119 protein-coding genes and 1 riboswitch (2 of these 120 cut by a window edge) are annotated in these 112799 nt (G+C 64.7%); of the genes, 59 read left to right on the top strand and 60 right to left on the bottom strand.

Features of this window, described 5'->3' with window-relative positions:
* Positions 1-238, bottom strand: the 5' portion of a protein-coding gene (rpsL, locus tag HMP06_RS01085) for a 30S ribosomal protein S12 (RefSeq protein WP_176495415.1). 134 nt of this gene lie to the left of the window's left edge; only the first 238 of its 372 coding nucleotides appear in the window; the start codon lies at positions 236-238; the stop codon falls past the left edge of the window.
* A gap of 252 nt (positions 239-490) precedes the next feature.
* On the opposite strand from rpsL, the gene glpD reads away from it, so the two are divergent.
* From glpD to HMP06_RS01065, 4 genes are all read left to right on the top strand, one after another.
* Positions 491-1951: a glycerol-3-phosphate dehydrogenase gene (glpD, locus tag HMP06_RS01080; RefSeq protein WP_176495414.1), complete on the top strand. Its 1461-nt coding sequence runs from the start codon at positions 491-493 to the stop codon at positions 1949-1951.
* Between the two features lie 96 nt (positions 1952-2047).
* Positions 2048-3112 (top strand): NAD(P)-dependent alcohol dehydrogenase, encoded by a 1065-nt coding sequence (locus HMP06_RS01075; RefSeq protein WP_176495413.1) that lies wholly within the window; start codon positions 2048-2050, stop codon positions 3110-3112.
* Positions 3113-3299: 187 nt separating this feature from the next.
* Positions 3300-4232 (top strand): oxygen-dependent tRNA uridine(34) hydroxylase TrhO, encoded by a 933-nt coding sequence (gene trhO, locus HMP06_RS01070; RefSeq protein WP_176495412.1) that lies wholly within the window; start codon positions 3300-3302, stop codon positions 4230-4232.
* Positions 4233-4606: 374 nt separating this feature from the next.
* Positions 4607-5503, top strand: a complete 897-nt coding sequence (locus tag HMP06_RS01065) for an IS1595 family transposase (RefSeq protein ID WP_232089802.1) — start codon at positions 4607-4609, stop codon at positions 5501-5503.
* Between the two features lie 87 nt (positions 5504-5590).
* On the opposite strand, the gene HMP06_RS01060 is transcribed toward HMP06_RS01065, so the two are convergent.
* Together HMP06_RS01060 and HMP06_RS01055 are read right to left on the bottom strand one after the other, a co-directional pair.
* The gene (locus HMP06_RS01060) at positions 5591-6082 is read right to left on the bottom strand and encodes a hypothetical protein (protein WP_176495411.1); all 492 of its coding nucleotides are present in this window, start codon (positions 6080-6082) and stop codon (positions 5591-5593) included.
* A 5-nt stretch (positions 6083-6087) separates the two neighbouring features.
* Positions 6088-6333, bottom strand: coding sequence for a hypothetical protein (locus tag HMP06_RS01055; RefSeq protein ID WP_176495410.1), 246 nt, complete (start codon positions 6331-6333; stop codon positions 6088-6090).
* Positions 6334-6535: 202 nt separating this feature from the next.
* On the opposite strand from HMP06_RS01055, the gene HMP06_RS01050 reads away from it, so the two are divergent.
* Positions 6536-7561, top strand: a complete 1026-nt coding sequence (locus HMP06_RS01050; RefSeq protein ID WP_332103019.1) for a sulfotransferase — start codon at positions 6536-6538, stop codon at positions 7559-7561.
* 37 nt (positions 7562-7598) lie between these two features.
* Here the strand turns inward: HMP06_RS01050 and HMP06_RS01045 are convergent, their stop codons facing one another.
* Together HMP06_RS01045 and proS are read right to left on the bottom strand one after the other, a co-directional pair.
* Positions 7599-7907, bottom strand: a complete 309-nt coding sequence (locus HMP06_RS01045) for an excalibur calcium-binding domain-containing protein (RefSeq protein ID WP_176495408.1) — start codon at positions 7905-7907, stop codon at positions 7599-7601.
* A gap of 286 nt (positions 7908-8193) precedes the next feature.
* Positions 8194-9726: a proline--tRNA ligase gene (gene proS / locus HMP06_RS01040; protein WP_176495407.1), complete on the bottom strand. Its 1533-nt coding sequence runs from the start codon at positions 9724-9726 to the stop codon at positions 8194-8196.
* 120 nt (positions 9727-9846) lie between these two features.
* Here proS and HMP06_RS01035 point away from each other — a divergent pair, with 120 nt between their 5' ends.
* Positions 9847-10749, top strand: coding sequence for a DMT family transporter (locus HMP06_RS01035; RefSeq protein WP_176495406.1), 903 nt, complete (start codon positions 9847-9849; stop codon positions 10747-10749).
* Here HMP06_RS01035 and HMP06_RS01030 read toward each other — a convergent pair.
* The 7 genes from HMP06_RS01030 to HMP06_RS01000 form a co-directional block, all read right to left on the bottom strand.
* The gene (locus HMP06_RS01030; RefSeq protein WP_269473391.1) at positions 10746-11372 is read right to left on the bottom strand and encodes a DUF938 domain-containing protein; all 627 of its coding nucleotides are present in this window, start codon (positions 11370-11372) and stop codon (positions 10746-10748) included. The two genes, HMP06_RS01035 and HMP06_RS01030, sit on opposite strands and share 4 nt — an antisense overlap.
* A gap of 30 nt (positions 11373-11402) precedes the next feature.
* Positions 11403-12980, bottom strand: a complete 1578-nt coding sequence (gcvPB, locus tag HMP06_RS01025; RefSeq protein ID WP_176495405.1) for an aminomethyl-transferring glycine dehydrogenase subunit GcvPB — start codon at positions 12978-12980, stop codon at positions 11403-11405.
* Positions 12977-14335 (bottom strand): aminomethyl-transferring glycine dehydrogenase subunit GcvPA, encoded by a 1359-nt coding sequence (gcvPA, locus tag HMP06_RS01020; protein ID WP_176495404.1) that lies wholly within the window; start codon positions 14333-14335, stop codon positions 12977-12979. The genes gcvPB and gcvPA overlap by 4 nt, the downstream gene beginning before the upstream one ends.
* A complete protein-coding gene (locus tag HMP06_RS01015) occupies positions 14335-14742 on the bottom strand; it encodes a hypothetical protein (RefSeq protein ID WP_176495403.1) in 408 nt (135 codons plus the stop codon). The genes gcvPA and HMP06_RS01015 overlap by 1 nt, the downstream gene beginning before the upstream one ends.
* Positions 14739-15110, bottom strand: coding sequence for a glycine cleavage system protein GcvH (gene gcvH, locus HMP06_RS01010; protein ID WP_176495402.1), 372 nt, complete (start codon positions 15108-15110; stop codon positions 14739-14741). The genes HMP06_RS01015 and gcvH overlap by 4 nt, the downstream gene beginning before the upstream one ends.
* Entirely contained in the window at positions 15107-16354 is a 1248-nt protein-coding gene (gcvT, locus tag HMP06_RS01005; protein ID WP_176495401.1) for a glycine cleavage system aminomethyltransferase GcvT, read from the bottom strand. The genes gcvH and gcvT overlap by 4 nt, the downstream gene beginning before the upstream one ends.
* A 164-nt stretch (positions 16355-16518) precedes the next feature.
* Positions 16519-16612, bottom strand: a riboswitch (glycine riboswitch).
* 64 nt (positions 16613-16676) lie between these two features.
* Positions 16677-17333: a hypothetical protein gene (locus tag HMP06_RS01000; protein WP_232089800.1), complete on the bottom strand. Its 657-nt coding sequence runs from the start codon at positions 17331-17333 to the stop codon at positions 16677-16679.
* A 139-nt stretch (positions 17334-17472) separates the two neighbouring features.
* On the opposite strand from HMP06_RS01000, the gene ispH reads away from it, so the two are divergent.
* Genes ispH through rnhA form a run of 3 tightly spaced genes read left to right on the top strand, consistent with a single transcriptional unit; the run spans position 17473 to position 19850 of the window.
* A complete protein-coding gene (gene ispH, locus HMP06_RS00995) occupies positions 17473-18429 on the top strand; it encodes a 4-hydroxy-3-methylbut-2-enyl diphosphate reductase (RefSeq protein ID WP_176498317.1) in 957 nt (318 codons plus the stop codon).
* Positions 18430-18432: 3 nt separating this feature from the next.
* Positions 18433-19401 (top strand): homoserine kinase, encoded by a 969-nt coding sequence (gene thrB, locus HMP06_RS00990; RefSeq protein ID WP_176495400.1) that lies wholly within the window; start codon positions 18433-18435, stop codon positions 19399-19401.
* On the top strand, positions 19398-19850 hold the full coding sequence (gene rnhA / locus HMP06_RS00985) for a ribonuclease HI (protein WP_176495399.1): 453 nt from the start codon (positions 19398-19400) through the stop codon (positions 19848-19850). Before thrB ends, rnhA begins: the two co-directional genes overlap by 4 nt.
* Here rnhA and HMP06_RS00980 read toward each other — a convergent pair.
* Genes HMP06_RS00980 through HMP06_RS00970 form a run of 3 tightly spaced genes read right to left on the bottom strand, consistent with a single transcriptional unit; the run spans position 19847 to position 22112 of the window.
* A complete protein-coding gene (locus HMP06_RS00980) occupies positions 19847-20020 on the bottom strand; it encodes a YegP family protein (RefSeq protein WP_176495398.1) in 174 nt (57 codons plus the stop codon). The genes rnhA and HMP06_RS00980 overlap by 4 nt on opposite strands.
* Positions 20021-20070: 50 nt before the next feature.
* A complete protein-coding gene (locus tag HMP06_RS00975; protein WP_176495397.1) occupies positions 20071-21165 on the bottom strand; it encodes an NAD(P)/FAD-dependent oxidoreductase in 1095 nt (364 codons plus the stop codon).
* The gene (locus HMP06_RS00970; protein ID WP_176495396.1) at positions 21165-22112 is read right to left on the bottom strand and encodes an alpha/beta fold hydrolase; all 948 of its coding nucleotides are present in this window, start codon (positions 22110-22112) and stop codon (positions 21165-21167) included. The genes HMP06_RS00975 and HMP06_RS00970 overlap by 1 nt, the downstream gene beginning before the upstream one ends.
* A 48-nt stretch (positions 22113-22160) precedes the next feature.
* On the opposite strand from HMP06_RS00970, the gene HMP06_RS00965 reads away from it, so the two are divergent.
* The 8 genes from HMP06_RS00965 to HMP06_RS00930 all read left to right on the top strand — a co-directional run bounded on the left by HMP06_RS00965 (position 22161) and on the right by HMP06_RS00930 (position 29722).
* A complete protein-coding gene (locus tag HMP06_RS00965) occupies positions 22161-22643 on the top strand; it encodes an A24 family peptidase (RefSeq protein ID WP_176495395.1) in 483 nt (160 codons plus the stop codon).
* Positions 22644-22678: 35 nt separating this feature from the next.
* Positions 22679-23698, top strand: a complete 1020-nt coding sequence (gene cpaB / locus HMP06_RS00960; RefSeq protein WP_176495394.1) for a Flp pilus assembly protein CpaB — start codon at positions 22679-22681, stop codon at positions 23696-23698.
* Positions 23699-25288, top strand: a complete 1590-nt coding sequence (locus HMP06_RS00955) for a pilus assembly protein N-terminal domain-containing protein (RefSeq protein WP_176495393.1) — start codon at positions 23699-23701, stop codon at positions 25286-25288. It begins immediately after the preceding gene.
* Positions 25289-25307: 19 nt separating this feature from the next.
* On the top strand, positions 25308-25970 hold the full coding sequence (locus tag HMP06_RS00950) for a CpaD family pilus assembly protein (RefSeq protein ID WP_176495392.1): 663 nt from the start codon (positions 25308-25310) through the stop codon (positions 25968-25970).
* Positions 25970-27271, top strand: coding sequence for an AAA family ATPase (locus HMP06_RS00945; protein ID WP_176495391.1), 1302 nt, complete (start codon positions 25970-25972; stop codon positions 27269-27271). Before HMP06_RS00950 ends, HMP06_RS00945 begins: the two co-directional genes overlap by 1 nt.
* 56 nt (positions 27272-27327) lie before the next feature.
* Complete coding sequence (locus HMP06_RS00940; RefSeq protein WP_176495390.1) at positions 27328-28302, top strand: type II secretion system F family protein; 975 nt, start codon at positions 27328-27330, stop codon at positions 28300-28302.
* Between the two features lie 4 nt (positions 28303-28306).
* Entirely contained in the window at positions 28307-29305 is a 999-nt protein-coding gene (locus HMP06_RS00935; protein ID WP_176495389.1) for a type II secretion system F family protein, read from the top strand.
* A 75-nt stretch (positions 29306-29380) separates the two neighbouring features.
* Positions 29381-29722 (top strand): hypothetical protein, encoded by a 342-nt coding sequence (locus HMP06_RS00930; RefSeq protein ID WP_176495388.1) that lies wholly within the window; start codon positions 29381-29383, stop codon positions 29720-29722.
* Here the strand turns inward: HMP06_RS00930 and HMP06_RS00925 are convergent.
* The 5 genes from HMP06_RS00925 to HMP06_RS00905 all read right to left on the bottom strand — a co-directional run bounded on the left by HMP06_RS00925 (position 29719) and on the right by HMP06_RS00905 (position 36871).
* Positions 29719-30234 (bottom strand): DUF1254 domain-containing protein, encoded by a 516-nt coding sequence (locus tag HMP06_RS00925; RefSeq protein WP_176495387.1) that lies wholly within the window; start codon positions 30232-30234, stop codon positions 29719-29721. The two genes, HMP06_RS00930 and HMP06_RS00925, sit on opposite strands and share 4 nt — an antisense overlap.
* Positions 30234-30806, bottom strand: a complete 573-nt coding sequence (locus HMP06_RS00920) for a DUF1214 domain-containing protein (RefSeq protein WP_176495386.1) — start codon at positions 30804-30806, stop codon at positions 30234-30236. Before HMP06_RS00920 ends, HMP06_RS00925 begins: the two co-directional genes overlap by 1 nt.
* Positions 30803-33469, bottom strand: a complete 2667-nt coding sequence (ppdK, locus tag HMP06_RS00915; RefSeq protein WP_176495385.1) for a pyruvate, phosphate dikinase — start codon at positions 33467-33469, stop codon at positions 30803-30805. Before ppdK ends, HMP06_RS00920 begins: the two co-directional genes overlap by 4 nt.
* 74 nt (positions 33470-33543) lie before the next feature.
* Entirely contained in the window at positions 33544-35880 is a 2337-nt protein-coding gene (gene glyS, locus HMP06_RS00910; protein WP_176495384.1) for a glycine--tRNA ligase subunit beta, read from the bottom strand.
* Positions 35881-36031: 151 nt separating this feature from the next.
* Positions 36032-36871, bottom strand: a complete 840-nt coding sequence (locus HMP06_RS00905) for a glycine--tRNA ligase subunit alpha (RefSeq protein ID WP_176498316.1) — start codon at positions 36869-36871, stop codon at positions 36032-36034.
* A 343-nt stretch (positions 36872-37214) separates the two neighbouring features.
* Here HMP06_RS00905 and HMP06_RS00900 point away from each other — a divergent pair, with 343 nt between their 5' ends.
* The 11 genes from HMP06_RS00900 to HMP06_RS00850 all read left to right on the top strand — a co-directional run bounded on the left by HMP06_RS00900 (position 37215) and on the right by HMP06_RS00850 (position 44989).
* Positions 37215-37427, top strand: coding sequence for a helix-turn-helix transcriptional regulator (locus HMP06_RS00900; RefSeq protein WP_176498315.1), 213 nt, complete (start codon positions 37215-37217; stop codon positions 37425-37427).
* On the top strand, positions 37396-37845 hold the full coding sequence (locus HMP06_RS00895; protein ID WP_176495383.1) for a hypothetical protein: 450 nt from the start codon (positions 37396-37398) through the stop codon (positions 37843-37845). Before HMP06_RS00900 ends, HMP06_RS00895 begins: the two co-directional genes overlap by 32 nt.
* A gap of 32 nt (positions 37846-37877) precedes the next feature.
* Positions 37878-38780, top strand: a complete 903-nt coding sequence (locus HMP06_RS00890; protein WP_232089798.1) for a TraB/GumN family protein — start codon at positions 37878-37880, stop codon at positions 38778-38780.
* A gap of 14 nt (positions 38781-38794) precedes the next feature.
* The gene (locus tag HMP06_RS00885) at positions 38795-39676 is read left to right on the top strand and encodes a TraB/GumN family protein (protein WP_176495382.1); all 882 of its coding nucleotides are present in this window, start codon (positions 38795-38797) and stop codon (positions 39674-39676) included.
* Positions 39677-39787: 111 nt separating this feature from the next.
* Positions 39788-40474 (top strand): 50S ribosomal protein L25/general stress protein Ctc, encoded by a 687-nt coding sequence (locus tag HMP06_RS00880; RefSeq protein ID WP_176495381.1) that lies wholly within the window; start codon positions 39788-39790, stop codon positions 40472-40474.
* Positions 40475-40559: 85 nt separating this feature from the next.
* A complete protein-coding gene (gene pth, locus HMP06_RS00875; protein WP_176495380.1) occupies positions 40560-41135 on the top strand; it encodes an aminoacyl-tRNA hydrolase in 576 nt (191 codons plus the stop codon).
* On the top strand, positions 41132-41737 hold the full coding sequence (locus HMP06_RS00870) for a TIGR02466 family protein (RefSeq protein WP_176495379.1): 606 nt from the start codon (positions 41132-41134) through the stop codon (positions 41735-41737). The genes pth and HMP06_RS00870 overlap by 4 nt, the downstream gene beginning before the upstream one ends.
* Positions 41738-41812: 75 nt before the next feature.
* A complete protein-coding gene (gene ychF / locus HMP06_RS00865) occupies positions 41813-42910 on the top strand; it encodes a redox-regulated ATPase YchF (protein WP_176495378.1) in 1098 nt (365 codons plus the stop codon).
* Between the two features lie 28 nt (positions 42911-42938).
* Positions 42939-43145, top strand: coding sequence for a hypothetical protein (locus HMP06_RS00860; protein ID WP_176495377.1), 207 nt, complete (start codon positions 42939-42941; stop codon positions 43143-43145).
* An 81-nt stretch (positions 43146-43226) separates the two neighbouring features.
* On the top strand, positions 43227-44501 hold the full coding sequence (locus HMP06_RS00855) for an alkaline phosphatase family protein (protein ID WP_176495376.1): 1275 nt from the start codon (positions 43227-43229) through the stop codon (positions 44499-44501).
* 38 nt (positions 44502-44539) lie between these two features.
* Complete coding sequence (locus tag HMP06_RS00850; protein ID WP_176495375.1) at positions 44540-44989, top strand: MaoC family dehydratase; 450 nt, start codon at positions 44540-44542, stop codon at positions 44987-44989.
* Here HMP06_RS00850 and HMP06_RS00845 read toward each other — a convergent pair.
* The 5 genes from HMP06_RS00845 to petA form a co-directional block, all read right to left on the bottom strand.
* A complete protein-coding gene (locus HMP06_RS00845) occupies positions 44986-45348 on the bottom strand; it encodes a hypothetical protein (RefSeq protein WP_176495374.1) in 363 nt (120 codons plus the stop codon). The genes HMP06_RS00850 and HMP06_RS00845 overlap by 4 nt on opposite strands.
* 78 nt (positions 45349-45426) lie before the next feature.
* Complete coding sequence (locus HMP06_RS00840) at positions 45427-45975, bottom strand: adenine phosphoribosyltransferase (protein WP_176495373.1); 549 nt, start codon at positions 45973-45975, stop codon at positions 45427-45429.
* 89 nt (positions 45976-46064) lie between these two features.
* Positions 46065-46883: a cytochrome c1 gene (locus HMP06_RS00835; RefSeq protein ID WP_176495372.1), complete on the bottom strand. Its 819-nt coding sequence runs from the start codon at positions 46881-46883 to the stop codon at positions 46065-46067.
* 15 nt (positions 46884-46898) lie between these two features.
* The gene (locus HMP06_RS00830; protein WP_176495371.1) at positions 46899-48206 is read right to left on the bottom strand and encodes a cytochrome b; all 1308 of its coding nucleotides are present in this window, start codon (positions 48204-48206) and stop codon (positions 46899-46901) included.
* Positions 48207-48217: 11 nt separating this feature from the next.
* Positions 48218-48805 carry a ubiquinol-cytochrome c reductase iron-sulfur subunit gene (petA, locus tag HMP06_RS00825; RefSeq protein ID WP_176498313.1) on the bottom strand — a complete coding sequence of 196 codons (588 nt, stop codon included), beginning with the start codon at positions 48803-48805 and terminating at the stop codon, positions 48218-48220.
* Positions 48806-49001: 196 nt separating this feature from the next.
* Between petA and HMP06_RS00820 the strand changes: the two genes are divergently transcribed.
* Genes HMP06_RS00820 through HMP06_RS00810 form a run of 3 tightly spaced genes read left to right on the top strand, consistent with a single transcriptional unit; the run spans position 49002 to position 50896 of the window.
* Positions 49002-49451: a tRNA (cytidine(34)-2'-O)-methyltransferase gene (locus HMP06_RS00820; RefSeq protein ID WP_176495370.1), complete on the top strand. Its 450-nt coding sequence runs from the start codon at positions 49002-49004 to the stop codon at positions 49449-49451.
* Positions 49448-50290, top strand: a complete 843-nt coding sequence (gene hemF / locus HMP06_RS00815; RefSeq protein WP_176495369.1) for an oxygen-dependent coproporphyrinogen oxidase — start codon at positions 49448-49450, stop codon at positions 50288-50290. Before HMP06_RS00820 ends, hemF begins: the two co-directional genes overlap by 4 nt.
* Before the next feature lie 15 nt (positions 50291-50305).
* A complete protein-coding gene (locus tag HMP06_RS00810; protein ID WP_176495368.1) occupies positions 50306-50896 on the top strand; it encodes a GNAT family N-acetyltransferase in 591 nt (196 codons plus the stop codon).
* On the opposite strand, the gene HMP06_RS00805 is transcribed toward HMP06_RS00810, so the two are convergent.
* Both HMP06_RS00805 and HMP06_RS00800 read right to left on the bottom strand, forming a co-directional pair.
* Entirely contained in the window at positions 50869-51612 is a 744-nt protein-coding gene (locus HMP06_RS00805) for a hypothetical protein (RefSeq protein ID WP_176495367.1), read from the bottom strand. The genes HMP06_RS00810 and HMP06_RS00805 overlap by 28 nt on opposite strands.
* On the bottom strand, positions 51609-52475 hold the full coding sequence (locus HMP06_RS00800) for a hypothetical protein (RefSeq protein ID WP_232089797.1): 867 nt from the start codon (positions 52473-52475) through the stop codon (positions 51609-51611). The genes HMP06_RS00805 and HMP06_RS00800 overlap by 4 nt, the downstream gene beginning before the upstream one ends.
* A gap of 47 nt (positions 52476-52522) precedes the next feature.
* Between HMP06_RS00800 and lipB the strand changes: the two genes are divergently transcribed.
* The 3 genes from lipB (at position 52523) to HMP06_RS00785 (ending at position 54483) form a co-directional block, all read left to right on the top strand.
* Complete coding sequence (gene lipB / locus HMP06_RS00795; RefSeq protein ID WP_176495366.1) at positions 52523-53218, top strand: lipoyl(octanoyl) transferase LipB; 696 nt, start codon at positions 52523-52525, stop codon at positions 53216-53218.
* Positions 53219-53322: 104 nt separating this feature from the next.
* Positions 53323-53583, top strand: a complete 261-nt coding sequence (locus HMP06_RS00790) for a hypothetical protein (protein ID WP_176495365.1) — start codon at positions 53323-53325, stop codon at positions 53581-53583.
* A 225-nt stretch (positions 53584-53808) separates the two neighbouring features.
* On the top strand, positions 53809-54483 hold the full coding sequence (locus HMP06_RS00785; RefSeq protein ID WP_176495364.1) for a hypothetical protein: 675 nt from the start codon (positions 53809-53811) through the stop codon (positions 54481-54483).
* Positions 54484-54490: 7 nt separating this feature from the next.
* Here the strand turns inward: HMP06_RS00785 and queE are convergent, their stop codons facing one another.
* The 9 genes from queE to HMP06_RS00740 form a co-directional block, all read right to left on the bottom strand.
* Entirely contained in the window at positions 54491-55123 is a 633-nt protein-coding gene (gene queE, locus HMP06_RS00780) for a 7-carboxy-7-deazaguanine synthase (RefSeq protein WP_176495363.1), read from the bottom strand.
* A 4-nt stretch (positions 55124-55127) separates the two neighbouring features.
* The gene (gene queC / locus HMP06_RS00775; RefSeq protein WP_176495362.1) at positions 55128-55826 is read right to left on the bottom strand and encodes a 7-cyano-7-deazaguanine synthase QueC; all 699 of its coding nucleotides are present in this window, start codon (positions 55824-55826) and stop codon (positions 55128-55130) included.
* A 162-nt stretch (positions 55827-55988) separates the two neighbouring features.
* Entirely contained in the window at positions 55989-56417 is a 429-nt protein-coding gene (locus HMP06_RS00770) for a DUF3617 domain-containing protein (RefSeq protein WP_176495361.1), read from the bottom strand.
* A gap of 94 nt (positions 56418-56511) precedes the next feature.
* On the bottom strand, positions 56512-57423 hold the full coding sequence (hslO, locus tag HMP06_RS00765) for an Hsp33 family molecular chaperone HslO (RefSeq protein WP_176495360.1): 912 nt from the start codon (positions 57421-57423) through the stop codon (positions 56512-56514).
* A 149-nt stretch (positions 57424-57572) separates the two neighbouring features.
* Complete coding sequence (argF, locus tag HMP06_RS00760; protein WP_176495359.1) at positions 57573-58490, bottom strand: ornithine carbamoyltransferase; 918 nt, start codon at positions 58488-58490, stop codon at positions 57573-57575.
* 163 nt (positions 58491-58653) lie between these two features.
* Positions 58654-59853: an aspartate aminotransferase family protein gene (locus HMP06_RS00755; RefSeq protein WP_176495358.1), complete on the bottom strand. Its 1200-nt coding sequence runs from the start codon at positions 59851-59853 to the stop codon at positions 58654-58656.
* Between the two features lie 54 nt (positions 59854-59907).
* The gene (locus HMP06_RS00750; RefSeq protein ID WP_176495357.1) at positions 59908-62973 is read right to left on the bottom strand and encodes an efflux RND transporter permease subunit; all 3066 of its coding nucleotides are present in this window, start codon (positions 62971-62973) and stop codon (positions 59908-59910) included.
* Positions 62970-64010 carry an efflux RND transporter periplasmic adaptor subunit gene (locus HMP06_RS00745; protein WP_176495356.1) on the bottom strand — a complete coding sequence of 347 codons (1041 nt, stop codon included), beginning with the start codon at positions 64008-64010 and terminating at the stop codon, positions 62970-62972. The genes HMP06_RS00750 and HMP06_RS00745 overlap by 4 nt, the downstream gene beginning before the upstream one ends.
* A gap of 53 nt (positions 64011-64063) precedes the next feature.
* Positions 64064-64912, bottom strand: a complete 849-nt coding sequence (locus tag HMP06_RS00740) for an ABC transporter permease (RefSeq protein WP_176495355.1) — start codon at positions 64910-64912, stop codon at positions 64064-64066.
* Between the two features lie 75 nt (positions 64913-64987).
* On the opposite strand from HMP06_RS00740, the gene HMP06_RS00735 reads away from it, so the two are divergent.
* A complete protein-coding gene (locus HMP06_RS00735) occupies positions 64988-65704 on the top strand; it encodes a GcrA family cell cycle regulator (RefSeq protein WP_176495354.1) in 717 nt (238 codons plus the stop codon).
* A gap of 10 nt (positions 65705-65714) precedes the next feature.
* Positions 65715-66362 carry a peptidylprolyl isomerase gene (locus HMP06_RS00730; protein ID WP_232089795.1) on the top strand — a complete coding sequence of 216 codons (648 nt, stop codon included), beginning with the start codon at positions 65715-65717 and terminating at the stop codon, positions 66360-66362.
* A 46-nt stretch (positions 66363-66408) separates the two neighbouring features.
* On the opposite strand, the gene HMP06_RS00725 is transcribed toward HMP06_RS00730, so the two are convergent.
* Positions 66409-67275, bottom strand: a complete 867-nt coding sequence (locus HMP06_RS00725) for an outer membrane protein (RefSeq protein ID WP_176495353.1) — start codon at positions 67273-67275, stop codon at positions 66409-66411.
* 175 nt (positions 67276-67450) lie between these two features.
* On the opposite strand from HMP06_RS00725, the gene parE reads away from it, so the two are divergent.
* The gene (parE, locus tag HMP06_RS00720; RefSeq protein ID WP_176495352.1) at positions 67451-69430 is read left to right on the top strand and encodes a DNA topoisomerase IV subunit B; all 1980 of its coding nucleotides are present in this window, start codon (positions 67451-67453) and stop codon (positions 69428-69430) included.
* 36 nt (positions 69431-69466) lie between these two features.
* Positions 69467-70708, top strand: coding sequence for a hypothetical protein (locus tag HMP06_RS00715; RefSeq protein WP_176495351.1), 1242 nt, complete (start codon positions 69467-69469; stop codon positions 70706-70708).
* Between the two features lie 6 nt (positions 70709-70714).
* Here HMP06_RS00715 and HMP06_RS00710 read toward each other — a convergent pair whose 3' ends face one another.
* The 5 genes from HMP06_RS00710 to HMP06_RS00690 are packed head-to-tail and all read right to left on the bottom strand — an operon-like array spanning position 70715 to position 73926.
* Positions 70715-71005 (bottom strand): hypothetical protein, encoded by a 291-nt coding sequence (locus HMP06_RS00710; protein ID WP_176495350.1) that lies wholly within the window; start codon positions 71003-71005, stop codon positions 70715-70717.
* Positions 71002-71529, bottom strand: coding sequence for a GNAT family N-acetyltransferase (locus tag HMP06_RS00705; RefSeq protein WP_176495349.1), 528 nt, complete (start codon positions 71527-71529; stop codon positions 71002-71004). Before HMP06_RS00705 ends, HMP06_RS00710 begins: the two co-directional genes overlap by 4 nt.
* Positions 71526-72317, bottom strand: coding sequence for a LysR family transcriptional regulator (locus HMP06_RS00700; protein WP_176495348.1), 792 nt, complete (start codon positions 72315-72317; stop codon positions 71526-71528). The genes HMP06_RS00705 and HMP06_RS00700 overlap by 4 nt, the downstream gene beginning before the upstream one ends.
* Positions 72314-72712, bottom strand: a complete 399-nt coding sequence (gene apaG, locus HMP06_RS00695) for a Co2+/Mg2+ efflux protein ApaG (RefSeq protein ID WP_176495347.1) — start codon at positions 72710-72712, stop codon at positions 72314-72316. The genes HMP06_RS00700 and apaG overlap by 4 nt, the downstream gene beginning before the upstream one ends.
* Positions 72713-72720: 8 nt before the next feature.
* Positions 72721-73926 carry a trans-sulfuration enzyme family protein gene (locus HMP06_RS00690; protein WP_176495346.1) on the bottom strand — a complete coding sequence of 402 codons (1206 nt, stop codon included), beginning with the start codon at positions 73924-73926 and terminating at the stop codon, positions 72721-72723.
* Between the two features lie 103 nt (positions 73927-74029).
* On the opposite strand from HMP06_RS00690, the gene HMP06_RS00685 reads away from it, so the two are divergent.
* The gene (locus tag HMP06_RS00685) at positions 74030-75313 is read left to right on the top strand and encodes a phospholipid carrier-dependent glycosyltransferase (RefSeq protein ID WP_232089793.1); all 1284 of its coding nucleotides are present in this window, start codon (positions 74030-74032) and stop codon (positions 75311-75313) included.
* Here HMP06_RS00685 and HMP06_RS00680 read toward each other — a convergent pair.
* The 6 genes from HMP06_RS00680 to HMP06_RS00655 all read right to left on the bottom strand — a co-directional run bounded on the left by HMP06_RS00680 (position 75310) and on the right by HMP06_RS00655 (position 81978).
* Complete coding sequence (locus tag HMP06_RS00680) at positions 75310-76425, bottom strand: glycosyltransferase (protein WP_176495344.1); 1116 nt, start codon at positions 76423-76425, stop codon at positions 75310-75312. The two genes, HMP06_RS00685 and HMP06_RS00680, sit on opposite strands and share 4 nt — an antisense overlap.
* Entirely contained in the window at positions 76422-77474 is a 1053-nt protein-coding gene (leuB, locus tag HMP06_RS00675; protein ID WP_176495343.1) for a 3-isopropylmalate dehydrogenase, read from the bottom strand. The genes HMP06_RS00680 and leuB overlap by 4 nt, the downstream gene beginning before the upstream one ends.
* 127 nt (positions 77475-77601) lie before the next feature.
* On the bottom strand, positions 77602-78228 hold the full coding sequence (recO, locus tag HMP06_RS00670; protein WP_176495342.1) for a DNA repair protein RecO: 627 nt from the start codon (positions 78226-78228) through the stop codon (positions 77602-77604).
* Between the two features lie 143 nt (positions 78229-78371).
* Positions 78372-79307: a GNAT family N-acetyltransferase gene (locus HMP06_RS00665; RefSeq protein ID WP_176495341.1), complete on the bottom strand. Its 936-nt coding sequence runs from the start codon at positions 79305-79307 to the stop codon at positions 78372-78374.
* A 59-nt stretch (positions 79308-79366) separates the two neighbouring features.
* Positions 79367-80770, bottom strand: coding sequence for an NAD(P)H-dependent flavin oxidoreductase (locus HMP06_RS00660; protein WP_176495340.1), 1404 nt, complete (start codon positions 80768-80770; stop codon positions 79367-79369).
* A 68-nt stretch (positions 80771-80838) separates the two neighbouring features.
* Complete coding sequence (locus HMP06_RS00655) at positions 80839-81978, bottom strand: glycosyltransferase family 4 protein (protein WP_176498310.1); 1140 nt, start codon at positions 81976-81978, stop codon at positions 80839-80841.
* A 120-nt stretch (positions 81979-82098) separates the two neighbouring features.
* Here HMP06_RS00655 and HMP06_RS00650 point away from each other — a divergent pair, with 120 nt between their 5' ends.
* On the top strand, positions 82099-82749 hold the full coding sequence (locus tag HMP06_RS00650; RefSeq protein WP_176495339.1) for a hypothetical protein: 651 nt from the start codon (positions 82099-82101) through the stop codon (positions 82747-82749).
* Positions 82750-82771: 22 nt separating this feature from the next.
* Here HMP06_RS00650 and HMP06_RS00645 read toward each other — a convergent pair whose 3' ends face one another.
* From HMP06_RS00645 to HMP06_RS00635, 3 genes are all read right to left on the bottom strand, one after another.
* Positions 82772-83887 carry a glycosidase gene (locus tag HMP06_RS00645; protein ID WP_176495338.1) on the bottom strand — a complete coding sequence of 372 codons (1116 nt, stop codon included), beginning with the start codon at positions 83885-83887 and terminating at the stop codon, positions 82772-82774.
* A complete protein-coding gene (locus tag HMP06_RS00640; protein WP_176495337.1) occupies positions 83887-84636 on the bottom strand; it encodes an SDR family oxidoreductase in 750 nt (249 codons plus the stop codon). The genes HMP06_RS00645 and HMP06_RS00640 overlap by 1 nt, the downstream gene beginning before the upstream one ends.
* 223 nt (positions 84637-84859) lie before the next feature.
* The gene (locus HMP06_RS00635) at positions 84860-85717 is read right to left on the bottom strand and encodes an alpha/beta fold hydrolase (RefSeq protein ID WP_176495336.1); all 858 of its coding nucleotides are present in this window, start codon (positions 85715-85717) and stop codon (positions 84860-84862) included.
* 63 nt (positions 85718-85780) lie between these two features.
* Here HMP06_RS00635 and HMP06_RS00630 point away from each other — a divergent pair, with 63 nt between their 5' ends.
* The 7 genes from HMP06_RS00630 to HMP06_RS00600 all read left to right on the top strand — a co-directional run bounded on the left by HMP06_RS00630 (position 85781) and on the right by HMP06_RS00600 (position 92704).
* The gene (locus HMP06_RS00630) at positions 85781-87139 is read left to right on the top strand and encodes a protein adenylyltransferase SelO (RefSeq protein ID WP_176495335.1); all 1359 of its coding nucleotides are present in this window, start codon (positions 85781-85783) and stop codon (positions 87137-87139) included.
* 71 nt (positions 87140-87210) lie between these two features.
* Positions 87211-88623 carry a succinylglutamate-semialdehyde dehydrogenase gene (gene astD, locus HMP06_RS00625; RefSeq protein ID WP_176495334.1) on the top strand — a complete coding sequence of 471 codons (1413 nt, stop codon included), beginning with the start codon at positions 87211-87213 and terminating at the stop codon, positions 88621-88623.
* 84 nt (positions 88624-88707) lie between these two features.
* Positions 88708-89511 carry a uroporphyrinogen-III C-methyltransferase gene (gene cobA, locus HMP06_RS00620; protein WP_176495333.1) on the top strand — a complete coding sequence of 268 codons (804 nt, stop codon included), beginning with the start codon at positions 88708-88710 and terminating at the stop codon, positions 89509-89511.
* Entirely contained in the window at positions 89508-89804 is a 297-nt protein-coding gene (locus tag HMP06_RS00615; RefSeq protein ID WP_176495332.1) for a DUF2849 domain-containing protein, read from the top strand. Before cobA ends, HMP06_RS00615 begins: the two co-directional genes overlap by 4 nt.
* Before the next feature lie 117 nt (positions 89805-89921).
* On the top strand, positions 89922-91553 hold the full coding sequence (locus HMP06_RS00610; protein ID WP_176495331.1) for a nitrite/sulfite reductase: 1632 nt from the start codon (positions 89922-89924) through the stop codon (positions 91551-91553).
* Positions 91546-91956: a DUF934 domain-containing protein gene (locus tag HMP06_RS00605; RefSeq protein WP_176495330.1), complete on the top strand. Its 411-nt coding sequence runs from the start codon at positions 91546-91548 to the stop codon at positions 91954-91956. Before HMP06_RS00610 ends, HMP06_RS00605 begins: the two co-directional genes overlap by 8 nt.
* On the top strand, positions 91949-92704 hold the full coding sequence (locus HMP06_RS00600) for a phosphoadenylyl-sulfate reductase (protein WP_176495329.1): 756 nt from the start codon (positions 91949-91951) through the stop codon (positions 92702-92704). The genes HMP06_RS00605 and HMP06_RS00600 overlap by 8 nt, the downstream gene beginning before the upstream one ends.
* 203 nt (positions 92705-92907) lie before the next feature.
* On the opposite strand, the gene HMP06_RS00595 is transcribed toward HMP06_RS00600, so the two are convergent.
* Complete coding sequence (locus tag HMP06_RS00595; protein ID WP_176495328.1) at positions 92908-93768, bottom strand: metal-dependent hydrolase; 861 nt, start codon at positions 93766-93768, stop codon at positions 92908-92910.
* A gap of 56 nt (positions 93769-93824) precedes the next feature.
* Here HMP06_RS00595 and HMP06_RS00590 point away from each other — a divergent pair, with 56 nt between their 5' ends.
* The 11 genes from HMP06_RS00590 (at position 93825) to HMP06_RS00540 (ending at position 104671) form a co-directional block, all read left to right on the top strand.
* A complete protein-coding gene (locus tag HMP06_RS00590; protein ID WP_176495327.1) occupies positions 93825-94406 on the top strand; it encodes a helix-turn-helix domain-containing protein in 582 nt (193 codons plus the stop codon).
* A 164-nt stretch (positions 94407-94570) separates the two neighbouring features.
* Positions 94571-95614 carry a GTPase ObgE gene (gene obgE, locus HMP06_RS00585; RefSeq protein WP_176495326.1) on the top strand — a complete coding sequence of 348 codons (1044 nt, stop codon included), beginning with the start codon at positions 94571-94573 and terminating at the stop codon, positions 95612-95614.
* A gap of 31 nt (positions 95615-95645) precedes the next feature.
* The gene (locus HMP06_RS00580) at positions 95646-96203 is read left to right on the top strand and encodes a Uma2 family endonuclease (RefSeq protein WP_176495325.1); all 558 of its coding nucleotides are present in this window, start codon (positions 95646-95648) and stop codon (positions 96201-96203) included.
* Between the two features lie 43 nt (positions 96204-96246).
* Entirely contained in the window at positions 96247-97365 is a 1119-nt protein-coding gene (gene proB / locus HMP06_RS00575) for a glutamate 5-kinase (protein ID WP_176495324.1), read from the top strand.
* Positions 97366-97513: 148 nt separating this feature from the next.
* Positions 97514-98419 carry an NAD-dependent epimerase/dehydratase family protein gene (locus HMP06_RS00570; RefSeq protein ID WP_176495323.1) on the top strand — a complete coding sequence of 302 codons (906 nt, stop codon included), beginning with the start codon at positions 97514-97516 and terminating at the stop codon, positions 98417-98419.
* Between the two features lie 60 nt (positions 98420-98479).
* Entirely contained in the window at positions 98480-98722 is a 243-nt protein-coding gene (locus HMP06_RS00565) for an acyl carrier protein (RefSeq protein WP_176495322.1), read from the top strand.
* Between the two features lie 91 nt (positions 98723-98813).
* On the top strand, positions 98814-100076 hold the full coding sequence (gene spt / locus HMP06_RS00560; protein ID WP_176495321.1) for a serine palmitoyltransferase: 1263 nt from the start codon (positions 98814-98816) through the stop codon (positions 100074-100076).
* 52 nt (positions 100077-100128) lie between these two features.
* Positions 100129-102078, top strand: coding sequence for an ATP-binding protein (locus HMP06_RS00555; RefSeq protein ID WP_176495320.1), 1950 nt, complete (start codon positions 100129-100131; stop codon positions 102076-102078).
* Between the two features lie 99 nt (positions 102079-102177).
* Positions 102178-103377 (top strand): LptF/LptG family permease, encoded by a 1200-nt coding sequence (locus HMP06_RS00550; RefSeq protein ID WP_176495319.1) that lies wholly within the window; start codon positions 102178-102180, stop codon positions 103375-103377.
* On the top strand, positions 103374-104471 hold the full coding sequence (lptG, locus tag HMP06_RS00545; protein ID WP_176495318.1) for an LPS export ABC transporter permease LptG: 1098 nt from the start codon (positions 103374-103376) through the stop codon (positions 104469-104471). The genes HMP06_RS00550 and lptG overlap by 4 nt, the downstream gene beginning before the upstream one ends.
* Complete coding sequence (locus HMP06_RS00540; RefSeq protein ID WP_176495317.1) at positions 104468-104671, top strand: hypothetical protein; 204 nt, start codon at positions 104468-104470, stop codon at positions 104669-104671. Before lptG ends, HMP06_RS00540 begins: the two co-directional genes overlap by 4 nt.
* A 12-nt stretch (positions 104672-104683) precedes the next feature.
* Here HMP06_RS00540 and HMP06_RS00535 read toward each other — a convergent pair whose 3' ends face one another.
* Positions 104684-105787: a fatty acid desaturase family protein gene (locus tag HMP06_RS00535; RefSeq protein ID WP_176498309.1), complete on the bottom strand. Its 1104-nt coding sequence runs from the start codon at positions 105785-105787 to the stop codon at positions 104684-104686.
* A 147-nt stretch (positions 105788-105934) separates the two neighbouring features.
* On the opposite strand from HMP06_RS00535, the gene HMP06_RS00530 reads away from it, so the two are divergent.
* Positions 105935-107092 (top strand): N-acetyltransferase, encoded by a 1158-nt coding sequence (locus tag HMP06_RS00530; RefSeq protein ID WP_176495316.1) that lies wholly within the window; start codon positions 105935-105937, stop codon positions 107090-107092.
* A 50-nt stretch (positions 107093-107142) separates the two neighbouring features.
* Here the strand turns inward: HMP06_RS00530 and HMP06_RS00525 are convergent, their stop codons facing one another.
* The 7 genes from HMP06_RS00525 to HMP06_RS00495 all read right to left on the bottom strand — a co-directional run.
* Positions 107143-107400, bottom strand: a complete 258-nt coding sequence (locus HMP06_RS00525; protein ID WP_176495315.1) for a hypothetical protein — start codon at positions 107398-107400, stop codon at positions 107143-107145.
* A gap of 181 nt (positions 107401-107581) precedes the next feature.
* On the bottom strand, positions 107582-108376 hold the full coding sequence (locus tag HMP06_RS00520) for a transporter (protein WP_176495314.1): 795 nt from the start codon (positions 108374-108376) through the stop codon (positions 107582-107584).
* Positions 108373-109143, bottom strand: coding sequence for an exodeoxyribonuclease III (gene xth / locus HMP06_RS00515; protein WP_176495313.1), 771 nt, complete (start codon positions 109141-109143; stop codon positions 108373-108375). The genes HMP06_RS00520 and xth overlap by 4 nt, the downstream gene beginning before the upstream one ends.
* Positions 109144-109170: 27 nt before the next feature.
* Positions 109171-109509, bottom strand: a complete 339-nt coding sequence (gene erpA / locus HMP06_RS00510; RefSeq protein WP_176495312.1) for an iron-sulfur cluster insertion protein ErpA — start codon at positions 109507-109509, stop codon at positions 109171-109173.
* 44 nt (positions 109510-109553) lie between these two features.
* Positions 109554-110744 carry a M23 family metallopeptidase gene (locus tag HMP06_RS00505; protein WP_176495311.1) on the bottom strand — a complete coding sequence of 397 codons (1191 nt, stop codon included), beginning with the start codon at positions 110742-110744 and terminating at the stop codon, positions 109554-109556.
* Between the two features lie 234 nt (positions 110745-110978).
* Positions 110979-111446, bottom strand: coding sequence for a peroxiredoxin (locus tag HMP06_RS00500; protein ID WP_176495310.1), 468 nt, complete (start codon positions 111444-111446; stop codon positions 110979-110981).
* Positions 111443-112799, bottom strand: partial view of a DUF294 nucleotidyltransferase-like domain-containing protein gene (locus tag HMP06_RS00495; RefSeq protein WP_176498308.1) — the 3' portion only. Its footprint extends 1247 nt past the window's final position; the window shows 1357 of its 2604 coding nt (coding positions 1248-2604); the start codon falls outside the window, past its right edge; the stop codon is at positions 111443-111445. Before HMP06_RS00495 ends, HMP06_RS00500 begins: the two co-directional genes overlap by 4 nt.

The raw sequence follows: 112799 nt of genomic DNA, 5'->3' as shown, positions 1-112799 counted from the left end.
CGACCGAATGCTCCTGCAGGTTATGGCCCTCACCGGGGATGTAGCTGATGACTTCGCGCTGGTTGGTCAGGCGGACCTTGGCCACCTTGCGCAGTGCGGAGTTCGGCTTCTTCGGGGTCGTCGTGTAGACGCGGGTGCAAACGCCGCGCTTCTGCGGGTTCGCTTCCATCGCAGGGACCTTGTTCTTGGCCTTCTGCTGTTCGCGGCCCTTGCGGACCAGCTGGTTGATCGTCGGCATGAATCTCTTCACCTTGAGAAATTGGTTACTTTGCTGGAGCCGGAAGCTCGAAATACAAAAGGGACCGACAGAGGCGAATCGCCCCCCGGACCCTGGAATGCATCCAGCAATGTTCAGGCACTCATCCGGAAGCAAACTCCCAGTCGAGCGGGGGTGCGCATACAGTGCGACTCGCTGACGGTCAACAGGCCGCGATCATCCGGCGTCGCAACGGCGGGTGACACGCCCTACCTGTCCCGCTAGGTGACAGCGATGACATATGACCTGCTTATCGTTGGCGGCGGCATCAACGGCTGCGCAATCGCGCGCGAAGCGTCGCTGCTTGGCCTGAAAATCCTGCTGGTCGAGCGCGACGATCTTGCCGCGCACACCTCGTCGGCGTCGACCAAGCTCATCCATGGCGGCTTGCGCTATCTCGAATATTACGACTTCAAACTGGTCGCAGAGGCGCTCCGGGAACGGGAACGGCTGGTGAAGGCCGCCCCGCACATCATCCATCCGTTGCGATTCGTGCTGCCGCAGGAAAATTCGGTGCGGCCGTGGTGGATGCTGCGGATCGGGCTCTATCTCTATGATTTCCTCGGCGGCAAGATGTCGCTCCCGCGCTCGCGGGGCTTACGCAAGTCCGACACCGCGTTCAGCGCCCCGCTAAAGGGTGGATCGAGCGGGTTCGTCTATTCCGACGCCTTCGTCGACGATTCGCGCCTGACCGTGCTCAACGCGGTCGATGCCGCCGCGAACGGCGCGGAGATCCTGGTCGGCACCGCGCTCGAATCCGCGCGGCGCGAGGGCGATGTATGGCGTGCAACGCTGTCTGATGGGCGCGAGGTAACCGCGCGCGCGATGGTCAACGCCGCCGGCCCGTGGGTCCATCAATTGCTCGGGCGGCTCGGCGTCAACGCCGCATCGGGCGTGCGGCTGGTGAAGGGCAGCCATATCGTCGTGCCCAAACTGTTCGAGGGCGACCACGCCTATATCCTGCAGCAACCCGACCGCCGCATCGTCTTCGCCATCCCCTATCAAGGCGACTTCACCGAGATCGGCACCACCGACGTGCCCGTAGATGCGCCCGAGGATGCGCAGATCGACGCCGACGAGATTGCCTATTTGTGCGAGGCGGTGAACCGCCACTTCATCAAGCAGATCAGCCCCGCCGACGTCACCTCGACCTGGTCCGGCGTGCGTCCGCTCTATGACGACGGCGCAAGCGAGGCCAAGGAAGTCACGCGCGATTACGTGCTCGAACTCGACACCAACGGCCCGACCTTGCTGTCCGTGTTTGGCGGCAAGATCACCACCGCGCGGCACCTGGCCGAGGAAGCGCTGGAGAAGCTCGCCGCGCCAATGGGCTTCAAGGCGCATCCGGTCACCCGCGTCCGCGTTTTCCCCGGCGGCGCGATCGCCGATCTGCCGAGCTTCATCGCGCACGTGCAGGCAACTTGGCCTTTCCTGGGTGCAGCGCGCGCCGAACGGATGGCACATGCCTACGGATCGATGCTGCCCGAGCTGCTGGAAGGGATCGCCGACGAAGCCGCGATGGGCGTCGATCTCGGCGGCGGGCTCACCGAAGTCGAGGCCCGCTGGCTCCACGACCGCGAATGGGCGCGCAGCACCGACGACGTCCTGCTGCGGCGGAGCAAACTCGGCCTGCATGTAACCGCAGCCGAGCGCGCACGGCTCACGGCGTGGTGGAACGCAACTTTCCCGCGCTGACGCTGGAACGATGGCGGGTGCTTGCTGGTTACCACTGCCTGGGCTGCCTTGCCCAGAATTCCGCCCGCGCGCCGCGCCGGCTCTGAAAGATCAACCATGCCAACCACAACGCACGCCTTTGCGGCGCACGTCGCCCACGCGCCGCTCGCGCCCTTCACCTTCGACCGCCGTGATCCCGGTGCCGAGGATGTCGCGATCGACATCCTGTTCTGCGGGGTATGCCACTCCGATCTCCACACCGTGCGTGGGGAATGGGGCGGCACGCTGTATCCGTGCGTGCCCGGCCACGAGATTGTCGGGCGCGTTTCCGCCGTCGGCAAGAACGTCACCAAATTCGCGGTCGGCGACATCGCCGGCGTCGGCTGCATGGTCGACAGCTGCGGCCATTGCCCGTCGTGCAACGACGGCGAAGAGCAATATTGCGAAACGACCGGCTTCGTCGGCACCTATAACGGCCCCGACACGGTTTCGGGTGGCCACACGATGGGCGGCTATTCCGACCATATCGTAGTGAAGCAGGATTTCGTGCTGAAGGTGACGCATGCCGAGGCAGATCTCGCCGCGGTGGCACCGCTGCTGTGCGCCGGAATCACCACCTATTCGCCGCTGCACCATTGGAAGGTCGGCCCGGGGCAAAAGGTCGGCATCGTCGGCCTCGGCGGCCTCGGTCATATGGGGGTCAAGATCGCCGCCGCGATGGGTGCCGAAGTCTATGTCTTCAGCACCTCGCCGGGCAAACGCGACGATGCCAAGCGCCTCGGCGCGACCGACCTGATCGTGTCGAAGGACGCCGATGCGATGGCCGAGCATCTCGGCAGCTTCGATTTCATCCTCAACACCGTGGCCGCAAGCCACGACCTCGATCCGTTTCTCGTCTTGCTCAAGCGCGACGGGACGATGACTCTGGTTGGCGTACCCGAGACGCCGCATCCCTCCCCCAGCGTCGGCAATCTGATCTTCAAGCGCCGTGCGCTTGCCGGATCGTTGATCGGCGGTATCGCCGAAACGCAGGACATGCTCGATTTCTGCGTCAAGCACGGCCTGACCTCCGATATCGAGATGATCAACATCCAGGATATCGACGCCGCTTATGACCGGATGGTGAAAAGCGACGTCAAATATCGCTTCGTCATCGACATGCAGTCTTTGAAGGCGGCGTAGCGAGCACAGGCGCGCTGGCGCGCGCACCATCTTTTCTGCGCTTCCCAGGCGGAGCCCGGAGCCCAGTCGCGAAGATCGACGTAATGTGGCGCATTAGCTAACATTCGATCGTTCCGCTACTGGCCCCCGGCCTTCGCCGGGGAAGCGATTTGGTTTCCTGCGATCCTGTCGTAAAGCGCACGACCTTATGACACGCCCCGCCCCCATCCACGTCGCCGCGCTCTATCGCTTCGCGCGCTTTCCCGATCCCGCAGCGTTGCGCGCACCCCTGCTCGACCTGTGCGCCGCGAACGGTATCAAGGGCACGCTGCTGCTCGCACGCGAAGGCATCAACGGAACCATCGCCGGGCCGGTCGACGGCATCGCCGCTACGATCGCCCATATCCGCACCTTGCCCGACTGCGCAGACATTGCCGTCAAGCATAGCGACGCCGCGACGATGCCGTTCCACCGCCTCAAGGTCCGCCTGAAGCGAGAGATCGTCACCATGGGCGAACCCGATATCGATCCACGCAGTGGCGTTGGCACGTATGTCGTGCCTGCTGACTGGAACGCGTTGATCGACGATCCCGACACGATCGTCATCGATACGCGCAACGCTTATGAGGTGAAGGTCGGCAGTTTCGAACGCGCGATCGACCCTCGGACGGCTGCGTTCAGCGACTTTCCCGCCTGGGCGCGCGCGCACCGTGCCGAGCTCGAAGGGAAGAAGATCGCGATGTTCTGCACAGGCGGGATCCGCTGCGAGAAATCGACCGCTTTCCTCAAGGCCGAGGGGTTGAGCGACGTCTTCCATCTCCAAGGCGGCATCCTGAAATATCTCGAGGAGGTGCCAGCGGAGCAAAGCCGCTGGCACGGCGAATGCTTCGTGTTCGACGAACGGGTGAGTGTGGGCCACGGCCTCGCCCCCGGAACGCACGATCTCTGCCGCGGCTGCCGCATGCCGGTGAGCCCGGAAGACCGCGGGTCGCCGCTGTTTGAGGAAGGAGTCGCTTGCCCCGCGTGTGCTGCCACCAGCGACGCCGCCAAACGTGCGGCTGCGGCTGAGCGCCACCGCCAGGTCCGCCTCGCCGCTGCCCGCGGTGAAACGCACGTCGGGGCGCCCGCAGCAAAACGCTAGGGTCCGAACTCAACCTCGACAACGCTGCGGATCGCCGCAAGCAGTTGGCGTCCTACGCCACCCAACGTCGCTCGAGATGCGCCACCGTCACGCTGCCTCGCGCCTGACCAGGCATCAAACCGCTATGCCACGACGACTGGGCAACTGATGCGGACACCATGCACGCCATTGAAGTCGCAGGTCACCCTAACACAGTAACAGTTACGGTAACGTAACATACAATTGAAGTGAACGTTGCGTTAACGAAACAGTCCTTACATGCTTGCCCGCCATGGTATTAACGTTCGATTGACCAACTGATTAGGTCCATTTCGGCCACGTTACGGCGTCTATCCCCCTTGCATACGTAGAACGAATGCGGTATATAATGGTGCATGGCACAGAAACCCCTCACCACGACGCAGTTTTTCAAGCAGTTTCCTGACGATGAAACCTGTCTGACGCATCTGTTCAACGTGCGGTTTGGACAGGGCTTCGCTTGCCCCTCGTGCGAGCGCCCTTCGAATTGGTATCGGATCAAAGCCGAGCGCGCTTATTCGTGCCAGTGGTGCGGCCATCATCTGCATCCCACAGTCGGCACCCCGTTCGAACAGACGCGCACGCCTTTGCAGCTTTGGTTCTACGCAATCCACCTGTTCACCACGACGCGGCACGGTGTCAGCGCGAAGGAATTGGAGCGCCAGCTTGGTGTGACGTATAAGACCGCATGGCGCATGGCCGGTTTGATCCGCCAGCACATGGCAGACGTTGACGGTGAAGAGCCGATCGGCGGCGTTGGCACGGCGGTCGAAGTTGACGAGACGCTGGTAGGCGGCGTGCAGCGCGGCAAGCACATGCGCGGATCGGCTGGTAAGACTGTCGTGATCGGCATGATGGAACGTGGCGGGGACATCATCACGCAGGTTGTGCCGAACCAGCGCCGCGTCACTCTACAGCCGGTTGTGGTTGCCAACGTCCTTCCGGGCGGCGAACTGCACACTGATGAACTGAACAGCTATCGCGGGCTGCACACGGCAGGCTATCGCCACATGACAGTCAACCACGGCGCGCACGAGTATGTCGGGTTTCAGGGTGCGAGCACGAACAGCATCGAAAGTTTCTGGCGGCACCTGAAATGCTCGATCAACGGCACGCATGTCAGCGTCAGCCCGAAATACCTTGGCCGCTATACCAAGGAATTTGAGTATCGCTTCAATCGCCGGAACGACGCGGCTTCGATGCTGCCGGAACTGCTTTCGACGTTCCGGCCATTGACGACAAAGCGCGATTGAACGCGGCTTCGTCACCGGGAGCGTCGGCTTCTCGCTTGGCGGCAAACTGGGCAATCGTGCCGCTTTCTCGGGCTTTGCGCAGGCTTGTCATTTTCCAGCAACTTTCAATTTGATACGACCCGCCGCATCCTTTCGTAGAGCGATTAAATCGACCAAAGATTGAAAGACCTTGACCCCTTCGCGTGGGGTATTGGCCTTATCTGCAAAATTGCGAAGCTCGCGCAGTTTTGTAGCATAGGGAGGGTAGTCGCCGCCCATATCATCGCGAAGAGCAAACGCTGCCGATGAGTGCGCCGAAACTGCATCGCGGAGCGCGCGGCGTGCGTCATTAACGCCCCGACCATCGACCAAGGCATCGCTCATACCGCTAACTCGGTTGTCCAATTGGGCACCCGTGTTCTCAAAGTTTTGAAGATCCGCGAGTGTTTGCTGCTGAACAATCATTATTGTATTTGCGTGAGTTGCGACGTAAATTCCAACAGGCGCACCAACCAGCGCGGTTGCTAACGACCCCGCGATAAACATGGTTCCCCGGCCGATATTGGCGCGATGGTTCGCAGGTATGGCCATGGTAGTCACCCGGGCTATATAGGCTTCTTGAGCGTCTTTTTCAAATGAACTTTGCTGGAAAGCGTGGCATCGACATGCGCCTTTTTCCCAAACTCGCACGCTTCTAAAAGCCTCTCCGGCCCCAACGATCTGACATATTCTGCTACCGCCGCTTCAACGATTAGCTGGCATCCGGGGTCTGCACCGCCAACTGCATGCAGAACGATCCGAACCTTACCGTCGGCCACCTGCTGCGCCTCCGCCGCGCTCAAGGGCAGCATAGCCCTCGCCGGGGAAGCACTTATAGACTTGGTGATTATGCGGAAGCGCATACGCGTCCAGCTGAACTTCTTCGAGCACTGCCATCCCCTTTTCAGATGCAGGCTACGACGTTCACCCGAGCGGAGTCAATTCCGTATGCGAAGGGGATAGACGCCCACGTTACACTTTATTACAGTCAATCAGGTGACATCATTCTAAAGTATGACTATCGCTAGGGGAATGTTGTTGCAGTCAGCCCAGTTCGATCGATTTATTTCTGCTGCCACTGGAGCGAGTGGTCTCGTCGCCGCGGACCGTATCGTCGTATGCGGCACGCATCGGAGCGGAACGACCTTGCTCGGCGACCTGCTGAGCGCAGACCCTCGCACCGCTCAATTGTTCGAACCCTTCAGTCCACTTAGCGGGATCGCTTGCGTCGATCGGTGGTATGCCTCCGCCGACCGGGCCGGCAGCCGATGGCGGCATGTGATCGACGACTACGTCGCGGGCAGGAATACCAAGTGGCGCACACGGCGCGACGAGACCCCAAACCTTTCACGCTGGTTCAAGGGTACCCCGATGCTCCGCGAATATGTCGCGGCGCGCGTTCGGCGGCCGCAGCGGATCGTCGTCAAATGTCCTTATCTTACACTGTCGGCACAATATCTGATCGAGCAGCATGATTTCCGCGCGCTGTTCACCGTGCGCCATCCTGGCGCCTTCCTGGCATCCCTGCGGCGCGTGCAATGGGACGCCGCGGTTTGGCTCGACGACCTGGTCGAACAGGAGTCCTGCTCGCGGGAAGAACGCGCGATGGCAACCACGGAAGCCGCGCAGGCGGGGCTGCTCTGGCGGATCGTAAACCGGCACGCACTTGAAACGCAGCGGCGGTTTCCGAACTCCGCCGTTCTTCTGTCGCATGAGGATTTCTGCGCGGATCCGCACGGCGAGATGGACCGCGTGACACGGGCGCTCGGCATCGCTTATTCATCGAAGATGCGCGAGGCGGTCACGCACGCAACGGGCGGCGACATCGTTATCCCGCCCGAAGGGAAGGTCGAACATCTGGTGCGCAACGCATCGGCGATGGTCGGCGAATGGCGCCATCGCGTATCGGCGCGCGACGAGGCCGAATTGCGGCAGATTTGCGAACCGTTGTACCGGGAGCTCGTCGGCACCGACTGGCTTGGTCGCCGGCTCGTTGCGCTCGATCAAGAATGTGAGACATCAAAAGCAACAGCACGATAGCATTGTCGAACGGGCGGTTATGCCGGCCGTTCCCGTCTCAACGCCGCGGCGGTTCGCAGGCAATCCCGTCGTCGTCGCCGTCCATCTCGGGGCGATAGCCGGGTTCGCCGCGAAAGATAGGCGCAGTGCCCGCCGCGCGCGCCGAATCGCAGCCACCCCAATGATCGCCCGCCTGCGGTTCACGCGCGCGCTTCACGCCGGTTGCGACTGCGACATCGCGGGCTTTCGTCGCCACGGCAGCGCGCCCTTCCGGCGACATTGCGACACTGCCAACACCGAGCACCGCGCCGAGCGCGCCCGCGCCGAGCAGGATAGACTTCGCCGATATACCATCGAGTGCACTCATGTCGCCAGGCTACGACGGCAACGTGAAGAACCCGTATCGCCCCGCAGTTAACGGGCTGTCCTACACACATAGGTCTACGATAGGTTGGGAATCGATACCGACAAAGTCAGGTTTGCAAGCTCATTGAAACGTGCTGTCACGCCGTTTGCGGGCACGTCTCCAGGGCAGTCGGTTGTGCGCGAGACCCGATAGACCGGCCTCGTTAGCCTAACCTTTGTGACTTTTAGCGCAGCCCGATAGCGCCGGTTGTGTGACCTTGATGTGACTTTGCGCGGATCGTTATCGACTAATAACTCCGGCCAACAAGCACGCGTTCCACCGCCGGATCGCCGGTAAAGATACACGCCCCATCCGCCGCCGCCTGCTCGATCGGCGCGTTGCGCAGCGTGAGCTTCAGCGCCTTCAACCGTTCGACCACCCCGTCGAGCGCAGGCCCGGTCGGCTTCGACCATTGCACTTCGAGCCAGCCGGGGTTCTTCACCCCCTCGGCAAAGTGGCGCTCGACTGTAGCGAAGTCGGCGGCGGGGGTGATGTTGGCGTTCAACCGCGCGCGCGCCTCGGTGTGGAGCGACGTCTGGATGTCTTCAAGCATAGCCGAAACGGTCGACACGAAATCGCCCCGTGCGATCACCGCGCTATCGAGCTTACCGTCCTCACGGTACAGCCGGTCGCGCCGGATCACCGACACGTTGCCGCCCGCCACGTCGCGCCCGCCGACTTCGATTACGATCGGCGCGCCCTTCTTGACCCAACTCCAGCGCTTGGTCGCGGCCTTGCCGAATTTGAGGTCGAGCAAGGCGCGCACCGGCTCGCCCAGCGCGGACTGCGTGGCGAGTTCCGCCTGCAGGCTTTTGCAATAGGCGATGATCTCGGCATCCTCAGGGTTGTCGCGCAGCATCGGTACGATCACGACTTGCCACGGCGCGATCACCGGCGGCACGCGCAGGCCGTCGTCATCGCCGTGGACCATGATGACCCCGCCGATCATCCGCGTCGACACACCCCAGCTCGTCGTATTGGCGAAGACGAACTCGCCCTGGTCGTTCTGGAAACGGATGTTCTGCGCGTGTGCGAAATTGGTGCCCAGGAAATGCGACGTGCCCGCCTGCAGCGCCTTGCCGTCCTGCATCATCGCCTCGATGCTGTAGGTCGCGACTGCACCGGGGAAGCGCTCATTCTCGGGCTTCTCGCCTGCCACCACCGGCAGCGCGAGGCAATCCTCGGCAAAGCTGCGATAGACTTCGAGCATCTTGAGCGTCTCGTCGCGCGCTTCCTCGGCCGTGGCGTGCGCGGTATGCCCTTCCTGCCACAGGAATTCGGACGTGCGCAGAAACATGCGCGTGCGCATCTCCCAGCGGACGACGTTCGCCCATTGGTTGATCAGCACCGGCAGATCGCGCCACGATTGCACCCAGCGCGCAAAGGCCATGCCGATCACCGTCTCCGACGTGGGCCGCACGACCAGCGGCTCCTCCAGCTTGGCCTCGGGATCGGGGATCAAGCCGCCCTTCCCGTCCGATTTCAGCCGGTGGTGCGTAACGACCGCCATTTCCTTGGCGAAGCCCTCGACATGCTCGGCCTCCTTTTCGAAATAGGAGAGCGGGATGAATAGCGGGAAATAGCAATTCTCATGCCCGGTCGCCTTGATTCGGTCGTCGAGCAGCCGCTGGATCCGCTCCCAGATGCCATATCCCCAAGGGCGGATCACCATGCAGCCGCGCACGCCTGACTCCTCGGCCAGATCGGCCTCCGAGATGACGGATTGGTACCAGGCGGAGAAATCGGCCTCGCGGGTGACGGGGAGTGCGCGTTTGATCATGGCAGCGCGGATAGCGCGGCTTTGCGCCGCCGTCACCCCGCACGAAATGACTTCGCGCGCGACATGCTTGTTTCATTGCGTCCGTGCGGCCATTGAGCCGGTCATGCACAGGCATCGCCCATGACCAGAGCCGACGACCGCATCCTGACGGCGATCGGAATGCGATTGCTTTCGGTCGTGCTGTTCGCCGCCATGAACATGTGCATCAAATTGAGCGAGCTACACGGCGCGGCAATCGGTGAGATCCTGTTCTGGCGGCAATTCGGCGCGGCGGTGCTGGTCGGCGGCATCGTCCTGGCCGGGCCCGGCTTACACTCGGTGGCGACCACGCGGATGCCCGCGCATCTGCTGCGCGCGGTGATGGGGCTGATCGCCATGGCCTTCACCTTTGCCACCATTCTCGCGCTGCCGCTGGCCGAGGCGACGACGATCGGCTTCACCATGCCGATCTTCGCCACCATCCTGGGCGCGCTGGTCTTGCGCGAACCGACCGGCTGGCATCGCTGGCTGGCGGTTTTGGTCGGGTTCGGCGGCGTGTTGATCGTCGCGCAGCCGGGCAGCGGCGGTTTCCCGATCTGGGGTGCGGTCACGGGCCTGATCGCCGCGTCGCTGACCGCCAGCGTCTCGATCCTGCTGCGCCAGATCGGCCGGACTGAAGCCGCGATGACGACGGTCTTCTGGTTCTCGACGCTGTCGCTGGTCCCGCTGGGGATTCTCTACGCCTTCGTGTTCCGGAGCCACCCGCTTGAGACGTGGGTGCTGCTTGCCGCTGTCGGGCTGCTGGGCGGTGCTGCGCAACTGGCGATGACGTCCGCGCTCGGGCTGGGGCCGGTGTCGGTGGTGGTGCCGATGGATTATTCCTCACTGATCTGGGCGACGCTCTTCGGCTGGCTGGTGTTCAACACCCTGCCCGGCCCGGCGACCTGGATCGGCGCGCCGATCATCGTCGCAAGCGGCCTCTACATCGTCTGGCGCGAACATGTCCGCCGCCAGACCGAGACGACGCAGGCGGTAACGACTTAGCGGCGCCGAAACACCAGCATGAGGTTGTTCGCGGGCATCTCGATCGCCCGCTCAAGCGTGAACCCCGTGCCCGCCGCCGCCACGGCCGCGATCGAGCGGATGCCCCATGCCGGATCCCGCGCGCGCAATGATTCGTCGAAGGCAAGGTTGCTCGCCGCCGTCGGCACGTCATCGCGCAGAAACGGGCCGTACAGGATCAGCGGCGCGCCGCTCACCAGCACCCGCCCCGCGCCCGCCATCAGGCCGAGCGTGGCCTCCCACGGGCTGATATGCACCATGTTGACGCACAATACCGCATCCGCCCCCGACACTGGCCAGGCCGGCGCGGCGGCATCGAGGTCGAGCGGCGGCAGGACGTTTTCTATCCCCTCGCACCAAGACGCGATCGAGGTCAGCGCAGCACCGTCCGGGTCGCTCGGCTGCCACGCCAGCGCCGGAAACTCGCCTGCGAAATAAGCGGCATGCTCGCCCGATCCGCTCGCGATCTCCAGCACCGTGCCTGACCGCGGCAACACCTCGCGCAGCACGTCCGCGATCGCCATGCGGTTGCGCAGCGTGGCGGGTGCGTGGCGCCGCTCAGCGCCGCCCGCCTCGGCCGGAATCCATGGCGCGGGACCGGTCAAAGCCGCACTGCCGGACCAATTCGCGCCATCTTACTCCGCCGCCTGCGCCAGTTCGGGGTCCTTCCACACCAGCACCGGTCTGCGCGCCGCCAGAGTTTCGTCGAGGCGGCTGCGCGGCGCGAAGTGCGGCGCCGATTTCAGGCTGACGTCGCCCGCCTTTGCCCGCTCCGCAACCGACTGTAGCGCGAGAATGAACTGGTCGAGGGCGGCCTTCGACTCGGTCTCCGTCGGCTCGATCAGCATCGCGCCGTGAACCACCAGCGGGAAGTACATCGTCATCGGGTGGAAGCCTTCGTCGATCAGCCCCTTGGCGATGTCGATCGTCGAGAAGCCGTCGGCAACGCCATTGTCCGAGAACAACGCCTCATGCATGCACGGACCCGATCCACCGAACGGCGCTTCCAGCGTGTTTTCCAGGCTGCGCAGGATATAATTGGCGTTGAGCACGGCATCCTCCGCCACTTGCCGGAGGCCATCCGCGCCGTGGCTGAGAATGTAGGTCAGTGCGCGCGTGAACATGCCCATCTGGCCGTGGAAGGCGCACATCCGGCCGAAAGTATGGGGATGGTCGTTGCCCGCGGTTTCCTCCTCGATCAGCGCGATATGCCCGTCCGGCATCCGCGTGGTGAAGGGCAGCGGGCCAAATGGCGCCAGCGCCTCCGACAACACCACGGGGCCCGAGCCTGGCCCGCCGCCGCCGTGCGGGGTAGAAAAGGTCTTGTGCAGGTTGATGTGCATCGCATCGATACCGAGATCGCCCGGCCGCACGCGCCCGACGATCGCGTTGAAGTTCGCGCCGTCGCAATAGACGAAACCGCCGGCCGCATGGACCGCGTCAGAAATGACCTTCATGTCGCGCTCGAACAAGCCACACGTGTTGGGGTTGGTGATCATCACCGCCGCGACATCGGGGCCGAGCCGCGCGAGTAGCGCCGCTGTATCCACGCGGCCCTCTGCGGTCGCGGGAATATCCTCGACCGTATAGCCCGCAAAGGCTGCGGTCGCGGGGTTCGTGCCATGTGCGCTTTCCGGCACGAGCACGACCTTGCGATGCCCCTCCCCCCGCGCATCGAGTGCCGCCTTGATGCACAGCATCCCGCAAAGCTCACCATGCGCCCCGGCTTTCGGCGTCATTGCCACGCCATACATTCCGGTCAGCGTAATCAGCCACGTCGCAAGTTCATTGATCACGCCGAGCGCGCCCTGCACGGTATCAACGGGCTGGAGCGGATGGATGTCTGCAAAGCCGGGGAGCCGCGCCATCTTCTCGTTGAGGCGGGGATTGTGCTTCATCGTGCAACTGCCGAGCGGGAAAAAGCCCAGGTCGATGCCGTAATTCTGCCGCGACAGGCGCGTGTAATGGCGCACCGTTTCTGGCTCGGAGAGGCCCGGCAGGCCGATCGGCTGCGATCGTTCCAGCCCGGCCAGCGTGTTCTCCTGCGCAGAAGCGCCAAAGGCCTCGAAATCCACCCCCGTCGTGGTCAGGTCACCAATCTCGAAGATCAGCGCTTCTTCCAGCATCAGCGCCTTGTTGCCGGTCGTGGTCGGGCTCGGCTTGCCACTCGAAGTCGGCGCTTCGGGGCGCCATCCACTTGCATTGATGCTCATGCCAGTATCTCCTGGAGTGCGGTGGCAAGGGTTTCAACATCCTCCGCCGAGGTCGTCTCGGTCACCGCGACGACGAGACCGTTGGCGAGCTTAGGCTCGCCCGGATACAGCCGCCCGAGCGAGACACCCGCCAGAATGCCGCGGTCGGCCAGAGTGCGCACGACCGGGCGCGCTTCCTTTGGCAGTTTCAGCGTGAATTCGTTGAAGAATGCGGGTGTGACGAGCTCGACCCCCGGAACCTGGCGCAACCGCTTTGCGGCAGAGACCGCACCGGCGTGGTTGATCGTCGCCAACTGCCGCAAACCAGCCTCGCCCAGCAGCGTCATGTGGATCGAGAACGCCAGCGCGCACAGGCCGGAATTGGTGCAGATGTTCGACGTCGCCTTCTCGCGGCGGATATGCTGCTCGCGCGTGCTCAGCGTCAGCACGAAACCGCGCCGACCATCGGCATCGACCGTCTCGCCGCAAAGCCGGCCTGGCATCTGGCGAACATATTTTTCCTTGCAGCCGAAAAGGCCGACATACGGCCCGCCGAATTGCAGACCGACGCCGAGCGACTGCCCCTCGCCCACCACGATATCGGCATCCATCTCCCCGGGCGATTTGATCGCGCCCAAGGCGACCGGCTCGGTCACCACTGCGATCAGCAGCGCCTTTTGCGCGTGGCAGGCATCGGCGAGCGGCTTGAGATCGGCGATGCGGCCGAGAATGTCGGGATATTGCACCACGACGCACGACGTGTCCGAATCGATCGCCGCGATCAGCGCGTCGATGTCGGTGTCGGGACCGAGCGTTGGAGCGGACGTCTCCAGCGCATCGCCTGTAAACTTCGCCATCGTCTTGGCGACCGAGACGTAATGCGGGTGCAGCCCCGACGACAAAAGCGCCTTGCCGCGCTTGGTGATGCGCCGTGCCATGCCGATCGCCTCCCAGCAGGCGGTCGACCCGTCATACATCGACGCGTTGGCGACATCGGTCCCGAGCAGCCGCGCGACTTGCGTCTGGAATTCGAACAGCATCTGCAACGTGCCCTGCGCGATTTCGGGCTGATACGGCGTGTAGGCGGTGAGGAATTCGCCGCGCTGGATCAGATGGTCGACCGAGGCCGGCACATGATGCTTGTACGCGCCGCAGCCGAGGAAGAACGGAACCTCCCCTGCGGTCAGATTCTGCCGCGCGAGCTTTGTCATGTGGCGTTCGACCGCCATTTCGCTCGCGTGCATCGGCAAACCGTGGATCGGCCCGTCGAGCCGCGCGGCTTCGGGCACGTCGACGAACAGATCATCGATCGTGGCGACACCGATCACGCCAAGCATGGCATCGCGGTCGGACTGGGTAAGGGGTAGATAGCGCATTAAGACGCCTTCTTTGCTGGGGGCTTGGGTCGGTCGAGCACCCGCTCGATACGAAGCGGGATCAGTTCGGGGCCACGGTCAGTACAAATTTCCTCGCCGGAACATTGAGCGGTTACGCGTGCAAGCAAGACGATTTGCGCGCCGTTCAAGGCCTTGAGCTTTGGCTCCATCGCCTTCACGTAATCGATCGTGGCGGAGTGTTCGTAATCTGGCGTTGCGCTGGGCTCCAACTGACAGGTGAAGTTGCCAGGACATCGCAGCCATCCCCGGACACGGACAATTCGCCCATCCCAAGCGAGGATATTTGGCAGAACCTCGGTGACGCCGCAGGGGTTTTCGCGACACGCGCTCGTATCGCCCCCCGGCGGAGCAATCAGCGCAAGCAAGACACCTGCAAGCAGCATCAAAGCTTCGCGACGAACGCCTGGTACGCGATCTCGTCCATCAGCTCGTTCAGCTCATCGGGATCGGAGAGCGTCAGCTTGTAGAACCAGCCGTCTCCCTCAGGATCTTCATTGACCAGCCCAGGCGTATCGCCGAGCGCCGCATTGGCCTCGATCACGGTACCCGACACCGGCGAATAGACGTCCGATGCGGCCTTGACCGATTCGACCACGGCGGCCTCGTCGCCCTTGGCCAGTTCTTTGCCTTCCTCGGGCACGTCAACGAACACGATGTCGCCGAGCTGCTCCTGCGCATATTCGGAAATGCCGACGATGCCGATGTCCCCATCGACATCGACCCATTCATGATCTTCGGTGAAATAACGGCTCATTGTGCGCCTCCTGCACGGACGTAGCGGTGGGGGATGAAAGGCATTGCGGTGACGGTCGCACTATGGACCTTACCGCGTTGCGAAAGATGGATCGTGGTGCCGGGGGCAGACAGCGCGGTCGGCACATAGGCCATGGCGATCGCCGCGCCGACGCTCGGCGCGAAGCCGCCGCTAGTGACGCGGCCGATGTCCGCGCCCGCAGCATCGACGACGGTAGCGCCTTCGCGGACGGGCTGGCGCCCTTCGATCAGCAAACCGACACGCTTACGCTCGGCACCCGCAGCGCGTTCGGCCAGGATCGGCGTCGCACCCATGAAATCGCCCTCCTCACGACGCCGCTTCGACAAAGCGAAGCCGAGATCGGCCTGGACCGGCGTCGTTTCCGGATCGAGATCATGCCCGTACAGCGGCAACCCCGCCTCCAACCGCAGCGAATCGCGCGCGCCAAGGCCGATCGGCTTGACCTCGGGCTCTGCGGTCAGCGCGTCGGCCAGCGCCTCGACCTGCTCGGCCGCAACCGAAATCTCGAACCCGTCCTCGCCGGTATAGCCCGAGCGGCTGATCCACAGCGGCACGCCGTTCCACTCGAACGCGCCCGCCGTCATAAACACCAAATCCGCCACACCCGGCACCAGCCGCGCCATCGCATCGATCGCCTTCGGCCCTTGCAGTGCCAGCAAGGCCTGATCTTCGAGATGATTGATCGCGATCCCGTCGGGCAGGAATTCGAGCAGATGTGCGATGTCGTCGATCTTGGTCGCGCCGTTGACGACCATGTAGAATTGCGGGCTGTCGAGATCGGGCGTGTCGCCGTCCAGCGGCGACCAGCCGGTCGGCTCAGAGACACCCTCTTCCTCAAGCGCGGCAAACGGGTGTGCCAGCGGAAGGCGCGTCACCATCAAATCATCGAGAATGCCGCCATCTTCGGCGAGCAGGAGCGAATAGCGCTGCTTTCCTTCACCCAGCCCGGCGATATCGGCAGGCAGCAACCCCTCGAGCGCGGCGACGACATCGACCCGCCCCTCGGCGCGAAAAACCAATTGGCCCATGTGGCTAACGTCGAACAGCCCGGCCGACTCGCGCACCCACAGATGCTCGGCCATGATGCCTTCATATTGCACGGGCATGTGATAGCCGGCGAATTCGACCATGCGGCCACCGCGCGCGCGGTGCCATGCGTCGAGCGGCAACGTCTCGGTTGCGATCTCGTCGCCATCCGCGTTCAGGGTTTCGGTGTCGCTCATGCAAAGGCCTTCCGTGGCGAGGTTCACGGCGCGGCATCACGCTGTTAACGTGCCTGCATCGCCGCCCCCTCTGTCACGGGAACCTGAGAGCTTTGACCGAGCGGACTCGGCTTACCCCTTCGGTGGCCCCCGCTCAGCGAGCGGGTGCGCTTTCCAGAGTGTCGATAGCCCGCGCGGTCCGGTGGCCTGAGAGATTCCGGGGCGGTTGCTCCTTCGGCGTCCCGACCCGAAGGTCGGAAACTCTCCCGCGCGTGCCTATGCGAGTTACCCCGCATCGACGCCCGAGGGTTTGACGCGGTGCAGCAAGCGAGTCAACGGCGCATTAGCGCGTGGCGTTATATTTCAACTGCTCACTAGTGAGCTGGAACCCAACCAGCGCTTCGAAGGTCGAGCGCAGCACGGCTGCACGAATTTCAGGGCGCGACAGCGGATCGACCGCCGCTTCCTGGTCACCCGCGCGGCGCTTCTCGGTCAGCGTCTTGCGCACTTCGGGCGATAGTGTCGCGGCAGCGCGCGATACCGTCGCGCTGCCGGTGCCCTGCACGCTGGCGCGGGCCTGCCCGGGTTCGAAATGCAGCGTGGCGCGGCCGATCCGCTTGGCGATCACCGCGCTGCCGCCCTGCACGACGGTGACGAAATAGGGCAAGGTCACGTCGCGCGCACCCTCGGTCCGGGACCTGCGGCCTTCGACGGAGAAGGTCACCGTGGTCAGGATGTCGTCGCCTGAATCGGTGCAGATCGACCGCAGCTTGGTCAGCACCGCCGTGACATCGACCGCGCTGGCGTCGCGGCTGGTCGCGGGATCGAACACAGTAACGTCACCGGTCGATGCAGGAATCGCAACGGTCGGGCAGGCGGTGCGCACCGCGGTGATACCGCCCGATTCGTCGAGTTCACCCGTCGTCTTGCACGCACCAAGCAAGGAGCCTGCCGCCAGCAAAAACGCTGAAGCGGCGATGGTCGATTTCCGGACTGTCACGGGGTTACGTACCTTGTCATGCAAAAGGGCTTTGTCGCGCACGCGAAATCACCCGTGTAAGGATTTATTGCGCAGGCGCTGACGCACCATAGGAAGCGGCTTTCGCCTACGCAAGCAATCGCGTAGAGCTGTCGCTGTGATGCTTACCCCGCAAAAGCCGCCCCTCTCCTTGATCATCGCCGCCCCGCGCGGTTTCTGCGCCGGCGTCGATCGTGCCATTCAGATTGTAGAACTCGCGATCGAGAAATTCGGCGCTCCGGTCTATGTGCGCCATGAAATCGTCCACAACCGCTTCGTCGTGGACATGCTGCGCGACAAGGGCGCGGTGTTCGTCGAGGAATTGGACGAGGTGCCCGACGGCGTACCCGTGGTGTTCTCGGCGCACGGCGTGCCCAAAGCGGTCCCGGACAAGGCGACCGAACGCGGCCTCGCCTTTTTCGATGCCACCTGCCCGCTCGTCTCCAAGGTTCACCGCGAGGCGGAACGGCAGGTCGAAGCAGGACGCCATATCCTGTTCATCGGCCATGTCGGTCATCCAGAGGTGATCGGTACCTTCGGCCAGGTACCCGAAGGCGCGATGTCGCTGGTCGAGACCGTAGAGGATGCGGAGAAGTTCGTACCTGTCGATCCAGACAATCTCGCCTTCCTCACCCAAACCACGCTGTCGATGGATGACACCGCCGAGGTGGTGGCCACGCTCAAGCGCCGCTTCCCGACGATCCAGGGGCCACGCGGCGAAGACATTTGCTACGCCACCTCCAACCGCCAGAGTGCGGTGAAGGCGATCGCGCATGCGTGCGAGGCCCTGCTGGTGATCGGCGCGCCAAACTCTTCCAATTCGGTGCGCTTGGTCGAAGTTGCGGAACGCGAGGGCACGCCCGCACGGCTGATCCAGCGCGCGGACGAGCTCGATTGGACCTTCCTCGAAGGCGTGACCACGCTCGGCATTACCGCCGGTGCCTCCGCGCCTGAAGTGCTGGTGCGCGAACTGGTCGATCGTCTCGCCGAGCGCTTCGAGATTACCGAGCGGGAAGTCGAGACCAAGCGCGAGACGATTTCGTTCAAATTGCCCCGCGGGCTCGAAATCGCCGCCTGATCCATGGCCGTCTACACGCCTGTCTCGGCCGAGATTCTGGCCGGTTTTCTCGCGCGCTATGACGTCGGCGAGTTGGTGTCGGCCAAGGGCATCGCCGAGGGGGTCGAGAACACCAACTACCTGGTCGATACGACTGCCGGGCGGTTTATCCTGACGCTGTACGAGAAGCGGGTAGACGGCGGCGACTTGCCCTATTTCATGGCACTGCTCGATCATCTCGCGGTGCGCGGGTGCCCGGTGCCGCCTGCGATCAAGGACCGGGATGGCGTGGCGATCCAGACGCTTGAGGGGCGGCCAGCGTGCCTGATCCAGTTCCTTCCTGGCGTTTCGGTCACGCATCCAACGCCCGTACAAGCGCTGGCTGCGGGCACGGCGCTGGGCGAAATGCACGTGGCGCTGGCCGATTTTCCGCTCGATCGCGCTAATTCGATGGGTTCTGCAACGTGGCAACCGCTGCTGGACCGGTGTGGAAGCGATCTCGATGCGATCGCCCCCGGGCTGCACCACGATATGGCCTTCGCGCTCGCCGATGTGGCCGCGACTTGGGAGCGCGTTCCCCTGCCCCGGTCGACCATCCATGCCGATCTGTTTCCGGACAATGTGTTGATGCGCGGCGATACGGTCGGCGGGCTGATCGACTTCTATTTCGCCTGCACCGACATCCGCACGTATGATCTGGCGGTCATGCATGCCGCCTGGGCGTTCGATCCGAGCGGCGCGACCTTCGACGCGGCCGTCGGCGATGCGCTGATCGTCGGCTATGGCCGCAGCTTCCCTTTGTCCGAGCAGGAACTGTCCGCCTTCAATGGTCTCGCCGTCGGCGCGTGCATCCGCTTCACTTTGTCGCGCGCGTGGGATTGGCTCAACACCCCCGCCGATGCGCTGGTGACACGCAAGGACCCGCTCGCCTTCTGGCGACGCGTCAAAATCTACGACCCCAACCTCGCTGCCAAGTTAAAGACGCTGTCATGACCGAACTCACCAAGATCGAAATCGCCACCGATGGCGCCTGCAAGGGCAATCCCGGCCCCGGCGGCTGGGGCGCGTTGATCCGTTCGGGCGGAACCGAGAAGGAATTGTCGGGCGGTGAGCTGCTCACGACCAACAATCGCATGGAGCTGACCGCGGCGATCGAGGGGCTCAACGCGCTGAAGCGCCCGTGCCATGTCACATTATCGACCGACAGCCGTTACGTGATGGACGGCCTGACCAAATGGATCAAAGGCTGGCAGAAAAACGGCTGGAAGACCGCCGCGAAACAGCCGGTCAAGAATGCCGATCTCTGGCAAAGGCTGATCGACGCGGCGAAACCGCACCGGATCGAATGGGTCTGGGTCAAGGGCCATGCCGGCCACCCCGACAACGAACGCGCAGACACGCTGGCGAGCGATGCCGCGGTGGCGGCGGGGCGGCGCGGTTAGGCTTCTTCGACCGGAGCGTCCGGGCCGTTTTTCAGCACTGACTCGATCGCATTTTTTGCGCCGGCCTTGCTGGCATAGCCTTCGGTCCAGAAGATCGTCTCGCTATTGTATTTGAACTTGGCGACGTATTCACCGGTCTTGTTCTGCTCGATCACGAATTTATGTGCCATTCGGGCCTCCCGCGTTGTTGGGTGTCACGAGGATAGCGCCGCGCGGATCGTTACGCCAGCGCGTGGAAGCGCCCGGGCGCGTAGCGTGCCGGATCGATCCCGGCGACGCTCTCATCGGGCGCCAAACCCAACAGCACCGCCGCCGCAAGCGCAGCCGCCGCCGGCGCGGTTTGGATGCCGAACCCCCCCTGCCCCGCACACCAGAAAAATCCAGGCGAATCGGACGCGAAGCCATAAACGGGCAGACGATCGAGCGCGAAGCTGCGCAAGCCCGCCCAGCGCCGCTCGAGCTTGGTAATACGCCAATCGACGACGTGTTCGAACCGGTCGATCGCGGTGGCGACGTCGATTTCCTCGGGCTGGACATCGCCGGGCTCGACCTTGGTTTCGTCATGCGGGCTGAGCCACAACCGCCCGCCCGCCTCGGGCTTGAAATAGAAATTGCCGGCGATGTCGGCGATATGCGGCATCGTCGCGGGCGGGGCCGGATCGGTTACCAATTGCACCACCGTGCGCCGGTACGCGGTGATACCGATCGGTGCGACATCGGCGCGGCGCGCGACCTCATCGGCCCAGGCACCGGCTGCATTGACCAGGATCGTCGCCGACACTGCCCCCGCTCCGGTCGTGATCTGCCAGCGATCACCACTATGCGTCGCCGCCTGCAGCGGCGCCGACAGCATCAGCGTTGCCCCGGCGCGCCGCGCATCGGCCAAATACCGCGCGTGCAGCCCCGCCACGTCGATGTATGTGCTGCTCTGCTCCATGACGCCGAGCGTCCATTCGGCGCGCAGACCCGGAATATACGCCCGCGGATCGACTTGCCGCAGTTCTACCCCTGAACCTGCAAACTCGCCCAGAAACGCCTCGATCGCGGCTTCGTCCGCCGCACGACCGATATGCAGCGACCCGAGATCCTCGAGAAACCCGCCGTCGCGCAGCGCTGCGCCCGACGCCGTCGTCAGCGGCTGCACCCCCGGCCCGCCATAGCTTTCGGACCAGAACGCCGCCGATCGCCCGGTCGCGTGATAGCCCGGCAGCTCCTCCGCCTCCAGCAGCACGACCGACGCATGCGGCGCGACCGCTGCCGCCAGGCTCGCGCCCGCCATGCCCGCCCCGACGATGGCGATATCGTAGCGCGTCATCATGCTCTCCCCGGCGCCCGAGCGGACAGGAAACCGTCGATTTCGCCGATCACGCGATTACGCACCGCATCCACCTCACGCAGCAATTCGTGCGCCGCCTCCCGCCCGAAGCGAACGATCTGCGCATCGGGCAGCTTCGCTGCAGTCTGATACGCCGCCTTGGGCGAGACGAGCTTGTCGCAATCCGCCACCAGCATCAGAATCGGCACCGACAGCGTCTTCAGCCGCGAATCGCCGCGCAGACGCCGGGTCGAGGTGAACGCCTCCGCCACCCAGCGCCAGCTCGGCGGGCCGAGCAGCAGTTCTGCTTTGGACGATTGCCAGAAGAGTTCGTCAGCATAGCGCTCCGGGTCATGCGTCAGCAATGCTTGCCGCGTCTCGGTTGCCCCGGGTTTCTCATTGCCGCGCCAGGCCGGTCGCGCCGGATTGCCAAGCGCGGTCATCACGCTCGCCAGCCGCTCGCCCAGCGTCCAGCCAAGCGGGCTGTGCAGACCCAACATCGGTGCGACGAACACCGCAGCATCGGGCATCGCCGCCCCTTCGACCAGCGCGCGCAGCGCCAGATGACCGCCCATCGAGTGGCACATGACGACATGCGGACCGGGCCCTTCCGTCACCCAATGCGCCCAGAAATCGCGAAAGTCGTCGACGTAGAGCTTGAAGTCGTCGACATGGCCGACATGCGGATCTGGCGACAATCGCCCAGACCCGCCCTGGCCGCGCCAGTCGAACGAGGTGATCGACCAGCCTTGCGCGTGCCAGTGCGCGAAGGCCTCCAGATACTTTTCGAAAATGTCGCCGCGGCCGCCCAGAAACAGCATTCGCCCGCGAACGCGGCGCTGCACCGGCCAGTCGAATCGGCGCAGCATCCAGCCGTCGCGTGCCGTCCAGCGCGTGATCCGCGCGGCCGCGGGAATCGCACGGCGATAGAGTTGCGGGGAGACCATGGGCTTTGGTTACGTTTTAGAAAGGCATGACGTCTAGGCTTTTCCCTCATGGGTGGGCCTTCCTTTTCTGCAGTGTTGCTCGTCGCACTCGCGATGATCCTGGTTTCCGCCGGGATTCAGGACGCGCGCACGCGCGAAATCGCGAATTGGAAGAATGCCGTGATCGCGCTGATGGCCCCGCTGTGGTGGTGGTCGAACGGCTTGGCGCTATGGCCCGACATGGCGATGCAGATCGGCCTGGCGCTGATTGTGTTCGGCCTGTTCGTCGCGGCATTCCAGTTCGGCTGGATGGGCGGCGGCGATGTCAAGATGATCGGGGCGCTCGCTCTGTGGCTGCCGCTGGTGCCGCTGATGTGGATGCTGATCGTCATGTCGCTAATTGGCGGCGCGCTGACGATGGCATTGCTGATCGAGCACGCGATCCGGCATCGTACCGGCCAGATCGAGGTGCCGTACGGCGTCGCGATCGCGATCGCCGCGCTGATTGCGTTGCGTGAACCGCTTTTTAACCACTTTGGTGTGAATGCTTAACGCGGGCTCAATCGCCCGGGTCCGAAAGGTCTGAAATGGATAGTCGCAAGGTCATATTGCTGGTGGGTGCGCTGATCGTCGCGGCGATCACGGCGTTCATGGCACGATCGCTGATCGTGGGCAGTTCGGCGCCGCAAGCCGCAGCCGTCGTTGCCCAACAGCCGACCGGACCCGAGGTCTTGGTCGCCACCAAGCCACTGCCCGTCGGCACGATCCTCGACGCGACCTCGCTGCGCTATCAGCCGTGGCCGAAGGATCTGGTCGAAAACGTCTATTTCATCAAGAAGGCTGGCTTCGACCCCAGAACGCTGGTGGGCACGGTCGTGCGCAACGCCATGACCGCGGGCCAGCCGATCACCAACGGATCGCTGGTCAAGCCAGGCGACCGCGGTTTCCTCGCTGCCGCCCTCGGGCCGGGCATGCGCGCGGTCACCGTGCCGGTACAGACCCAGACCAGCGTCGCGGGCTTCGTTTTCCCCGGCGATCGCATCGATCTGATCCTGACGCAAAGCGTGCCGGGCGGCGGTGACGGTCCGCCGCTGAAGGCGGCCGAGACGATCATGCGCAATCTGCGCGTCCTCGCCACCGATCAGCGCACCGACAATGCGACCGGCGAAGATGGCAAGAGCATTGTCCGCACCTTTTCGAACGTGACGATCGAAGCGACGCCAAAGATCGCCGAGCAGATCGCCGTCGCACAGACGCTCGGCTCGCTCTCGCTGTCGCTGCGCTCGATCGCCGACAATAGCAGCGAGCTCGAACAAGCGATCGCCAGCGGTGATGTCAGCATGCCCGACGATCCAAAGGCGGAGAAGGCAATGCTGACCAGAATCGCCAGCACGCCGTCGACCGGCACGTCCACCATGGCGACCGGCGCCGACGTGTCGCGCTTTCAGCGTCGTACCGTGCCCGGCAAGACTGCCACGAACGGCCCGATGGGCGGCGTTGGGTCGAGCGCCGGCGCGTTTCCGGGGGGTGCGGTCAATACCGGCCCGGTCGTCCATATCGCACGGGGAAATGCGGTGACGGAAGTCGCCGTTGGGGGGAAGAAGTAGATGCGTAGCGTGTCCATCTCGCTCGGCTGGTCGCTCGCCGTCGCGCTCGTCGGCGGAAGCGTCGCGGTCGCGCCGGCGGCTGCCCCGGCCCAGACCGTCAGCGGCGGTACGGTGTTGCAAGTCAACACCGGTCGCGGACGCCTCGTCACGCTGACGCGGCCGATGAGCGACATCTTCGTCGCCGACGACAAGATCGCCGACGTCCAGGTCCGATCGCCGACCCAGCTCTATATCTTCGGCAAGACTGCCGGCGAAACGACTGTTTCGGTCACCAACAAGGCGGGCGCCGTGGTCTATTCCGCCACCGTCCGCGTCGGCAACAACTTCGATTCGATCCAGCAGATGCTGTCGCTCGCCATGCCCGACGCCCGCATCGTGGCGACGCCGATGAACGGGCTCGTCCTGCTCACCGGCACCGTGAAGGCACCGGAAGACGGCGCGGAAGCGACCCGCCTGGTTCAGGCCTATGTGGGGGACACGACCAAGGTGCTCTCGCGTCTCGGCACGGCGACGCCGCTCCAGGTCAACCTGCAAGTCCGCATCGCCGAGGTCAGCCGCAGCTTCGTGAAGAACATCGGCGTCAATTTGCAAACCCTGAACAATAGCGGCGGCTTCAATTTCGGCATCGGCCAAGGCCGCGGCGCCTCTCCGCAATATACGCCGGGCGGGCCGCTGTTCGTCGGCGGCACGGTCGCTTCGACCGGGACCAGCTTGCTCACCACGGTTGCCAACGGCACCACGCTTGGCGCAGCGGGCAAGATCCTCGGCCTCGACGTCTTGTCCTCGCTCGATCTGGGCGAGCGCGACGGTGAGGTTTCGACCCTCGCCAACCCAAACATCACGGTCATTTCGGGCGAGACCGGCTCGTTCCTGGCCGGCGGCGAAATCCCGATCCCGATCAGCCAGGGGCTTGGCGCGGTGTCGGTCGAGTATAAGCAATATGGCGTCAGCCTGTCCTACACGCCGACGGTGCTGGCGGACGGCCGCATCTCGATGCGGGTGCGTCCGGAAGTGTCGCAATTGTCATCGGACGGTGCCGTGACGATCGCCGGGACGACGATCCCGGCGCTCAGCACGCGGCGGGTGGAGACGACGGTCGAGCTCGGTTCGGGCCAAAGCATGATGATCGGCGGCCTGCTGTCGAACAGCCACAACAATTCGATCACCAAGGCGCCCGGACTGGGCGATGTGCCAGTGCTCGGCGCGCTGTTCCGCTCGAACGCGTTTCAGCGCAACGAAACCGAATTGGTCATCGTGATCACGCCCTATCTGGTCAAACCGACCAACGCGAACGACATCGCTCTGCCGACCGACGGGCTCAAATCCCCGACTGATCTCGGCCGTGTGTTCCTGGGCCAGTTGAGCAACGGCACCACCGGCGGTGATCGCCCCAAACCGACGCTCGCGCCGCGCAGCACAGCGCAGCCGACCTTCGGTGCGGTGACCCCCGCGCCGGTCGTTCCGACGGTTCCCGGACCCGCGCCTGCGCCCAGCCCGCAGCGCCGCGACGAAACGATCTCGGCTGCTCCAGCCCCGGTTGTGCCGCCCAAGAAGGGCCTTGCCGCCGCGCCCGGTTTCAGCCTCAATTAAGCCCCGGAAGGACTAGACCATGTACAAGCGTACACTTCTGATCGCGACCGGCCTGGCCCCCGCCCTGTTGATCGGCGCGTGCACGACTGTCGGCCCGGGTTCGGGCACCGAAAACCGCGGCCTCGAATCGGTTCATCAACCGGTCGTCAGCCGCAGCGATTATGCACTCGACGTGGCAACCAGCGGCAACGGCTTGGCCCCCGGCGAGGAACAGCGCCTTGCCGGCTGGATGGGCTCGCTGCGGCTCGGCTATGGCGATCAAGTCGCGATCGACGATCCCAATCCCGGCGGCACGGGCGTACGCGACGATGTGGCGCGCCAAGTCGCGCGCTATGGCCTGCTTGTATCCGACGACGCGCCGCTCACCAATGCGCCGGTCACGCCGGGAATGATCCGCGTGGTGGTCAGCCGGATGCAGGCGAGCGTCCCCGGCTGCCCCGATTTCAGCCGCGTCCGCGGCCCCGATTTCGAGGGGCATACCGGATCCAATCAAGGCTGCGCGATCAACACCAATCTCGCCGCGATGGTCGCTAACCCGACCGATCTGGTCCGCGGGCAGACCGGCAACGGCATCACCGACACTGCAACATCGGGCAAGGCGATCGACCTGTATCGCAAGGCGACCCCGACCGGTGCCGGCGGGACGACGGTTAAGTCCGAAAGCTCGAAAGGCGGCAACTGATGAACGCACCCTTCAATCCGGGGCGGATCGGCCTGCGCGACCCCTTTACGGCCTTTGTCTGCGACGAAACCACCGCGGAAACGCTGCGCCCGATCGCCGTCGAAATGGGCTGGGCACCGGAAAAGGTGAACAAGGGTGGCTTGCGCAATGCCGTGCAATCGCTCTCGGTCTCCGCTTCGCCGCAGATCCTGTTCGTCGATCTGTCGGAGAGCGGCGATCCGCTGAACGACATCAACGCCCTGGCCGAAGTGTGCGAGCCGGGCACGGTCGTGATCGCGGCCGGCCAGGTCAACGACGTGCGGCTGTACCGCGATCTCGTCGTGAGCGGCATTCAGGATTATCTGCTCAAGCCACTCAACCCCGACATGCTGCGCGAAGCCTTTACCAATGCGCAGACGATGCTCAACGCGCCCAAGGCGGTCGAGGCCGGGACCGAACGTCCGCACATCTCCACCGCCTTCATCGGCGCGCGCGGCGGGGTCGGGGCATCGACGCTCGCGACCTCGGTCGCATGGGTGCTGAGCGAAAAGGGCGCGCGGACGACCGCCCTGCTCGATCTCGACGTGCATTTCGGGACGGGTGCGCTGTCGCTCGATCTCGAACCCGGCCGCGGGTTGACCGATGCGATCGAGAATCCGAGCCGCATCGACGGGCTGTTCATCGAGCGCGCGATGGTAAAATCGAGCGAGCGGCTGTCGGTCCTGTCGGCAGAAGCGCCGATCAACTCGCCAGTGCTGACGGATGGTGCGGCCTTCTACCAATTGCAGGAGGAAATGCGCGCCGCGTTCGAATGCACCGTGGTCGATCTGCCCCGCGGGATGTTGGTGCAGCACCCGCATCTGATGACCGATATTCAGGTTGCTGTGATCGTAACCGAGCTGACGCTCGCCGCCGCGCGCGACACCATCCGGCTGCTGTCGTGGATGAAATCGAACGCACCACAGACGCAAGTCGTGGTCGTCGCCAATCGCGTCCAGCCGGTCGCCGTGCTCGAGATCAGCCGCAAGGATTTCGAAGGGTCGATCGAACGCCGAATCGATTTCCTGATTCCTTTCGATCAGAAGCTCGCCGCGCAGTCGGCCAAGCTCGGCAAACCGTTCGCGGAGGCCGGTAAAGGCAACAAGACGATCCTCCCGATCGTCGATCTGGCCACCAAATTGATGGCGGTCGGCGATTCGGCGGAGTCGATCGACAGTGTCAGCGCGAACGCCGGGAAGAAGAAGCCGGTCGGCAAAGGCACGTCGCTGATGGGCAAATTCGACTTCAAGTCGATGATTTCACGCCCCGCCAAAAAGAAATGAGCCGCCTGGCGGGGGCGTAAACCCCGTCGTAACGAAACGGAGCGCCAGATACGCCTGTGGAACTGATACCGGTCCTTTCGCTGGGTGCAGGTGCGTTGATCGTGCTGGCACTGCTCGCCGTCGCGTTCAGCGGCCCCAACGCCGCGCGGGCTAGCACGCGCCGGATGGGCGCAGTGCGCGCGCGTCACAACGAATCGGCCAACGCGCTGGTCGATGCGCAAATGAAGCGAATCGCCGCCGCCCGCAGCAACAAGATGGACGCCGCAGCGATGCGCTTCTTGCCGCGCCCCGCGCTGCTGAAAAAGCGCTTGGCGATGACCGGCAAGCCTTGGACCGTCGGCCAATATGGCATAGCGACGCTCGGCATCGTCACGATCGTCACGCTCCTGCTGATCTTTGCTGGCCTGCCGATCGTTCTGGCGCTGCTGGTCGGCGTGGTGGTCGGGGCGGGCGTGCCACACATGGCGGTCGGTTACTTCATCAAACGCCGCATCGCGCAATTCACCGCGAAATTCCCGGATGCGATCGAATTGCTGGTGCGCGGGCTGCGCTCAGGCCTGCCGATCACCGAGACGATCGGCGTCGTGGGGGCAGAGCTCGACGGGCCGGTCGGCGTCGAATTCAAGGCGATCACCGACAAGATGAAAATTGGCCGCTCGATGGATGCAGCCCTTCAGGAAACAGCCGACCGGCTCGGCACGCCTGAATTCCAATTCTTCGTCATCACCTGCGCGATCCAGCGCGAGACCGGCGGCAACCTTGCCGAAACGCTCGCCAACCTCGCCACGGTGCTCCGCATGCGTGGGCAGATGAAGCTGAAGATCAAGGCGATGTCGTCCGAATCCAAGGCGTCGGCATACATCATCGGATCGCTGCCGTTCATCGTGTTCGGCATGATCTGGATGATCAATGGCAGCTATATGCAGACCTTCTTTACCGACCAGCGGCTAATGGTGCTGGGCGGCGGCGGGCTGCTGTGGATGGGCCTCGGCGCATTCATCATGAGCCGCATGATCAATTTCGAGATTTGATGCGATGACCAACGCCCCCACCGGACCCGTCATCCTCGGCGTCGACGTCTATACGGTCGCAACCTTGCTCGCCGGGGTCGCCGCCTTCATGGTGCTGCTGGCAATATACGCCGCGACGACCGCGCGCGACCCGATGACCAAGCGTGTCAAGGCGCTGAACGACCGGCGCGAACAGCTCAAGGCGGGCATCACCGCCTCGACCAAGCGTCGCGCCAAGCTCGTTACCAAGAACGAGACGACCGACCGGATCAAGGCGCTGCTCTCCGGCATGAAGGTGTTGCAGGACAGCCAGGTCAAGGCGGCGCAGATCAAGCTGATGCAGGCCGGTATCCGGTCGAAGGAATATGCCGTCGCGGTCATTTTCGGTCGGCTCGTCATTCCGCTGACTTGGGGCGTGTTCGTCCTGTATCTGGTCTATGGGACCGAGATGTTCGCCGATTGGACGCCGTTCAAGGCGTACGGCCTCGTCGCGGTGAACTTCATCCTGTCGTACAAGGCACCCGACCTCTATCTCAACAACAAGATCACCAAGCGCAGCAAGGAAATCCAGAAGGGGCTGCCCGATGCGCTCGATTTGCTGGTGATCTGTGCCGAAGCGGGACTGACCGTCGACGCCGCCTTCAATCGCGTGGCGCGTGAGTTGGGCAAAGCCTACCCCGAACTCGGCGACGAATTCACGCTCACCGCGATCGAACTCGGCTTCCTGTCCGAACGGCGGCAAGCGTTCGAGAATCTGGCGCAGCGCGTGAAGCTGGACGCCGTGAAGGGCGTCGTCACAACGATGGTCCAGACCGAAAAGTACGGCACACCGCTCGCTTCGGCGCTGCGCGTGTTGTCCGGCGAGTTCCGCAACGAGCGCATGATGCGCGCCGAGGAAAAGGCCGCGCGCCTGCCCGCAATCATGACGATCCCGTTGATCTTGTTCATCCTGCCGACGCTGTTCGTCGTCATTCTCGGGCCAGCCGCTTGCTCGATTTCGGATGCCTTTAAGGACGGCGTCTAACCCCGACTCGACGCTTGCCCCAAAGCGGCGTTGTCGGCAGGATCGCAGGCGTACCGAAACCGCAGGGGCGTCGCGATGCCGTTCACGACACTGGAACAGTTCCTCTTGCTGGGCACCGTGCTGCTCGGCGGCTGGTTGCTGGGCTATGCCAGCGCACCGAACGCCGCCAAGTGGAAGCGGCGGCTGCGTGCACAATCCGAGCGCTTCACCGCTGTGCAGGCCGAAGCGAAGGATCGCATCCGCGCCGCAAACCAGCGCGCGACCGATCTGCACAGCGACCTGGAGGCGGTGCGCGCCGACCATGCCGAGGCGGAACGGACGATCGCGGGGCTGCGTGGGGCGACCGCGGCACCTGTGGTGAAACCGGACTCCGAACCCGAAACACCCCGCAAGGGCTGGTTCGAGCGCGCCGATTAGCCAGCGCGGCATACCGTGGCGCGGCGCGCGCGGTCGAGCGCGGGGAAAGTTGCGCGATCGGCCACGAGGATCCGCACCAGCGCAATGCCCCGCGCACCTCGCACGCGGACCGCCTGATACCCCGCCGGAACCGCCTGCCCTTCCCGCGCAACGGCGACGCGGAACGGCTTGCCCTGCGCTTGCCCGCCATTGCGGACGAAGGCGGTGTCCGTCCGCGAATCGAAGATCGACAGCGACCAATAGGGCGCCGCCACCGGCACCGCGTCGATCAGCAGCGGCGCCTTCGACACGTCATACGGGCAGGACGAATAGGCCAGATCGGGGCTGGGCCGGACGATCCGGCGGCTGCTCGCATCGGCGAGCGGAACGTGACTGAAGCGGCCGAAGCCGCCCTCCGACACACGCCGGATCGCCGCGCCCATCAGCACGTCGGGCGTGAAGACCAACCCGGCATAGCAGGTCGCGCCCGCCACGATCAGGCCGAGCAGGACAGGGCCGGTCCAGCGCGCCATCAGCATCCCTCCCGCATGATGCGCGGCAGGACGTCCACGCTCGGATTGCCCGCCCCGCCGTCGGTCGGCAGATAGGTGCGCAGCGTTAGTTCGAGCCGCGGCACCCCGCCGCTCGGCAGCCACGCGCCGGGCTGCTGCGTCGGGGCGAGCCGGATCGACCAGCCGCCGCGCCCGCCGCTTTGGAAGGCGTTGCTTGCCACCGAAAAACGGTTGGCGGGGTTCGCGATGAGATAACCCGCCGGATCATAGGCGGTCATGCTCCACCATGCGGCGGGCAGTTCGCCGCCAAGGATCAGATAGCGGCAGCGCCCGTCGAGCGGCGCGCCGTCACTGTCGGTGGCGGCGGTGTAATAGCGCGCCTCCTGCGCCGGGAGCGCGAGCAGACCCTTCACCGCCACCACGGCGCGGGTGTACGGATCGGCGCTGGCCGAGCCGAAGCTGCGGCCCGTGGCCCAGGGGCCGATCGCGACATTGTTGCCGAGGGCGGCGTTGCGGACAAGCCAGACCGCCCCGCCAAGCCCGACTGCCGCCCCGGCAAGCGCGCCGATCAAATAGCGCGCCCAGCGTTTCACTTCCGTGCCGCAAGCGCCGCTTGCGCCGCCGCAAGCCGCGCGATCGGCACGCGGTAGGGCGAGGCCGATACGTAATCGAGGCCCGCGCCTTCGCAGAACGCGATGCTCGCTGGGTCGCCGCCATGTTCCCCGCAAATGCCGAGCTTGATGCCGGGCCGCGCCGCCCTGCCCCGCTCCGCCGCCATTTCGATCAATTGCCCGACGCCCTCGACATCGAGGCTGACGAACGGATCGCGCGCGTAGATACCGCGCTCGACATAGGTCGTCAGGAAGCGCGCCGCATCGTCGCGGCTGACGCCGAGCGTGGTCTGCGTCAAATCGTTGGTGCCGAAGCTGAAGAACTCACCGATCTCGGCGATCTCACCCGCCATCAGGCAGGCACGCGGCAGCTCGATCATCGTGCCGACGAGGTACTCTAGCGTGGTGCCGGTATCGGCGAAGACGGCCTGCGCGGCCTTGTCGACCACGATCTTCATCAGCTCCAGTTCGCGGCGCGTGCCGACGAGCGGGATCATCACTTCGGGGATCGGCGCCGCGCCCGATTTCTGCGCGACGAGAACCGCCGCCTCGAAGATCGCTCTAGCCTGCATTTCGTAGATTTCGGGATAGGTTACGCCCAGGCGGCACCCGCGATGGCCCAGCATCGGGTTGAATTCGTGCAATTCCTGCGCACGGCGCTTGAGCACGTCGACCGCGATCCCCGCCGCTGCCGCGACATCGGCGAACTCGCTTTCCTCGTGCGGCAGGAATTCGTGCAAGGGCGGATCGAGCAGGCGGATCGTGACCGGCAGGCCCGCCATCACTTCGAACAATTGCACGAAATCGCTGCGCTGTTCGGGCAGCAGCTTTTCGAGCGCCACCCGCCGACCGGCTTCATCCTCGGCCAGGATCATCTGGCGGACGTTGGTGATGCGCTCGGCATCGAAGAACATGTGTTCGGTGCGGCACAGGCCGATGCCCTCGGCGCCGAATTCGCGCGCGACCTTGGCGTCCAAGGGCGTTTCGGCATTGGCGCGGACCTTGAGGCGGCGCGCGCCATCGGCCCAGACCATCAGCGCGGCGAAATCGCCCGAGAGTTCGGGCTGCACGGTCGGCACTTCGCCCGCCATCACTTCGCCGGTGGTGCCGTCGATCGTGACCATGTCGCCTGCTTTGATCTCTCGGGCACCGACGCGCATCACGCCCGCCTTGGCATCGATCGAGATGCTGCCCGCGCCCGAGACGCACGGGCGCCCCATGCCGCGCGCGACCACCGCCGCGTGGCTGGTCATGCCGCCGCGTGCGGTGAGGATGCCGCGCGCCGCGTGCATGCCGTGGATGTCCTCCGGCGAAGTTTCGGTGCGGATCAGGATCACCGAATCCCCCGCCGCAGCGCGCTTCTCGGCGGTATCGCTGTCGAACACCGCGAACCCGCTCGCAGCACCTGGCGAGGCAGGCAGGCCCTTGGTCAGCACGTCGCGCACTGCCTTGGGGTCGAGTGTCGGGTGGAGCAATTGATCGAGCGCTTGCGGATCGACGCGCGCGACCGCCTCGTCGCGGGTGATGAGCCCTTCCTCGGCCATGTCGACCGCGATCTTCAGCGCGGCCTTGGCGGTGCGCTTGCCCGATCGGGTCTGCAGCATCCAGAGCTTGCCCTGCTGCACGGTGAATTCGATGTCCTGCATGTCGCGATAGTGCGTCTCGAGCAGGTCGAAAACTTGCGCGAGTTGGGTGAATACCACCGGCATCGCCTCTTCCATCGAGAGCGGCTTGGCCCCGGCCGCCGCGCGCGCGGCGGTGGTGAGATATTGCGGGGTGCGGATGCCGGCGACGACATCCTCGCCCTGTGCGTTGATCAGGAATTCGCCATAATAGGCCTTGGTCCCGATCGCCGGATCGCGCGTGAAGGCGACGCCCGTTGCCGAGGTGTCGCCCATATTGCCGAACACCATCGCCTGGATATTGACGGCAGTGCCCCAGCTTGCGGGGATGTCGTTGAGGCGGCGATAGACCTTGGCGCGCTCCGACTGCCACGATCCGAACACCGCGCCGACTGCACCCCAGAGCTGGTCATGCACATCCTGCGGAAAAGGCTTGCCCCATTCCGCCTCGACCAGGCGCTTATATTCGGCGACGAGCTTCTGCAGGTCGGCGGCGGTCAGATCGGTGTCGAGGAAATAGCCATTGTCCTCCTTGGCGATTTCCAGCGCATCCTCGAACGCGGCATGGTCGAGTTCGAGCACCACGTCCGAGTACATCTGGATGAAGCGGCGATAGCTGTCCCACGCGAAGCGCGCGTCGCCGCTGGTGGCAGCCAAGCCCTCGACCGTCGCATCGTTGAGGCCGAGGTTGAGGACGGTGTCCATCATGCCGGGCATCGAGGCGCGTGCACCGCTGCGGACCGAAACGAGCAGCGGATCGGCGGCATCGCCGAAGACCTTGCCGGTGATGCCTTCGATATGCGCGATGCCGGTGGCGACTTCGTCGCGCAGGCTCTGCGGGAATTGCCCGCCTTCGTCATAATAGACGGCGCAGAAGTCGGTCGAGATGGTGAAGCCGGGGGGCACCGGAAGGCCTATCGACGCCATCTCCGCAAGGTTCGCGCCCTTGCCGCCGAGGAGGTTGCGGTCCCCGCGCCCGCCATCCGAAACGCCGCCGCCGAAGCGATAGACATAGTGTGTCATGTCATTCCTCTAAGTGTCTGATTTCGCTGGGGAGGCGATCTTAAAGTCACAGGTGAGTCGCACCATCGACGATGCTAACCCTCGATCTTCGAGAAATCGGCGACGCTGTGGACGGCGGCACGGACGCGATCGAGCAAGGCGAGCCGCGCGGCGCGCTTGGCGGCGTCGGGGTCATTGACGATCACGGTTTCAAAGAACTGGTCGATCGGCGCGCGCAAGCTTGCGAGTGCCGCCATTGCGCGTTCGAAATCCTCGGCTTCGATCGCGGCGGCAGCGGCGGGTTCGGCTGAGTCGAGCGCGGTGGCGAGCGCAGCTTCTGCTGGTTCGGGCGTGTAGGACAGCGTTTTTTGCTCCCTCTCCCCTCCGGGGAGAGGGCTGGGGAGAGGGGCCGAAACGGAGGACGGCGTTTGGGACTGCCCCTCTCCCCGACCCTCTCCCCGAAGGGGAGAAGGAGAAGAAGAAGCGCCAAACCCCTCCTTCTTCAAGATATTCGCCGCGCGCTTATACCCGGCGAGCAAGTTCGTGCCGTCCTCGGTCCCGATGAACGCCTGCAACGCATGCACGCGGGCGAGCAAGCGGACGAGATCGTCCTCCCCCCCGAGCGCGAACACCGCGTCGATCAGGTCGTGGCGGACGCCGGCTTCGCGTTGCTGGACTTTGAGGCGGTCGGCGAAGAACCAAACCAGCCCCGCGTCACCAGTCGCGATCTCATTCAACAGCAGCCGATCAAGCTCGGCTCGAAAATCCTGCCGCCCATCGTCGCGCTGACCTGACGCGATCACATCTGTCATCGTCTCGAGCGTATCGTCGAGACTAAAGCGCAACTGATTGTCGAGCACGAGGCGAATGATGGCGAGCGATGCACGCCGAAGCGCAAAGGGATCTTTTGAGCCGGTCGATTTTTCGCCGATCGCGAAGAAGCACATCAGCGTATCCAGCTTATCGGCCAAACTCACCGCCACCGTTACCGGATCGGTCGGCACGGCGTCGCCCTGCCCGACCGGCTTGTAGTGATCGCGGATCGCGGCGGCGACCTGGGGGTCTTCGCCTTGCGCGGCGGCGTAATAGCCGCCCATCAGGCCCTGCAGCTCGGGGAATTCGCCGACCATGCCGGTGACGAGATCGGCCTTGCACAGGCGGGCTGCGCGTTCGGCTTGGTTGGCCAACTTCTCCCTCTCCCCTTCAGGGGAGAGGGTCGGGGAGAGGGGCTGTACTGGGTTATCGAGCGGAACGCCGGTTGAAGCGTCCCCCTCTCCCCGGCCCTCTCCCCGGAGGGGAGAGGGAGCAGAAGAGACAATCCCCTCCTCAACCAGCCACCGCGCGAGTTTCGCCACCCGGTCGACCTTGTCCGCCACCGTGCCGAGCTTTTCGTGAAACACGATCCGGTCGAGCTTCTTGGCTTGCTCCTCCAGCGGCACCTTCAAATCGGTGTCGTAGAAGAATTTCGCGTCCGAAAGCCGCGCGGCGAGGACCTTGCGGTTGCCCTCGACGATCTTCGCGCCGCCATCGCTCGCATCGATATTGGCGGTGCAGACGAAGGCGTTGGCCAGGGCGCCCGCGGCATCGCGGCACACGAAATACTTCTGGTTCACCCGCGCGGTGAGCTGGATGACTTCGGGCGGCACGTCGAGGAACGCCGCATCGAAGCGCCCGAGCAGCGGCACGGGGAATTCGGTGAGGCCGGCATTCTCGGTCAGCAACCCCTCGTCCTGCACGAGTTCGAGCCCGGCCTTGCGCGCGGCCATCGTTGCGCCGAGCGCGATGATCTGGCGGCGTTCGGCCTGATCGACGATGACGTGGCAGGCACGGAGTTTCTCGACGTAATCGTCGGCGTTACCGATCGTGATGATGCCGGGATGGTGGAACCGGTGGCCGACGGTGGCTGCTCCGCTGACGATGCCGGCGATCTCGCAGGGGACGATCTCGTCACCGAACAAGGCGACGATGCCCTGCAACGGACGAACCCAGCGCAGCGATTCCATCGTGGTGGATTGGGCGCCCCAGCGCATCGCCTTGGGCCAGGGGAAGGCGCGGATGATCGCGGGGATCGCCTCGGCCAGCACGTCGGCGGTGGCGCGGCCGGGTTTGTCGATCACCGCGAAGAGCACGCCGTCCCGCTCGACCAATTGATCGCGCGTCAGGCCGGTCTTGCGCAGGAAGCCTTCGAGCGCTTGCGGCGGCGCGCTCGCCTTGGGGCCCTTGGTTTCCTCCGACACGGCGGCGGTTTCGGCGGGCAGCCCGCGTGCGATCAGCGCGAGACGGCGCGGGGTCGCGTAGGTGACGAGGTCGCTCGCAGCGAGGCCGGCCTTGGCGAGCTCGGCGGCGAACAGCTTGGCGAGATCCTCGCGCGCACGATCCTGCATCCGCGCGGGGATTTCTTCGGAGCGAAGTTCGAGAAGGAAGTCGGTCATCATTTTTCCCTCTCCCCGCTTGCGGGGAGAGGGCAAGCGAGCGCAGCGAAGCGCGGGAGAGGGGCAGTCACTCGGACGGCAGTTCCCAGCACTGCCCCTCTCCCCGACCCTCTCCCCGCCAGCGGGGAGAGGGAGACTTTCGTGCCCCCCATCATGCCGCCCACCCGTTGCGGTCCATCCAGGCCTGGCAACTGCCCTTCGCGAGATCGCGGACGCGGCCCATGTAGGCCTGGCGTTCGGCGACCGAGATGACGCCGCGTGCTTGCAGCAGGTTGAAGACGTGGCTGGCCTTGATCGCTTGCTCATACGCCGGGATCGGCAGCTTGGCCTCCAGGCAATTCTCGCATTCGGCCACGTGTTTGCGGAATTGGTCGAACAGGCTGTCGGTGTCGGCGATTTCGAAATTCCAGGTCGACATCTCGACCTCATTCTCGTGGAACACCTCGCCGTACGTCACGCCCGCATCGTTGAACGCGAGATCGTACACGCTGTCCTTGTTCTGGATGTAGAGCGCGAGGCGTTCGAGGCCGTAGGTGAGTTCCCCCGCGACGGGTTTCATGTCGAAACCGCCCATTTGCTGGAAATAGGTGAACTGCGTCACCTCCATGCCGTCGCACCACACTTCCCAGCCGAGCCCCCACGCGCCGAGCGTCGGCGATTCCCAATCATCCTCGACGAAGCGGATGTCGTGAAGCAGCGGATCGATGCCGATCGCGGCGAGGCTGCCGAGGTACAATTCCTGCAAGTTCGGCGGCGAAGGCTTCAGGATCACCTGATATTGATAATAATGCTGCAGCCGGTTGGGATTCTCGCCGTAACGCCCGTCGGTCGGGCGGCGGCACGGCTGGACGAAGGCGGCGTTCCACGGCTTGGGGCCGAGCGCGCGCAGCGTCGTCGCGGTGTGAAACGTCCCCGCCCCCATCTCCATGTCATAGGGCTGGAGGATCAGGCAGCCATGATCGCTCCAATAGCTGTGGAGCCGGAGGATCATCGCCTGGAAGCTGAGGGGTTGGTCGGTCACGCGGCGGGCTTTGCCGCAGCGCCGCGAAGGGGTCAACCGCGCGCGGCGCGCATCGCGGTAAAGTCGTCCAGCACTGACTTTTTGTCAGGGGTAGTTGACATTGTCGCGACTCACTGTCATTTAGTCATGGACGGCTGACATTGGGTCAGCGTCGCATGACGGAGGGTTGCAATGCGCAAGGCAGACAGACGCCCGATGACGCCTGCCGAGGGCGACGCATGGTTGCTGTTCACGACGCTGGCGATGACGTTTCTGACGGTGATCCTGTCACTGTCGAGCGCATCGTGACGATGCCGCGGATATGGAACAGGATGTGAAGAACCGGCTGAAAGTGCTGCGCGCCGAGCGCGACTGGAGCCAGGCCGAGCTCGGCGGGCGGCTGGGCGTGTCGCGGCAAGCGGTCAACGCAATCGAGACGGGCAAATACGATCCGTCGCTCCCGCTGGCGTTCAAGCTGGCGCGGCTGTTCGAGATGCCGATCGAGGAGATTTTCGATGACGAGACTGGAACCGGCCATGCCCAATAAGGACCTTGGCCCCGGCGAAGCCGCCGACCGGGCGCGGTCGCGGCGGACCGCGATCAATTTCACCATCCTCGCGTTGCTCGGCGGCGTGGTCGGCTTCACCGCCGCACTGGTCGAACAACCCGATGCGCCGATCAGCGCGGGCGGCACAATACCCGCCTGGTTCGCGATCCTGGCGGCGACGGTGTTCGTCGTCGCGGTGGTCGCGGGCAGCGTGGCCTACTACCGCAACATGGATGAGCTGCAACGGCTCGACAATTACTGGGCGACGACGGTGGGCGCCAACGTCTTCCTGCTCGCCTACCCGGTGTGGCTGGTCCTGTGGAAGGGCGGACTGGTGCCCGCGCCCGACGCGATGATCCTGTATCTCGTGGTGCTTGCCACAACGATGACCGCCTATTTCTGGCGCAAATTGCGCTGACCCCTCACCCCCATCACAAAGGACGTTCTATTATGGACACGAAGACGATGACGGTCGCGCTCGCGGCCCTGCTGCTCGGCGGCAATACCGCGCCCCAAGCGGCCCCTGCGCCTGCCCTGACGATGGTCGATGCCGACCCGGCGCTGTGGGTGGTCAAGGACAAGGACACGACGATCTATCTGTTCGGCACGGTGCATGTGCTCAAGCCCGGCCTGTCCTGGTTCGACGAGGCGGTGAAGACTGCGTTCGACAAGAGCGACCAGCTCGTGCTCGAAATGGTAACGCCGGAGCCAGCCGCGATGCAGGCGCTCGCGATCAAGACCGGCTTCACCGCGAGTGGCCCGACGCTGCCCGAAAAGCTCGGCGAGGCGGACCGTGCGGCGTATCTGAAGGCGCTGGGCGAATTCGGCATCCCGGCGGCCGCACTTGACCGCGCCAAGCCGTGGATGGCGGCGATCACCCTCACCACGGTGCCAATCATGAAGCTCGGCTATGATATCAACCAGGGCCCCGAGCATGTCTTGACCGCGGCCGCGACCACCGCGAAAAAGCCGGTGATCGGGCTCGAGACCGCCGAGGAACAGCTCGGCATCTTCGATGCGCTGCCGGAACCGGTGCAGATCAAGTTCCTCGACCAGACGGTGCGCGATCTGCCCAAGGCGGCCACGGAAATCGGCACCATGGTGTCGAACTGGAGCGCGGGCGATCCCGACGCGCTGGCCAAGACGATGAACGAAGGCATGGTCGAGCAACCCGAAGTGAGCAAGGCGCTGCTGACCGATCGTAATATCCGCTGGGCGACCTGGATCGACAATCGGATGAAGACGCCGGGGACGGTGTTCATCGCGGTCGGCGCCGGGCATCTGGCGGGCAAGGACAGCGTGCAGGTGCAGCTCGGCACGCATCACCTGAAGGCGACGCGCGTGCAATACTAACGGGCGCGCGGCGGATGCGCCGGATTGCGCGATCGCTGGGGCCCCTGGCGATCGCGCTGACCCTCCTGACCGCCGCGTGCAGCCGGCCGCGCCCTCCGATCGAGGCGCGGCCGGCGCTGTGGCGCGTGGCGGACGCGGACACGACGATCTGGCTGTTCGGATCGATCCACGCGCTGCCGCCGGAGGTGCGCTGGCAGACGCCGGAGGTGGAGCGTGCAATCGCGGCGGCGGATACGCTGATCCTCGAAGTGCCGCCTGCCGACGCGGATGCGGCGCGCGCCGAGTTTCTGACCGTGGCGCAGCGGGATGGCTTACCGCCGATCCGCGAACGCGTGGCGCCTGTCGATCGTGGCGTTCTGGAGCGCGGCATGGCGATGGCGGGTGTGGCGCCCGAGTCGCTGGACCGACTGAAGACCTGGGCGGCGGCGCTGACGATCGGCGCGGCGGCGGGGCGGCGCGAAGATGCGAGCGGCACGGACGGGGTTGAGCCCGTGCTGACCGCGCGCTTTGCCGGACGTGCGATCGGCGCACTGGAAACGCGCGGCGGTCAGTTCGCGGCGTTCGATCGCTTGCCCGAGGCTTCGCAACGCGCGCTGCTAGTGCGGGCCGCACGCGATGCAGTGCAGCCCGATGCGGGATACCGGCAGTTGCTCGCGGCCTGGGCGGCTGGCGATGAAGCGCGGCTGGCCGCGACGCTCGATCCGATACGGGGCGACGCCGCGCTGATGACGGCGCTGGTGACGACACGCAACGCACGCTGGGCGAGCGCGATCGTGCGGCGGATGGCGCGGCCGGGGCGCGTGTTCGTGGCGGTCGGCGCGGGGCATCTGGTCGGCGCAGATTCGGTCGTGGCGATGCTGCGCGCGCGGGGGTTGCGGGTGAAGCGGGTGGAGTGACGGAGCGCGGTTGCGTTATTCACCCCCCTGCCCTATAGGCGCGCGCTTCGATCAGGGTCATCCCTGGAGGCCTGATCGATCATCTGAACCCTAACGTAATCGGAGTTTGCAATGAGCGACCAATTGACGCTCGCAGCCGAGACGCGCGAACAGGTTGGCAAGGGAGCCTCCCGTTTGCTTCGTCGTGAAGGCCGCGTCCCCGCCGTTATCTACGGCAACAAGCAGGAACCCCTGTCGATCCACGTCGAGGAAAAGGCGCTGATGCGTCTCCTGATGACGGGTCACTTTATGAATTCGGTCGTCATGGTCGAAGCCGGTGGCCAGCAGGTTCGCACCCTGCCGAAGGACGTCGCGTTCGACGCCGTCACCGAACGCCCGACGCATGTCGATTTCCTGCGCATCGGCGCGCACACGACGGTTCACGTCAATGTGCCCATCGTGTTCACCGACGAAGACGATTGCCCCGGCATCGCCAAGATGGGTGGCGTGCTGAACGTCACGCGTCATGAGCTGGAACTGGTGTGCGATGCCGCCGAAATCCCCGCCGAGATCACGATCTCGCTCAAGGGTCTCGACGTCGGTGCATCGATCCACATTTCGGACGTGAAGCTGCCCAAGGGCGTCGAGCCCGCGATCACCGACCGCGATTTCGCGATCGCCACGATCGTGCCGCCGACGGTGCCGACGGTTGCGGATGAAGAAGCCGACGCCGCAGTCTCCGAGGCACAGGCTGCAGAGTCTGAAGCCGAAGCCGCTGCAGACGATGCGGCCGAAGCGGAAGCCGACAAGGCCGAATAACCTGCGCCCTTGCGGGATGCAGGCAATCGGGGCAGCGGGGGCGAGAGCTTCCGCTGCCCCGTTCGTTTGAAGGACAAAGACGATCGTGCAACTCTGGGTCGGCCTCGGTAACCCCGGCGCGCAATACGCGCTCAACCGGCACAATGTCGGTTTCATGGCGGCCGATACGATCGCCGATTTCCATGATTTCGGCAGCGTTAAGAAGGCGTTTCAGGGCTGGACCCAGGAAGGCCGGATCGGCGGGCAAAAGATCCTGCTGCTCAAGCCCGCGACCTTTATGAACGAAAGCGGCCGCAGCGTCGGTGAGGCGATGCGCTTCTTCAAGCTCGAACCCGATGCGGTCACCGTCTTCTATGACGAGCTCGACCTCGACCCATTCCGCGTCAAGGTGAAGACGGGCGGCGGGGCGGCGGGCCATAACGGCATCCGATCGATCGCGCAGCATATCGGCGAGGACTTCCGCCGCGTGCGATTGGGCATTGGGCATCCGGGGCACAAGGACAAGGTCAGCCCCTATGTGCTCGGCAATTACGCCAAGGCCGAGATGGACCCGCTTGCCGAGTTGCTCGGCGCGGTATCGGCCGAGGCGGCATGGCTGGCGGCGGGCGACGACCAGCGGTTCATGAGCGATGTCGCCCTGCGATTAGGAACTGGAAAATGAGCGTACGGACCCTGTTCGCGACCCCGTTTTACGAGGGCAAGTTGAAGAATGCGGCGCTGGTCGCCGAGCTCGACCGGTCGTGCCAGGCGCTGGCCGTGGATGATCGCGCCGGGCGGAGCTGGTCGAAAGACCATGGCTATCGCGGCTATACGTCCTATGCCTCGCTCAACGACCTGCTGCACCGCGATCCGGCATTCGGCGATCTCGTCAAGCTGCTCAACAAACATGTCGCCAAATTCGCCGAGGACTGCGCGTTTGAGCTGAACGATCGCAAGCTCAAGCTCGACAGCCTGTGGGTCAACGTCCTCAAACCCGGCGGCACGCATTCGGGCCATGTCCACCCGCACAGCGTCATCTCGGGCACGGTCTATATCGTGGTGCCGCCGGGGGCCGGAGCACTCAAGCTCGAAGACCCGCGCCTGCCGATGATGATGGCCGCGCCGTCACGCCGCGCCGATGCGGCGGAGAGCCTCAAGCCGTTCGTGTATATCGAGCCGCAAGCGGGCAGCGTGTTCCTGTGGGAAAGCTGGCTGCGGCACGAAGTCGTCCCCGGCAACGCCAAGACCGAACGGGTGAGCATCAGCTTCAACTACCGCTGGTAAGTTCCGGCCACTGGCATTCCGGCGCGCTAGGCCGTATCGGCGGCGCATCACCATATTCGTGCTTCAAGGATCATCATGGGTTTTCGCTGTGGAATCGTCGGGCTGCCCAATGTCGGCAAGTCCACCCTGTTCAACGCGCTGACGCAGACGGCGGCGGCGCAGGCGGCGAACTATCCGTTCTGCACGATCGAGCCGAACGTCGGTAACGTCGCGGTGCCAGACCCGCGGCTGGACAAGCTCGCCGCAGTGGCAGGCTCGGCCAAGATCATCGAGACGCAATTGGGCTTCGTCGACATCGCCGGGCTGGTGCGCGGCGCGTCCAAGGGCGAGGGTCTGGGCAACCAGTTCCTCGGCAACATCCGCGAAGTCGATGCGATCGTCCATGTGCTGCGCTGCTTCGAAGATGGCGACGTCACGCATGTCGAGGGCAAGGTCGATCCGATCGCCGATGCCGAGACGGTCGAGACCGAGCTGATGCTGTCCGACCTCGAAAGCCTCGAGAAGCGCGTGCCCAATCTGCAGAAGAAGGCGACGCAGGGCGACAAGGACGCGAAGATCGCCGCATCGGTGCTGGCGCAAGCGCTCGATCTGCTGCGCGAGGGCAAGCCTGCGCGGCTGACCGTGCCGAAGGACGAGGACGAGGCGCGCGCCTTCGCGCAGGCGCAGTTGCTGACCGCCAAGCCGGTGCTCTACGTCTGCAATGTCGATGAAGCCAATGCCGCCGAGGGCAATGCCTTTTCCGCACGCGTGTTCGAAAAGGCCAAGGCCGAGGGGGCGGAGGCCGTCGTCGTCTCCGCCGCGATCGAGGCCGAAATCGCGACAATGGCGGCGGACGAGCGCGGCGAGTTCCTGGCCGAGTTGGGCCTGTCGGAAACCGGGCTGACGCGCGTCATCGTCGCCGGGTACAAATTGCTGCACTTGCTCACCTTCTTCACCGTTGGGCCGAAGGAAGCGCGCGCCTGGACCGTGCATGTCGGCGCGAAGGCCCCGCAGGCGGCGGGCGAGATCCACACCGATTTCGAAAAGGGCTTCATCCGCGCCGAGACGATCGCGTTCGACGATTACGTTACGCTGAAGGGCGAAGCGGGCGCGCGCGATGCGGGCAAGCTCCGCGCCGAGGGCAAGGGTTATGTCGTCGCGGACGGCGACGTGATGCACTTTTTGCATAGCTGATGCCGATCGCGCTGGTGCGTGCGCCAGCATGCCCGCTGAGAATGTCGCGAATGACAAGCTGTTTCCGAAACCGCCGGATCCGTTGCACCACCGCAAATTCGGTGTGCGCAAGCGCGAGGCTGGCTATGCGTACCGGATGCCGCTGGTCGGGCCGGTCGCGCTCCCGCTCGGCGGTGCGGGCGGCGTGGATGACAAGCCCCCGCGCTGGATGCGGCCGATGGCCGCTTTCTGCTGAGTGTCAGCGTGTTCGCAAAGGTGTCGCTCGGCCCCTGAAGCTGTCATGAGCTTGACGCACATTCGCAGCATGAGGACGCCCATGCGCTGGACCACCCGTATCTTCGCCGCCGCCTTGTGCGCCGCCCTGCAAGCATGCGTCACGCCGCCGCTGGCTGGGCCACCCGCCCCGACCACGGCGGTGAGGGAGGTTCGCGCGCCGGTGACCATCCTCATCTCGATCGACGGGTTCAGGCCGGACTATCGCAACCGCGGCGTGACCCCGAACCTCGATGCGTTGGCGAAGAGCGGGATCAGCGCGGCGATGCGGCCAAGCTTTCCCTCCAAGACCTTCCCCAATCACTGGACGCTGGTCACCGGATTGCGCCCGGACCGAAGCGGGATCGTCTCGAATGCGATGGAGGACGCAGCGCTGCCCGGCGTGAAGTTCACCATGGCGGACTCGCAAGATCCGTTCTGGTGGAACGCCGCCGAGCCGATCTGGGTGACGGCGGAGCGCGCCGGGGTGCGCAGCGCCACGATGTTCTGGCCGGGATCGAACGTGGCGTGGGGCGGCACCAAGGCGAAGGACAAGAAGCCGGTCGGCGGCATGCGTGCAGAGGATTGGTGGCCCTATGACATCGAAGTACCGCCCGCGCAGCGCGTGGCAGGGGCGCTCGACTGGTTGCGGCGGCCGGCGGCGACGCGGCCAAAATTCCTGACGCTCTATTTCGACACGATCGACAGCGCGGGACACACTTATGGTCCCGATGCGCCCGAAACGACCGCCGCCGTGGTCGATGTCGACGGCATGATCGGCGATCTGGTGGCAGGGTTGCGCGGGCTTGGCCAACCCGCCAACCTTGTGATCGTCGCGGATCACGGCATGGCCATGACGAGTCCGGAACGGACGGTCGCGCTGGATACCATCGCAGACCCGGCGGATTACCGGCTGTTCGAATCCGGGCCGTTTGCCAGTTTCTATCCCGTCGAAGGCCATCAGCCCGCTCTGGAAAAGGCGTTGCTTGGCAAGCACGCGCATTTCGAATGCTGGCGCAAGGCCGACATCCCCGCGCGGCTGCGGTACGGGACCAACGCGCGTATCCCGCCCTATTTTTGTCTCGCCGAAACCGGCTGGCTGCTAGCGAAGACCGCACCCAGGGAAGCGGGTGGGCGCGGCAATCACGGCTATGACAATTTCGCGCCCGATATGGCGGCGCTGTTCATCGCGAGTGGCCCCGCGATCAAACAGGCCGGAACATTGGCACCGTTCGACAATGTCGATGTCGCGCCGTTGCTCCGCGATCTGCTGGGGCTACCGGCTGGCACCGGGCTAGACGGCAATGACGCCCCGTTCCGCGCGGCGCTCGCCAAGTAGCGCTTGCGTTTGGACTCGCGCCGCTCGACATATCGGCGATGCACTATTTCGAAGATCTGGAAGTCGGCGCGACGGCGTCATTCGGTCACTATGCGGTAACGCGCGACGAGGTCGTGGCGTTTGCAGAGCGCTATGACCCGCAACCCTTTCACTTGTCGGACGAGGCCGCCGCGCAGACCCATTTCGGGCGGCTGTCGGCCAGCGGATGGCACACCTGCGCGATGATGATGGCGATGCTGGTCGAACAGATGAAGGCCACGCAACAGGCTGGTCTGGGATCACCGGGAATCGATGAACTGCGCTGGCTAAAGCCCGTCTATCCTGGTGACACCCTGCGATGCGAAAGCGAGATCATCGACAAACGCGCCTCGCAAAGCCGGCCCGAGATGGGAAGCTATCGCAGCAGAATGACGGTGCGCAATCAGGACGACGTCGCGGTGATGACGGTCGTTTCGATCGGGCTGATCAGCACGCGCCCGACCGCTTAGCGTCGGCGGCCGCGACCGGGGCGGCCCTGCACCCCATAATCGCGCCACATCGGCCGAATCTCGCGGCCAGCGCCACGCCATGTCTGATTGCGCCCTTGCCAATAGCCGCGCTGCTGCGGGTTCCAGCGGCGGCGAACGTTCTGCCGGTCGTATACGTAGATACCGGTGCCGGGATAATAGAAGTCGTTGTTCCAGCCCCAATAGGGATCGGCGCGATAGCCACCGTAATATGGGTCCCACGTGTTCGCGACGCCGTACCCCGCCGAGACGCCGCCATAGCCGTAGCCGTCATTACAGCCCGACAGGGCGCCAGCCGAAAGCAAGGCTGCGGCGGCGAGCGAAAGTTTGACGATCGACATGGGCGGTTCCTTGGCGCTCGAGCCGAGCGCGCTTCGGAAAGTCAACGATCGACGGTGCCGCGCGTTCCGCGCCGCGGATCAGTGCCCCTCGAACGCCACCAGCGAGTCGACCGTCAGTCCGTCGGCACGAAGCGCCTCAGCGCCGCCGAGTTCGGGCAGATCAACCAGGAATTGCGATTGCTCCACCACCGCGCCGGCCTTGCGTAGCAGCCGGACTGCGGCCCGTGCGGTGCCGCCGGTGGCGATCAAATCGTCGACCAGCAGAACGCGCTGGCCGGGGACGAGCGCGTCCTCATGCATCGCGATCCGGTCGGTGCCATATTCCAGCGCATAATCCTCGGCGATCGTCGCGCCGGGGAGTTTGCCGTCCTTGCGGATCAGCAGAACGCCCGCGTTGAGCGGGGCGGCCAGGGCTGCGGCGAAGATGAAGCCGCGCGCCTCAATCCCGGCAACAAGATCGACCGGGCCGTGCGTCGCGGCTGCCATGCGTTCGATCGCGGCGGCGAAGCCTGCGGGATCGAGCAGCAGCGTGGTGATGTCACGGAACTGGATGCCGGGCTTGGGAAAGTCCGGGATCGTGCGGATCAGCGCGCGGAGATCGGCGTTGCGGTCGTCAGTGTCGGCCACGAAGCCCTCGCTCGCTACTCTCGACTAGCCCCCCCATGATCATCCCCGCTTTGGCGAAGACGACAATGGAGGGGCGGGTCGTTCCAGTCTCAGTGCTTAATGTCGCGCCAGATGTTCTGGTACGCGCCGTAGGTAAGCAGCGTGAAGAAGGCGATAAACGCCAGGACCGCGAGACCATAGCCATGCCGGGTCGGCAGGTTCGGCTCCGCTGCCCACGCCAGGAACGCCGAAACGTCGGCCGACATCTGCTTCACGGTCGGCTTTGTGCCGTCGAGATACGTCACCTGACCGTCCTGCGCGAGCGGTGGCGGCATCGCGAGGTTCAACGTCGGGAAGTAGCGGTTGAAATAGAGCCCGTCGGGGGTCTTTGCATCCGGATACTTCTTCAGCATCTCGGCCGGCGGTTCGCCATAGCCGGTCAGCAGCGAGTAGACATAGGCCGGGCCATCATGCCGCGCCTTGGTGATCAACGAGAGATCTGGCGGATTGCCCTGACCGGGATAATAAACGGTCGGGAAATAGTCGGCTGGCGTGTTCGGCCGTTCGACCGTGTCGCCCGACTTCGGATCGACGTCCTTGGCCTTGGTCGCCCAATCGGCCGCGAACTTCTTCACCTGTGCCGCCGAATAGCCGATCTGCGTCAGGTCGCGGAAAGCGACGTGCTTGAGCGAATGGCAGTTGGCGCAGACTTCCTTGTACACCTGCAGCCCGCGCTGCAGCTGGCGGTTGTCATACGTGCCGAGCAGGCCGTTGGAAGCCAGTGCGACTTCCTTGGGATGGAGATGGAATTCCTCTGCTGCGGTTTCAGCCGGGGGATCAGTGATGTAGCCCTGAACCGACCAGAACAGCGCCCAGGCCAGGACGGCAACGATGCCGGCCCCGATGAGGATTGCGATTGCGCGAAGCATTGCTCGTATAACCCTTTATTCAGCCGGAACCGGGCTACCGCTGAATGCGGTATGTGCCGGCGACGTGCCACCCTTCTTCGCCAGAACCGCCTCGGTGATCGAGTTGGGCAATGGCCGCGGACGCTCCATCCGCGAAACGATGGGCAGGATGATGAGGAAGTGCGCGAAATAATAAGCCGCGCTGATCTGGCTCGCCATGACGATACCCGGCGTCGCCGCCGAACCACCGCACCAACCCAGCACCGCGATATCGGCCACCAGCACCCAAAAGAAGATGCGGTAGGTCGGGCGATAATTGGACGAGCGCACCGGCGAGCTGTCCAGCCATGGGAGGAAGAACAGCAGCAGGATCGACCCGAACATCGCGAGCACGCCGAGCAGCTTTGCGGGCACGAACACGAAGTCAACGGTGAAGGCGCGCAGGATCGCGTAGAACGGCCAGAAATACCATTCCGGAACGATGTGCGCCGGTGTCGAAAGCGAATTGGCCGGGATGTAGTTGTCGGGGTGGCCGAGCAAATTTGGCGCGAAGAAGATCAGCGACGCGAAAATGAACAGGAACACGCCGAGCCCGAAGCCGTCCTTGGCGGTATAGTAAGGATGGAACGGAACCGTGTCCTGCTCGCCCTTTACGTCCACGCCGGTCGGGTTGTTCGAACCCGGAATGTGCAGCGCCCAGATGTGCAGGATGATGACGCCCGCAATCACGAACGGCAGCAGATAGTGGAGCGAGAAGAAGCGGTTGAGCGCGGCGTTGTCGGGCGCATATCCGCCAAGCAGCCAGATGCGGATCGATTCGCCTACCACGGGTATCGCCGAGAAGAAGCCGGTGATCACCTGCGCGCCCCAGAAGCTCATCTGACCCCAGGGAAGGACATAGCCCATGAAGGCGGTGGCCATCATGAGCAAGAAGATCGTGACGCCGAGCAGCCAGATCATCTCCCGCGGAGCCTTGTACGATCCGTAGAAAAGGCCGCGGAAAATGTGGATGTAGACGACGATGAAGAACATCGAGGCGCCGTTCGCGTGCGCATAGCGCAGGAACCAGCCGGCGTTGACGTCGCGCATGATGTGTTCGACCGAATCGAACGCCACGCCGCCATTGGCCGCATAATGCATCGCCAGCACGATGCCGGTGATGATCTGAATACCAAGCGCCGCACCCGCGAGCACGCCGAAGTTCCAGAAATAGTTGAGGTTGCGCGGCACGGGGTAACCCGCACCGACCGCGCCATAAACCAGACGCGGGAGCGGCAAGCGCTCATCGATCCACTTGGTGAAGCCGTTAGACGGCGCGTAATGCTTGGCCCAGGGGAAGCTCATATCCGTTGTCCTCAACCCACCGTTATCGTTGTCGGTGATGTGAACTTATAGTCGGGCACCGCGAGATTTTTCGGGGCCGGACCTTTGCGAATGCGCGCAGCGGTGTCGTATTGCGAACCGTGGCACGGACAGAAATAGCCGCCATATTGGCCGCGATCTTCGCCACTGGTGATCCCCTGCGGGATGCAGCCAAGGTGGGTGCAGACGCCGAGCGTGACGAGCCAGTTCTTCTGACCCTTGGTGCGCTGTTCGAGCGTCTCCGGGTCGCGCAGCGACTTCACGTCGACCTTGTCGGCCTCAGCGATTTCCACTGGCGTCAGGTTGCGCACGAACAGCGGCTGTTTTCGGAAGGAGACCGTGATGCCCTGCCCGGCTTCGATCTTCGACAGATCGACATCGGTGGTCGACAGCGCGAGCACGTCGGCCGATGGGTTCATCTGGTTGACCAGTGGCACGACGATCGCGATCGCGCCGACACCGGCGGCACTGACCGCAGCGATGCTCAGGAAATCGCGACGGCGTGGTTCGCCTTCGGGATGCGCCCCGTGCGTGCTCACTTCGTGCTGACTGGGAATTTCGAGGGTATTTCCGCTTGCCATCCACTTGCCCTTGCACTTCGCCCGCCCGCCGAATGCGGCGCGGATGAACGAAAAATTCGACATGGCCACCCGCGAAGGATGCGCGGGGATGCCTCACGCGCCGCACGAGTGGCGGCACTTGTCGCCCTGTTAGACGCGAGAGGGCCATTTTGCCAACAGGATTTTGCCATCTTTTTAAGCGGTGATATCAGGGAAAATGCGTATTGCCCTGTACCAACCCGAAATCGCCGGAAACGTCGGTGCCATTCTGCGCCTCGGCGCGTGCCTTGACACGGGAATCGACGTGATCGAGCCGACCAGTTTCACCTGGAGCGAAAAGGCGCTTGCCCGCTCCGGCATGGATTATGCCCATGTCGTCGACGTGCGTCGCCATGCCGATTGGGACGCGTTCCACGCTCAGGTCGCCGGTCGCATCGTCTTGCTGACCACCCGCGGCGGCGTGCGACTCGATTCGGCGGAATTCCGCGCCGACGATGTGCTGCTGATGGGATCGGAGGGGAGCGGCGTTCCCGACGATGTTCACGCGCGCGCCGACGTTCAGGTGCGGATTCCACTTGCGGCGGGGATGCGTTCGCTGAATGTCGCGGTCGCGGCGGGAATCGCGCTCGCCGAAGCGTTACGACAAACACAAGGGTGGCCGGAATGATCGAACTCGACACGGAACAGGCAGAAGCACGCACTTGGTTCGAACATTTGCGCGACCTGATCTGCGCCGAATTCGTGAGCATCGAGCGGGAGGCCGGGTCGGACGCCGACTTCGACTATACCCCGTGGGACCGCCCCAATCCCGATGGCTCCCCCGGTGGCGGCGGCGTGCGCGGCGTAATGAAGGGCAAGGTCTTCGAAAAGGTCGGGGTCAACGTCTCGACCGTCGGCGGCGCGTTCGAGGGCGACTTCGCGAAAACGATCCACGGCGCGGCCGAGGATCCGACCTTCTTCGCCACCGGCATCAGCCTGGTCGCGCACATGGCGAACCCGCACGTGCCCGCAGTGCACATGAACACGCGCTTCCTGGTAACCACCAAGCGCTGGTTCGGCGGCGGTGCCGATCTCAACCCGCCGCTTCCCTATGACGAGGATACCGCCGATTTCCACGCGGTGATGAAGGCCGCCTGCGACCCGCATGGCGCTGATTATTACGATCGCTATTCGAAATGGGCGGATGAGTATTTCTACATCCCCCATCGGAAGGTGCATCGCGGCGTCGGCGGTCTGTTCTGCGATCATCTCGAAGGCGATTTTGCGGCCAATTTCGCCTTCATCAAGGATATCGGTCGTGGCTTTCTCGACAGCTATCCGCGGATCGTGCGGCGGCGGATGAACACGCCCTTCACCCCCGCCGACACCGCGCAGATGCTCGAATGGCGCGGGCGCTATGCTGAATTCAACTTGGTCTATGATCGCGGAACGCTGTTCGGTCTCAAGACCGGCGGTAATATCGATGCGATCCTGATGAGCTTGCCGCCGCTCGCGACATGGTCGTGACATCGGGGTTATGAGATGGGTCTGATCCCGGTCCGCGACGACGAGGTCGCGACGATCGTCACGACGCTGGAGATGCGGACCAAGCCACCGCTGCGCCCGCTCCCGTCCTCGCCGCTGCGACTCGTCGCGTGGGACCGGCCGAGCGTGGAGAAATACCGCGCGCTGTTCCGGCGAGTCGGCGCGCCGTGGCTGTGGTTCTCGCGATTGGTGATGGCGGAGCGGCAGTTGCTCGACGTCATCCACGATCCGGGTGTGTCGGTCTACGCCGTGGTCGATCGCGCGGGGATCGAGGTCGGCATGCTCGAACTCGACTTCCGCGAACCGCGCACGTGCGAGCTCTCCTATTTCGCGCTCATCCCCGAACTGGCGGGCAAAGGTCTCGGTCGCTGGCTGATGGCCGAGGCGCTGTCACGGGCGTGGGTGAAGGGGATCGACCGGGTATGGGTCCACACCTGCACGCTCGACCATCCCTCGGCGCTCAATTTTTACCGCGCGCAGGGATTCGTCGCGGTCAAGCGCACGGTCGAGACCTTTCCCGATCCGCGCATCAGCGGGCATCTGCCGCCCGATGTCGCGCCTCAGGTGCCGCTGCTGAGCCGCCGGTAAAGCGCGACTTCGATCAGGATCGCGGCGATTACGCCGAGTGTTCGGCCAAGGCCGACCCCGATATCAAGCAACGCGGCCACGATCGGATTGGCCATCGGCGCGCCGTCCATCGCCGTGCCGAGCATTTGAAATGGCATTGCGAGCAAATCGCCGCCGAGCAGCGGCACCGCAGCCAACGCGAGCAGCACCAACCCGTGCCCGCGCGTCAAGGCGAAGCTGCGCCGCCATGCCGCGACCACACCGATCGGGCGTTCCGCGACGAAGAGCGGACCGATCGGCATCAACCGCCCCTTGAGGTACAGCCCCGGTATCAGCAGCAGCAAAGTGGCGATATTCACCGGGAACGTGACGCTGAGTGCCAGCAGGACGTAGCGCGGCAGGAGTCCGATCGCGCTCGACAGCGCGCTCGCGACATGGGGCCGGTCACGATCAGCGTAAAGCAGGAACAGCACGAGTGCGCCGAACACCGAAACGAGCGAGAGGCCTAACAGCAGCAGATCGTTCTGCCGCGACCAGATCGTCACTGCCTCGATCCAGGCTTGCAAGGCGACCGTATCCGAACCCGATGCCGGGAGCGGCGGCGGCGCGGTGACGAACATCGCCTGTGCAATCTCAGGCACCAGGATCAGCCCGCCACCGACGCCGATCAATAGCTCGCGGTCGCGCTTCGCCATGGCCCAGGCGTCACTCAGGACGCTGGCTACATTCAAGGTCATGCCGCCTCGACGATCGCCTCGCGCGCATCGCGCGTCGCCAAGTACAATTTCGCCACGAACGCCGTCGCCAGAACCGAGAAGATCGTCGACGTCGCCGCCACGACGATATGCGTCAGCACCGAGGCCAGCGTGACTGCCCCTTCCCCCCCGATCAACAGGCGAAATACGCTGCCGAACACCGTGTTCGCCGCCGCCGATGCGACCCAAGAGACGATCGCGTAAAGCAGGATCAGGCCGATCACTTTCCAGCCGATGCGGCGCGTCAGGACGAACGCGCGCCCGTACACGCCGAACCCGCGCCGCTCCATCACCATGATCGGCGTGATCAGCAGGACGAAGCGGGCATAAGCCCACAACAGGAATGGCACCAACACCAGGAAATACAGGCCGGCGAAACGTACTCCGCCCGCATTGGTCGGCGGTGCAGGCTGCCGCCCGGCGGCGAGCGCGGTCATGTCCATACCGCTCATGCCCAGCGCGACGCCGATCGGCATGACGAGGACCAGCACGATCAGCGCGGTGAGCAGGCTGATGCCAAGAACCGGCAGGAAGCGACGGTTGGCGGTGGCGACCGCGGCACTGCGCCCGGCTGGCGGATCGAAGGCGAGCGCGGTGATCGCGATGCCGCCCCAGATCGTGACTAGCGACAGCACAAGCACGATAACCCCGATTGTCAGATCCGCGATTTGCCCGTCCGACTTCATCAGCGGCATGAGATTGCCGAGCAACGTCAGCGGCACGAAAATGCCGAGCAAGGCAATCGGCGTGACGGAGGCCAGATTGTCGCTGAGAAATTCGGTAGTGCGGTCCCACACGGTGCTCATCGTCGCAATCACGTCGGCCGTCTCCCCCGGAAGTTGCATGGCTGTTAGCGCAAGCCCGGTGCGCTTGCCAATGACTTGCGTTGGGAATGCGGCTGCACCATTTCCCGGAAGTGACGATGATTCCCGACAGCATCGAATGGCGCGTCGCGCCAGCACCCGTGCCCTATGCCGAGGCGCTGGCCGAGATGGAGGCCCGCGCCACCGCCGTTGCGAACGGCGAGGCGCGCGAACTGATTTGGCTGCTCGAGCATCCGCCCGTCTATACCGGCGGCACCAGCGCAGATCCCGCCGACTTGCGCGACCCGCGCTTTCCGGTCGTGCAGACCGGGCGTGGCGGGCGCTATACCTATCACGGCCCGGGGCAGCGCATCGGCTACGTCGTGCTCGACCTCAACAAGCGCGGGCGCGACGTGCGCCGCTATGTCCATGCACTCGAAGGCTGGGTGATCGACACGCTGGGCGATCTCGGGATCGCGGCGTTCCGCGCCGATGGCCGGGTCGGCATCTGGACCCATGTGCCCGATCCGCTGGGCAGCGACGGTGTCGCCGAGGCCAAGATCGGTGCGATCGGTGTGCGCATTCGGCGGTGGGTGACGCTTCACGGCTTTTCAGTGAACCTTGCCCCGAATTTGTCCCATTTCGACGGTATTGTGCCCTGTGGACTAGCAGATTTCGGCGTAACGAGCGCCGAACGGATCGGCGGACCGGCCGATTTCGGGACGTTCGACGCGGCGCTAGCGCGCCGTTTCGGGGCGTTTCTCGATACTCATTCTTTGGGCTGACAAATCTGGGCTTGAGGGCTTGGCGAATCCCGGCTAATGTCCACTACGGTTTGGGTATTAAAGGTCTCGAGGCCAACCAAATCCATTATCTAGGGAGCTTTCCAATGCGTGCATTCATTTCCAAGGTCGCTGCTGGTTCGATGATCGCTGTTGCAGCGATTGCCATTTCGGCTTGCACCCCCAAGACCGAGACGACGACGACCGACAACACGATGGTCACCGACATGAATTCGACCGACACGATGACCACCAACGACACCATGACCGCCACCGATGGCGCAATGGCGAACGACGGTGCGATGATGTCGAACGACACCATGATGACGTCGAACACCACGACCACGACGACCGAGAACAAGATGTAATCCTTCCCACCAGGGAAAGATTGTATCGAGGGCCGCCCGGGCAACCGGGCGGCCCTTTCGATTCCGGCTCCTTCCAGTCCGGCCTTCTTGATTCCGATCTATGGGATTTGTGGACCGCGCTCTTGACGTCGCGGCGTCAAATTCGAAAGATGGACGGATTCGAAAAAGGATTTGGGTCGCGCGGCGAAACGCCGTAACCGCGATACCGAAGATGAGAGGCAGAGAATGACCGTGTTGCGTACCCTTGCCGTGACCAGCGCGCTTGCCATGGCTGCGCTTGCCACTCCGGCGTCAGCCCAATTCTATTTCCAGTCGCACGACATGAGCGGCCCGCCGATCCGCGGCGATGAACCCGGCCTGCCGACGCTGCCCGGCGCCACCGCCGATGAAGTCCGCGCCAATCTGGTGTGGAATATGCGCTCGGCGCTTAACGTCGCGGCGCTGCAATGCCAGTTCGAACCGAGCCTGCTGACGGTCGAAAATTACAACATCGCGCTGGCCAATCACAAAGACGAGTTCAAGAAATCGTTCGATACGTTGGTCAAATATTTCACGCGTACGGCGAAGGGCGCAAAGCCCGGGCAGACCGCGATGGACCGCTACGGCACGCGCACCTATTCGGCCTTCACCACGGTCGGCGCGCAATATGGATTTTGCCAGACTGCCGCACAGGTTGCGACCGCCGCCGCTTATGCACCGCGCGGCGCGGTGTATCAGGTCGCGATGAACAATATGAGTGCAATGCGCAACGCGCTGGTGCCGTGGGGAGAGGAGCGTTTCCCGCGCTATGTCCGGATCGACACGCGCGTGTGGATGCCGCGGCTCGACGACGCCTGCTGGGACCGGCGCGGCCGCTGGCAGGACCGCAAATGCGGCTCCTTCGCGCTGACGTTGCGCTAAGCGAGGGTCAGCGCAGTCCCAGCGTTTTGTGCGATTGCAGTGTCAATCGCCATTTCGGCCGCGCGAGCACGAGATCGATCGCGGCGGCGTGATTGGCCGCTGCATCGACGCTGTCGAGCGGCTGGATCAGATGGTGCACGAAATCCCAGCGCTCCAGCGCCTCTACGTCGCTGCCGACTTGCGGCCAGACGAGTTTGAGCTCGTCGCCGCGGCGCTGCACGACCTCGCTCCCCGCCTTGGGGCTGATGCAGACCCAGTCGATGCCGGGATGGACCGGCAGCGTCCCGTTGCTCTCGATCGCAATTTCGAACCCGGCGGCGTGGAGCGCATCGACCAGCGCATCGTCGACCTGCAGCATCGGTTCGCCCCCGGTCAGCACGACGAAGCGCTCCGCCGCCCCTGCCCCCCAGAAGCCTTGCACCGCAGCGGCAAGCGCCCCGGCATCGGCGAACTTTCCGCCGCCTGCGCCATCCGTCCCGACGAAATCGGTGTCGCAGAAGCGGCACACCGCGGTCGCGCGGTCCTGCTCGCGACCCGACCACAGGTTGCACCCGGCAAAGCGCACGAACACCGCGCGGCGGCCGGCCTGAACGCCCTCCCCCTGCAGCGTCAGGAACATTTCCTTGACGGTGTAGCTCACCGCCTCAGACCGCGTAGCGGGTGGGATCGGGCAAGCCCGCCTCCACGAACCCCTTCTTGCGCAAGCGGCAGCTATCGCACTCACCGCAATGCAGCCCGCCCGGCGCCGGATCGTAGCACGACCAGCTCATCCCGGCATCAAGCCCCAACCGCGACGCCTCGCGCGCGATATCGGCCTTGGTCATGTTCTGGAGTGGCGCATGGATGCGGAACGGCGCGCCCTCGACCCCGGCCTTAGTGGCGAGTTCGGCCAGCCCTTCAAATGCCGCAATGAATTCGGGGCGGCAATCGGGATAGCCCGAATAATCGAGCGCGTTGACGCCGATATACAGGTCGCGCGCGCCCGCTGCCTCCGCCCAGCCGAGTGCGAGGCTCAGGAAAATCGTATTCCGTGCCGGCACATAGGTGATCGGGATGCCAGGCTGTACGCCACCCTTCGGCACGGCGATATCGGCGGTCAGCGCCGAGCCGCCGAAGGCCGATAGATCGAGCGGAAGGACGACATGGCGCACCGCGCCGAGTGCATTCGCAATGCGCCGGGCAGAGGCGAGTTCGAGCCGGTGGCGCTGATTGTAATCGACCGACAGCGCGAGCAGGCCATGCCCGTCTTCACGTGCGCGCGCCGCGGCCACCATCGAATCGAGGCCGCCCGACACCAGCACGACTGCCAGTGACGTGACCGGAGAGGTCGTTTCAAGTGTCATGATGGCCCCGGGCTAGCCCCAAATGCCCGCCTTCGCAAGCCGCGCAAAAAAACGGGCCGCCCTAGAGCGACCCAGTGGGCGCCCGTCGCCGGGCAATCAGGGAGAAACGTGCCATCCAAAAATTTGCACGTCCCGCTCTACCGCCAAGTCGTAAACCGCCGCTTAACGGGCGGCAGCGCTCGCCGGGCACGCGCCGACGCGACGCGCCTCATATTGTTCCTCGAACGGGGCGCCGTTGATGATGCCCTGCGTATCGAGGCTGAAGTTGCGCGCGGTCGTCACCTTCACGCTGGTCTGGCCATGCCCGGTGCCCGGGCAGGTGAAATGCACCGTCGCCAGATTGGCCTCGTTCGCGATGACGAAGCGTTGGCATTGCAGCGTGCCATGGCCGTATTGGATCAACGTATCGGCATCGGAGATGCACAGCGTGCTTGGCGCCGCGCTCGATCCGGCGGTTTTGAGCTGCCACTGTCCAGGTTCGATCTTGGTCAGCGCGGAAAGCGTCGGCGCGCGCGCCGGGGCCGCCACTGCCAAACCGCCCGCCATCAAAACGCCCGCGCCAGCCAGGCGCACCACGATGCCCATTCGCATAACTCAACCTGCCCGCTGTCCCCGCCCACGCATTACCGTGGTTTAGCGTCCGTCCATAGCATGTTTCGGACAGGGCAGCGACGAACAATATCGATCACGTAACGATATCGGCGCTATCACGCGCGGCCGGCGTTACCGGGAATTTCCGCGCGCAGAACGCGCAATCGACGAAGATCGTGCCCGTTTCATCCGCCATCGCCTGCTGTTCCTCCGCCGGGAATTTGGCGAGGACTTGCGCGATATAGTCGGGCGAGCAGCGGCAGCCGCGGACCAACGCGGTGTCGCCGTGCAGGCGCACTTCGCTTTCCTCGTTGAACAGCCGCCACACCAACGTCTCGAGCGGCAGTGCCGGATCGGCCAATTCCTCGGCCTTCATCGTCTGGCCGAGGATCGCGACATGCTCCCATTCGGGATGATCGAGCCGGGTGTGGAGCCGCTCGCGCCCATCCTCGCCCTCGGGGAGATGCTGCAGCAGCAGACCGCCCGCGACGCGCCCGCCGACACCGACGCGCACCAGCGTCGGGATCTGTTCGGACTGGAGAAAATAATGCTCCGCCGCTGCACTCAAGGAATCACCGTCGAGCGGGACGATGCCCTGATACCGCTCCCCCGTGGTCGCCTGATCGAAGGTGATCGCGAGATAGCCCGCCCCGAACAAGGCGAACAGGCTGGGGTTCTCGGGCGCGGTGGCAAGGCGCTCGGCATCGTACTGGACGTAGCCGCGCAGCTCGCCGCCTTTATAGTCGCACACCAGCAGCGTGACGATGCCGGTTTGCGTTTGCGCCTGCAGCGTCAGTTGCCCACCGGCATCCTTGAGCGTCGAACCGATCAGCGCCGCCAGCGTCAGCGCCTCGGCGAGCAGCGCCTCGATCGGCGCGGGATAGGCGTGCGCAGATAGGATCGTGTCGAGCACCGGGCCAAGCCGCACGATCCGCCCGCGCGCGTGGCGATCGGGAATGGTGAAGCCGAGCGCGCGGTCGGTGTCGGTAGAAGCGGCGTGGTCCATAAAATCCGTTCGGCCCCGGACCTGATCCGGGGCTGTCGAAGCCCTCCTCTCCGCATCCACGACCATCGCGAATGGAGAGGGCCCTTCGACAAGCTCAGGGCGAACGGACTTGGGTGTTCGCTCAATACATAGGCTTCAACTGCCCCCGATCAACCGATCTGCCCGAAGCACCAGCGCAGCACTGATTTCTGCGCGTGCAGGCGGTTCTCCGCCTCGGCCCAGATCAGCGATTGCGGTCCGTCGATCACCTCCGCCGTCACTTCCTCGCCGCGATGCGCGGGGAGGCAGTGGAGGAACTTCGCGTCCGGGCTGGCCTTCGCCATCAACGCGGCATCGACCTGATAGGGCAGCATCGCGCGCAGTTTCGTATCGGCATGATCCTGCCCCATCGAAATCCACGTGTCGGTGACGATCACGTCCGCGCCCTCGACCGCCTCCACCGCCGTGCCCACGACGCGCGCACGACCCTTGCCCAGCGCAACATCCTGCTCCGGCGGCATGAAGCCTTGCGGGCATGCCGCGACGACGTCGAAATGCATCAGCCCGGCCGCCTCCATGATCGAAGCGAGCACATTGTTGCCATCGCCCAGCCACGCGACCTTGAGGCCCGGCAGCGGCTTGCCCGCTTCGATAATCGTCAGCAGATCAGCCATGATCTGGCACGGGTGCGACGTGTCGGTCAGGCCGTTGATGACGGGAATGGTCGCATGATGCGCCATTTCCTTGAGCTTCGCATGATCATCGGTTCGCAGCATGATCGCGTCGCAATAGCCCGACAGCACGCGCGCTGTATCGGCAACGGTCTCGCCGCGGCCGAGCTGCGTGGTGCCGGAATCGAGCACCACCGAGCTGCCGCCAAGCTGGCGGATCGCCATGTCGAACGACACGCGGGTGCGCGTCGAATTCTTTTCGAAGACCATCGCCAGCGTGTGGCCGGCGAGCGGCGCATCGGCATCGGGCTTGCCCTTGGGCCAGCCGACCCGCGCAGCCTTGCGGTCGAGCGCATCGGCCAGCATCGCGGCGACCCCGTCCGGGCCGGCGTCGGTGAGCGAAAGGAAATGCCGCATCTCTAAAATCCTCCCCGCCACGGGGAGGGGGACCGTTCGCGTTCTTCACGCGAATGGTGGAGGGGTAGTTTCAGAGCGCAACTTGTGGGGCTACCCCTCCACCATTTTGCCGGAAGAGGCAAAATGGTCCCCCTCCCCCGTTGGGGGAGGATTTGCGAGCAGTTCACGCCGCCACCGCCGCAGGCGCGAACGTCCGCGCGCCGTCGCTGATCTTCTGCACGAACTCCGCAATATGCGCTTCCTCGATCACCAAAGGCGGCAGGACGCGCACGACATTCTCGCCCGCCGCAACCGTCAGCAGGCCATGATGATCGCGCAAATGCGCCACGAAATCGCGCGCGACCGCGCTGTCCTTCAGCTTGATGCCGAACATCAGGCCCTTGCCACGTACGCCTTCGAACAGATGGTCGAAATTGGGCATCATCTGCTCGACCGAAGCACGCAGCCGCTCGCCCATCGCGGTCACATGATCGAGGAAGCCGTCCTCGAGCATCACGTCGAGGATCGCCTCGCCCGCCGCCATCGCCAGCGGGTTGCCGCCGTACGTCGATCCATGCGTGCCGAACACCATCCCCTTGGCTGCCTCTTCGGTCGTAAGGCACGCGCCGAGCGGGAAGCCACCGCCAATACCCTTGGCCGAGGCGAGGATGTCGGGGGTGACGCCGTAATGCTCATACGCCCACATCTTGCCGGTGCGCCCATAGCCACACTGCACTTCATCGAGCACGAGCAGCAAGCCGTGTTCGTCGCATGCCTTGCGCAACCCTTGAATGAACTCGACCGTGCCCGCAGAAACGCCGCCCTCGCCCTGGATCGTCTCGACCATGAAGCCGGCGGTGGTATCGTCGATCAACGCCAGCGCCGCTTCCAGATCGTTGAACGGCGCATAGCGGAAGCCGGGCAACAACGGCTCGAACCCATCGCGCATCTTCGCCTGGTTGGTCGCCGAAATCGCGCCCATCGTGCGGCCGTGAAAGGCGTTGTTGAAGGTGATCAGCGTCGTGCGCTGCGGATTGCCGTTGGCGTAATGGTAGCGCCGCGCGGTCTTGATTGCGCATTCGACCGCTTCCGCGCCCGAATTGGTGAAGAACACCGTGTCGGCAAAGCTGTTGTCGACGATCCGCTGCGCAAGTTTTTCGCCTTGCGGGCTGCCGTAGAGGTTCGACACGTGCATCAGCGTGGCGGCCTGCTTGGCGATCGCCTCGACCAATTTGGGGTGGCCATGGCCGAGCGCATTGACCGCGATACCGGCGGCGAAATCGAGATACTGTTCGCCTTGCTCGCCATAGAGGTAGCAGCCCTCACCTCGCACCGGGCGCACGCCGCAACGCGGGTACACGGGCATCAAGGCTGGGGTGGTCACGGGGCTTCTCCTCAAAAAGCAAAAGGGCGACCATCCGGTCGCCCGAACGCCGTTTTAGGCGGGTTGCGCAAGCGACGCAACACGCCGCGCCTCGTCACCGCGCACCGCCAGCAAATACATTACCGGCGTCACGATCCGGCTCAGGAACGTCGAGCTGATCAACCCGCCGATGATGACCCATGCCAGCGGCGCATAGAGCGACGATCCGCCGAGCGCGAGCGGGAGCAAGCCGCCGATTGCGGTGACCGAGGTCAGCAGCACCGGCAGGAAACGGATCTCGCCCGCTTTCTCGATCGCCTCCCGCAGCGGCACCCCACGCGCGCGGAGCTGCGTGGTGAAATCGACCAGCAGGATCGAATTCTTGATCTCGATCCCGATCAACGCGACGAAGCCGATGATCGCAAGGAACGACAGCGAATTGCCGGTCAGCAGCATCGCCACCAGCCCGCCGACGGTGCCGAGCGGGATGACGCCTGCCACCACCATCGTTTCGCGAAAACGCCCGAATTCGAGCACCAGCACGCCGAAGATGCCAAAGGTCGCGAGCAGGATGATCGGCCCCAGCCCGGAGAAATTGCGCCGTGCCGCCTCGGCCTCGCCACCGATGCCGAAGCTGTAGCCTGTTGGCAGGTCGATCTTGGCGAGGCGCGCCGCGACCGCGCTGTTGAGGTTGGAGGTCAGAACGCCAGGCTGGTTGTACGCGGTGATCGTGACGGTGCGCTGCAATTTGTAGCGGGTGATCAGCGGCGGTACGCTCTTCAGCTTCGGGCTGGCGATCTCAAGCAGCGGAACACTGCCGCCTTCGAGCGTTGGGACATAGATATTCGACAGCGCCGAGACGGGCTGGTTCGCCGCCATCGGCAGGCGCACCGTGACCGGCCAGGTGTCGCCTTCATTGTCGCGCAACCGGCTCGCTTGCTCTCCGCTGATCGCGAGGCGCACCGCGCGGCGCGCCTCGCCCGGGGCGACGCCGAGCAAGCTCGCCTTGGCGGCATCGAGCCCGAGGTCCATGTCGACGCGGTCGAACGCGAAGGGATTGTCGATGTCGCGCAGGCCCCGCACCTCGCCCAGCGCCGCGCCGACGCGGTCTGACAGCGTTTTCAAGACCGCGAGATCGGGGCCACTGATCCGCACCGCGACGGGCGCCTCGACCGGCGGGCCGTTCTCGAAATTGACCAGCGTTACGCGCGCATCGGGAAAGCCAGCGAGCGCGGTGCGCAGGCGTTTCAGCAGCTTGGGGCTTTCGCTGACGTCCCAATCCTGCATCGTCACGAAGATGTCGCCGTAGCGCGCGCGCTCCTCGCGCGGGAAGATGTTGTAGAAGATCTGCGGATTGCCGCGTCCGGCATTTTCCATGACGTTGACCACCGCAGGCTCGCGCCGGAGGATCGCCGCCACTTGCTTCACCGCACGGTCGGTCGCGGCGATCGTGCCGCCCTCGGGTGCTTCGACGCGGACGATGAAGTACGGCGTCTCGGCCGCCGGGAACAGGCTGAAGCCCAGCACCGGGACTAAAGCGAACGCGCCGACGCACAGCGCCATCGCCCCCCAGAACCACGTCCGTGGTCGATCGAGCGCGTGGTGCAGGATCGGGGCATAAACGCGGTGGATGCCCGCCATGATCCCGCGCAGCAACGCGTTGCCCTCCCCCGTGTGCGGACGCAGCAGCTTGCTCGCGACGAACGGGATGATCGTCAGCGACACGAGCAGCGAGCTCGCCACCGTGACGAGCACCGCCATCGGCAAGCCGCGCACGAAATCGCCCGACCCCTCGGGCAGGAAAGTCAGCGGCAGGAAGGCGAACAGCAGCACGCCGGTCGCCCCCATCACCGCCGCTGTGATCTCGTTCGTGCCCTTGATCGCGGCATCGGTCGGCGTGTCGCCGTCGCGGATGTGGCGTTCGATATTCTCGGTCACGACGATCGAATCGTCGACCAGCAACCCGAGCGATAGGATGAACCCCGAGATGCTGATCTGGTTGAGCGAATAGCCGAGCAGCGCCAGCAGCAGCACCCCCATCGCCAGGCTCAGCGGGATCGAGATCGCGACGATCAGCGACGGCCGGAAGCCGAGCGGCAGGATCGTGACCAGCACCAGCGCCAGCGCGATCGCGAAATCGCGCGCAAGCTGCGCCAGTTTACGCTGAATGTCATTGCTCTGATCGAAGCCGATTTCGAGCTTCACATCGGGAGGTAGTTGCGCACGGACCTTGCCGATCGCGGTTACCAGGTTGTTGCGCAGCGTCCCGGCATCGGCTTCGTCCTTCTGCCGCACCGTGACGAACAACGCGCGGTGGCCGTTGAAGCGCGCGATGTGCGTCTGTTCGGCCTCGCCCCACTCCACGTTCGCGATATCGCCGACGCGCACCAGCCGCCCGTCGCCTGCGCGCACCGGCACCGCGCGGATCGCCTCGACGTCGCGATATGCGCCGCCCGCGTCGAGATTGTAGCGCCGCCCCGCGGCGTTGAGCGTGCCGGCGGGCAGATCGACCCCGCCCTGCTGGATCGCATTGGCGACGGCGGCAGCGGGAATGCGCGCTTCGGCCAGCCGCCCCGAATCGATCGCGACGCGCACTTCGGGGCTGGCCGCGCCATCGATGCTGGTCGATCGCACGCCGGGCACGACGTTCAACCGGTCACGAATGTCGTCGGCGAACTTCGCCATCCGCCGCCAGCTCGCCGTATCGCTGACCAAAGCGAGCTGCAGCACCCCCGCCTCGGTCGTGCGCGGTCGGCGGAAGGCGATGCGCTGGATGCCCTGGGGCAGCCGATCACGCACCGACCCGACTTCACGCACCACGCGGTCGAGTGATTGTTCGGCATCGGTGCCATGTTCGAAATTGACCGAGATGACTGCGGTGCCGTCGGTGCTGGTCGATCGGATCTCATCGATCTTGTCGAGCCCCTGGAGCACGTCTTCGAGCGGCTTGGCGACCGTCTCCTCCATGTCGGCGGCATCGGCACCGGGCAGGATCACCGTCACGACGACGGTCGGGATCGGGAAATGCGGATCGACCGAGCGCGGGATCGTCAGGAAGGCCGAGACGCCCAACAACGCGAGCAGCAGGAAGGCGACGAGCGTCACCTGCCAGCGCCGCACCGCAAAGGCGGTCAGATTCATTGGGCGGGGCCGACCGGCGCGATCTTCATGCCGTCGGTCAAGCGGTCGACGCGCGACAGCGCGACCCACTCGCCCGGTTTCAGCCCGCCCGTAACGCGAATGCCTTCGTCATTCGCCTCGCCGATGCGGATTTTGCGCAGATGCACGCGCGAGGTGGCGAGATCGACCACATAAACCAACGCCTCGCCCGCACGCGGGCCGAAGACCGCGCTCGGCGGTACCGCGAGCGTCGTGACACCGATGCCCTTTGCGGTGATCTTGGCATTGCCGATCTGGCCCGATCGCAGGCGCTTGTCGGCGGGCAGCGCGATTTCGACCGCGAAGGTGCCCGTTGCCCGGTCGGCGCGGCCCGCAATTTCGATCACGCGGCCGACGATCACATCGTCGTTGAGCGCCGCCAGCGTGACCTGCGCGGACGCGCCGAGCGTGAGGCGCGCGGCGTCGCGGTCGGACAGCGGTATGCGCAGCACATAGCCGCTTGCTTCTTCGCCAATGACCAGCACCGGCGTTCCCGCCGCGACGACTTGTCCAGGTTCGGCAAGTCGCGCGAGCACGGTACCCGGGCCGGGTGCAGCGATCGTGGCATTGGAGCGCTGGAACCCCGCCGAGCGGACTTGCGCCTCCGCCGCGAGCAACGTCGCGCGCGCGCTTTCTAGCCGCGGGCGCGTGATCCAGCCTTGCTTCATCAACCCGTCGCTACGCGCATATTCGGCGCGGGCGCGCTCGCGCTCTGCGGTGGCGCGGGTCAGGTCGGCGGCAACCGTCGTGGTATCCAGCGCAGCCAGGATCTGCCCCCGCCGCACCGAATCGCCTTCATTAACGGCCAGCCGCTCGATGCGCCCGGCGCTGGTGAAGCCGAGCGCGGCTTCGCGGCGCAGCGCGACCGTGCCGACACCGCTGACCGTAGCCACGCCCGCAGCGCCACCGACTTGCGCGATGCGGACTTGCGGTGCGCTGGGTGCAGGCCCCTGTTCGGGTGCCGCCTTGCCGCACGCCGCGAGCACGAGGCAGACACTGACGACGATCCGACCCCGCATTACGCTCTCCCGTTACCGAAGCGATACGCGATTAAGTCTCAAATGAAAACTGATTAGTTCTTGATCTTCCAGCCCGATCTCAGCAGCCAATAGCAGAGCAGCGCCAACACCGCGTCGATCACCAGAATCACCGCGCCGCCCAGCAAAACCGGCGAATCCGCCGTGCCGAGGAAACCGTAGCGGAAGCCCGAGATGATGTAGAAGAACGGGTTGGCGTGGCTGAACGCGCGGAACGCAGGGGCCAATTTGTCGACCGAATAGAACGTGCCCGAGAGCAGCGTCAGCGGCGCGATCACGAAATTCTGCACCGCCGCGGCATGATCGAACTTTTCCGCCCAGATCGAGGTAAGCACGCCGATCAGCGCCAGGAACACCGAGCCGAGAATGCCGAACCACAGGATCGCAAACGGGTGCGCGGCGTGGAGATGTACGCCTGGCCACAGCGCCATCGCCAGCGTGACCGCAGCGCCGACGCAAATCGCGCGCGTCACCGCGCCACCGACCATTGCCGCGAGCAATTCGGCGGTGGAAAGCGGCGGCATCAAATAATCGACGATCGTCCCCTGGATCTTGCCGACCAGCAGCGAGAAGCTCGCATTGGCAAACGCATTCTGGAGCATGCTCATCACGATCAAGCCGGGCGCGATGAAATCCGCAAAGGGCACGTCGATTCCGCCGACGTGCACCGGCTGTTTGCCGCCCGTCGCGACGGTGAAGATCACCAGGAAAAGCAGCGTCGTAATCGCCGGGGCCCAGACCGTTTGCAACTGGACCTTGAAGAACCGCCGCACCTCCTTGATATAGAGCGTTCGAAGACCGCCCCAATTCACGTTCCGGATGACCGGAACGCCGGGTGCGTTCATCACTGGACTGATTTGGCCGATTGGGGGCTGGCTGCTCATGGCATGGTCGCTAAAGACTGCTGCCGCCGCCCGCAACCCCGGTAGAGAATCGGCCGGCATAGTATTGGAACGAGAATGAGCTGGACCGACGAACGGATCGATACGCTGCGCCGCATGTGGGAAGCGGGGCAGACCGCGAGCCAGATTGCAGAAGAATTGGGTGGCGTCAGCCGCAACGCCGTGATCGGCAAGGCGCATCGCCTGGGGCTGCAGTCGCGCCCGTCGCCGGTCAAGCCGAACGATCCTGCCGCGGTTAAGGCTGCCGCAGCGCCGCCCGCGCCAAAGCCCGCCGCGCCCGCTGTCGCGGCCCCGCTCGCCGCTCCCCCGCGTCCGCCAGTCGAGCGCGTTGCCCCGCCCGTCGTTGCCGCCCCCCCGGTCGCCGAGATCGAAGACGAGGTCGAAGACGACACCGAAGTCGAGGCCGAGGCACCCGTCGTGGCACCCCGCCCTGCCCCGCCGATCCTGCGCTCGGTCGGCCCCGGCGGCTTCCTGCGTCAGGCACCGGGCGAGCAGCAAGCCCCGATCACCCCGGCCCCGCCGCGCCGCCTCGTCCCCGCCAAGCCATCGGCCGAAATGGCGGGCAAGACGACGCTGCTCGATTTGAACGACAAGATTTGCAAATGGCCGCTTGGCCATCCGGGCGAACCCGACTTTCACTTTTGCGGTGAGAAGGTGAACCCGGGCTTCCCGTATTGCGTCGGGCATTGCGGTCATGCCTATCAGGCGCAGTTGCCGCGCCGCGACCGCCGGCCGACGCCGCCGCTCCCCTTCGGCGGCCCGCGCGCGCGCTGATTTCGGGCTTATGACCGTGATGCGTCGGGTGGCGTTCTCCGTTTTATGCGGAGCGCTGCTCGGCGCGGCCCCCGCGCCCGAGCCACCGATCGTCCGAGTTCGGCTGGTGACGGCGGCGGGACCGATCGTGATCGCGCTCGATACGCGGCGCGCGCCGAGAACGAGCGCGAATTTCCTCGCTTATGTCGATGACGGTCGACTCGATGGCACTTATTTCTACCGCGCATCGCGTCGCAAGACTTCGCCGGGAGGGTTCGTTCAGGGCGGGATCGGCACCGATTCGCATCGCATGCTCGATCGCCTCCCGCTCGAGCCGACCAACGTGACCGGCATCAAGCATCTCGACGCGACGGTTTCGATGGCACGCTACGACCGGCCCGATTCGGGTAGCGGCAATTTTTCGATCATGGTTGGGCCCAACCCGTCGCTCGACGCGCGGGCGGGATTCCCGGGCTATGCGGCGTTCGCGCACGTGATTGCGGGAATGGACGTGGTGAAGCGCATTCTCGCCGTCCCGACGCGGCCCGGTGGTGATGGCGCGTTCAAGGGCCAGATGATCGCCCGCCCGATCCCGATCGTCCGCGCGGTACGTCTCGACGGGGTGGCCAAGCCGACGGGGCGGCTGAAAGTCTGGCAGATGCTGCGTCGGATCGGCTGACCGCCCGCTTGCACGTCTTTGCGTGCAAGCGGGGGTCACGCATTCACTAGAAGCGGAACTGCGCAGTCGCGCGCACGCTGTGCCAGCGGAACTTGTCGTCACTGCGACGGAAGTCAGTGCCGGCGGTGTTCGGCGCGAGCACGAACGGATTGTTCGCGAGCGCAGTCCCCTGCGTCACGCGGACGCGATAGTCGCCGTCCTTATACTGGTTGTACAAATACTCGAGACCGATCGAGAAATGACGCCCGAGCTTCTGCTCGATACCGCCGCCCGCGACGAAACCCCACGAATCGTTCTTGCCGCTGGTGGCGAAAGCATTGGCGACATTGGTCGTCTCGAACGTCGAGTTGATCTTCGCATAAGCGCCACCACCGGTCGCATAGAACAAAGTCTTGTCGAACGCATAACCACCGCGCAGGCGCAGGTTCGCGTTGTAATCCACCTTGCGGCTTAGCGTGTAGCTGGCGGGCGTCGTGCTGAACGCGGAAACGCTGTCGCGCACTTCGCTCTTGCCGAATTCGCCGACGATACCGAACACGACATTGCCCATCTGCTTGTCGAAGCCGATCCGGCCCGAATAGCTGATATTGTCCTTGTCATTGGTGCAGGCGGTCAGCAGGCCAGTGCTGGTCGCGCGGCCGTTGCAGAAGCCCGCACCCGGCTGTGCCGCCGTCGCCGCAAAGGCGTTCGGTCCGGTCGACGTGACGACCGCATCGCCGAAGGTACCATCGAGATTGCGATCGAACAAAACGGTCGAACCGCGGTCATTCGGCTGCGCGTCGAAACCGACGGTGCCACCGACATATAGGCCGTCGAACGGCTTGTCGTCGGCCTCTTGGGCATAGGCAGGGGCGGAAAGGGCGAAGCTGCCAGCCAGCAACACGGCGGCGAGCGAGAAAGTCTTGGTACGCATGAACACTCCTGAATTTTGCTGCATTAGCGAAGCGAAGGACGTTCGAACCGCTCAATTGGCTGCACGAGTGTGAACATTCTGTCATGTTGCGGCTTTTCGGCCACACTGGACGTGTTCGTACGATGTTCCGCCGAGACGCTTGGCAGAAAGGCGTGTGCGCCCTTATAGCAATGGTATGCCCGACGATCTTTTCGCTGCCACCCCGAAACCGACTGGCGATTACGACGCCTCCTCGATCGAAGTCCTCGAAGGGCTCGAACCGGTCCGGCGTCGCCCCGGCATGTATATCGGCGGCACCGACGAGCGCGCCTATCATCACCTCGCGGCCGAAGTGCTCGACAATGCCATGGACGAGGCGGTCGCGGGGCATGCGACGCGGATCGAGATCGAGCTGCACGCGGGCAACCGGCTGGTGATCGTCGACAATGGCCGTGGCATCCCGGTCGATCCGCATCCAAAGTTTCCCGGCAAGTCCGCGCTCGAAGTGATCCTCTCGACGCTCCATTCGGGCGGCAAGTTCGACGGCAAGGCGTACGCGACGTCGGGCGGCCTGCACGGTGTCGGCGTCAGCGTGGTCAACGCGCTGTCGTCCGACACGATCATCGAAGTCGCGCGCAACCGCGAACTGTACCGCCAGCGCTTCGCCCGCGGTGCGACGATGGGGCCGTTGGAACATGTCGGCGCAGCACCGAACCGGCGCGGCACCTCGGTCAGCTTCGTGCCCGATACCGAGATTTTCGGACCGGACATGAGCTTCAAGCCGGCACGGCTCTACAAACTCGCGCGATCGAAGGCGTATCTGTTCGCGGGGGTCGAGATCCGCTGGAAATGCGCGCCCGAGCTGATCAGCGACGACACGCCGCCCGAGGCGGTGTTCCAATTCCCAGGCGGTCTCGCCGATCATTTGCGCGAACAGATCGGCGCGCGAGAGTGCGCAACCTCCGACTTCTTCGTCACGCGGCAGGATTTCCCCGGCGGTGCGGGCCGGGTCGAATGCGCCGTCGCTTGGCCGCTCTGGAGCGACGGATCGTATAGCTGGTATTGCAACACCATCCCCACGCCCGATGGCGGCACGCATGAGGCGGGCTTACGCGCCGCACTGGTGAAGGGGATCCGCGCGTTCGGCGAACTGGTCGGCAATAAAAAGGCCAAGGACATTGCTGCCGAAGATGTGATGACCGGTAGCGAGTTGATGCTCAGCGTCTTCATCCGCGATCCGCAATTCCAGAGTCAGACCAAGGATCGGCTCTCGAGCCCCGAGGCGACGCCGCTCGTCGAAAAGGCCGTGCGCGACCATTTCGACCATTTTCTCAGCAACAATATGGAACGTGGTAAGGCGTTACTGACTTACGTCATCGAACGGATGGACGAGCGGCTCGCGCGTAAAGCCGAGCGCGAGGTCAAGCGCAAGACCGCGACCAGCGCGCGCAAACTGCGCCTGCCTGGCAAGCTGACCGACTGCTCCTCGGCCGGCCCCGAGGGCACCGAGATCTTCATCGTCGAGGGCGATTCGGCCGGCGGTTCGGCCAAGCAAGCACGCGACCGCAAGACGCAGGCGATCCTGCCGATCCGCGGCAAGATCCTCAACGTCGCCTCCGCCACGATGGCCAAAATCTCCGCCAATTCCGAAATCGCCGATTTGATCCAGGCGCTCGGCTGCGGCACGCGCAAGGACTGCCGGTCGGAAAACCTGCGCTACCAGCGCGTCGTCATCATGACCGACGCCGATGTCGACGGCGCGCACATCGCGACGCTGCTGATGACCTTCTTCTTTCAGGAAATGCCCGAGATCGTCCGCGCGGGCCATGTCTACTTGGCGCAACCGCCGCTCTATCGCCTGACCTCTGGCACCAAGAGCGCCTATGCCATGGACGACGCGCATCGCGCCCGGCTCGAAGCGACCGAGTTCAAGGGCAAGAAGATCGAGATCGGGCGGTTCAAGGGACTGGGCGAGATGAACCCGATGCAGCTGCGCGAGACGACGATGGACCCCAAGACGCGCGCGATGCTGCGCATCACGCTGCCGCAGGAATATGAGGAGCGCGCGGTCGTGAAGGATCTGGTCGACCGGCTGATGGGCACCAATCCGGCGCATCGCTTTGCGTTCATCCAGGAAAATGCGGCGCGGATGGACGAAGCGGCGATCGACGCTTAAAATCGCCTGGCGGCGATCTTGCCGGGGAGTCGAATCATGCTGCGTTTCAAGGCATTTGCTATGGCCGCTACGCTGGCGGCGACGCCGGCGTTCGCTCAGCAAAAGGCACCCGAACCCGCGGCAACCGGCCCCGACATCGTCGTAATCGGGATGTCGCTCAAGGATGCGAAGGCCGCGCTGGCGGCGTGCATCGCGCAGCATTGCCCCCCCGACAAGGATGTCGACGCGACTCTGGCGGTGGCCGAAACGCAGTTCGTTGCGGGTGATTACAAGAATGCGCGCGCGACGATGCTTAAATCGATCGGGCGCAACAAGCGCTTCGCCAACGCCTATCCGGTCCCGGTGTCCGATCTGCTGCGCGCCAACTCGCGCGTCTCCGCCCATCTTGGCGAGCAGGATGCCTATTTCGGTGGGGCGCTCGATGTTATCAGCGCGCTCAAGTCGGGGCTCCCGGCGGATGATTGGCGCGTGCTCGGCGCCCAAGTCGAATTGGGAGATGCGTACGCTAAAACCGGTCGCCTGGCGGCCGGGGTCGAACTTTATCGCAAAGTTGCGCGGCGCGCGCGTGAGTTGAAGCAACCGCGCGTCGAAGGGTATGCGTTGCTGCGCGTCGCCATGGTCTATGCCGCCGCCTCCGACCGGCGTGACGATATGAATTTCACCGCCGCCATCGCCGCGAGCAACGCGCTGATCGCCAACTCAGATCCGGCACTTGCGCCATTTGTGCGGTCTGCCAAACTTCTCAAGTTAAAGCTTGCGGTGCGCAGCGGCGATGCGGGCGCGATCGATCGCCTTGTCGCCGAATATCAGGTCGGCACCGTCAGTACGCCGGTTCTGTTGTATGCGCCCAAGATCCAACTTCCGGAACGCGCAATACGGCCCGACCAAGGCGGGGAAACGCTGAATCGCATCCTGCTCGACGATGTCGACAACCAGTGGGTCGATATCAGCTTCGAGGTTCTGCCCGACGGCAAAGTGGGCGAACCCGAGGTGCTCCGCAAAAGTGAGAAACTCTCGGGTGATTGGGTCAAACCGATCCTCACCGCGCTCGGTGGCCGGCGTTATGCCCCACTCGCTGCCAATAGCGATTCTGCGTTCCGGGTTGAGCGCTATACCTTTACCGCACCCTGGACCACGGTCACCGGTACCCGGATGCGCGTCCGCTCCCCAGTGCCGACGATCGAGGCGATTGACTTGTCTCGCGATCCCGCTGTGATGCCAGTTGCAACCCCAGCCACAACGCCAGGCACGACGCCAGCGCCCACTGCGGCCTCTTAACGCACGCTATCCCCGCATCCGCGCCTGATGGTATTTGGCGCGGATCACGATCCCGGCGAACAGATGCAGCGCCGCGACGCCCAGCAGGAACAGCGGCAGGATCATCGGCAGATCGGGCCAATAGCGCGCGCGCAAGGCCGCGAGGATCGCCGCCCCGAGCGCCAGCGCGACACCCAGGTAACGGATCGGCCGTGCCACCATCTTCAATTCGCGCGAATACGCCGCACGCTGCACGGGATCGTTGAGATCTGGCGGCGGTGCCTTGGCGGTCGGTTCGGCCTTGAATCTGGCGGTCATCGGCTGGTCCATTCCTCGGCAAGCAGGCCCCACAACAAGGTGTCGCGCACGCCGATATGCGTCTCCCATTCGGCGCGCAACCGCCCTTCGAGCGTGAAACCCAGGCGCGTCAACAAGGCGTTCGATGACGCATTGTCTGGATCGGTATCGGCGAACACGCGGCGATGGCCTTCCTCGCTGAACAGCAGATCGAGCAAGCGCGAAACGCCTTCGCGGGCATAGCCTTGCCGCGCCGCGCCGGGCACGAGCATATAACCGATCTCGCTGACGCCGGCTCGCCGCTCCCCCGCCCACACGGTGCCGATCGCGCGGTCGGTGCCCTTCACCGTCATCACCCAGCCGCGCTGGCCGGGCTGATCCGTGCGCGTGCTGAGATAGGTGCGCGTTTCGTCTAGAGTGGCGTGTGGCGCGCTGCTCCACCACCGCATGGTCGCTTCGTCGCCAAACGCCTCGTGCAGCGCCTCGGCATCGTCGGCCCGCTGCGCGCGCATCGTGAGCCGTGCGCTTTCCAATGGCGGCGTCATGCCGTCAGCGCGGCGACAAGCGCCTTGACCTTCTTCTGACGCCATTGCGGAAGCGGCGCGACCAGCCAATAGCCGAGCCGGTACGGCTTGGCCTCGCCCACTGCGACCACACGCCCCGACGCAAGATCGCTGGCGGCAAGCAGTTCAGGCACCGTCGCGCGCCCCAGCCCTTCGGCGGCCGCATCAAGCGCCAGCCCGGCATCGCCGACGCGCACCAGCGATACGGCTTCGTCGTTGAGGCAACCCGGCCAGGAAATCCGCGTATCGACCCCACCACCCGGCCGCTCGACCGTAATCATTCCGGCGGATTCGAGCGCTTCGCCCTCATGCTCGCCCGGCCCGTCACCCCAGCGGATCGCGAGATCGAGATTGGCTTCGGTGAAATCGATCGTCTCGTCGGCGGATATCAGCACGAAGCGCAATTCGCCGTCACCGCGCGCAATCTCGGCAAGGCGTGGCATCAGCCATTTCTCGGTCAAATCGCGCGGCGCGGCGATCGTGAGCGACTTGCTCGTTTGCCCCGCCTGCATCGCGCGGACGGCTTCCTCGAACTGCCAGAACCCCTGGCGCAGCGCGGCGAGCCCGCTTTCGCCCTCAGGCGTCAGTTCCAGCCCCTTCGTGGTGCGCCGGAACAGCACGACGCCCAGCGTATCCTCCAGCGCGCGGATCTGCTGCCCGACCGCGGCCGGGGTCACCGCGAGCTCATCGGCGGCGCGCGTAAAGCTCAAATGCCGCGCGGCCGCATCGAGCACGCGCAGCCCGTTCAACGGAAGATGCGTTCGTTTCACGCCCCCACCGCAGGCGCAAGCAACGCAAAACGGGGGATTTCGACGTCGAAGCCCGCGCCGTCGTCACCCATCATATGGTAGCTGCCGAGCATCGCGCCGCTTGGCGTCGAGAGCGGGCAACCCGAGACGTAATCGAAGCTGTCGCCCGGCGCGATCAGCGGTTGTTCGCCGATCACCCCCTCGCCCTCAACCGAATGGCGCGCGCCGCGTCCGTCGGTAATGACCCAGTGCCGCGTGAGCAATTGCACCGCCATCGCGCCGGCATTCTCGATCCGGATATGATAGGCCCAGAACCACCGCCCGCGATCGGGCTCGGATTGTTCGGGCAAGAAGCTCACCGACACGCGCACGATCACCCCGCGCGTTTCCGCGGCATAGGGAAACAGTGCCTTCATGACGTCGCTCACAAACCCACCGCAGTCAGCGCCCGGTCGATATCCTCGATCACGTCCTGCGCATCTTCAAGGCCGACATTGAGCCGGATCAGCCCCTCGGTCACGCCCATCTCGAGCCGCTTTTGCTCCGCGACGCCGGAATGCGTGGTCGAGGCGGGATGCGTCATCAGCGAGCGCGAATCGCCGATATTGTTCGAGATATCGACAACTTGCAGCGCATCGAGCAGCCCGTGCGCCTGCTTGCGATCCGCCACTTCGAACGCGAAGATCGGGCCGCAGGCTTCCATCTGGCGCATCGCCAGATCGTGCTGCGGATGGCTCGGCAGACCGGGGTGAAGCATCCGCGGAACGCGCGCCTCGATCATCCGCCCGACCTTCAGTGCATTTTCCGATTGCCGCCGGATGCGCAGATCGAGCGTCTCCAGCCCCTTCAGCACGACCCAGGCGTTGAACGCGCTCAGCGTCGGCCCGGTGTTGCGCGTAAAGGGCAGCAACGTGTCGTCGATGAACTTCTGCGTCCCGCACACCGCACCCGCGAGCACGCGCCCCTGCCCGTCCATCATCTTGGTCGCGCTATAGGCGGTCACGTCGGCGCCGAACTCCATCGGCCGCTGCAGCGCGGGCGTGGCGAAGGCATTGTCGACCACCGAAGTTATCCCCCGCGCCCGCGCGATGTCGCAAACCGCTTTCAGATCAACCACATCCATCGTCGGGTTGGCAGGCGTTTCGAAGAAGAACAGCTTGGTGTTCGGCTTGCACGCATCTTCGAATTGCTGCGGATCGCGCGCATCGATGATGCTCACGTCGATCCCGAATTTGGGGAGCAGCGTGTCGGTCAGCCAGCGGCACGACCCGAATGCCGCGCGCCCCGCGACGATATGGTCTCCGGTCTGGAGCTGGCACAGCAGCACCGCCGTCATCGCCGCCATGCCCGTTGCCATCGTGCGACACGCTTCCGCCCCTTCAAGCAAGGCGATGCGGTTTTCGAGCATCTCGACCGTCGGATTCTGCAACCGCGAATAGGTCATGCCGACCTGTTCGCCCGCGAAGCGCGCGGCGGCATCGGCGGCGCAATCATAGGCATAGCCCGATGTCAGGAACAGCGCCTCCGACGTCTCCCCCCATTCGCTGCGCGCGGTGCCGCCGCGCACGGCTTGCGTTGCGGGGCGCCACTGGCGCGTGATGCTCTGGTCTTGTCCGGTGCGGCGTTTCATGTCGCCCACTTTGCCGGGAGCGCGCGGCGTACGTCAATGGGGATCAGGGGGGCATCGCGGGCGCGCGCTTGAAAGGAATGGCTTGAGCGGGGATAGAGATGCTGTGACGCACCCCCAGCCCAGCCCCTTTCGCGCCGCCGCGATCCTCGCTTTGCTGGCGCAGTTTCTGTTCTGCTATCGCCTGACGATACCGTCGAAACTGATGTTCGACGAGGTGCATTATGTTCCCGCCGCGCGAAAGCTGATTGCGCTTGCCGGGCCGACCAACATCGAACATCCCTTGCTGGCGAAGGAGATCATTGCCGCTGGCATCCTGCTGTTCGGCGATAACAGCCTGGGGTGGCGCTTCTTCTCGACACTGGCAGGCACGACGACAGTGCTCGGCGTGTTCGCGATCCTGTGGCTGATGCTCGGCCGCGTCCGCCCGGCGGTGTTCGGCGCGTTGTTCGCTGTGTTCAATTTCACCGTGTTCGTGCAGGCGCGGATCGGGATGCTCGACGGGTTCATGGCGGCGTTGGCGCTGCTCGGCATCACGGGCCTGTTGTGGGCGATGCGGGCAGAAACAGGGCCGCAGGCGTGGTCACGCTGGATCATGGGCAGCGCCGTGCTTGGCCTCGCCGTCGCCGCGAAATGGAGTGCCGCGCCGCTCGTGGCGTTTGCCGCGATCGCGTTCGTGGCGGTGCGGCTGAACGATGCCCGCGCCAACGGTCGGTCGGTCTATGCCGCGCTGAACGCAGGCGGGCATCGCCACTGGCCCGGCATGGCGGCGATCACGGCGATCGTGACACTCGGCGCGGTCAGCATCGCCGCCTATTTCCTGACCTTTGCCCCGGCTTTCTTCTACCATATCGACGCGATGACGCTGGCCAAGCTGCTGCCATTTCAGGGCAATATGTATCACCAGCAGACGCAGATCCTGCCGCATCATCCGTACCAATCATCGTGGTGGAGTTGGCCGTTCATGGTGCGGCCGGTGTGGTATCTCTACGAACCCGCCGACGGTGCGCAGCGCGGGGTGCTGCTGATTGGCAATCTCGCGATCCTCTATGGCGGGCTGATCGCGGTTGTAGCGTGCCTCTACGCCTGGTGGCGCGACCGGAGCGCCGCGGCACTCGCGGCGGCCGGGCTATGGATCGGCAGTTACGGAATATGGGCAGTGATCCCCAAATCGCTCGGCTTTTTCTATTATTACTATCTGCCGACCACCTTCCTGTGCATCGCGCTCGCCGTCGCACTCGACCATTTCAAGCGCGGAAAGCATTGGGACGAAGCGATGCTGATCGTCGTGCTGGCGTTCTTCGTTTTGTTCTACCCGGTGCTATCGGCGGCGCGCTTGAGCGGACCGAACGCTTTCCATTTCTGGACCTGGTTTCCGAGCTGGGTTTAATACCGCCCCCACACAAACCGCGACGACAGCGCGAAATTCCACACCGCCGCCACCACGATCCCCGCCAGCGCCGACAGTGCCCAGGCACCATGCTGCACCTCGAACAGGAACGCCGCGACGCCGACATTCGCCGCCGCCCCGACCGCGCAGACCAGGCAGAACGACACCCATCCGTCGAACAGCGCGCGCGCACCCGTCAGCCGCCGCTCGCGATAGGTCAGCGCGTTGTTGAGGAAGAAGTTGAAGGTCATCGCGACCAACGTCGCCACGATCGTCGCCGCAACGAACTCCAGCCCGCTCTCGCGGAACAACACCCACAGCACCGCCAGGTGCACCACCGCGCCGATCGCCCCGATCGCGGAGAACATCACGAAGCGCACCGGCACGATCCGCCCGAACATCCGGTCGTACAGTGCGATCAGGAACTCCATCGCCACGACGTAATCGAGCTTGCTCTCGCCCTCGGTCCGCAGCCTGAAGGTATAGGGCAATTCGAGGAACTTGAGCGGCCGCGGGCTCGCGGTCATGATGTCGAGCAGGATCTTGAAGCCGATCGCCGACAGCGACGGGATCATTGCGCGCACGATCGCGCTGCGGATCATGAAGAAGCCGCTCATCGGATCGTTGAGATCGGCTTTCAGCACGCGCCTGGAAATCCGCGTCGCCAAAGCGGATTTGGCGACGCGGTCATGGTCCCACTCGCCCGTCCCGCCGCCAGCAACGAAGCGCGATCCGATCACAACGTCGAGCGCGGCGTCGGCTTGCAACGCATCGAGCATCGCGGGCAGGATCGTCTCGTCATGCTGCAGATCGCCGTCGATCACCGCGACGACCGGGGCCGCAGTCGCGCACATCCCCTCGATACAGGCCGAGGACAGCCCACGCCGCCCGATCCGCTGGATCACGCGGACGCGCCGGTCGGTCAGCGCGATGTCGCGCGCGGCCTGCGCGGTGCCGTCGGGGCTGTCGTCATCGACGAAGATCGCCTCCCACCCACGCCCGACCAGCGCCGCGTCGAGCTTGGCGATCAGCAGCGGCACGTTGCGCAGTTCGTTGAAGGTCGGGATGACGACCGCCAACTCCAATGTGGTCGGTTCCAGCGGCTCGCTCATGCAAGTGCGGCCAGCACCGCATCGCCCATCGCTTCGGTCGAGAGCGTGCCGCCAAGATCGGGCGTGCGCGCGCCGCCGCCGATTGCCGCGACCACCGCCGCTTCGATCCGCAGCGCCGAGGCTTCGTCCGCCAGCGAATGCCGCAGCAGCATCGCCGCGGACAGGATCGCCGCGCACGGATTGGCCTTGCCCTGGCCGGCGATATCGGGCGCGGAACCGTGGATCGGCTCGTACAGCCCGCACGTCCCCTGCCACTGGTTGAGCGAGGCCGACGGCAGCATCCCGATCGACCCGACGCACATGCTCGCCTGATCGGACAGGATGTCGCCGAACAGATTGCCGGTGACGATCACGTCGAATGCGCCGGGATTGCGCACCAACTGCATCGCGGCATTGTCGACGTACATATGGGTGAGCTTCACCTCGGGGTAATCGCGCGCGATTTCGTTGACCACCTCGCGCCACAATTGTGAGGTTTCCAGCACATTGGCCTTGTCGACCGAGGTGATGATGCGCTTGCGCCGCTGCGCCATTTCGAAACCGACGCGCGCGATCCGCGCGACCTCGACCTCGTCATAGCGCATCATGTCATGGCCTTCGCGCAGGCCCTTATTGGTAATGCCGCGGCCCTTGTCGCCGAAATAGACGTCGCCGGTCAGTTCGCGCACGATCACCATGTCGATCGCACGCGCGATCTCGGGCCGCATCGCGGAGGCATCCTCGAGCCCCGGAAACAGCTTGGCGGGCCGGAGATTGGCAAACAGGCCGAGCGCCTTGCGCAAACCCAGGATCGCCTGCTCCGGGCGCAGCGCGCGCTCGAGCCCGTCCATCTCGGGATCGCCGACCGCACCGAACAGGATCGCATCGGCGCGCTTGGCGAGCGCCAGCGTCTCGTGCGGCAGCGGATGGCTGGTCGCGCGATACGCCGCGCCACCAACGGCTGCGGTTTCGAAGCTATGGCCAAGGTCGAGTGCTTCGAGCACGCGCCGCGCCTCGCGCGTGACTTCGGGTCCGATGCCGTCACCGGCGAGAATTGCGATCAGTGCCACATAGAATTCCGTTCGGGCTGAGCGTGTCGAAGCCCTGCTCTCCTCTTCCACCCGCAAGGAAGAAAGAACAGTCCTTCGACAAGCTCAGGACGAACGGGCATGAGAGTCCTTGCCGAGGCGCGGGGCTTCACGCAACCGCCCTTTTCAGCCGATCGACCAGCCGCGCGCGCGCATCGAGCGTCACCGCGCGCCGTTCGACCAGAATTTGCGCGGCCAGCGCCTCGCCCGTGATGCCCAGCGCCTCAAGGATTTCGGGCCATTCCGGGGCCACCCCGCTGGCAAGCGCCGGCGGCAGCGTCTCGCGCTCCAGGCCATAGCCAAGCTCCGCCAGCACCAGCAATTCATAGCGCGCCAGCGCCAGCGCCCACCCGCGCGCCGCGGGGGCGGATTCGACCGCCGCAATCGTCCCGTCGAGCGCGGCGTACAATCGCGGATAGGGTTGCGCCTCGGGCAGCGCAGCGGCGGTCAGCGTCGTCACCCAATCGAGCGCGAGCGCCGGGAGCGGCTCGGCATAAAGCGGCGCGCGGCTGGTGACGAGTTCGACGCTCAAACTGGCAAGCTGATCATCGGTGCGCGCACGCCATTCGCCGATCACGCGGTTGGCGGGTTGCAGGATCGGCCGGATCCGGCTGGAGCGCCCACCCCGCACATAGCCCGCCTGCAACCCATGCTCGGCAGTCAGCGCGCGCGCGATCGCGCCATGCTCGCCGTGATGGCGGATCGCGAGGATCAGGGCTTCGGCGCGCAGGTGCATGGCAGCGGTGTAGCGAAGGGGTCGGTGTTGGCTATCACCTAAATCCGTTCGGGGTGAGCTTGTCGCCCCCCCCTCTCTCCACACGTCACGCCGTCTGCGGGGAGATGTGCCCTTCGACAGGCTCAGGGCGAACGGTGGGGAAGCTACCGCCGCAGCTTCTTCGCCAGCCCTGCCAGCCCCCAGCGCGCGACCGCGCGCTTGCCCCACGCCGCACACCGGTCGAACGCGCCGAGCGCGGCCAGCGTCGCGCGGTTGGTCGGCGTGGCGCGCAGCAACAGCAGGTCGAGGCATTCGACCCCGTGTGTCGCGAAGCTGCGCTTGTGCTGGCCATCGCCTTCGGTGAAATCGAACCAGCGCAGGCGCGGCTCGGCGTACAAATCCCCCATCACCTCCAGCATCAGCACACCGCCGGGGGACAGATCGTTATACACCGGATCGTGCCCGACATGATCGTAGCGCACGGTGCCGTTCTCGATCGGGCAATAGAGATACGCCGCCGGCTCCCCGCCAACGTACAACAACCACGCCCGCACCGCGCCCGCGGCCGCCAGCGCATACATGCTCTGCAGGAACGCCGCATCCTCGGGCAATCCACCGCCGAGCAGCTTCTCCTGATAGGTCCGCTCGGAAATCCCGCGCGCGACCGCGTGGAACTGGCTCAACTCATCGGGCGTGCGGAACCGCCGCACGTCGAGCATTCCGCCCGACGCCTCCATCACTTTCTTGGCCTTGCGCTTCAGCCCGGATCGCGTGTTGCCCGAGAGCGCCGCGCGATACGCCTCGAACCCGATCGTCAAATCGGCATAATGCCGCGGGTAGCATTGCCGGACATGCGCGATCATCCCGCCGCCGACTCGCGCAACCGCTTCCAATTGTTTCTGCGGCAAGGAGGTGATCGCATAGCCATGCGCGGCGCGGTCGAGCGGCGGCAGCGCCGGCACCCGTCCGTCCAGAACCTGATCGAGCGACAGCGGCACGCGCACCATCCGGCGCTGGACCGCCGCGATCGTCCGCGCGCCGATCTGAAAGCGCAGCGGCAGCAGTTCGGCGTTTCCGGGAAGGACGATCGGCGCGGACATGCCCCGCCCTTTACCGGGGCGGGGTGAAGAAAGGGCTAAACTCCCGGCCCGATCCAGCCTCAGTCGCCCGTCAGAATCCGATCGACCAACTGCTTCACCGTCGGCACGAAGCCGTTGGAATAAAACGGATCACGCTTGAACTGATACGCACCATGCCCGGCGAACATCAGATTCTGGTCGATCTCGCCGCCATGCGCGATGTCCTGCAGCGTCTTCTGGATGCAGAAGCTGCGCGGATCGGCGAGCCGCCCAGTCGAGTTGGTCTCGGTGTCCGACCAGCTCGAAAACGCGCATTGGCTGAGGCACCCCATGCAATCCGCCTGATCCTTGCGGATCACGCCCTTGTCCTCGGGCGTCACGAACACGAGCGTGTTGTCCAGCGTCTTCAACGCATCGGTAAAGCCGGCGCGATACCATTGCCGCGCGCGCAGCAGATCGCCAAGCGTCACCCAGAAATTCTTGCCCTTCACGCCGACGTCGAGCTGATGCGTATGGTCCCCGGCGGGTTGCGCCGAAAAGGCGATCTGCCGGTCCGACCGCGCCTGCAGATGCCGCAGGAACGGGTTGAGGACCGCGCTCGAATAGAAACCGGTCGGGGAGAAACGGTGCAGCAGCACTTCGCCTTCCTCGATATTGGTCAGCTTGGCCTTCCAGCCTTCGGGAATCGGGCTTTCCTGCGTCAACAACGGCCGCGTGCCGAACTGGAAGGCGATGCTGCCGAGCTCGGGATTGTCGATCCAGTCGGACCAGTCGCGCAGATACCACACGCCGCCCGCCATCACGATCGGCACGTCGTCCGAAATGCCACCTTCGCGCATCGTCTCGCGCAGCGCCTTCACGCGCGGATAGGGGTCCTGCGGAACGAGCGGGTCCTCGGCATTGGACAGGCCGTTATGCCCGCCCGCCAGCCACGGATCCTCATAGACCACCGCTGACAGCCATTCCGACGCCTTGGAATAGGCGCGCTTCCACAGTGCCCGGAAGGCCCGGCCCGAACTCACGATCGGGAGATAGCTCACTTCATAGGACGCGGTGATCTCGGACAATTTGTACGGCATCCCCGCGCCGCAGGTAACGCCCGAGACGAGCCCGCGCGTGCGTTCCAGCACGCCGTGCAAAATGCGTTGCGCCCCGCCCATTTCCCACAGCACATTGATGTTGATCGCGCCCTTGCCACCGGCAATGTCGAACGCGCGCTGGACTTGCTGGACGGCACCCTCGATCGCGTACTCGATCAGCTCTTCGTGCCGTTCGCGCCGCGTCAGCGCTTTATAGACTTGCGGGATGATTTTGCCGTCCGGGTCATAGCTGTCGGCATTCACCGCCGAAACCGTGCCGATTCCGCCCGCGGCGGCCCACGCCCCCGCGCTCGCGTGATTGGTCGCAGCAACCCCCTTGCCACCTTCTACGATCGGCCAAACCTCACGGCCGCCATAAACGATGGGCTTCAAACCTTTAAACAACGCGAGAGACCTCCGATTGAAAGATACGCTTGGTATAGGCTTTGGATGCATCCCGCCGCAAATCGCATTTAGGCAAATGCATCCGGTCGGCCGATGACATTTCCGTAAAGCGCCGCATAGCGCGCAATCATCCCTGCTTCGTCATATTCTGCGACGGCCTTGGCACGGTTCTTTTGGCCAAGCCATGCCCTGCCTTCCGGAACCGACTTGGCCAGCGCCTCAAGCGCATCGCGCAGCGCCACTTCCTGCGTCCGGCCTTCGACATAACTACGATTCTCGGGCACCACCATCCGCAACACATCGCCCACCGGGGTGGAAACGATCGGCAGGCCCGCCGCCATCGCCTCGACCACGCAGATCGGGAATTGCTCGCTCTTGGACGACAGCGCCAGAATGTCGAACAGGCCGATATATTCGTGCGGCCGCGGCAGGAAACCGGGCATCACCAGTTGATCCTCCATCCCCATCCGCTCGGCCGTATCTAGGATCGCCTGCCGCTCCGGCCCCTCCCCCACGATCACAAGACGCACGCGCGTCGACATGCCGCCGACTGCGCGCACCAGCATCGGCAGATCCTTGACCTCGCGCAGGCCCGCCAGCGTGCCGATCACCACTTCGCCCGGCTTGCGCTTGAGGCCTGGAATCGCGTTTGGCTTCGGCTTCCTGGCATAGAGCGCGGTATCGATACCGTTCGCGATGCGGTGAACGCGCTCGCGCGGCTGCTTCCAGATGTTGAGCGCGATGTCCTCAAGCGTCTCCGATGGCACGACCAACGCCGCCGCCTTGGTCAGCGCGAAGCGGCGATAGACATTGCGCTGCGGCTTCAGCCACTTGGCCTCGTCCGCATTGAAGCCGTCCTCATGGTGGATCAGCGGCGGCACGCCCTTCGACGACACGCGCCGCGCCATCGCCCCGTCGATCGCGCCCCAATTGTAGCTCAGCACCAGATCGAAGCGGCGCATATACGCGGCAATCGCTTCATAGCGGTTGACCGAGGGATTACCGGTCAGCGGCGGCGCATTCTGCGCGATTTCGTAATCGATCCCCTTGGCGATGGCCTCGCGCGCCCCATACTGTCCCTCCATCCCCGACACGATCGTGTGGCGCGCCCGATCCCCAAACACGTTCATCAACCGCACCGCCCGCGCTTCCTTGCCCCCGAGCGAGAAGGTGGAATGGAGGTGCAGGATGTTGACCGGACGAGGCATAATCGGGGCCTTAGCGGAACGGAATGCGGGCGTCATCATTTGCGCTTGCCCGGTCGGCATGCTCATTTATGTCTCCACCAGCGCGCGGCGGCATCAGAAGCCCGGAGAAAGATTATGGCCATGAAGGTTAGGATTTTGGGAAGGACCACGGCAATCCTTCTGTGGACAGCGCTGCTCGGTGCTACCACCGCGAATGCGAAGAGCGATGCGGCGCACTATGAAGGGGCTGATGCGGGATGCCTCATCTATTCGGTCGGTACGGTGAAGATCGGGATGAATTTCACCTTTCCCTACGGACCGATCAAAAGCCCGGGCGACAAGCGCCGCAGCCCATGGGCGGGTGAAATCAAGCCCAAGGTCGGCGGCGCGATCCGCTTGCAGATCAAAGATCCCGATTTCGTCGGTACGGAAACCGGGCATGTCGTCGTCCGGTGCTTGCCGCCGGGTGACTATGCGGTTGGCAGTTTCGCTTTTTCGGGGTCGCTTCCCGGTGTCGGGTCGTATGAATGGTCGCCCGAGAAGCCGTTCGCCTTCCCTTTTCGCATCCGCAGCGGCGAGGCGACCTATATCGGCAGCTTCATGCGCGCGCCGTCGGCGCAAACCCCGCTGCAACCCATACTCGGCATGGCGGGATTTTTCGTTGTCGCGGATCGGAATGATCGTGATTTGCCGATTGCCCGGACGCGGCTCTCCCCCTCGATGCAGATCACGCGCCAAGTGACTGATGTCTCGTCTTTCAACAGCGCTGCATTGCAGACGGACGAACCGTAAGCATCGGTCGCCCGGTGCAAATCTACTCAAACGCCCCCTTCGCCACCCACGTCACCCGACACGCCAGATCCGCCTCGCCGCTCGCCACGACATAATGATCCCCCGCATCGGCGATGCCCGTCGTGAACACGACATTGTCGAGATACATCAAGTCCTTGATCGGATCGGTCAGCGCCGCATTCGCCTCAATCAACGGCTCATGCGACGTGCGCAGCACCACGCTCGGGTCGTCGCGGTCGAGCAAGCTCCAATAGGTGCGGTAGATGCCGACCACGCCGGCCGGCTCCACGCCGTGCCACAGCGACAGCCAGCCCTCGGGCGTCAGGATCGGCGGGGCGCCGCCGCCCATCCGCGCGGTCGCCATCGTCGCGGCGTGCGGGCGGATGCCGGGCTTGTCATACGGCTTCCAATGCAGCGCATCGGGCGATGAGGCGAGGTTGATCGACGGCCCGCTGCGCCATTCGCTCCCCGGCGGATAGGCGAAATACAAATCGCCCAACGGCCGCGTCTGCGCGAAATACTTGCCCGCAACCAGCCCCTCGAAGATCAGCATGTCCTTATTCTGATGATCGAGCACGATCCCCTCGAGCTGCCAGTCGAGCGCATTGTCCGAAGTGTAGAGCGTCGTCGAATGCCGCTCCGGGCTGACCGAGCAGGTCGTCATCAGATAGCGGTCACCCACCTTGCTGATCCGCGCATCCTCGACGCCGTAGCATTGGTACGGCGCACGCGGCGCAATCGCCTTGTCGTAATGGACCTGCTCGACCCTGGTGCCATCGGCGTTAAGCTCGACCGGCAGCAGCCACGAGATCGAGGTCAGCGCCATGATCTTCCACCCCGCCGCGCGCATCATGAATTTGCGCGGATCGGCGGTGTCAACGAAATCGAGCGGCCAGGCGTCGAGCGCGTAGCTATGCTCGGTCCAGCGGATCGCATGAATCGCCTGATCATGGATCGGCGTCCGCAGCGCCTCCGCCACCCGCACCATCAACAGCAGATTGCCGTTGGGCAACCGCGTCATGCCCGGATTGAACGCCCCCAGCACATAGGTTTCGGCATCGACCTTCCCGGCGAGCGGCGACTGGCTGAGGTCGATATCGCCGGGGGCGAAAATGAGTGCGTCATGAGAAAAGGTCATCAGTCTTCCTGCATGCGCGGCGTGATCGTCAATTGCTGGATGATCGCGCGGTTGGGCTGGGTCAGGATATACTGCACCGCGACCGCAATGTCCTCCGCACGCAGCGACTCCTCCTTTTTGATCTTCTCGCGCTGGATCTCCGGCGGGTCGGTTTGCATGTTCGATCCGGTCAGTCCCGGTTCGACCAGCGAAACCTTGATGTTCTTCGGCCCCATTTCGCGCCGGAAGGCATAGGCGAAACCCTGGATGCCGTATTTGATGCCGGCATAGACGGTCGAGCTCGGCCCGAGCACGTGCGCGCTCATCGACCCGATCAACACGATATCGCCTTTCCCGTCGAGTTGCTGGACCGCAGCATGCGCACTGAGCAGATAGGCGGTGAAATCGACCGCAATGGCATACCGCAAGTCCGGCTCGGACATCGTGCTCAGGCCCTCGGCCGCGACGGCGGCATTGATCACCGCCACATCGAGCCCGCCGAGATAGGCGGCACCTTGATCGAAAAACGCTTTCACATGCTCCGGATCGCTCAAGTCGATCGTCACGCCGTCGCCCTCGCCGACCTCGCGGATCCGGGTCAGCGCATCATCGAGATGGTGCTGGTCGCGCCCGCAAATGAACACCTTCACGCCTTCGCTCGCCAGCAGCACCGCGATCGCGCGGCCGATCCCGGTCGTGCCGCCGGTAATGATCGCGCGCTTGCCCTGCAGGCGCGTCATCGCAGTGTGGGCGTCAGATATATTGTTCATTCAGAACTCCAGAAGTTGTCGGGGAGACGCGTCAGGATCGCGGGGGTTCCGCTTCTAACTCCCCTCCCTGAAAGGGGTGGGGGTGGGGGTGGGGGTGGGTCGGTATGGGGCGGGAACAGCGTTCGACAACAAACCCACCCACCCGGTGAAACAGCCACCGGCTGTTTCAGATCATGCGGGGCATGATCGACCCAATACTCCCGCCCTTCCAGGGAGGGGAGAGTTAAACGATCCGCGCCAGCAGCCGGTCGATCCCGGCCTCGGCCTCGGGTTCGCCCAAGGTCGGGGTGTGACCGACACCGGCGATCGTCACCAGCTCGCCATCGTCGAGCGTCTCCGCCATCCGCGCCGCCGTCGCCGCTGACAGCACGTCCGATTTTGCGCCCCGCACGATCAACGTCGGCACGCTCTTCAACACCGCCAGCGCGCGCCACATGTCGGGACCGGCCTCGTTGCCGGGAACGCGGAACGGCTCAGCGATCTTCATGTCGTAATCGAGCACGATCCGGCCAGCGCTGTTCAGCCGATAGAGCCGCTTCGCCATCGCCAGCCAGTCCTCCAGCGTAAAATCCGGATAGACCCCGCCATTCGCCTCGGCGACCGCGCGCGCCGCGTGGATCCAGGTGGGCCAGGTGTTCGACCGCCCGACATAGCTGCGAATCCGCGCCAGCCCCTCGGCCATGATGTCCGGCCCGACATCGTTGAGCAGCACCCCCGCCACGCTTTCGCGCGAGGTCCCCGCCAGCAGCATCGAGACGATCCCGCCGAGCGAGCTGCCAAAGGCAATGTAACGCCCCACGCCAAGCTCGCCGAGCAACGCCTGGACATCCTGCACATAGGTGAGCGGGACATAAGTCATCGGGTCCTTGGCATAGCCGCTGTCGCCGCGCCCGCGCAGGTCGATCGCGATCACCCGCCACTCGGGCGAAAGCCGCCGCGCCACCGCATCGAAATCGCGCGCATTGCGCGTCAGGCCGGGCAGGCAGAGGATCGGCGGCTTGGACGAATCCCCCGGATAATCGCGATAATGCAGCCGGATTCCGTCGTTCGACCACCAATATCGATTTTCATAAGGCGACATGGTGACGTCCCTGGCTTGGGCTTTGGGGTTGCGCCCCGGGGTTGGCCGCCTCCATATCCACGCATGAGCACCCCCCCGCAAGCCTATCTCCCGCAGCGCGCCATCCTCGATTTGGGCGATGCCCTTTCTGATCCCGTGGAGGCGGCACGTTTCCCGCAAACGGTCTTACGGTTTCGCAACGATCGCGCGGCGAAGGAGGTTGGACTCGCCGACCTCGGCGACAGCGAATGGCTGGCGCATTTCGGTCGCTTTCAGCCGCTGTCCGGCAATCTCGAACAACCGCTCGCGCTGCGCTACCACGGCCACCAGTTCCGCCAGTACAATCCCGACATCGGCGACGGTCGCGGCTTCCTGTTCGCGCAAATGCGCGACGACCGCGGGCGCCTGATGGACTTGGCGACCAAGGGATCGGGCACCACCCCGTGGAGCCGCTTCGGCGACGGCCGCCTGACGCTGAAAGGCGGGGTGCGTGAAGTGCTCGCCACCGAAATGCTCCAGGCGCTCGGCGTCAACACCTCGCGCAGCTTCTCGCTGATCGAAACCGGCGAAGCGCTCGAGCGCGGCGACGAACCCTCCCCTACGCGCTCTGCCGTGCTGGTGCGGCTGAGCCACGGCCATATCCGCATCGGCACGTTTCAGCGCCTCGCCTATCTACGCGATGCCGAGACAATGGAGCGGCTCATCGGCTACGTCCTGCGCAATCTCTACAACGAAGAACCGGGCGAGGACGCGGCGGCGCAACTGCTTGATCTGGTGGTGGCCCGCACCGCCACCCTCACCGCCAGCTACATGGCGGCCGGATTCGTCCACGGCGTGCTCAATACCGACAATATCAATGTGACCGGCGAGAGCTTCGACTACGGCCCGTGGCGCTTCGCCCCGACCTGGGAGCCAAGCTTCACCGCCGCCTATTTCGATCATCACGGCCTCTATGCCTTCGGTCGCCAGCCCGAGGCGATCCACTGGAACGCGATGCAGCTCGCCGTTTCGCTCCGCACGGTGAGCGAGGCGGAACCGCTGATCGCGGTGCTCGACAGCTTCGCCGAACGCTATCAGCGCGCGGTCTCGACGGCGATCCTGTGGCGGCTCGGCGTGGTGCCGCAAGACCCGTTCAGCGACCGCGCACTCGTCCAGGCGGTCGAGCGCGGCCTCGTGGCGAGCAAACTCGGCCTCGACCGCTTCTTCTTCGACGCCTTCGGCGGCACCGCGCCGACCGATCCGGCGTTCGACGAAGCGCGCACCGCGCTCCAAGCCTACACCCCCCGCAAACCCCGCGACCACGCCTATTGGCAGGGCGAACCCTGTGCGATGCTGATCGACGAGGTCGAAGCGATCTGGGCGGCAATCGACCAGAACGATGATTGGGGGCCGTTTGAGGCCAAGATCGCCGCGATCCGCGAAATGGGCGAGGCGTTGAGCTAGCCCCTCCCCCCCCTCCAGGGAGGGGAGCAAAGTGTAGATTCCCCCGCAAAACTAAGGCAAACACCCCGGCAATGTCTTCCGAACTCCTTTCCTACGAACCCGCGACTGGTGCCACCTTGTGGCGTGGCCAGATCGGCGATGTCGATGCCGAGGTCGCCACCGCGCGCGCAAATTGGGCGCCTTGGGCCGCGCAACCGCTTGCGTATCGGATCGAGGCGCTGCGCCGTTTCGCCAATGTCGTGCGCGCCCGCGCCGATGGTTTTGCCGATTTGATCGCGCGCGAAACCGGCAAGCCGTTGTGGGAGGCGCGGACCGAGGTCGAATCGGTCATCGCCAAGGTCGATATCTCGGTCAGCGCCTATGCCGAGCGCACACCGCAGCGCCGCCTCGACACGCAAATGGGCGGGCGCATGGCGCTGCGCCACAAGCCGCACGGCGTGCTCGCGGTGCTCGGACCGTATAATTTCCCCGCGCATTTGCCCAACGGCCACATCGTCCCAGCACTCCTCGCCGGGAACGCCGTGGTGTTCAAACCGTCCGAAAAGACCCCCGCAGTCGGCGCGTTCCTGGTTGATTGCTTCCACGCCAGCGGCATCCCCGAAGGCTGCGTCCGCCTGGTCATCGGTGGTGCTGCCGAGGGCAAGGCGCTGGCCGGGCATGACGGCATCGACGGGCTGCTCTTTACCGGCTCCGCTCACACCGGCATCGCGCTCAACCGACAGTTCGCGACGCGGCCTCAAAAGATCCTCGCGCTGGAAATGGGCGGCAACAACCCGATCGTGGTGTGGGATTCGCCCGATCTGCCCTCCGCTGCGATCGTCATCGTGCAATCCGCCTTCACCAGCGCAGGGCAGCGCTGCACCGCCGCGCGCCGCCTGATCGTCGATGAGAAACTCTACGATCCGTTGATGGCCGAAGTGACCAAATTGCTCACCCGCATCATCGTCGATGAACCGCATGCCGACCCAGCCCCGTTCATGGGCCCGGTGATCGACAATGAAAGCGCCGACCTGCTGACCGAAAGCTTCCTCGAACTGATGATGCGCGGCGGCCGTGCGATCCGCCATCTCGAACGGCCCGTCGCCAACCGCCCGTTCCTACGCCCGGCGTTGATCGACACGACCGACATGAACGACCGGCCCGACATCGAATTGTTCGGCCCGATCCTGCAAGTCATCCGCAAATCGAGCTTCGACGATGCGATCGAGGAGGCGAACAACACGCGCTACGGCCTGTCCGCGTCGCTGCTCAGCCAGGATCCAGCGCTGTACGACCGCTTCTGGGCGAATGCGCGCGCCGGCATCGTCAATTGGAACAAGCCGACCAATGGTGCCTCGTCGGGTGCCCCATTCGGCGGCATCGGCTGGTCCGGCAACCACCGCCCGAGCGCCTATTACGCCGCGGATTATTGCGCCTATCCGGTGGTATCGAGCGAAGCGGAGCAGGCGCGGGCGAGCATCGGGGTCGGCTTGCGCGACGCCTGAACAGGCGCGCGCGACAAGTTTCGCTACCCCCCGGCAAAGCAACCTTGAATTGCGGCCGCGCTTGGTCCAGCCCATCTGACAGCGATGGCAACACTCCTCGACCCTACTGCGCACATTGTATCGACGGTGGGACGCGTCATCCTCGTCGGCGCGGGCCCGGGTGCTCTCGACTTGCTGACGGTGCGCGCGGTGGCGGCGCTCAAGCAAGCCGATGTCGTCGTTCATGACGGCCTCATCGACCCGCGCGTGCTCGATCTCGCCCCCGCCGCCGCGCAGCGCATCTCGGTCGCCAAGCAGCGCGCGCGCCATACCCTCCCGCAAGACGCCATCAACGCGCTGCTCGTCGCACATGCGAAGACCGGCGCGATCGTCGTGCGGCTGAAGGGCGGGGATCCTTTCATCTTCGGGCGCGGCGGTGAGGAAGTCGAGGCCGTGCGCGCGGCGGGTCTGCCGGTCGAAATCATCCCCGGCGTATCGGCGGCGCTGGGGTGCGCGGCGGAGGCGATGTTGCCGCTCACCCACCGCGACCATTCGAGCGCGGTCAGCTTCGTCGCCGGGCAATGCAAGGGCCTCGCCGATCAGGATTGGTCGGGGCTCGCCGGCAAGGGCCGCACGCTCGTCATCTACATGGGCGTCGCCACGGCAACCGACATCGCCGACAAATTGATGCGCGACGGCGTCGCCCCGGACATGCCGGTGGCGGTGCTCGAACGCGGCACGCTCGACGGGCACCGCGCGATCAGGACATTGCTTGCCGATCTCGGGCAGATGGTGGAACGCGAGAAAGTCGCCAGCCCCGCGATCATCGTCGTCGGCGAGGTGGTCAATCTGTCCGATGCCGAGGATAAATTGGGGCGCTGGGCAAGAATTGCGGAGAGTGTGGCGTGAAATTACTGACCGGGAATGACTTGCCGACCGGCGATGTGATCTGGTGGACCGGCTCAACCTGGTCACGTCACGTCGAGGATGCGAGCGACGTCGGCGATCAGGGCGAGAGCATCGCCCGCGCCGAGGAAGGCGCGCGCCGCGTCAACGTGCCCTATGTCATCGACGCCGCAGCCACCCCCGAAGGCCCCCGCCCCGCCCACATCAAGGACCGCGTCCGCGCGCTCGGGCCTACGGTCCGCGCCGATCTGACGCTGAAACCCGCCGATCCGATGGCGGGAAGCTGGGTGATATGAGCACCCTTGCTCCGTTCGGGCTGAGCTTGTCGAAGCCCTGCCCTCCTTTTTCCTCCGGCCCGCTTGAGAAGAGCAGCCCTTCGACAGGCTCAGGGCGAACGGTGGTGGATAGACCCCATGTATAAATACGACCAATACGACCAGCAGATCGTCGATACCCGCGTCGAGGAATTTCGCGATCAGGTGAAGCGCCGCCTCGCCGGGCAGATCACCGAGGACCAGTTCAAGCCGCTCCGGCTGATGAACGGGCTGTACCTGCAGCTGCACGCGTACATGCTGCGCGTAGCGATCCCTTACGGCACGCTCGACAGCCGCCAGATGCGGATGCTCGCGCACATCGCGCGCAAATATGATCGCGACTATGCCCATTTCACGACGCGGCAGAACATCCAGTATAATTGGATCAAGCTCGACCAGGCCCCCGACATCCTTGCCGAACTGGCGACGGTCGAGATGCATGCGATCCAGACCTCGGGGAATTGCATCCGCAACATCTCGTCGGATCAATATGCCGGGGCCGCAGCGGATGAGGTTGCCGATCCGCGGATCTGGGCGGAATTGCTGCGCCAGTGGAGCACCTTCCACCCCGAATTCACCTATTTACCGCGCAAGTTCAAGATCGCGGTGATCGCGGCGCACGAAGACCGTGCGGCGATGCGGCTGCACGATATCGGGATTCAATTGCTGGAGCGGGACGGTGTGCTCGGCGGGAAGATCTTCGTCGGCGGCGGCATGGGCCGCACCCCGATGATCAGCCACGAAATCCGCGACTTCGTCACCGCCGACGATCTGCTCAGCTATCTCGAAGCGTGCCTGCGCGTCTACAATCGCTACGGCCGCCGCGACAATATCTACAAGGCGCGGATCAAGATCCTGCTCCACGAAATCGGCCCGGACGAATATCGCCGTCAGGTCGAGGAGGAATTCGTGAGCGTCAAGGCGCTCGGGCTCGATCCGCCCAAGGCCGAGTTCGACCGCATCACCGCGATGTTCGCACCGCCCGCGTTCGACAAAGACGTGCCCGATACGATCGACCGCAGCGACCCCGATTTCGCCATCTGGGTCGACCAGAACACCGCCGCGCACAAGCAACCCGGCTATGCCATCGTCACGATCAGCTTGAAGCCTGTCGGCGGCATCCCCGGCGACGCCACCGCCGACCAGATCGACGCGATCGCCAAGCTCGGCGAGCACTTCAGCTTCGATGAACTGCGGATCACCCACGCGCAAAACATCGTCTTGCCGCACGTCCGAAAGGCCGATCTGTACGCGGTGTGGGGCCGCCTCAGCGAAATCGGCCTCGCGCCTGCCAATCTCGACCTGATCAGCGATATCATCGCTTGTCCCGGCCTCGATTATTGCAGCCTCGCCAATGCCCGTTCGATCCCGGTCGCACAGAAGATCACCGAACGCTTCGCTGACCCTGCGCGGCAGCGCGACCTCGGCGAATTGAAGCTCAAGATCAGCGGCTGCATCAATGCCTGCGGGCATCACCATGCCGGACACATCGGGATCCTCGGCGTCGACAAGAAGGGCACCGAAAATTACCAGCTCTCGCTCGGCGGGTCGGGTGCGGAGGATGTCAGCCTCGCCAAGATCACCGGCCCCGGCTTCGACGAGGACGGTATCGTCGATGCGGTCGAGACGGTGACCAACGTCTATCTGGCCGCCCGAGAAGACGGCGAACGCTTCCTCGACACCTACCGCCGCGTCGGCATGGAACCGTTCAAGGAGGCGCTTTATGGGTGATCCCGCCACGCACGACGAACCCGCCGTCACGCTCGACGCGTTCCTCGATACGCAGACCAACGCCACCGCCGTCCGCCTGGAGGCAGGCGACGACGCCCGCGCGCTGCTGCCGTATCTCGATCGCATCGCGCTGGTCGAGGTCAGCTTCCCGAGCTTCCGCGACGGGCGCGGCTATTCCGCCGCGCGCATCCTGCGCGAAGCCGGCTACAGCGGCGAACTGCGCGCGCAGGGCGACGTGCTGGTCGATCAGATGCCGCTGATGAAGCGTTGCGGCTTCGACAGTTTCTCGCCCGAAAGCGAGATCGATCCGGCTACGCTTGAGGCGTCGCTAACGCGCTACGACGATGTCTATCAAAAGGCTGCCGACGGGCGCGTGCCGGTGTGGAAATTGCGGCATGGCTAGTGCAGCGCGCAAGCTCGACCTGATCGACGTGGCTCCCTTCTCGCCCGCCGATGCGGCGGCGATGGAGGCGCGCTACGCCGGGGTCGGCACGCGCGACATGCTCGGCGACCTGTTGACCGGCGAGTTCAAGGGCCGGGTCGCGGCGGTGTCCTCGTTCGGTGCTGAGAGCGCTGTTTTGCTCCACCTGATCGCGCAGATCGACCGCGACATTCCCGTCATCTTCCTCAACACGCAGAAGATTTTCGGCGAAACCCTGCAATATCGCGACGAACTTTCGGAGAAGCTCGGCTTCACCGATTTGCGCGTGTTCCGCCCCGATCCCCACTTGCTCGCGGCGAAGGACGCGACGGGCTTGCGCTGGAATTACGACCCCGACGGTTGCTGCGACCTGCGCAAGGTCGAGCCGCTGCGCCGCGCGCTCGCGCCGTTCGACGCCTGGATTTCGGGGCGCAAAGGTTTCCAGGCCGGCACCCGCCTGCAAATGCCGCGCTTCGAAGAGGATGAAGGTCGCCTGAAACTCAACCCGCTGGCGGATTGGGACAAGACCGCGCTCGACACCTATTTCGCCGAGCACGAATTGCCGCGCCATCCGCTTGAGGCCGAGGGCTATGCCTCGATCGGCTGTGCGCCATGCACCTCGAAAGTGCTGCCGGGCGAAGACCCACGCGCGGGACGCTGGCGTGGGTGGGAAAAGGTCGAATGCGGGATTCATGTGCCGGAGAAGCCGGGGGAGGAGCCGGTTTTTTAAGGCGGAATGTTTCACCTCCGCCTCCCCTGCCGCCACCCCGGCGAAGGCCGGGGCCCAGCTGCGAAGGCCTAGGTGGCAAGTACACCCCAACACCGTTCGGGCTGAGCCTGTCGAAGCCTTGCTTGCCACAACCGGCGTCCGGTGTGTGGCATGCAGCCCTTCGACAGGCTCAGGGCGAACGGGGTGTGGGATACCTCAGGCTTTCAAGCCGCCAGCGCCCCCCGTGGCAGCACCGCCGCCGCATAATCGCTCTCCGCAAGCGCAATCAGCTTGCGATCATCATGATTCCACGGATGGAAGCCCGGCAAAAAGAACGCGAGCCAAGCCCCCAGAATCTTCCGCGCCATCCCCGGCCGCCCCAGCGCGTACCACACGATCCCGAAATGCGCCTTCGCGCCGGTAATGCCATCCTGCCGCAGCAATTCGAGCATACCCCTGTAACGCCCCGCGAAGAACTTCACCGTCGTGCCGATCATCACCAGCGCCTTGATCTGCCAGCGCTTCCAGCGTGTCCAGTCGCGCGTGGCGTGCAGCCAGGTGTCATAGGCGACGCCCTTATGCTCGATTTCCTCGGCGGCATGCCAGCGCCACAAGGCGGCGGCCTGCTCGTCCCCGCCCGCCAGATGGCGCGGGTTGGCGATCAATTGGTGCGCCAGCATCGCGGTGAAATGTTCGAGCGCCATCGTTGCCGCCAGGCTCGCGATCGGCGGGCGGCCCTTGGTCAATGCCAGCGCCTCATCGATATGCCGGTCGAGCAAGGTCACGTCATACCCTTGATCGGTGACGTGGCGGTTGAACGCGACATGCTCGCGCGTGTGGATCACTTCCTGCTTGATGAACGCCTGGATTTCGGCGTGTAGGCGCGGCGGCGTGCCTTCGCGGAAAGTGCGGACGCTATCGATGAAAAAGCCCTCACCCTTGGGAAAGGTTACTGACAGCGCGTTATAGAAAGCGGTCGCGAATGGATCGTTGTTCAGCCACCAACGGCGCATCTGCGTCCCGCGGCCAAAGCGCAGGTCGCGCGGGACGATCGTCAAATCGGCGGGAGTGGTTGCTTTCGCCATGAAAAGCTCCAAACAGATCGGAATAACAGGCTCCAAACTATGTATTACTTACATCAATGTCAATAGTGCGCAAACGACTCAGCCCGGAAGAATCCCGCGATGCCGCAATCGAAGCGGCGCGCGCGTTGCTGGTCGAGGCGGGGCCACAGGCGGTCACGCTCAAGGCGGTCGCGGCGCGAATCGGGCGCACCCACGCCAATCTGCTCCACCATTTCGGTTCGGCCGCGGACCTGCAAAAGGCGCTGATCACGCATCTCGCGGACTCGATCACTGCTGAAATCGGCGCGGCGGCGAAGCGCGCCCGGCTGGGCGATTCCGATCCGCGCGAAGTGGTCGATCTTACCTTCGATGCCTTTGTCAACGGCGCGGGCGCGATGGCGGCGTGGATGATCCTGTCGGGCAATAACGACGCGCTCGATCCGGTCCTCAGCGCGATCCTCCGCCTGGTCGATGATCTCGCCGAGGATGAAGAGACCGGCAAGCAAATCCACGAAGACACGCTGCAACTGGTGCTGATGGCGATGGGCGACGCCTTGCTCGGCGGCGCAATGGCCAAGGGGCTGGGCTTGCCGCCGGAAGCCGCGCGGACGATCGCGACGCGGTCGCTGATGGCGTCGAAGGCGATCCTGCCGGCTTGACGGGCAAGCGCCGTGGCAAAGAGTTGCAGGTCGGCCATGCCCCCGGCATGGCCTTTAGGGTGCGGGGCACCCTAAACCTGCGACTCGTCGGTCGCGGCTTTGGCCGCGCCGGCCGGGCGCGCTCTACGCTCGCTTTAGCTGCGCTAAAGCGTTACAGGCGCGCCATGCATTTCCTCGACCAAGCAAAGATCTTCGTCCGATCGGGCGCAGGCGGCCCCGGTGCCGTCAGTTTCCGGCGCGAAAAGTTCATCGAATATGGCGGCCCCGACGGCGGCAATGGCGGCAAGGGTGGCGACATCATCTTCGAAGCCGTGCCCGGCCTCAACACGCTGATCGACTTTCGCTACACCCAGCATTTCCGCGCCCCGCGCGGCCATGGCGGCTCGGGCTCGAACCGCACGGGTGCTGGCGGCGACGATCTGCTCATCCGCGTGCCCGTCGGCACTCAGGTGCTGAGCGAAGACAAGGACGAAGTCCTCGCCGATTTCACCGTTCCCGGCGAACGCATCGTGTTCCTGCGCGGCGGCGACGGCGGTCGGGGTAACGCCACCTATAAAACGTCGACCAACCGCGCGCCGCGTCAGCACGGCACCGGCTGGCCGTATCAGGAAATGTGGGTGTGGCTGCGCCTCAAGCTGCTCGCCGATGCCGGGCTGGTCGGCTTGCCCAATGCCGGCAAATCGACCTTCATCAACGCCGTCACCAATGCGCAGGCCAAGGTCGGTGCCTACCCCTTCACCACCGTGCGCCCGCAATTGGGCGTGGTCAGCCGCCACAATCGCGAATTCGTCGTGGCCGACATCCCTGGCCTGATCGAGGGCGCAGCCGACGGTGCCGGGATCGGCGACCGCTTCCTCGGCCACATCGAACGCTGCAAGGTCCTGCTGCATCTGGTCGACGCGACCGAGGAGGATCCGGTCGGCAATTACCGCATCGTGCGCGGAGAACTCGATGCTTACGGCGAGGGCCTTGTAGACAAGCCGCAAGTGATCGGCCTCAACAAGATCGACGCGCTCGATCCTGCCGACGTGAAGAAGCTCGTCACCAAGCTCAAGCGCGCCAGCAAGTCCGAGGTAATGCCGCTGTCGGGCGCGGGCGGCACGGGGATCGAGGCGGTCGTCGACCGGCTGATCGAGGCGATCGGCCCGGCCGAAGGCGCCCCCGCGCGCGACGACGACTCACCGCCGGGGGAATGGTCGCCGGTTTGAAGCGAGCGCGCCATCTGGTATACGCACAATGATGGCGACCCAGATTGTCTACCCGCTGCTCACTGCCGAGGAATTCCTCGAAATCGATTTCGGCGACCGAAAGGCCGAACTCGACAACGGCGTGATTCGCATGATGGCGGGCGGCACGGCGCGTCATGCGCGGGTGCAGGTGAATATCCTGGTGGCGCTTGCAAACCGGCTGCGCGGAAGCGGATGCACACCGTATAATTCCGACATGGCAGCGAGAACCCGAGATCGCTCCGTCCGCTATCCCGACGTATCTGTCTATTGCGGGCGCGACGAAGCGAAGGATGACGAGAAAAAAGCGTTTGACGATCCACGGGCCGTGTTTGAGGTTCTGTCGGCAGGGACGGCACGGACCGATCTTCGTGAGAAACTCGACGAGTATAAAGCCCTTTCGAGCGTCGATACGATCGTCTTCGTGGATATCGCGACCGAGCGCCTGAGGATCGTACAGCGCACCGGCCCTAATGGGTGGAGCGACGATACCTATGACGTCGAGACCGATGTCAGGTTGCCCACGCTAAACCTCGTCATCCCCCACGCCGAGATTTTCGCGCGCGATTAACGGTGATTGGCGCGCGCCCCGCCACACGCTAACGCGGAGCGCAATGTCCGTGTTCGCCCCCGCTCCCTGCCCGCGCCTGATCGTAAAGGTCGGCTCGTCGCTGCTCGTCGCTGCCGATGGCACGGTGCGGCGCGATTGGCTGACCAGCCTCGTCGCCGACCTGGCGGAACGCGTCCGCGCGGGCCAGGAAATCGCGATCGTCTCCTCGGGCGCAATCGCGCTCGGCGCGCGCCGCCTGAAGCTCCCCAAAGGCGGACGCGCCAGCCTGGAGGATGCGCAGGCCGCCGCCGCCACCGGGCAAATCGCGCTGTCGCAAGTCTGGGCCGAATTGCTCGGCGCCGAAGGCCTCACCGCCGCGCAAATGCTGGTGACGCTCGACGATCTTGAGGACCGCCGCCGCTATCTCAACGCCTCGGCCACGCTCGGGCGCTTGCTCTCGCTCGGCGTCGTGCCGGTCATCAACGAAAACGACAGCGTCGCCACCGCAGAAATCCGTTTCGGCGACAATGACCGGCTCGCCGCACGCGTGTCGCAGGCAGCGGGCGCACACGGCGTCATCCTGCTGTCCGATGTCGATGGCCTCTACAGCGCCAACCCGACCACCAACCCGAATGCGACGCTGATCGACCGCGTCGAGCGAATCGATGCCGCGATCGAGGCGATGGCCGATGGCGGATCGGGCTCGGGCATGGGATCGGGCGGGATGGTGTCGAAGATCGCCGCTGCACGGATCGCCACCGCTGCGGGCGTGAACCTCGCGATCGTCTCCGGACATGTCGAGCATCCGCTTGCCGCCTATGAATCGAGCGGGCGAGGCACCGTCTTCATCGCCGAGCGCGCCGCGCCTGCGCGGAAAGCGTGGCTGGCGGGCGGGCTGACCGCGAAGGGCGAGATCGGCATCGATGCGGGCGCGGCCAAAGCCCTGTCGAGCGGCAAGAGCTTGCTCGCGGCGGGCGCGACGCGCGTCACCGGCGGCTTCCTGCGCGGCGATCTTATCGCGATAATCGGCCCCGATGGCCGCACACTGGCGCGGGGCTTGAGCGAATATGACGCCGCCGAAGCCACCGCCTTGACCGGCAAGCGCAGCGACGAACAGGCCGAAATCCTCGGCTATGCGCCACGCGCCGCACTCGTTCACCGCAACCACATGGCGCTCGTGTGAGCGAGACAGACATCTTTCACCGTTCCCCGGCGAAGGCCGGGGCCCAGTCGCGGAGCTTCGGCGAATCGGGCGACACGTCACTGCACATACGCGGTCGCACGAAGGCCAAGACCTTCGCCGGGGAAGCCAATCTTTGGATGCGCGAACGATGACCACTCTCGCCATCACCGGCGGCACCGGCTTCGTCGGGTCGCGCGCCATCGACCTCGCCGTCGCGGCGGGACACAGCGTCCGCGCCCTCACCCGCCGCCCGCAACCGCCGCGCGACGGCGTCACCTGGATCGAAGGCGCGCTTGATACCGCCGAACCGCTCGACCGGCTGGTCGACGGCGCCGACGCCGTCCTGCACATCGCGGGCGTGGTCAACGCGCCCGATCGCGCCGGTTTCGCCGCCGGCAACATCGCAGGCACGCAAGCCGTCCTCGATGCAACGCGCACCGCCGGCGTCCGCCGCTTCGTCCACGTCTCCTCCCTCGCCGCGCGCGAACCAGACCTCTCCCTTTACGGCTGGTCGAAGATCGAATCGGAAGTGATCGTTACCGCCTCCGGCCTCGACTGGACGATCGTCCGGCCGCCCGGAATCTACGGCCCCGGCGACATGGAGATGCGCGACTTGTTTCGCATGGCGAAGACCGGCGTGGCGGTGCTGCCGCCGGGGGGGCGCGTTTCGGTTATCCATGTCGATGACATCGCAGCCTTGTTGCTGAAGCTCGCCAGCGCTGATGCAACGGGCGCCATCCTCGAGCCTGATGACGGCCGCGACGGCGGATGGAGCCATGCCCAACTGATCCGCGCGATCGGGGTCGCGGTCGGGCACAAGGTCGTGCCGCTCGCCGTGCCCAAGGCGCTGCTCACCACCATCGCGCACGCCGACAAGACATTTCGCGGAAAGGGCGCCAAACTCACCCCAGATCGCGTCGGCTATCTCTGCCACCCCGACTGGACCGTCGATCCCGCCCGCCGCCCGCCGCCCACGCTGTGGCAGCCAGCGATCGACACCCCGCAGGGCTTGGCCGAAACCGCGGCATGGTATCGCGCGAACGGCTTGCTATAGGCTTGCTATAAAGCCGCCGCATTTCTCCGGCAAAGCGTCACGACCCTTCAAGGACAGACCATGAGCGACCGTCAGGCAATCTACGATACGATCACCGCGCAGATCGAACCTTTCAACAAAAAAGGCGTGGCGCTGAGCGATGCGACGACCTTTCAAGGCGATCTCGAATGGGACAGCCTGACCGTCATGGATTTCGTCGCCGCGATCGAGGACGAATTCGAAATCATCATCACGATGAACATGCAGGCCGAAATCGAAACCGTCGGCCAGTTGGTCGATGCCGTGCAGAAGCTGAAGGGCTAAAAATTTCCCGTTCGTGTCGAGCGACGTCGAGACACCGGTCTCCGCGCGGTGTCTCGACGTCGCTCGACACGAACGGCTTGGAGTGAATGCAATGACCGAAGCCGCCGCCACCGCACACGCGCTTGATCTCGATCCGCCAATGGTCGCGCCCGAACGCGATCTCATGTCGAAATTCGACCCGATCATCGCCGAACGCCAGGCGCTGATCGATACCGGCGTCACCGATCCGTTCGCGATCGTGATGGAGCAAGTGAAATCCCCGACCGAAGCGGTGATCGCGGGCCGCGATACGATCCTGCTCGGCACGTACAATTACATGGGCATGACGTTCGATCCCGACGTGATCGCCGCCGGCCACGCCGCGCTCGACCAGTTCGGCTCGGGCACCAATGGCAGCCGCATGCTCAACGGCACCTTCCGCGACCATATGGAAGTCGAGGACGCCTTGCGCGATTTTTACGGCGTCAGCGGCGCGATCGTTTTCTCGACCGGTTACATGGCCAATCTCGGCATGATCTCTACGCTCGCAGGCAAGGGCGAGTACGTCATTCTCGACGCCGACAGTCATGCCTCGATCTATGACGGGTGCCAGCAGGGCAATGCCGAGATCGTCCGCTTCCGCCACAATTCGGTCGAGGATCTCGACAAGCGCCTCGGCCGCCTGCCCAAGGAACCGGGCAAGCTCGTCGTGCTCGAAGGCGTCTATTCGATGCTCGGCGACATCGCGCCGCTCAAGGAAATGGTCGCCGTCGCCAAAAAGCACGGTGCGATGGTGCTCAGCGACGAAGCGCATTCGATGGGCTTCTACGGTCCCAACGGTCGCGGCGTGTATGAAGAGCAAGGCTGTGAGGCCGATGTCGATTTCATCATCGGCACCTTCTCCAAATCGGTCGGCACGGTCGGCGGCTTCTGCGTGTCGAACCATCCGAAGTTCGAGGCGATCCGGCTCGTCTGTCGCCCCTACATCTTCACCGCATCGTTGCCGCCGTCGGTTGTGGCGACCGCCGCCACCTCGATCCGCAAGCTCAAGCATGCGCATGGCAAGCGTCGGCAATTGTGGGAAAACGCCCGTTCGCTGCACGGCGGGCTGAAGGCGCTCGGCTTCAAGCTCGGCACCGAAAAGCCCGACAGCGCGATCATCGCGATCATCCTGGACGATCAGACGCAGGCGGTTGCGATGTGGCAATTGCTGCTGGATAACGGTTTGTACGTGAACATGGCGCGGCCACCAGCCACCCCGGCAGGAACATATCTGCTGCGCTGCTCGCTTTGCGCCGAGCATACGCCGGAGCAGATCGCCCGCGTCCTGCAGTTGTTCGAAATGGCTGGTCGCGCCACCGGGGCGATCGGCTGACCTGCGCGGCCCGACCCTAGCCACGAGTCACCGCTTGCGGTAAGGTACGGAAATGAGCGGAATTGAGCGCGAAGCGGTCGGTGCGGAGCGCACCGGCACGCCGTGGCACACCGTTGCGCTGCTCGTCATGGCGGTGCTCGGCGTGGTGGTGCTCGTCGCGCTCAATCTGACGCTGGGGGAGGCCAACCGTCAGCGCGACCGCGCGCTGAGGTTGCAAACCCACAGTTACGAAGTGATGATCCTCTCGGCGAGCCTGACCGGGACGATCGCGCATGCCGAGGCCTCGCTCGGGCGTTATGTGATCAGCGCCGACAAGGATCTGGGACAAGCCTATTCCGCCGATTGGACGCTGGCGAGCCAGCAGCTATCGCGGCTTGACCGGATCACGCGTGACAGCCCGGAACAGCAGGCGCTGATCGCCAAATTGCAGGGCGCCATGGCAGTGCGCGGCGACGAGCTGAGCGACGTGGCACTCAACACGCTGTACAAGCGCAACGATCAGGCGCTCGCGCTTTTCTACAAGGCGCGCCTCGGGCCGTCGCGCGCCGAGATCGATCGCTTGCTGGACGCGATCGGCGTGCAGGAGCGCACCGTGCTGGCGCAGCGGACCGGCATTACGATGAAATCGGTCGCGCGATCGACCGGGTTGGCGAGCGCGCTGTCGATCTTCGGCATCCTGCTCGCGGCCGGCGCGGTCGCGCTTGGTTGGTTGACCGTGACCGCGCTCGGCCAACGCGCCGTCGCCCGCGCTGAGGCCGCAGCCGAACGCGATCGCGCGGCAGAGCTGGAGGCAGCGGTCGAACGCGCCTCCGCCGTCCTGCTCGCCCAGGAAAGCAAGCTGCGCCAAGTCCAGAAGATGCAGGCCGTGGGGCAGCTGACCGGCGGCATTGCCCATGATTTCAACAATATGCTGGCGGTCGTGCTGGGCGGGTTGGAACTGGCCAAACGCCAGGTGGCGAATGATCCGGTCGCGGCCCAGCGCCACATCGACAACGCCACCGAGGGTGCCAATCGCGCCGCCGCCCTCACCCGGCAACTGCTCGCTTTCTCGCGCGAAGAAGCGTTGCGCTCGGAACCGATCGAGCCGGTCGCGCTCGTGCGCGGCATGTCCGACTTGCTCGATCGTACGCTCGGCGACACGATCGAGGTGACGGTCAACGCGCCGGAAGGGCAGAGCTGGCTGGTCCGATCCGACCCACATCAGCTCGAAAACGCCGTGCTTAATCTCGCCGTCAATGCGCGCGATGCGATGGAGGGGCGCGGCCAGCTCACGATTACCACTGCAGGCGTGACGCTGACGGAGGGGGCGGTCGGCACCTGCCAGGCGGGCGACTATGTCGCGCTTTCGGTCGCCGATACCGGCTGCGGCATGACGCCCGATCTGCTCGATCGCGTGTTCGAGCCCTTCTTCACGACCAAACCTGCGGGCAAGGGCACCGGCCTGGGCCTTAGCCAGGTGTTCGCCTTCGTGCGCCAGGCCGATGGCGAGGTTGGGCTGAAGTCGGTCGTCGGCGAAGGCACCACCGTCACGCTCTATCTCCCGCGCTATGTCTCTGATGCGCCCGCAGCCGATGAAACCACCCCCGCAACGCCCGCGCCATTCGAACATCGAACGTTAGATATTCTAGTGGTCGAGGATGACCCCCGCGTTCTCGCGGCCACAATGGGGGCGCTTGAGGAGCTTGGGCATCGCCCCGTCGCCTGCAATGATCCGCTCGCCGCACCCGCCGCGCTGGACGGTCTCGGGCGGGTCGATCTGATCGTCAGCGACGTGTTGATGCCGGGGCAGACCGGCCCGGAAATGATCGCGGGCCTGCTGCGTAAGCACCCTGATATTGCAGTGCTTTTCGTGACCGGCTATGCCGGTGACGCGGGCGGCGAGGCCGAATTCGGCGGGCATCACGTACTCCGAAAACCCTTCACGCTCGCCGCCCTCGAACGCGCCGTCGCCGCCGCTGCGAACCGCTCCGGTACCGCGATCGACAGCATCGCGGCGGAATGATTTGGTAGCTGACGAAACCGCCTCACCCGGATATAGCGGCACAACGGCGCCCGCCGTCTTACGCCCTCCCCTCCGGCCGGACGCCCTCCCCGCACGCTCATGAAATCCATCGACCGCTACATGGCCCGGCTGATCGCGGTGCCGCTGTTTTCGACCCTGGTCATCTTCGCGATGCTGCTGGTGCTCGATCGCATGCTGCGCTTGTTCGATTTCGTCGCCACCGAAGGCGGCCCCGTCAGCGTGGTGTGGCGGATGCTGGCGAATTTGCTGCCCGAATATTTCGGCCTGGGCATTCCGGTCGGCTTGCTGCTCGGCACGCTGCTCGCCTTCCGCAAACTTGCCACCTCGTCCGAACTCGATGTGATGCGCGCAGTCGGCATGAGCTACACGCGCATGCTCTACGTGCCCTACCTCTTCGCGCTCACGCTCGGCGCCGTCAATCTCGCGATCGTCGGGTTCGTCCAGCCCGAGGCGCGCTTCAACTACGAAAAGCTGCGCTTCGAACTCCGCACCGGCGCGCTCGGCGCGTCGATCAAGGTCGGCGAGTTTACGCATTTCGGCAAGGACATGACGCTGCGCATCGAGCAGAGCCATGATTCCGGGCGTCGCCTGTCGGGCATTTTCCTGCGCCGCGACGATGGCAAGGGCGGGTCGATCGCAGTCACCGCCGCCAGCGGCCAGTTCTTCGCGACCGACAACCCCGACGAGATCATCTTCCGCCTCACCGACGGCACGTTGATCCGCACCGAGGCGACTGTCACGACGCCGCGCGTGCTGCGCTTCAGCATCAACGATCTCCCGATCCCGCTGCCCAAGACCGAGAATTTCCGGATGCGCGGTGCGGAGAATCTGGAGCGCACGCTGCCCGAACTCGTCCGCATCGGCGGCGACCGCGGCGCCAGCAAGGAAGCCCGCGCGACCAGTCAGGCGGCCTTCAATTTCCGCACGGCGGAGGTCCTGTCGATCCTGCTGCTGCCGCTGCTTGCACTCGCGCTCGGCGTGCCGCCCAAACGCTCGACCTCGGCACTCGGCGTGTTCCTCGCGATCGTGATGATCGTCGCCTATCACAAGGTGAACGAATATGCGCAGGCTGTCGGCGGCCTCGGCAAGATCGACCCGTTCCTGGCGATCTGGATCCCGTTCGCGGTCTTTGCGGGCCTCACGCTGTGGATGTATTACACCATCGCTTATGTGCCCGGCGGACAGCCGATCGGCGCACTTGAACGCGTCTTTTCGAAGCTCAGCAAGCTGATCGTGAAATTGCTGCCGTGGCGGCGTGACAAGAGCCCCGCGGCATGATCTCGTTCGAACTGTTTCCATCGCGGACCGTCTCGCTCTACATGGGCAAGATGTTCCTGGTGCGCACCTTCGCGGTGCTCGCGATGCTGGTGCTGATTCTTCAAGCGCTCGACCTGCTGACCGAATCGGGGCACATTCTCGCGCGGCCTGGTAACGGCCAGCCCGAAATCCTGCGCTACCTGTCGCTGCGCATCCCCGAGATCGTCGCGCAATTCCTGCCCTTTTCGGTGTTGCTCGGCACGATCGTGACGCTGTCGACGCTCAATCAAAATAGCGAAGTTATTGCGCTGAAGGCGTCGGGCCTGTCGGCACACCAGGTCCTTGCCCCGCTGCTGATCACTGCGCTCGGCGTCGCGATGATCTCCTTCACCTTCAATGAACGCATCGTCAGCCGCGCCACCGCAACGCTCGACCAGTGGCAAAAGCTGGCATACGGCCCGGTGCCGGTCGATCGCGGTGACCGCAGCAACGTGTGGGTGCGCAACGGCGACGATCTGCTGCAAGTCGATCAGGTCCGCGGACGTGGCGACCAGACGAAGCTGGGCGGCATCACCTTGTTCGATCGCACGGGCGGCAACCTCGTCGCGATCGTGACCGCGAAGAACGGCGTGCGGCAAGGAAACGGCTGGAAAGTCGCCCCGGCGACGCGCTTCGATGTGGCGAGCGGAAAGCTGACACCGGTCGGCGAAACCGTCATTGCCGCCGGGGTGCGCCCCGATCAATTCACACTCGCGACCGTCGATCCCAATGGCTTGTCCTTCATGGCGCTGCGTTCCGCGATCGCCGATCTGAAGGCTGGGGGCCGCCCGACCAAGGCGCTGGAGGGCGCGATGTGGCACAAACTGTCGGGACCGCTCTCCTCGATCCTGATGCCGCTGCTCGGCGCGGTTGCGGCGTTCGGGCTGGCCCGCTCAGGCAAGCTGTTTGTCCGCGCCGTCATCGGGATGATGCTGGGGTTTCTCTACTTCGTCGCCGACAATTTCGCGCTGGCGATGGGCAATTTGGGAGCCTACCCGCCCTTCCTCGCGGCCTGGGCACCGTTCCTGCTGTTCTTCATGATCGGCGAAGCGGTGCTGATCCGGACCGAAGAATGACGATGGCGACAGCGCAAATGCTGCAAGCAATCGTGTTGCTAATGGCGTGGGTATACTGCGTCGTTCAGACGATCCGCGATTTTCGCCGTCGCTCGTACCTCATGGCGACCGTCGGCGTACTTTTTGTGGTGGCGATAGCGGTCTTTGTGACAATCCCAATCGAAACGCACGCTGTGAAGATCGACCTGCCAATGCGCTAGCCGCGTTGCATCCTATGCACGCGACCCCATCGTCGATCGCACTAACCGCGTCACCAGCCCCGGCAACCCCGGATAACTAGCCGTGTGATACGGCGATTCGGTCCCGAGCGCCTTCGACAAGCGCCGATGCGCCTCCGCCAGCGAATGATACGGCAGGCCCGGCAGCAAATGGTGCAGCGCGTGATAGCGCAAGCCCACCGGCGCCCACAGCACCGGCAGGAAGGCCGGCGGAGGCACGTTTACCGTGTCGAGATATTGCGCGGTAACGCTCATCGCCTCACCCTCGTGATTGTCCCAGAGATGCGCGACCAGCGTGCGAATCTGGTTGAGCACGTACACGCCCGACGTGATCACCATCGCGATCGCCACCATTCGCAGCGGGAACACGCCCGTCGCGATCAGCACGATCAGCGTGACCGCCCAGACGCTGCATGCGCCCTCAAGCCACAGCCACAACCGCGCCGCCTCGCCCTCCGGCATACGACGCCGGAAGGCGGGGTTGATCGACAGCGACGAATAGCGCTCGACCAGCACGCGGTGCATCCCCGGCACGATCAGCGACAGCGGCGTCAGCACGCCGTAGCGCACGATCAACGCGAACGGCGCAAGGATCGAGGTCAGGATGAACAGCGGCAACGTCCACGGCTTCATCGAAGCGAGCGGCAGATATTCCGGGTCCTCGCTCGTGCCATAGCGCGTGCGTGCGTGGTGGAGGTTGTGGACGCCTTCGTACATAAAGCTCGGCACCAGCAGCGGGATGCCCGCGATCACATTCCACCCCAAACGAAAACCCGGCAGGGAGGCGTGCCGGATATGCGTGACTTCGTGGATGAAGCTGCCCGCGCGGTACAGCGCCAGCACCGCTACCACACCCGCCACGATTGCCCAGCCAACCGACGGCAGCGTCATCGCAAGCGCGAGCGCGGCATAGCCGATCCCGGCTGACAGCAGCAGGTCGGTCCAATAGATCGCGGCGCGCGGCGGGTTCAGGTCGCGCGTCAGTTCGGCGGCGGCGCGCAGCATCGCCTTGTCGTCGGCGATGCTCGACAAGCGGACGCGCGGAGCGTCTCCAGCGGAGGCGGCGTCGCGCCGCTCGAAGGTTAGCGAAGTGTCCATGGAATGGGGCATTGCAAGAAGATAGTGGCTAGACGGTGGCAGCGAAAGGGGTGTCGGGGCCACATACCCGCCGCCCGCGCGGCGCCCGCTTGACAGCAGCGCGCCCACGCGGGACGTGTCCGGCACTTTCTTTGAGGTACCGTGCCCGTGGCTATTGCTCCGCTTTCCATCCGCCCGATCGACAACAAGGCCGATCGCAAGCGCTTCATCGATTTGCCCTTTCGCCTTTACAAGAACGATCCCAACTGGGTGCCTCCGCTGAAGGGCGAGGCGCTCGGGCTGATCACCCCAGAGAAGAATGGCTGGTTCAGTCATGCCAAGGCCCAACTGTTCCTGGCCGAGCGCGGCGGCACGGTCGTCGGGCGGATCTCCGCGCATATCGATACGCTCGCGCTGACGATGGACCCGGCCAAGGGTTTCGGCCCGGGCTGCGGACAATTCGGCCTGTTCGACGCCGAGGATGCGGAGACCGCCAGCACCTTGATCACGGCGGCGGAAGGCTGGCTGCGCGACCAGGGCATGAACCGCGTGCTTGGGCCGATCAGCATGTCGATCTGGGAGGAACCGGGGCTATTGGTCGAGGGCTACGATCATCCCCCCACGATCATGATGGGCCACGCCAAGCCCGAATATCGCCACTGGATCGAGGCGGCGGGCTATCACAAGGTCAAGGAATTGGTGACCTATGAACTCGACATCACCAAGGATTTCGTACCGCTGCTTCAGCGGATCATCGCGTCGGGCGACAAGAATCCGCGCATCCGCATCCGACAAGTCGACAAGACCAAATTTGATGAGGAAGCCGCGACGATCCTCGCGATCCTGAATGATGCCTGGTCCGACAATTGGGGTTTCGTGCCGCTCACCCCGCCCGAGATTGCCGATGTCGGGGTAAAGTTGAAGCCGATCGTGTTCAACGATCTGATCCGCATCGCCGAACTCGACGGCAAACCCGTCGCATTCATGATCACGCTCCCCGATCTCAACGAAGCGATCATGCCGCTAAAGGGCAATCTCTTGCCCTTCGGCTGGGCGAAACTGCTGCTGTGGCTGCGCAGGCCGCGGGTAAAGACGATGCGTGTCCCGTTGATGGGGGTATTGAAGGACCTGCAATCATCGCGTCTGGCGAGCCAGCTCGCCTTCATGCTGATCCAGCAGATCAAGGACGCATCGGTCGCTCATTACGGCGCAACGCGCGGCGAAATCGGCTGGATCCTCGACGATAATCAAGGAATGAACTCGATTGCCGAGGCGATCGGCTGCGACATCAACAAGCGGTACTGGATCTTCGAAAAAGCGCTGTGACGCGTCAACAAGGTGGCGGTGCCGCGGGTGAACGCAGCACCGCCCCAGGCTTAGTTGTTGGCGAGCGGATCAAAGCCGCGATCCAGCCATTCGCCGCGCGTCTTGCAGGTCTTGACCGGAATGCGCGACCCGGTGACCGTATCGACAATGCAATATTTGGTCTTCGACGTTGCAACGCGCGCGCCGGTTGGAGCGGCCTGTGGTGCCTCGGTGGTCGGCGCTGCGGCCGGGCGGGCTTCGCGCGCGATAACGGGCGAGGTGGCGACGCTCAGTACCGCGGCTGCGGTCATCATCAGAAACTTGGTCATGCTGTCCTCCTAAGAAAGCTCGCGGTGGCGTCTCGCCCCGCTACTGTCCTAGTGCATTAGTCATGCCAAACACCTAAAACTTTATATGTGAGTATCTTAGCAAGATTCTTGAACCAATAATGAATGGTAAAATGTACCAATGCTCGGCGCATGGCACCATTTCGCGGCGTGGCGCATCGGCCTAGAAGCGCCGCGAAACGCCTAGATAGAGTTCAACATCAGGTGCCGCGCGATTGAGCCCCGCGACAGCGCCAACGTCCAGTTGCAGATCGTCCTGCGCCGACCAGGCAAGCGATGCCGACGCCAAGCCCTGCGTCGTCCTCCCGCCCGGATCCTCGTCGCGCAACACCTGACCCTCGATCGTCGCGGAGAGCGTCTTCGACAGCTTGACCTCAAGGCCGATCACTTCGGAATACGCAAAATGCCGTCCGCTGCCGTCCTCATCCACCTTGGCGTCGATTTCGCTCGTACTGGCAAGATTGAGCGTTTCACTAAGGTCATAGGTCGCCGGCACGACGACGCCCGCGCCCCAATCCCCCGCCCCGACCGGCGCGCGCCCGACCGGCACAGTGGCGAAGGGCTGCACCGCGATCGATAGCTTGCTTCCGTCCGGATTGAGCAGGTTCGCCTTCATGCCGAGTGTCACGTCGCCAGCGCGCCCGGCGGTATCGATCGCCTGCGTGTTCTTGTCGCGCGTGCGGACGTTGCCATACGGCGTCCAGCCGATCTGCGCCTCGATGCTGTTGGTGAGCCCGACGCGCACGAACGTGTTGCCGATCAGGACGGTATCGCTGCGCGCATCGGGTTGATCGTCGAGCGTCCAATCGACCAGGGCGGTCTCGACCGACACGCGCTTCGGCGCGATCGTGCAGGGCGTCGTGCCGAGTCCCGGCCGGGTCGGGCAATAATCGCGCTCCTCGGCAAAAGCCGGGCTTGCCGCCGACAGCAGCAGGATCGCCAAGACCCACCGCATCATCGCAAGGTGCACCAGGTCGGCGCATGGTCGCTCGCCTTTTCCCGCGCGCGATAGTCCTTGTCGACACCGGCATCCACCAGCCGGTCCGCCGCGATCGGCGAGAGCAATAGATGATCGATGCGGAACCCGGCGTCGCGCTGCCACGCGCCCGCTTGATAGTCCCAGAAGGTCCACACGCCCCCGCTCGGGTACCGTGTGCGCAACGCATCGGTCCAGCCCTGCGCGACCAACGCGCGAAAGCCAGCGCGGCTTTCCGGCTGCATCAGCGCATCATCCTGCATCGCACGGACCGAATAGGTGTCGTCGTCATTGGGAATAACGTTGTAATCCCCCGCCAGCACCACCGGCGTCTCCTCGGCAAGCAACTCGAGCGCCCGCGCGCGCAGCCGGTCGATCCAGCGCAATTTATAGTCGAACTTCGGCCCCGGCTGCGGATTGCCGTTGGGCAGGTAAAGCGAGGCGATCGTCACCCCGTTCACCTCGGCCTCCAGATAGCGGCTGTGTTCGTCCTCCGGCTCACCCGCCAGCCCGCGCTGCCGCTCGACCGGGTCCTGCCCCTTGGCCAGCACCGCAACCCCGTTCCAGCTCTTCTGCCCATGCCAGATCGCCCCATAGCCCGCCTCGCGGATGGCATCCTCGGGAAAGGTCTCGTCGCTGGTCTTGAGTTCCTGCAGGCACACCACATCGGGCTGCTGCTCGGCCAGATACTCGATCAGCCGCGGCAAGCGTGCCTTGATGCCATTGATATTGAAGGTGACGATCTTCACGTGGGCGACCCCTGTTGCCGGGTCGGTTTACACCGCGAAGCTGGAACCGCAACCGCAACCCGATGCGGCGTTGGGGTTGGTCACCTTGAACGCCGCGCCGCCCAATTCCTCGACATAATCGACCGCGGACCCGCGCACGAGATCGAGACTGATCGAGTCAACCACCAGCCGCACGCCATCCTGTTCGGCAACAGCATCGTCGCTGTCAATGGCATCGGCGAAGCCGAATTTGTACTGGAAGCCCGAGCATCCGCCGCCATCGACCGACAGGCGCAAGATCGCGGGTTTACCCTGCTTGGCCGCAATCGTCGCAACGCGCGCCGCAGCGGAGGGGGTCAAAGCGATTTCGGGAGCTAGCGTGGCCATATCCGAGAGATAGGCGCTTGCGACGCTATCGGCAATGCGCCCGATCAATCCGCTGCCGGACCGCCGACACCAATCGGGATGACGCGGATCGACTTGTCCTGTGTCGCCAGCAGGTAATCGGCGGTTTGCAGGAACGGCACCGGGTTCACTGCGTGCCCGTCGAGCCGCACTTCATAATGCAGATGCGGACCGGTCGAGCGTCCGGTCGACCCCATCAACGCGATCAGTTGGCCGCGGCGTACGCGGGTGCCCGCCTCGACGAGAATCTTGGAAAGGTGACCGTAGCGGGTCTGGATACCCTTGCCATGATCAAGCTCGACCAAATTGCCGTACCCACCGGACCGCTCGGCCCGATCGACCACGCCATCAGCGGTGGCATAAACCGGCGTGCCAACCGGGCCCGGAATATCGACCCCGGCATGCATCGCAGCAGTGCCACGGAATGGGTCGGAGCGGATGCCGTAATTGCTGGTATAGGCCATGTGATCCACCGGCTGGGCCGACGGAATCGCGATGACGCCATGTTCAAGCGTGTCGAGTTTCTTCCACGTCATGAACAACGAGCGGAACTGCGTGTCGGCGCGAAGATCGGCTTCGGTAGCGGCGCTATCGGCGGCTTCGAACGGGCCGCCCATCGCGGGCTGCTGTGGCAAAAGGCGTTCGGGCGCAATGCCGAGGCTGCGGACATGCGCGACCGCGCGAGCAAAGCGCTGCTCGGCGACGCGGCGCGCCTGGACCGCAACGGCGACCTGCTGCTGCTCGACCTTCTTGAGCGGCGCGACCACATCGGCGGCGAGCGCATCGGACTTCGGATCGATATTAGGCGTCGGCCGCGACAGCAAGGCGACGTCGGCCTTGCCCGCCACGACGGCCACTAGCAGCGCCTGGCGCTGTTCGACGCGCGCGGCGCGCACCTGCGCGGCATGCTTGATCGTCGCGACGTCGGCCTGCATCTTGCTGACGCGCACTTGCATCTGCGCGACCTTGGCTTCGGGCGAGAGCGGCGCATCGACGATCCCGCTCAGCGCGACCGCACCGACCGCAGCCTGCGCCACGCCATAAGCCGAAAAACACAGGGTGATGGCGGCCACGCTGGCGACTGCGGCTTGCGTCCGCCCGCCGATGCTGAAGCGTTGGAGGTCACGCCCGTCGTGAAAAATAAAGTCGCGGGTTTTGAAATAGGTCTTGAGTCGCGACACCAGTTGCACACCCGAAGCAATAGAAAGTGAGTTCATGTGACCCCAGCGACCGTTACGCGATTGCCGGATAATGCCAGCGCCCGCCCCTCTATTGCCCGCCTGCAGCCCCCCTGCACTCGGACGAGAAGTGTGTGACTGACATTGTAGGAGGCAAGCAAGACATTCGGCGGTGCAGCGCGTTGAAGCGGCACAACCACACGGCGAGTCGTTGAATGCAGGATTAACTGCTGGGCCGATTCGGAAAACGCCTTTGAATCGGGCGTCTTTTTCTTAGGCCAACGCGCGCAGCGCGAGCAGCACTTCGTCGGCATGACCCGGCACGCGCACCTTGCGCCAGCTTCGCACCAGAACACCGTTCGAATCGAACAGGAAGGTCGACCGGTCGACGCCCATATAGGTTTTACCGTAGAGCTTCTTTTCGACCCAAACGCCGAAAGCCGTCAGTGCTTCATCGCCCTCATAGCTCGCCAGCGGGACGGTCAGCTCATACTTTGCGGTGAACTTCTGGTGCTTGGCCGGCGTATCGCCCGAGACGCCAAGGACCTTCGCGCCCGCGGCCTCAAACTCCGGCAACAGGCGGCTGAAATCCTTCGCCTCATTCGTACAACCGGGCGTGTCGTCCTTGGGGTAGAAATACAACACGAACGGAGCGCCGGCATAGTCGGCGAGGTGGATCGCGCTGCCGTCCGGTGCGATCAAGTCGATCGCGGGCAGTAATGCGCCATCCTGGATGGTCATATCTCGATCCCCTCTACCTTTGCGAGCCAGCGCGCAACGTCCTGCCGAATCGTATCGAGCGACGCAACCACGCTTGGCCAATCGGCCATCCCCACTGCGCGCGCGATCAGATCCTGCGTGACCGTACCGGGTATTTGCGCATCGGGCGCGACCAGCCGCAGCGTCACCAGTAGCCGCGCGAGCAGGTCATACGCCGCGATCATCTCCGGCGGCGCCTTGCCGGCTACGATCAGCGCGGCGATCGCGATGCGCAAATTGGGATCCAGCCCTTGCCCGCTTTCGAGCTGGACCATGTGCACCGCAAATTCGAGATCGACCAATCCGCCCGGCAGCAATTTCGCATCGAGTGGTCCGAGCGGCGGCTTGTGCCGCGCCATATCGGCGCGCATCGCGGTCGCCTCGACGATCACGTCGCGCTTCGGCCGGTCGCCGCGCAGCACGGCGTCGATGATGCCCGCCACGGCCGAACGCGCTTCCTCGGACCCGAACACCGGCCGCGCACGCGCGAGTGCCATATGCTCCCATGTCCAAGCACTCTCGCGCTGATACCGCGCGAAGCCGTCGAGCGACACGCACAGCGGCCCCTGCGTCCCCGACGGGCGCAACCGCGTATCGATTTCGTAGAGCGGCCCCGATGCGGTCGGCACCGACAGCGCGGCGCTGATCCGCTGCGCCAGGCGATTGTAATACAGCACCGCGCCGAGCGGCTTTCGCCCGTCGGACTCCGCCAGATAATCGCCGGTGAACAGATAGATCAGGTCAAGATCGGAGGCATGGGTGAGCGCGCCGCCGCCCATCCGCCCGAGCGCCAGGATGAGCAGTTCGCTGCCAGGAACGTACCCATGCACGGCGGCGAATTCCGCGATTGTCGCTTGGGTCAGGACACAAATCGCGGCTTCGGCGACGCGCGCATAGCCCGCCGACACGTCGAGCGGATCAGCCGCGCCGGCGATGATCTGTGTACCGAGCGCGAAGCGCTTCTCCCCCACCACGCGGCGAACGTAATCGAGTTGCGCCTGATAATCCGCGCGACCCGTCATTTCGGCAGCAAGCGCTACGACGTCGCCGACCGGGTCCAGCGCGCTCGCATCGATCAGCCCATCGAACAGTTCCGGCCGCCGCGCGAGATCCTCGGCGAGCGTCTCCGCATGGCTCAGGATCAGCCCAAGCAAGCGCCCAAGCGCTGGCCGAGCCTCGATCAAGCGGAAGAAATTGACCGCGCTGGTCAGCCGCGCGAGCATTCGGTCGAGCCGAACGATCGCTCCTTGCGGATCGGGCGAACTCCCGAGCGCGGTGATAAGGCCGGGCAAGACCGCCTCCAACGCCGCGCGCGCCGCTGCACTGCGCAGCGCC

The organism is Sphingomonas sp. HMP6 (assembly GCF_013374095.1).
In the GTDB taxonomy this organism is placed as follows: Bacteria; Pseudomonadota; Alphaproteobacteria; order Sphingomonadales; family Sphingomonadaceae; genus Sphingomonas.
This window is presented reverse-complemented; position numbering and strand designations above follow the sequence as displayed.

Coding starts and splice junctions, on each gene's coding strand:
- glpD (WP_176495414.1), top strand. CDS start 491: ATGACATATGACCTGCTTATCGTTGGCGGCGGCATCAACGGCTGCGCA.
- HMP06_RS01075 (WP_176495413.1), top strand. CDS start 2,048: ATGCCAACCACAACGCACGCCTTTGCGGCGCACGTCGCCCACGCGCCG.
- trhO (WP_176495412.1), top strand. CDS start 3,300: ATGACACGCCCCGCCCCCATCCACGTCGCCGCGCTCTATCGCTTCGCG.
- HMP06_RS01065 (WP_232089802.1), top strand. CDS start 4,607: ATGGCACAGAAACCCCTCACCACGACGCAGTTTTTCAAGCAGTTTCCT.
- HMP06_RS01055 (WP_176495410.1), bottom strand. CDS start 6,333: ATGCTGCCCTTGAGCGCGGCGGAGGCGCAGCAGGTGGCCGACGGTAAG.
- HMP06_RS01050 (WP_332103019.1), top strand. CDS start 6,536: ATGACTATCGCTAGGGGAATGTTGTTGCAGTCAGCCCAGTTCGATCGA.
- HMP06_RS01045 (WP_176495408.1), bottom strand. CDS start 7,907: ATGAGTGCACTCGATGGTATATCGGCGAAGTCTATCCTGCTCGGCGCG.
- proS (WP_176495407.1), bottom strand. CDS start 9,726: ATGATCAAACGCGCACTCCCCGTCACCCGCGAGGCCGATTTCTCCGCC.
- HMP06_RS01035 (WP_176495406.1), top strand. CDS start 9,847: ATGACCAGAGCCGACGACCGCATCCTGACGGCGATCGGAATGCGATTG.
- gcvPB (WP_176495405.1), bottom strand. CDS start 12,980: ATGAGCATCAATGCAAGTGGATGGCGCCCCGAAGCGCCGACTTCGAGT.
- gcvPA (WP_176495404.1), bottom strand. CDS start 14,335: ATGCGCTATCTACCCCTTACCCAGTCCGACCGCGATGCCATGCTTGGC.
- gcvH (WP_176495402.1), bottom strand. CDS start 15,110: ATGAGCCGTTATTTCACCGAAGATCATGAATGGGTCGATGTCGATGGG.
- gcvT (WP_176495401.1), bottom strand. CDS start 16,354: ATGAGCGACACCGAAACCCTGAACGCGGATGGCGACGAGATCGCAACC.
- ispH (WP_176498317.1), top strand. CDS start 17,473: ATGCTTACCCCGCAAAAGCCGCCCCTCTCCTTGATCATCGCCGCCCCG.
- thrB (WP_176495400.1), top strand. CDS start 18,433: ATGGCCGTCTACACGCCTGTCTCGGCCGAGATTCTGGCCGGTTTTCTC.
- rnhA (WP_176495399.1), top strand. CDS start 19,398: ATGACCGAACTCACCAAGATCGAAATCGCCACCGATGGCGCCTGCAAG.
- HMP06_RS00980 (WP_176495398.1), bottom strand. CDS start 20,020: ATGGCACATAAATTCGTGATCGAGCAGAACAAGACCGGTGAATACGTC.
- HMP06_RS00975 (WP_176495397.1), bottom strand. CDS start 21,165: ATGACGCGCTACGATATCGCCATCGTCGGGGCGGGCATGGCGGGCGCG.
- HMP06_RS00970 (WP_176495396.1), bottom strand. CDS start 22,112: ATGGTCTCCCCGCAACTCTATCGCCGTGCGATTCCCGCGGCCGCGCGG.
- HMP06_RS00965 (WP_176495395.1), top strand. CDS start 22,161: ATGGGTGGGCCTTCCTTTTCTGCAGTGTTGCTCGTCGCACTCGCGATG.
- cpaB (WP_176495394.1), top strand. CDS start 22,679: ATGGATAGTCGCAAGGTCATATTGCTGGTGGGTGCGCTGATCGTCGCG.
- HMP06_RS00955 (WP_176495393.1), top strand. CDS start 23,699: ATGCGTAGCGTGTCCATCTCGCTCGGCTGGTCGCTCGCCGTCGCGCTC.
- HMP06_RS00950 (WP_176495392.1), top strand. CDS start 25,308: ATGTACAAGCGTACACTTCTGATCGCGACCGGCCTGGCCCCCGCCCTG.
- HMP06_RS00945 (WP_176495391.1), top strand. CDS start 25,970: ATGAACGCACCCTTCAATCCGGGGCGGATCGGCCTGCGCGACCCCTTT.
- HMP06_RS00935 (WP_176495389.1), top strand. CDS start 28,307: ATGACCAACGCCCCCACCGGACCCGTCATCCTCGGCGTCGACGTCTAT.
- HMP06_RS00930 (WP_176495388.1), top strand. CDS start 29,381: ATGCCGTTCACGACACTGGAACAGTTCCTCTTGCTGGGCACCGTGCTG.
- HMP06_RS00925 (WP_176495387.1), bottom strand. CDS start 30,234: ATGGCGCGCTGGACCGGCCCTGTCCTGCTCGGCCTGATCGTGGCGGGC.
- ppdK (WP_176495385.1), bottom strand. CDS start 33,469: ATGACACACTATGTCTATCGCTTCGGCGGCGGCGTTTCGGATGGCGGG.
- glyS (WP_176495384.1), bottom strand. CDS start 35,880: ATGACCGACTTCCTTCTCGAACTTCGCTCCGAAGAAATCCCCGCGCGG.
- HMP06_RS00905 (WP_176498316.1), bottom strand. CDS start 36,871: ATGATCCTCCGGCTCCACAGCTATTGGAGCGATCATGGCTGCCTGATC.
- HMP06_RS00895 (WP_176495383.1), top strand. CDS start 37,396: ATGACGAGACTGGAACCGGCCATGCCCAATAAGGACCTTGGCCCCGGC.
- HMP06_RS00890 (WP_232089798.1), top strand. CDS start 37,878: ATGGACACGAAGACGATGACGGTCGCGCTCGCGGCCCTGCTGCTCGGC.
- HMP06_RS00885 (WP_176495382.1), top strand. CDS start 38,795: ATGCGCCGGATTGCGCGATCGCTGGGGCCCCTGGCGATCGCGCTGACC.
- HMP06_RS00880 (WP_176495381.1), top strand. CDS start 39,788: ATGAGCGACCAATTGACGCTCGCAGCCGAGACGCGCGAACAGGTTGGC.
- HMP06_RS00870 (WP_176495379.1), top strand. CDS start 41,132: ATGAGCGTACGGACCCTGTTCGCGACCCCGTTTTACGAGGGCAAGTTG.
- ychF (WP_176495378.1), top strand. CDS start 41,813: ATGGGTTTTCGCTGTGGAATCGTCGGGCTGCCCAATGTCGGCAAGTCC.
- HMP06_RS00860 (WP_176495377.1), top strand. CDS start 42,939: ATGCCCGCTGAGAATGTCGCGAATGACAAGCTGTTTCCGAAACCGCCG.
- HMP06_RS00855 (WP_176495376.1), top strand. CDS start 43,227: ATGCGCTGGACCACCCGTATCTTCGCCGCCGCCTTGTGCGCCGCCCTG.
- HMP06_RS00850 (WP_176495375.1), top strand. CDS start 44,540: ATGCACTATTTCGAAGATCTGGAAGTCGGCGCGACGGCGTCATTCGGT.
- HMP06_RS00845 (WP_176495374.1), bottom strand. CDS start 45,348: ATGTCGATCGTCAAACTTTCGCTCGCCGCCGCAGCCTTGCTTTCGGCT.
- HMP06_RS00835 (WP_176495372.1), bottom strand. CDS start 46,883: ATGCTTCGCGCAATCGCAATCCTCATCGGGGCCGGCATCGTTGCCGTC.
- HMP06_RS00830 (WP_176495371.1), bottom strand. CDS start 48,206: ATGAGCTTCCCCTGGGCCAAGCATTACGCGCCGTCTAACGGCTTCACC.
- petA (WP_176498313.1), bottom strand. CDS start 48,805: ATGGCAAGCGGAAATACCCTCGAAATTCCCAGTCAGCACGAAGTGAGC.
- HMP06_RS00820 (WP_176495370.1), top strand. CDS start 49,002: ATGCGTATTGCCCTGTACCAACCCGAAATCGCCGGAAACGTCGGTGCC.
- hemF (WP_176495369.1), top strand. CDS start 49,448: ATGATCGAACTCGACACGGAACAGGCAGAAGCACGCACTTGGTTCGAA.
- HMP06_RS00810 (WP_176495368.1), top strand. CDS start 50,306: ATGGGTCTGATCCCGGTCCGCGACGACGAGGTCGCGACGATCGTCACG.
- HMP06_RS00805 (WP_176495367.1), bottom strand. CDS start 51,612: ATGACCTTGAATGTAGCCAGCGTCCTGAGTGACGCCTGGGCCATGGCG.
- HMP06_RS00800 (WP_232089797.1), bottom strand. CDS start 52,475: ATGCAACTTCCGGGGGAGACGGCCGACGTGATTGCGACGATGAGCACC.
- lipB (WP_176495366.1), top strand. CDS start 52,523: ATGCGGCTGCACCATTTCCCGGAAGTGACGATGATTCCCGACAGCATC.
- HMP06_RS00790 (WP_176495365.1), top strand. CDS start 53,323: ATGCGTGCATTCATTTCCAAGGTCGCTGCTGGTTCGATGATCGCTGTT.
- HMP06_RS00785 (WP_176495364.1), top strand. CDS start 53,809: ATGACCGTGTTGCGTACCCTTGCCGTGACCAGCGCGCTTGCCATGGCT.
- queC (WP_176495362.1), bottom strand. CDS start 55,826: ATGACACTTGAAACGACCTCTCCGGTCACGTCACTGGCAGTCGTGCTG.
- HMP06_RS00770 (WP_176495361.1), bottom strand. CDS start 56,417: ATGCGAATGGGCATCGTGGTGCGCCTGGCTGGCGCGGGCGTTTTGATG.
- hslO (WP_176495360.1), bottom strand. CDS start 57,423: ATGGACCACGCCGCTTCTACCGACACCGACCGCGCGCTCGGCTTCACC.
- argF (WP_176495359.1), bottom strand. CDS start 58,490: ATGCGGCATTTCCTTTCGCTCACCGACGCCGGCCCGGACGGGGTCGCC.
- HMP06_RS00750 (WP_176495357.1), bottom strand. CDS start 62,973: ATGAATCTGACCGCCTTTGCGGTGCGGCGCTGGCAGGTGACGCTCGTC.
- HMP06_RS00745 (WP_176495356.1), bottom strand. CDS start 64,010: ATGCGGGGTCGGATCGTCGTCAGTGTCTGCCTCGTGCTCGCGGCGTGC.
- HMP06_RS00740 (WP_176495355.1), bottom strand. CDS start 64,912: ATGAGCAGCCAGCCCCCAATCGGCCAAATCAGTCCAGTGATGAACGCA.
- HMP06_RS00735 (WP_176495354.1), top strand. CDS start 64,988: ATGAGCTGGACCGACGAACGGATCGATACGCTGCGCCGCATGTGGGAA.
- HMP06_RS00730 (WP_232089795.1), top strand. CDS start 65,715: ATGACCGTGATGCGTCGGGTGGCGTTCTCCGTTTTATGCGGAGCGCTG.
- HMP06_RS00725 (WP_176495353.1), bottom strand. CDS start 67,275: ATGCGTACCAAGACTTTCTCGCTCGCCGCCGTGTTGCTGGCTGGCAGC.
- parE (WP_176495352.1), top strand. CDS start 67,451: ATGCCCGACGATCTTTTCGCTGCCACCCCGAAACCGACTGGCGATTAC.
- HMP06_RS00715 (WP_176495351.1), top strand. CDS start 69,467: ATGCTGCGTTTCAAGGCATTTGCTATGGCCGCTACGCTGGCGGCGACG.
- HMP06_RS00710 (WP_176495350.1), bottom strand. CDS start 71,005: ATGACCGCCAGATTCAAGGCCGAACCGACCGCCAAGGCACCGCCGCCA.
- HMP06_RS00705 (WP_176495349.1), bottom strand. CDS start 71,529: ATGACGCCGCCATTGGAAAGCGCACGGCTCACGATGCGCGCGCAGCGG.
- apaG (WP_176495347.1), bottom strand. CDS start 72,712: ATGAAGGCACTGTTTCCCTATGCCGCGGAAACGCGCGGGGTGATCGTG.
- HMP06_RS00690 (WP_176495346.1), bottom strand. CDS start 73,926: ATGAAACGCCGCACCGGACAAGACCAGAGCATCACGCGCCAGTGGCGC.
- HMP06_RS00680 (WP_176495344.1), bottom strand. CDS start 76,425: ATGAGCGAGCCGCTGGAACCGACCACATTGGAGTTGGCGGTCGTCATC.
- recO (WP_176495342.1), bottom strand. CDS start 78,228: ATGCACCTGCGCGCCGAAGCCCTGATCCTCGCGATCCGCCATCACGGC.
- HMP06_RS00665 (WP_176495341.1), bottom strand. CDS start 79,307: ATGTCCGCGCCGATCGTCCTTCCCGGAAACGCCGAACTGCTGCCGCTG.
- HMP06_RS00655 (WP_176498310.1), bottom strand. CDS start 81,978: ATGCCTCGTCCGGTCAACATCCTGCACCTCCATTCCACCTTCTCGCTC.
- HMP06_RS00650 (WP_176495339.1), top strand. CDS start 82,099: ATGAAGGTTAGGATTTTGGGAAGGACCACGGCAATCCTTCTGTGGACA.
- HMP06_RS00645 (WP_176495338.1), bottom strand. CDS start 83,887: ATGACCTTTTCTCATGACGCACTCATTTTCGCCCCCGGCGATATCGAC.
- HMP06_RS00640 (WP_176495337.1), bottom strand. CDS start 84,636: ATGAACAATATATCTGACGCCCACACTGCGATGACGCGCCTGCAGGGC.
- HMP06_RS00635 (WP_176495336.1), bottom strand. CDS start 85,717: ATGTCGCCTTATGAAAATCGATATTGGTGGTCGAACGACGGAATCCGG.
- HMP06_RS00630 (WP_176495335.1), top strand. CDS start 85,781: ATGAGCACCCCCCCGCAAGCCTATCTCCCGCAGCGCGCCATCCTCGAT.
- astD (WP_176495334.1), top strand. CDS start 87,211: ATGTCTTCCGAACTCCTTTCCTACGAACCCGCGACTGGTGCCACCTTG.
- cobA (WP_176495333.1), top strand. CDS start 88,708: ATGGCAACACTCCTCGACCCTACTGCGCACATTGTATCGACGGTGGGA.
- HMP06_RS00610 (WP_176495331.1), top strand. CDS start 89,922: ATGTATAAATACGACCAATACGACCAGCAGATCGTCGATACCCGCGTC.
- HMP06_RS00605 (WP_176495330.1), top strand. CDS start 91,546: ATGGGTGATCCCGCCACGCACGACGAACCCGCCGTCACGCTCGACGCG.
- HMP06_RS00600 (WP_176495329.1), top strand. CDS start 91,949: ATGGCTAGTGCAGCGCGCAAGCTCGACCTGATCGACGTGGCTCCCTTC.
- HMP06_RS00595 (WP_176495328.1), bottom strand. CDS start 93,768: ATGGCGAAAGCAACCACTCCCGCCGATTTGACGATCGTCCCGCGCGAC.
- HMP06_RS00590 (WP_176495327.1), top strand. CDS start 93,825: ATGTCAATAGTGCGCAAACGACTCAGCCCGGAAGAATCCCGCGATGCC.
- obgE (WP_176495326.1), top strand. CDS start 94,571: ATGCATTTCCTCGACCAAGCAAAGATCTTCGTCCGATCGGGCGCAGGC.
- HMP06_RS00580 (WP_176495325.1), top strand. CDS start 95,646: ATGGCGACCCAGATTGTCTACCCGCTGCTCACTGCCGAGGAATTCCTC.
- proB (WP_176495324.1), top strand. CDS start 96,247: ATGTCCGTGTTCGCCCCCGCTCCCTGCCCGCGCCTGATCGTAAAGGTC.
- HMP06_RS00570 (WP_176495323.1), top strand. CDS start 97,514: ATGACCACTCTCGCCATCACCGGCGGCACCGGCTTCGTCGGGTCGCGC.
- HMP06_RS00565 (WP_176495322.1), top strand. CDS start 98,480: ATGAGCGACCGTCAGGCAATCTACGATACGATCACCGCGCAGATCGAA.
- spt (WP_176495321.1), top strand. CDS start 98,814: ATGACCGAAGCCGCCGCCACCGCACACGCGCTTGATCTCGATCCGCCA.
- HMP06_RS00555 (WP_176495320.1), top strand. CDS start 100,129: ATGAGCGGAATTGAGCGCGAAGCGGTCGGTGCGGAGCGCACCGGCACG.
- HMP06_RS00550 (WP_176495319.1), top strand. CDS start 102,178: ATGAAATCCATCGACCGCTACATGGCCCGGCTGATCGCGGTGCCGCTG.
- lptG (WP_176495318.1), top strand. CDS start 103,374: ATGATCTCGTTCGAACTGTTTCCATCGCGGACCGTCTCGCTCTACATG.
- HMP06_RS00540 (WP_176495317.1), top strand. CDS start 104,468: ATGACGATGGCGACAGCGCAAATGCTGCAAGCAATCGTGTTGCTAATG.
- HMP06_RS00535 (WP_176498309.1), bottom strand. CDS start 105,787: ATGGACACTTCGCTAACCTTCGAGCGGCGCGACGCCGCCTCCGCTGGA.
- HMP06_RS00525 (WP_176495315.1), bottom strand. CDS start 107,400: ATGACCAAGTTTCTGATGATGACCGCAGCCGCGGTACTGAGCGTCGCC.
- HMP06_RS00520 (WP_176495314.1), bottom strand. CDS start 108,376: ATGATGCGGTGGGTCTTGGCGATCCTGCTGCTGTCGGCGGCAAGCCCG.
- erpA (WP_176495312.1), bottom strand. CDS start 109,509: ATGGCCACGCTAGCTCCCGAAATCGCTTTGACCCCCTCCGCTGCGGCG.
- HMP06_RS00505 (WP_176495311.1), bottom strand. CDS start 110,744: ATGAACTCACTTTCTATTGCTTCGGGTGTGCAACTGGTGTCGCGACTC.
- HMP06_RS00500 (WP_176495310.1), bottom strand. CDS start 111,446: ATGACCATCCAGGATGGCGCATTACTGCCCGCGATCGACTTGATCGCA.